Consider the following 115343-nt stretch of genomic DNA (forward strand, 5'->3'; position numbering starts at 1 on the left):
CACTTGTAGATAAAAACAATTATAATTTTTTTCCTCCACTTATATATCAGGTTGCTACAGCTTTTTTAGAGCCTTCAAGCATTAGTTATCCTTTCAGGAAATTTTTTGCCGGTAAAAAAAACCTTCAATTTCGTTTGGGGGAATTAGTTTCTGTTGTTCCCGCGGAAAATAAAATCATTTTAAATAATGGCGAATTAACGTACGATCATTTGGTTTTTGCCACCGGAGCCGAAACGAGTTATTTTGGTATGGAAAACGTAATGAAAAACGCCATTCCGATGAAAACCTTAAATGATGCCATCGAAATGCGTAATGCTTTGCTTAAAAACCTAGAAAAAGCCGCTATTACCAAAGATATCCGCAAACGCCGAAAATTATTAACGATTGTTGTTGCCGGAGGAGGACCAACCGGAGTAGAAGTTTCAGGGATGTTTGCCGAAATGCGAAAAAATATCCTGCTTAAGGAATATCCGGAACTGGAAACGTCGGCAAGTAATGTTTATTTGGTTGATGGAGGTGATGCTTTGCTGGCGCCAATGAGTAAAGATTCTCAAAAAGATACTTTAGAAGCACTTACAAAATTAGGCGTTGTCGTTAAACTGCACACCCGCGTTACAGATTATGTGGATGATACTGTGTTTTTTGAAAACGGAGAAACGATCAAAACCAAAAATTTAATCTGGGCAGCTGGAGTTTCGGCTAAAATTTTTGAGGGAATTCCAACAGAAAGTTACGGTCGCGGAAAACGTATGGCGACAGATCAATATAGCAAAGTAAACGGACTAACAAATGTTTACGCAATTGGCGATACAGCAATTACGGCAGGAGATAAAAATTTTCCGGACGGACATCCGCAAGTAGCTCAGGTTGCAATTCAGCAAGGATTAAACTTAGCCAAAAACTTTAAAGCAATGGTAAAGAATAAACCTCTTAAACAATTTGCTTACAATGATAAAGGCTCTATGGCAATTATCGGGAAAAATAAAGCTGTGGTCGATTTACCGAGTCCAAAATGGCATTTTAACGGATTTTTCGCCTGGATTATCTGGCTGTTTATCCACTTGATTTCTCTTATTACTTATAGAAACAGAATAAATACTTTCTGGAACTGGATGGTTGCTTATTTTGCAAGAGATCAGTCTCTGAGAATGATTATCAGACCGGATAAGAGACAATAGGTTTTTTGATTAAATTCAAAATTTATAAGTTCCAAATTCCAATAAAAAAAGCCAAAATTTAAATAGATTTTGGCTTTTTTGTTATTTCGACGCAGAGAAATCGCACTATAGGTTCTGCATTTTTCACTAATAAAATTAGAATTCAACAACTTAATGTCCAATCATCACATCATCTTCAGAAGATAATACTGCTTTTTCTTTGATGAAACGTTTTCCTATATTTAAAATTATAAATGCTGTAATTGTTGTTGTAGCCATAATTGCTACCATTGGCGCTACAGAATCTTTTACGAAAACGCCAACAGCAAACGAAGCCAAAGCTCCTAAACCAAGCTGAATCGCGCCCATTAATGCCGAGGCACTTCCTGTGTTTTTCGCAAATGGCGCTAATGTTAGTCCGGCAGTATTGGGATTTGAAATTCCTAAACACGCTAAAAACAAGAATAACATTCCGATGGTTTCATATAATCCCAACAGATTATTTAAGGATAATAACAAAAAAGTAACTGCAATTACGGATTGTGAAATTAAGGCGCCAAAAATCATTTGCTCGCTTGAGAATTTCTTTAATAAAAGAGAATTCAATTGGCTTGAACCAATAAAACTTACGGACATAAAGGCAAATATCCAGCCGTAGGTTTTAGCATTTACGTGATAAATATCCATAAATATTATAGGAGAAGCCGCGACGTATGTAAATAAGCCCGAAAAAGCAATTGCTCCGGTAAAAGCATACGTATAAAACTGAGGTTCTTTTAATACGTTTAAAAAGTTAGTTATAATAGGTTTTGGTTTTAATGAAATAGAAGTATCTGGTTTATAAGTATTTGGCAATCCAATTTGTGAAGCTATTAAAACTACAATTCCCATACACATTAAAATAAGAAATACCATGTGCCAGCCAAAATCTTCGGTAACATAACCACCAATTGTTGGCGCCAACATCGGCGAAAGCCCAACAACAAGCATTAATAATGAAAATACTTTTGGAATATCCTTTACGGGAAATAAATCACGAACCATTGCTACAGATGCTACTGTTGCAGCGCAACTGCCAATTGCCTGAATGAAACGCAGGAATATAAAAGCATCAATATTGGCAACGTAAACACAACCTAATGAGGCTAATATGTAAACCATTAATCCTATAAATAAAGGTTTTTTTCGTCCAAAACGGTCTAATAATGGTCCGTAAAGTAATTGTCCGGCAGAAATTCCGATAAAGTAACTGGATAAACTCATCGAAACTTTGGCGACAGTTGTATGTAAATCTCTTGCAATACCTGAAAAACCAGGCAAATACATGTCGATCGAAAAAGGGCCAAGTGCTGTTAAAGAACCTAAAATAAGGATAAGTTTGATATATTTTTTTGTTGTCATTTTCTTAAAAGATTGCTTTTAATTTCGTGCAAAGGTAAATATTTAGTACCTTGTTATGTAATCAAATGCCTTTTTAAATAAAAATCGTGCTTTTTTTACAACTATTGATTTCAAAACATGATTTCGATATTAATCTTAAAAATTACATTATGAAAAATTACATTTTACTTTTTACCTTAATTTTTACAACAATTTCTTTTGCGCAAACTATTACATCCAAAAAAGAAGATGCAAGTCCAGAGCAATATGCGCTTCTTGAAAAAGTGAACCAATATTATCCGGACATCACTTTAAATAAAACGGTTACCAATTTTTATGCTGATGGTAAAATTATCGACACACAGCAGGAATTCAATTTAGATACTTCTAAATTTTCAAGTTATAAAATTGGAATTGAGCCTGATAATAAAAAATTATTATTTGAATATATTTCTGATCAAACTGGAAAAGTTTACGGAGATGTTTCTATTTTTAAAGGAAATGCGCTGAGAACAACTTTTTCAGAAAAAAACAATGAAATAAATGTAGCCTTAAACGGAAAATCTGTTTATTTGAAAAAAATAAAATAAATTACGCTACACAAGAATTAAAAGCATCTGCCACGGCGGATGCTTTTTTTATTTATATTTGGTCCTAAAATTAATTAAAAAGTTATTTTCAAGGAAATGAGAAAAATTATTCTGCTGTTGTTATTAATTTCTTTTACTGCATATTCACAAGGAAATCAATTTACAGGAACCTGGAGTACCGAAAATTGTAAAGATTGTAACAACAAGTATATATTAAAATTAAATATATCCCAATCATATCGATTGATATTTGGAACTGCAGAAGTGATTAATAATGATGAAACATTAAGCACAGGTATTATGGAAATTACCGGATGGGTTTATGCTCTTGGAGATCGAACTTATATTAAACTAAAAGGTTTAAATGGTATATCAGCAAGTGTTTCGTTGTCAGGAACAAATGAAGGAACGTTGATATTTGACAAAACAGGCGGCTCAAGTTTAATACCCAATAAAACAATTCTAACAAAGCTATATGATTAAAAATGCTAAAAAGGTTGTTTTTCCAACCTACACAATTTGAACTATAATTTATATTATGTAAAATAGAATATTCAGGAATATCTTCTTCTGACCAATTCTGCTGATTTGATTTCAAATAAGAAACTTCTTATCTCTTCAGTTCTTATTTATGATTCTGACAATTCAAAAGCTTTTTAAAGCCTTGACAGCAATAATCTTTAACATTTTTTTAAAATATTACAATTCTCACAAAGATGGTTTCATTCTAAGCGTTTATTTTATTATTTTTACATTCGATACTTTAAAAAAATTATCAAACGTATGAATACAATTGCTGAGCATATTGCAGATTTTTTAAAAGAATATCCGCCATTTAATAATTTAACTTTTCAGGAATTATCTGATATTGCAATCAATATTCGTGTTATCAATTTAGAAAAACATGCAGTATTGTTTCAAAACAACGATTTGCTGCATGACAGCTTTTATGTTGTGGCTTCTGGTGTCATAAATTTAACCACAATTGCTGATGCCGAAGAAACGATAATTAATAAATGTCATGAAGGCGATATTTTTGGTTTACGCCCGTTTTTTGCCAAGAATAACTATATGATGACGGCCAAAGCGCGCGAGGAAAGTATTATTTATGCTATACCAATTGCGGTTTTTAGACCTTTTGTGGCTAATAATTCGGATGTTTTAAACTTTTTATTGGAAAGTTTTGCCATAAACTCCAGACATACAAAAGACAATGTAAGTTCTAACGGAAAATTAATTTCTGATACTGCTTTTATAGATCAGCAGTCAGAAATGCAATATATTCAATCACTTACCTACAATAATTCGCCTTTAACAACAAAAGCAACGCATATTGTAAAAGATGTTGCAATATTAATGACGGAATCAATGGTGGATAATATCATTGTATGCGGCGAAAAAAACCACCCGATTGGTATTGTAACCGATGCTGATTTATCGTCTAAAATTGCTACAGGCCGCTATCCTATTACTGAAACTATTGACAAGATTATGTCTTCGCCTGTGGTTACGGTCATTGAGAATGTATCATTGGCCGAAGCGCAATTGTTGATGATAAAACACAACGTAACGCATTTATGTGTTACGAAAGACGGTACAAGCAAATCCTCTGTAAAAGGAATTATATCTGAACACGATTTAATCGTGGCTCAAGCTAGTAATCCTGGTGTTTTAATTAAAGAAATTAAGCGTTCGCAGCTTCCAAAAGATTTAAAACAAATACGCGATCGTTTGTCTGATCTGATTCAGAATTCAATTCAAAAGAATATTCCAATTTCGCATATTAGCAATATTGCGAGCGAAATTAACCTTGCCATAATCAAACGTGCTGTCGAATTGTCTATTTTGGATCTTGGCTCACCTCCTGCTCGATTTGCATGGTTAAGTATTGGCAGTCAAGGACGTAAGGAGCAACTTTTACTGACGGATCAGGATAGCATTTTAATTTTTGAAGATGTTGCTCCTGAGAAATACAGAGAAGTAAAAGATTACTTTTTAAGGCTGGCAAAAAGAACCACCGGTATATTAGAAAAAGTAGGTTATGAATATTGTCCAAACGGACATATGGGAAGTAATATGCTTTGGTGTAAGTCATTGACTGACTGGACAAAACAATACAACAGCTGGATGAATACTCCAGGTGAAAACAGCAATGATCTGAGCAGTATTTTCTTTGATTATGAGATTGTTTTTGGTGAACCAAAAATTGAAGAAGTTATAGAAAGTGTTATTTTTAAAAATGCTGTGAACAATACTTTATTCTTTGACTTTTTAGGAAATGATGCTTTAAAAAGAAATTCTCCTTTGAGTTTTTTCAAGAAATTTATTGTTGAAGAAGAAGGTCCGCAAAAAACAAAATTCGACATAAAAACCCGTGCATTAATGCCATTAATTGATGGTGCGCGTTTGTTAATTTTAAATTCAAACATAAAAGGAATTAAGAATACTTATTTGAGATTCAAACAATTAGCAATTACAGATTCTAAAAATGCTGAAATATATCTAAGTTGTGCCGAAGCATTCCTGACATTGTCGAAATTTAGAACTGTTGAAGGATTAAAAAATGATGATTCCGGTCAATATATAAATCTGAAAGAAATGTCTAAAACAGACAAGGAAAAGTTAAAAAATGCTTTAACACCAATGAAAGATCTTGAGGAATTAATAAAGAGTAAATTTCAACTTACCCAATTCTCATAAATATGCTAGACTGGCTGAAAAATATCAATAAAGAATATCCGGATTTCTGGAAGAATTACTTAACTAAATTCGAAACAAAACCTAACCGATTCGTAGTGTTATCAACGGAAACTTCAGGGTTAAATCCGGATAAAGACGTGATTTTATCTTTGGGAGCATTTTCAGTAATTGATGACGGAATTATCATTAAGGATAATTTTGAATCTGTTTTATTGCAATATAAATTTTACCACGACAACGGACTTTCTAATGAGTTTATTATCGAAAGTAAAATGACAAAAATGCAGGAACCTGAAGCTATAGAAGCTTTTATAAACTTTTTGGGGAATGCTGTTTTAGTTGGACATCATATTAATTTTGATATTGAAATGCTAAATGCAGCATTGGAGCGCCTCGATTGCGGAAGATTAAAAAATGAAGCTCTCGACGTTGATATGATGTATCGCAAATTGATGGATATCAACGACAAACAGTTTTCGCTGGATGATTTAAGCGAAATATTTAAAATCCCGAAAAGCGACAGAAACTCTTCTTCTGAAGATGCTTATAAAATTGCTATTTTGTTTTTGAAGCTGAAATCGAGATTGGGAATTAAATAGGGATTTTAAACCATATAAGTTATATAACAAAATTTAAGTTTTGAAATCTTTGTGAAATTTTGAAAATTTGCAAAGATGATTAAAATATTTGAAATATGCGATTGTCAGGCTGAGCGAAGTCGAAGCTTATCATGCAGAATCACTTTGCGGGACTTCGACTTCGCTCAGTCTGACAATAAAGATTTCAAAAATCTTTGTCAAAGTTTTAAACTTTGACAAAGATGACCAGGATAAGATATAAAAAAAATGCCTCTTAAATTTAAGAGGCATTTTTTATTGCTGTTTATCTTCAGAATTAAGAAATTTTTCCTTCTTTAATTTCTTCTACAATTTCCGGATTCAATAATGTTGACGTATCTCCAAAATTAGAATAATCCCCTTCGGCTATTTTACGTAAAATTCTACGCATAATTTTTCCTGAACGCGTTTTTGGTAAACCAGAAACGAACTGAATTTTATCTAATTTTGCAATTGGTCCAATGTGATCAGAAATATATTGATTAATTTCTTTAGACAAGTTTTCTTTATTTCTAACTTCTCCCGTTTCTTTTAAGATTACATAACCGTATAAAGCATTTCCTTTAATATCATGTGGGAATCCAACAATAGCAGATTCTGCAACTGCAGGATGCTCGTTGATGGCATCTTCGATAGGAGCTGTTCCTAAATTATGACCCGAAACAATTACAACATCGTCTACTCTACCCGTGATTCTGTAATATCCAACTTCGTCTCTTAAAGCTCCGTCTCCTGTAAAATATTTTCCTGGAAAAGAAGAGAAATAAGTGTCTTTATAACGTTGGTGATCTCCCCAAATAGTTCTGGCAATTCCAGGCCAAGGAAATTTGATACACAAACTACCAACTACTTGATTTCCTTCAATTTCATTGCGTTTTTCATCCATCAAAACAGGCTGAATTCCCGGTAATGGCAACGTTGCATATGTTGGTTTAGTTGGTGTAACGAAAGCAATTGGCGAAATCATGATTCCACCGGTTTCTGTTTGCCACCAGGTATCTACAACCGGACATCTTTTATCTCCAACGTGGTCATTAAACCAGTGCCAAGCTTCTTCATTGATTGGTTCTCCAACAGATCCGATAACTTTTAGCGATTTTAGCGGATATTTTTGAATATAATCTAAACTTTCTTTTGCTAACGAACGAATTGCTGTTGGCGCTGTATAAAATTGTGTGATTTTATGTTTTTCGATAATATCCCAAAAACGGCTAAAATCCGGATAAGACGGAACTCCTTCGAAAATTACAGTTGTTCCTCCGTTTAATAACGGTCCGTATAATATATATGAGTGACCCGTAATCCAGCCAATATCTGCTGTACACCAGAAAATATCATTTTCTTCGTGAGCAAAAACATTTTTGAATGTATAAGCCGTATATACCATATATCCCGCTGTAGTATGCACCATTCCTTTTGGTTTTCCTGTAGAACCAGAAGTATATAGGATAAACAAAGGATCTTCGGCATCCATGATTTCGGCAACACTATTGTCTAAAGCTGCGTCTAAAAGAGGCTGTAACCAAATGTCACGACCTTCTTTCATTTTAACTTCAGTCTGAGTTCTTTTTGCAACCAAAACTTTCGAAACTGATGGGCAAGAATCTAAAGCTTCGTCAACAATTGCTTTAAGATCAATTGTTTTGTTTCCTCTGTAACCACCGTCAGATGTGATCACCATTTTACATTCGCAATCGTTAATTCTTGCGGAAACTGCAGAAGCAGAAAATCCTGCAAAAATAACAGAGTGAATTGCCCCAATTCTGGCACAAGCCAAAACTGCAACGGCCAATTCCGGAATCATTGGCAAATAGATACAAATTCTATCACCTTTGCGCACGCCCTGCTCACGCAAAACATTCGCCATTTTCGAAACTCTTTCGTATAATTCGTTATATGTAATATGCAAAGCTTCTTCAGACGGATCATTCGGCTCAAAGATTATCGCCGTTTTTTCGCCTCTTTTGCTTAAGTGTCTATCAATACAGTTTTTGGTAATATTAACTTTTGCTTCTGTAAACCATTTTACTTCGGCATCAGCCATATTAAAATCAACTACTTTATCCCATTGTTGATACCAAGTGAAATTTTCTTCAGCTATTTTTCCCCAAAATTTCCTTGGTTCTCTTATTGACTTATTGTAATGTTTAAAATATTGTTCTAAATTTTCAATTTTATAATAACTCATATGTTTTTGGAATTTTTTTATAAATGTATTAAATATCAGCGTATTCTTAAAATTATTTAATTCATAAATTTTGGCTAAAAAAAACACATATTAAAAAAAATATAAGCTTTTTCTGCACATAACATAAAAAATTGGTTTTTCAGATAAAAATACATATTGCAAAAAAGGCACGATAAATAAATACCATGCCTTTTTAATTTTAACAATTTCAATAACAATTAATTTCGTAATTCTGCATTACAAATGCTTTTGTCCTATTTTGAAAATAGCAGCATCTTTATTAATTAAAATAGAAATCTCAACAAGCACATTTAAAACTAAATGTACCCCTTAATTAGGGATTACCTTCACTTAACTTACATCCTCACCGAAGTTAAGTGAATGCAATATGCATCTATATCCTTTTTTCTTAATAAGTGCTTACTAATTCAAAATATTATATAAAACAGAGATACAGTGCAAATCCCATCACACCGAATGTGTGGTAATTCCCAATTTATTATCCAATTTTTTTCATTGCAGTCATAGATTCTCTCAACCATGCTCCTACTTCTTCTATAGGATGTTGACGAATTTCTTTGTTTACTGCAATTAAAACAGCATTATCTACTCCGTTTGAAGTTGAAAATGGTTTTCCAATTATGTTCGTTTCAACAGTTTTCATGAATTCAGTTAATAACGGTTTACAAGCATGGTCAAATAAATAACAACCATATTCTGCTGTATCCGAAATAACGCGGTTCATTTCAAATAATTTTTTTCTTGCGATTGTATTTGCAATTAAAGGCAATTCGTGTAATGATTCATAATAAGCTGATTCTTCGATAATTCCAGCTTCAGTCATGGTTTCAAAAGCTAATTCAACACCAGCTTTAACCATTGCAATCATTAAAACTCCATTATCAAAATATTCTTGTTCAGAAATCGGAGCATCAGTTGGAGGTGTTTTTTCGAAGTTAGTTTCTCCGGTTGCAGCTCTCCATGTCAATAAGTTTTTATCGTCATTTGCCCAGTCGATCATCATTGTTCTTGAGAATTCTCCAGAAATAATATCGTCCTGATGTTTTTGAAATAACGGACGCATAATGTCTTTTAATTCTTCTGCAAGTTCGTAAGCTTCGATTTTTGCAGGATTAGAAAGACGGTCCATCATATTTGTGATACCGCCATGTTTCAAAGCTTCTGTAATAGTTTCCCAACCAAACTGAATTAATTTTGAAGCATATCCAGGTTCGATTCCTTTTTCGACCATTTTATCAAAACATAAAATAGATCCGGTTTGCAACAATCCGCAAAGGATAGTCTGCTCACCCATTAAATCTGATTTTACTTCGGCAACAAAAGATGATTTTAAAACTCCTGCTTTATGTCCTCCAGTTGCAACTGCATAAGCTTTTGCCTGATCTAAACCAAAACTGTTTGGATCGTTTTCAGGGTGAACTGCAATTAAAGTTGGTACACCAAATCCTCTTTTGTATTCTTCACGAACCTCAGAACCAGGACATTTAGGCGCACACATAATTACTGTAATATCTTTACGAATCTGCATTCCTTCTTCAACAATATTAAAACCGTGAGAATAAGCCAGAGTAGAACCTTGTTTCATTAATGGCATAATGGCAGTAACTACGGCAGTGTGTTGTTTATCAGGAGTTAAGTTACAAACTAAGTCAGCAGTTGGAATTAATTCTTCATAAGTACCTACAGTAAATCCGTTTTCGGTAGCATTTTTATAAGAAGCTCTTTTTTCAGCGATTGCATCTGCACGTAATGCATATGAAATATCCAAACCAGAGTCTCTCATGTTTAAACCTTGATTCAAACCTTGTGCACCACAACCTACAATGACAACTTTTTTTCCTGCAAGTGCAGCAATTCCGTCTGCAAATTCAGATTGCTCCATAAATTCGCAAACTCCTAATTGTTCTAATTGTAATCTAAGTGGTAATGTGTTGAAATAATTTGCCATTCTTTTTTAATATTTAATGATGTTGTAATTTAATAATTGATTAATACGTAAACTAAAATGATACTATTTGAATGTTTCTAATAATGTTGAAATTTCCATTTTTTCTTTAGAAACTGAGATTCTGCCCGAACGTACAAATTGCATAATGCCGTACGGTTTAAATTTTTCATACAATTCTTCGATTTCAGAACGTCTTCCTGATTTTGAAATCACGAAAAAATCACGGGAAACGGTTACAATTGTAGACTGACTTTCTTTGATGATATTCTGAATTTGTTTTTCATCAAACAACAAACTTGAAGCAATTTTGAATAAGGCATTTTCTAAATAAATAGTCTCTTCGTCTGTGTGATAAAAAGCTTTTATTACTTCAATTTGTTTTTCAATTTGTCCCACAATATTCTGAACCCATTTTTCTGTTGTTTCTACAACAATAATAAATCTTGAAACATTGTCTATTTCTGATTCTGAAACGTTTAAACTTAATATATTAATGTGTCTCTTTAAGAATATTCCTGATATCCTATTCAACAAACCCACGTTATTTTCTGAATATACCGATATGGTAAATGTTTTATCTTCCATGTTTTTTTTAGTTTTTTTTGTTTCAGGTTTCACGTTTCAAGTTCTACAACCTGAAACAAAAAAACCTGAAACCTGAAACTTTTTCTAGCTTAATCTAATTTCAGAAACACATGCTCCTGTTGGAATCATTGGGAAAACGTTGTTTTCTTTTTCGACCATAACTTCTAAGAAATATGAATCTTTTGAAGCCATCATTTCTGCAACAGCCGCATCCAGATCTTCTCTTTTTGTTACTTTTTTAGATTTAATATGATATCCTTCGGCAATAGCGACAAAATTTGGATTAATCATTTTTGTTGAAGCATATCGGTTATCAAAGAACAATTCCTGCCATTGACGCACCATTCCTAAAAACTCATTGTTCAAAATGACGATTTTTACCGGTACTTTTGTCTGGAAAATAGTTCCTAATTCCTGAATGGTCATCTGAAATCCTCCATCGCCAATAATCGCTACAACTTCACGATCAGGTCTTCCCATTTTGGCTCCAATTGCAGCCGGAAGTGCAAATCCCATTGTTCCTAATCCTCCGGATGTAATATTACTTTTGGTTGAATTAAATTTAGCATAACGACACGCAAACATTTGGTGCTGACCAACATCTGAAACGATAATGGCATCACCTTTTGAGTGTTTGTTGATCATTTCCATGGTTTCACCCATCGAAATTCCTTTATTATTGGTTGGATTTAATTCTTCTTCGATAACAGAATCAAACTCAATTTTGTATTTTTCTTTGAATTCATTATGCCATGAATCATGCGATTTTTGATCAATTAAAGGCAATAATGCTGTCAAAGCTTCTTTTACGTCTCCTAAAACGGCAACTTCTGTTTTTACGTTTTTATCAACTTCTGCAGGATCAATTTCAAAGTGAATTACTTTTGCCTGTTTTGCATAAGTTTTCAAATCTCCGGTAACACGATCGTCGAAACGCATTCCTAAAGCAATTAAAACATCACATTCGTTTGTTAATAAATTTGGTCCGTAGTTTCCGTGCATTCCTAACATACCAACGTTTAACGGATGATCTGTTGGTAAAGCCGAAAGTCCTAAAATCGTCCATCCTGCCGGAATTCCTGATTTTTCAATTAAGGCTTTTAGCTGTTCTTCGGCCTGACCGAGAATAATTCCCTGACCAAAAACAATAAAAGGTTTTTTAGCGTTATTGATTAAAGCAGCAGCTTCGGCCACTTTGTCTAATTTTAATTTCGGAACCGGAACATAACTTCTGATTGCGGTACATTTTTCATAACTAAAATCGAACTCATCAAACTGAGCATTTTTAGTAATATCAATCAATACAGGCCCCGGACGTCCGGAACGTGCAATGTAAAAAGCTTTTGCAATAATTTCAGGAATCTCAGAAGCTTCTGTAATTTGATAATTCCATTTGGTAACCGGAGTAGAAATTCCGATAATATCCGTTTCCTGAAAAGCATCAGAACCCAATAAATGCTTTCCAACCTGACCTGTAATACAAACCATTGGAGTTGAATCGATCTGAGCATCAGCAATTCCTGTTACCAAATTTGTTGCTCCCGGACCTGAAGTTGCAATCGCAACCCCAACTTTTCCCGTAGCTCTTGCATAACCCTGAGCTGCGTGAGTTGCGCCTTGTTCGTGACGTACTAAAACATGGTGCAATTGATCCTGAAATTTATATAATTCGTCGTAAACCGGCATGATCGCTCCGCCCGGATAACCATAAACCAAGTCTACTCCTTCTGCTAACAAACATCTTATAACGGCTTCAGCGCCTGATATTTTTATTTTTCCCATATTGGTATCTTTTTCTTCACTCCATCCTCCAAATGAAGGAGAGTTGAGATCTATATTTTCTTCTTTCAATAATTCCTTCATCTTTTTTGAATTTTGAAATTAATTTTTTGAAATTGTAATTGAATACTATTTATCGGTAACGCAACCTGTAGAAGCGCTTGAAACCGATCTTGCATACTTAAGCAAAACTCCTTTTGTAACTTTTAACGGTGGTTGAACCCAGGCCGCTTTTCTAGCTGCAAATTCTTCGTCGGATATTTTCAGATTAATCGTGTTTTTGACCGCATCAATAGCAATTAAATCGCCATCTTTTACCAGTGCAATTCCACCACCATCATAAGCCTCTGGTGTAATGTGACCTACCACAAAGCCATGTGAACCTCCAGAGAACCTGCCGTCTGTAATAAGAGCGCACGTACTTCCTAATCCGGCTCCAATAATTGCCGATGTCGGTTTTAGCATCTCAGGCATCCCCGGACCACCTTTTGGTCCACAGTTCCTGATGACGACTACATTACCCGGTTTAATTTTTCCGGCTTCTAATCCTGGAATTACTTCAAATTCACCTTCAAAAACTACAGCCGGACCTTCAAAATATTCTCCTTCTTTTCCGCTGATTTTTGCAACAGCGCCTTCAGAAGCAAGATTTCCATATAAAACCTGAATGTTTCCTGTTGGTTTTAAAGCTTTTTGAATTTCATGAATCACTTCTTGCCCATCTTGTAAATCCGGAGTTGAAGCTAAATTTTCAGCAACAGTTTTTCCGGTTACCGTTAAACAATCTCCATGAATCAATCCAACTTTTAATAAATATTTCATTACCGAAGGAATACCTCCAACTTCATGAATATCTTCCATCATATATTTACCACTTGGCTTCATATCTGCCAATACCGGTGTTCTGTCGTTAATGGCCTGAAAATCATCCAGGGTAATTGTAATATCAACCGCATGAGCCATTGCAATTAAGTGCATAACTGCATTTGTAGAACCTCCTAAAACTGCTACAATTGTAATAGCGTTTTCGAAAGCCTTGCGCGTCATAATATCTCTTGGCTTAATATCTTTTTCTAATAAAATTTTGATCGCTTCTCCGGCAGCCAGACATTCGTCTCTTTTTTCCTGACTCAAAGCAGGGTTAGAAGAACTGTATGGCAAACTCATTCCTAATGCTTCAATTGCAGACGACATCGTGTTTGCCGTGTACATTCCGCCACAGGCACCAGCGCCCGGACATGCATTTTGAATAACACCTTTAAAATCTTCAGGCGTAATTTCGTTTTTCACCTTTTTTCCTAAAGCTTCAAAAGCAGAAACAATATTTAGCGATTCACCTTTCCATTTTCCAGAGTGAATTGATCCTCCGTAAACCATCATTGCAGGTCGGTTTAAACGTCCCATTGCGATTAAAGCTCCTGGCATATTTTTATCACAGCCCGGAATCGCAATTAAACCATCATACCATTGTGCTCCCACAACAGTTTCGATAGAATCTGCAATTACATCACGAGAAACCAATGAAAAACGCATTCCTTCAGTTCCGTTCGAAATTCCGTCACTGACACCAATGGTATTAAAAATAAGTCCGACCAGATTTGCATCCCAAACACCTTTTTTGACATCTTTTGCCAAATCATTCAAGTGCATGTTACAAGTATTTCCATCGTAGCCCATGCTTACGATACCAACTTGTGCTTTTTTCAAATCTTCTTCAGTTAAACCAATCCCGTACAACATCGCTTGCGCCGCAGGTTGTGTTTGATCTTGAGTGATGGTTTTGCTGTACTTATTTAATTCCATTATGTATTATTTATTTTAATTTTTATTCAAAAAAAAACCTTCCAGTATTTGGAAGGTTTGTAATATAGTTTTTCAATTATATTTATACCATTCCCGATGCATATGTGTGAATCACATTGACAACAACGACAGAAGTAATAATAATTGAGATTTGCATCTTTTATTTTTTAGTGTCACAAAAGTATGAAAACTTATAGGACTAAAAAAATAAAATCTCAACATTTACAATACTTCTTGTGAATTATTTCAATTTTTTAATAAAAAACTTAAACAATTGTCGATTGTCCGATATGAACGTTGTCATTATTAAAATAAAGCAAATCGTCTTTGCTGAAAATAAAATTTGAAACAAACTCCCCTACTTCATTCGTACCGAATTTTGAATCTGGTTTTAAGTCTGTTGTTACTACTTTAAACTCAATTGCTTTTTCAACCGCCTGATAAATCACGTTTGCTTCTTTATATAAACCAAAATGTTCTAATAACATTGCAGCTGATAAAATAGAAGCAATTGGATTTGCAGTATTTTTTCCTTTTGCCTGCGGATAAGAACCGTGAATTGGTTCAAAAAGCGCATTTTTTTCTCCTAAAGATGCCGAAGCCAATAACCCGATAGAACCTGTAATAACACTTGCTTCATCTGATAAAATATCCCCGAATAAATTTTCTGTCAAAATCACATCAAATTGTTTCGGATTTAAAATAATCTGCATGGCTGCGTTATCCACAAATAAAAAGTCTAAAGCTACATCAGGATAATTTTCGCTCACTTTCTGAACTACTTTTCTCCATAATCTAGAGGTTTCCAAAACATTTGCTTTATCAACCATCGTTAACTTTTTGCGTCGGTTTTGTGCCGATTTAAAAGCTAAATGTGCAATTCTGGTAATTTCTTCTTCTGAATATTCACATAAATCCGAAGCATGTGTTCCTTCTTCATTTAATGTTTTGGCTCCAAAATAAGCACCACCGGTTAATTCTCTGAAAATAGTAAAATCAGCACCTTCAATAATTTCTCTTTTTAAAGGAGAAGCATCCAGCAATGATTTGTATGGTTTTATAGGACGAATATTTGCAAACAAACCCAGTTCTTTACGAAGTCTCAATAATCCCTGCTCCGGACGAACTTTTGCATTTGGATTATTATCATATTTAGGATCGCCAATCGCTCCAAATAAAACCGCATCTGTATTTTTGCACAGATTTAGCGTTTGTTCCGGCAATGGATTGCCTGTTTTATCGATAGCGATCGCTCCCATAAGCGCTTCTTCAAAAACAAATTCATGATTATACACTTCGCCTATGGCGTATAAAGCTTTCTTGGCTTGTAAAATTACCTCTGGTCCTATTCCGTCTCCAGGTAAAACTGCTATTTTCAAATTCATAACGTCTCGTTCTTTATGATTTAAATCTTTTTTTCTTTAGTCTTTCGTCTTTCTTCTATTCTCTTTCTTCTATTCTCTTTCTTCTATTCTCTTTCTTCTATTCTCTTTCTTCTATTCTCTTTCTTCTATTCTGTTTCTTCTATTCTCTTTTTTAAACTAGCTTCTAACTAATTCGTCCTGAATTTTAGCCGCTTCAATAATCTGATGAATATCAGCATCAACAACTTCTTTTTTAATATCTGCGAATTTCAAAAACTCAATATATACAATGTCTAATTGTACTTTTGTAAGTTCGTAACCCACTTTTTTAGCACGGTAAGCCAATGCAGCTCTTCCGCTTCTTGCTGTCAAAATAATCGAAGATTCATTAACACCCACATCAAGCGGATCCATGATTTCGTAAGTTGCTCTGTTTTTGATCACACCATCCTGGTGAATTCCGGAACTATGCGCAAAAGCATTTGCTCCAACAATAGCTTTATTTGGCTGAACGATCATTCCCATACTTTCAGAAACTAATCGGCTCATTTCATTCAATTCTCTTGTATTAATGTTCGTGTCAAGATTTAAGTAAGGATGTTGTTTAAAAATCATTACCACTTCTTCAAGCGCCGTATTTCCGGCTCTTTCGCCAATACCATTAATTGTACATTCTATTTGTCTCGCTCCGTTTATCGCACCTGCAATAGAGTTTGCAGTTGCCATTCCTAAATCATTATGACAGTGACATGAAAGGATTACGTTTTCGATACCTTTTACGTTTTCTTTTAAATATTTAATTTTTGCTCCGTATTCCTCTGGCAAACAATATCCTGTTGTATCCGGAATATTCAATACCGTTGCACCGGATTTGATCACTTCTTCGCAAACTTTTGCAAGGAAAGCATTATCTGTTCTTCCGGCATCTTCTGCATAAAACTCAACGTCTTCTACATACGATTTTGCGTGCGAAACAGCAAATTTTGCTCTTTCAATAATATCTTCTGGTGTGGTATTTAATTTATGGAGTATATGAGATTGTGATGTTCCGATTCCGGTGTGGATTCTAGGTCTTTTAGCATGCTTTAAGGCAGCTGCAGCAACATCAATGTCGTTTTTTACAGCTCTTGTTAGTCCGCAGACGGTTGCATTTTCTACAATTTTACAAATCTCAGAGACCGATAAAAAATCGCCCGGACTTGACACAGGAAAACCTGCTTCGATAACGTCAACTCCCATTTTATCAAGTCGTTCTGCGATAACTAATTTTTGTTTAGTATCTAACTTACATCCTGGAACCTGCTCACCGTCGCGCAAAGTGGTGTCAAAAATTTGAACTTTCTCTCTATTCATATTCATTTATTTAATGTAATTTCACATCTTGATAACAAATATATATTGTACTTATGCAGTATGAAATTCATTTTAATGAAATTATACTGTTCATAACACAATTTAAATCGAATTAAATAACTAATAATCAATAAGTTACATTATTATATTTTACAATGGCTAACCATCAAAAAGATTTCTTATTTGTATTAATAAAATCACTTTCTAAATCTGAAAAAAGACAGTTTAAAATTTTTGCAAGCCGTTTAGAAACCAGTTCTAACACAAAATTTATTGAATTGTTTAATATTTTAGACAAGTCTGAAAACTATGATGAAAAGCTTATTTTAAAAAGCGGAATCATCAAAAAAGTACAGTTATCTAACTTAAAATCATACTTATACAAACAAATTTTAGTTAGTATCAGACTAAATATTCCGAGTCAGAACATTCGGTATCAATTGCGCGAACAAATAGATTTTGCCGTAATCTTATATAATAAAGGATTATACAAACAGAGTTTGAAAATTCTCGATAAAACAAAAATCATTGCGCTGGAAAATGACGAAAAATATATGGCGTATGAAATCGTCGAGTTCGAAAAACTGATAGAATCGCAATATATTACCCGAAGTATTCAGGGTCGCGCCGATGAATTGGTAATTCAGGCAAAAGAATTAAATTACAGAAATACTATTTCGAGCAAATTATCGAATTTATCGCTTCAGTTATACGGAATCATGCTGAAAACCGGTTACGTAAAAAGCGACGAAGAATATAAATATATTGATGATTATTTCAACAAACACATATCCAAATTAGACGAAAGCAAATTTGGTTTCCGCGAGAAATATTGGTTTTACAATGCAAATTTATGGCGCAGTTTCTTAGTTCAGGACTTTTTGGCGAGTTATAAATATGCGTATAAATGGGTGACCTTATTTTATGATAATCCAAATATGATCTTTCAGAATCCGGTATTCTTCTTAAAAGGAAATCATTACTTTTTGGAGTCCTTATATATGTTGAAATACAAATCGAATTTCAAGAAATATTTAACGCTTTTAGAAGAAACAATCGAGGATTCCAGATTTCCTGTCAATGATAACGTTGCGTCGCTATCTTTTCTTTACGTTTATAATAATAAACTCAATTTGCATATTCTTGAAGGAACTTTTGCCGAAAGCGAATATCTAATTCCTGAGATTTTGGAAAAAATAAAACTGCACAGCGAACATCTTGATGAACATCACGAAATGTTATTCTATTATAAGATTGCTTCTATTTATTTTGGAAACGAAAAGTACAATGAATGCATTCACTATTTAGATAAAATAATCAACAACAAGAACTTATCTATGCGTGAAGACTTAATGTGCTTCGCCAGACTTTTGTCTTTGATTGCACATTATGAATTAGGAAAAGATTATTACTTAGAAAATCACCTTAAAAACACCTATAAATTTCTAATAAAAATGAACGATCTGCATGAAGTTCAAAAGGAAATTATCAAGTTTTTGAGAAACCTAAACAACTTATATCCCGCCGATATTAAAAAGGAATTCATTAAAATGCGTTTGCGCTTTATTGAATTGGAAAAAAACACTTACGAGAAAAGAGCATTTCTTTACCTGGACATTATTTCATGGCTTGAAAGCAAAATTGAAAACAGAAAAATTGCTGATATAATTAAGGAAAAGGCGAAGTTGAGTAGCCGATAGGAAAGTAAAATTTCAATTTTTTAAAATTCCAAATTCCAATAATTACAAAGTTAGGGTCATTGCGAGGAACGAAGCAACCTCACTAACGAAAAGCTAGTAATCGAAGCAACGTGAGATTGCTTCGTTCCTCGCAATGACGTACATTACGCATAAGTAAGCCAATAAAAAATCCCAAACTTCATCATTGGAATTTGGGATTTTATAAAATTGGAATTTATCGAATTTTTATTCGATTATATTAGAAGTCGTTACATAAAAATTCTTATCAACTTCAAGTTTTCTGTCTTCATTAGTTGTCTTCACAGATTGCCATTCTGTTGTTGGTTTCAGCCACGTTTCAACACCGTTAAGCTTTACTTTTACTGGCATATCAAATTTGGCAACACAATTGGTCCAGTGATATCCAAAAGTTCCGTTTTTAAACATATATTCGAAAACAGGAATTTGAGTTGTCGTTAAATATTGAGCAAAAACCCTGTTGAAATTAATTCCTGCTTGTGTGTTTATATAATCCTCAATTTGTTTAGAAGTAACCGTTTGATGGTAAAAAGTACTGTTTAAACCTCTCAGAATTGATTTCCATTTTGCATCATCATTTACAATCTGGCGAATAGTATGCAGCATATTTGCCCCCTTTGGGTACATATCGCCTGAACCTTCGTTGTTTACGTCATAATGTCCAATGATTGGTTTATCATTAGCAATGATTTTTCTGCATCCAATTACATATTCGGCACCAGCCTCTTTACCATAATAATACTCCAGAAAAAGACTTTCAGAATAATTGGTAAAACTTTCATGAATCCACATATCAGCAATATCTTTATAGGTAATATTGTTGGCAAACCATTCATGACCGGATTCGTGAATAATGATAAAATCAAATTTTAATCCCCAGCCGGTTCCGCTTAAATCACGACCTAAATAACCGTTTTTAAAGCCGTTTCCGTATGTCACACTACTTTGGTGCTCCATACCTAAATAAGGCGCTTCGACCAATTTGTAACTGTCTTCATAAAAAGGATAAGGACCAAACCAGTTTTCAAACGCTTTCAGCATCCTTGGCACATCTTTGAATTGTTCTTTGGCTACAGCCAAATTATCTCTCAAAACGTAATAATTACAATCTAAATCACCTTTTTCTCCTTTAAATTTTTCAGAGAAATTAACATAATCACCAATATTAATATTTACACCATAATTATTAATCGGGTTCGAAACATACCAATTAAAAGTTTTTGTGCCGTCTTTTTCTTTCTTAACACTTTGCAGTCTTCCGTTCGAAACATCAGTCAAATCTCCGGGAACATTCACGCTAATGAGCATGTTTTCGACTTCGTCATACATATGATCTTTGCACGGCCACCAAACGCTGGCACCCAATCCCTGGCAAGAAGAAGCAATAAAATCTTTTCCGTTTTTATCTTTTTTCCATGTAATTCCACCATCCCAGGGCGGTTTTATAGCTTCTTTAGGTTTTCCTCCAAAAGAAATTACGATTTCCTTAGTTTCTCCCACTTTTTGAGTCGCGGTTAATGCAATAAAAAAAGCATTTCCGTCTCTTTCAAACTGCAATTCCTTCCCGTCTTGTGTTACTTTATAAATTTGCATCGGTTCCTGCAAATCAATCTGCATTTTATTATTCTCAGTTAAAACCGTATAACGAACTGTGTTTGAACCCGTAATCGTTTTTTCTTTCGGATTTACTTTTACATCCAAATGATAATATTTCAAATCCCACCAGGCTCTTTCTTTATTAATGCTTCCGCGTAAAGTATCCTGATGTGTAAAAACCGTTTCAGACTTATTAAGAAGTCCTTGCGCATTGGCAGTAAAACCAACTAAAAAGGCGATAAAAACGCCACAGAAGTATTTTTTCATTATTTATAAATTTGTAATAAATAAGGTAATTAAACCAGCATAATCTTCAACAAATGTAAACAATCCCATTAAGTTTTAAATGATTTTATAATTTCTATTCCGAAAATTTAATGTTAAAATTCATTTATTCTTTTTTACTTTAGCATATCAAAATAAATTACTATTTATGAAAATTAGTAAAATTGCGGCTCTTTTATGTCTGATGTTTTCGATAACAAGTCATTCACAAATTATTCAGGTTCATAAAACAAATGAGAATATAATTATTGACGGGGATTTATCCGATTGGAAAACACCTTTTTCAGGTCCTTTTGTAATTCATAATTCAGGTAAAAAAGCCACACAAAATACAATGATTTCACTTTCGTGGAATAATGAAAACCTATATATCGCTTATAAATCAACCGATTCTAAAATTGTGGGATCAAGTCAGAAAAAAGATGCTCAAATTTTTAATACAGATGATTTAGTAGAAGTTTTTCTGGATCCTGACGGAGATGGACAAAATTATATAGAAATTGGTGTAAATGCTTTTTCGTCTAATTATGACATGCTTTTAAAATGCATTTCGCCAAATTGTGGCGGCTGGAATACGAGTATAGCTTTTGATATTTCCGGATTGGAAGCGCAAAGCAAAATAACTCCGGAAGGTTTTAATACCGAAATTAAGATTCCGTTTTCGAGTTTAGAACTCATTCAAAATGGTAATTTCATAAAACCAAAAACAGGAATGAAATGGAAAGGAAATGCTTTTAGAATTGATTACGGTAACACAACCGAATATCTTGCATTACAGCCTTATAAAAGTTTTAAATTCGGATTTCATCAACCGCAGGAATTCGCTGTTTTTGAGTTTGTAGAATAGTGTCGAAATGGCACGCGGATGACGCTGATTCACTTCGCGAAAACGCGGATTGATACGGATTTTTTCTTTTTTATTAGTCGTATTTTTGTCAGACTGAGCGAAGTCGAAGTCCGGTTTGCTGAATCACTTTGCGGGACTTCGACTTCGCTCAGTCGGACAAAAATTATATTGATTATTTTCTTTAAAACTACTTCTGACGCTTTTTCAAAACATCAACAACATCATTCAATTGGAAACCTTTTGCCTGAAGTAAAATTAAGTAATGAAACAGCAAATCAGCGCTTTCGCTTAAAAATAAATCATCGTTATCATCTTTCGCTTCAATAACCACTTCTACAGCTTCTTCGCCTACTTTTTGAGCAATTTTATTGATTCCTTTTTCGAATAAAGAAGCCACATAACTTTTCTCAGAATCCGCATTTTCTCTACGAATTTTGATTGTATTTTCAAGTTCAGAAATAAAACCGTAATTCTCCGTATTTGCTTCCTGCCAGCACGTATCCGCACCTGTATGACACGTTGGTCCAACAGGTTTTGCCTGAATTAAAAGTGTATCGCCGTCACAATCATTTTTGATACTTATAAGATTCAAAAAATTGCCACTCTCCTCGCCTTTTGTCCAAAGTCTTTGTTTAGATCTGCTAAAAAAAGTTACTTTCTGAGTTTCGATTGTCTTTTGAATCGATTCGTCATTCATATATCCCAACATCAAAACATTTTTGGTTTCAGAATCCTGAATAATTGCCGGAATCAACCCGTGTGAACTTTTTATATCTATATTCATTTTATTTTAGATTTTAGATTTTAGACTTCAGATTTAGCTCTTTGTCTTAATTCTATTTTTTTTTTATTTCCTTATTCTATTTTCCTTATTCTATTTTCTTTACTCTATTTTCTTTACTCTATTTTCTTTATTCTTGCTTCTATTCTCTTGCTTCTTGCTTCTAAATTCTAACTTCAATACCATTATCCCTAAGTTCTTCCTTCAAAGCCTTAATCTCAATTTCCTTAAAGTGAAAAACGCTCGCAGCCAAAGCAGCATCAGCTTTTCCTACTTTGAAAGAATCTACAAAATGCTGCATATTTCCAGCACCGCCGGAAGCAATAATCGGAATATTAATCAATTGGGATAATTTAGCCAAAGCTTCGTTTGCAAAACCATTTTTAGTTCCGTCGTTATCCATTGAAGTAAATAATATTTCGCCGGCTCCGCGTTCTGCGACTTCCACAGCCCAATCGAATAGATTTAATTCTGTCGGAACTTTTCCTCCAACCAAATGCACAATCCATTGTCCTTCAATTTGTTTGGCATCTATTGCAACAACAACACATTGACTTCCGAATTTTTGAGCAAGGTCATTAATCAATTGCGGATTTTTTACTGCCGATGAATTGATAGAAACTTTGTCGGCTCCATTATTCAACAGAATTTCAACATCTTCTACAGATGAAATTCCACCTCCAACCGTAAACGGAATATTGATTTTCTCCGCCACACTTCGCACCATATTCACCAACGTTTTACGGCGTTCTTCCGTAGCCGAAATATCCAGGAAAACCAACTCATCCGCACCTTCCGCCGAATAAATTTCTGCCAATTCCACAGGATCTCCCGCATCGCGCAAATCCACAAAATTAACGCCTTTTACGGTTCTTCCGTTTTTTATATCCAAACAAGGAATGATTCTTTTTGCTAACATTAATCTAATGTGTTAATTAGATAATTAGTCAATTAGATAATTATTACACAAAGCTTTGAATTATCTAATTTTCTACTTATCTCATTTTCTAATTTTTTTCTATTCAAATACAGGACTTAAAAAAGTTCTTTCGTAACTTATAATACATCTTGTGTCTTCGGCAAGTTTAAAAGCTTCTACGCACTCTTTGTCGTCTTTTGAAAACATTGCTTTTCGATAATTTTCGTAATCCGCAAAACTTGGAAAAGAAAACAAGGCATAAGCAATATTATTAGCCCCTTCCGAAGGCATAAAATAACCGTGATGCTGACCTCCCAAACGATTTACGATTTTAATCCATCTCTTACCGTAATCTTCAAAAACCTCCAATTGATACGGATCTATAACGTATTTTAAGTGACAAGTTATCATAATCTGTTGTTTTTAATGTCTCAATTAGAAAATTTGATAATTAGATAATTTTAAGCGCATTGAAATAATTATCTAATTGACTAATTATCTCATTTTCTAATTATATAATTCTCCAGTTGTTTCAACGTAATTCTGCCTTCATAAATAGCTTTTCCAATGATTGTTCCTTCGCAGCCTAGTTCAGCTAATTTTGGTAATTCGTCGAAAGTTGAAATTCCTCCCGAAGCGATTAATTTTACACCATGTGCTTCTTTCAAAATTTCACCGTACAAATCAAAACTCGGACCTTCAAGCATTCCGTCTTTTGCAATATCCGTACAAATAACATATTGAATCCCTTTCATTTGATATTCCTGAATAAACGGAATCAAGTCTTCATCTGAATCTTCTAACCAACCCGAAACGGCAATTTTTTCGTCTTTGGCATCAGCACCCAGGATAATTTTATCCGATCCGTATTCTGAAATCCATTTTTCGAAAATTGCTCTGTTTTTTACGGCAATACTTCCGCCAGTAATTTGATTTGCACCACTTTCAAAAGCAATTTTCAAATCGTCATCAGATTTTAAGCCACCTCCAAAATCAATTTTTAATGTGGTTTGCGTTGCAATTTGCTCTAATATTTTATAATTGACAATTTTACTCGATTTTGCGCCGTCAAGATCTACCAAATGCAAATATTCGATTCCGTGCGCTTCAAATGATTTCGCTACTTCAAGCGGATTTTCGTTATAAATTATTTTGGTATCGTAATCGCCTTTGGATAAACGAACACATTTTCCGTCAATGATATCTATGGCTGGTATTATTCTCATTTTATTAAGTCTTAAAGTTTGAAAGTCTAAAGTCATAAAGGCCTTAAATCTTTCTTTATATTTTTAAAAAATTTTCCAGTATTTTCTCCCCAACAGCCCCGCTTTTTTCAGGATGAAACTGAGTCCCATAAAAATTATTTTTTTGCAAAGCCGATGCATATTCAAGTTCGTAATCCGTAGTAGCAATGGCTTCATCGCAATATGGCGCATAAAAACTGTGTACCAAATACATAAATTCATTCTCAGAAATTCCTTTAAACAAATCTGATTTTAAGTTATAAATCTGATTCCATCCCATTTGCGGTACTTTTACTTTTGACGTAAATTTAACCACATCAACATCAAAAATCCCTAAACCTTCAGTATTTCCTTCTTCCGTCGATTTGCACATTAATTGCATTCCCAGACAAATTCCTAAAACGGGTTGTTTCAAATTCGGAATCAAATTATCCAAACCACTTTCTCTAAGTTTCGTCATGGCTGAACTTGCCTCGCCAACGCCGGGAAAAATTACTTTATCAGCTTGTTGAATTTCTTCCGGATTATTACTCAAAACAGCGTTAAAACCAAGCCTTTCAATAGCAAACATAATGCTTTGAATATTTCCTGCTCCGTAATTTATAATTACTATTTTCATTTTTTTTTGTTTCAGGTTTCAAGTTTCAGGTTTCAAGTTACACACAGAACTTGAAACCTGAAACTTGAAACAAAATTTAAACTTTTACAGATCCGTATAATGGGCGATCATTTTATTTACCAATCCGTTTTGATCAAAAAACATTACTTCGATCGCCATTTTATTCATCACCGATTTGTAATAAAGTGCCACCGAATCTACTCCTGATGTAACATCAACCAATTCAAAATTCAAATCCGGAATTTTTGTCAATGCTTTTTCCCAATATGCCCGCACTTGCTCTTTTCCCTGAAGCGAACCGCTTTCAATTCCCGCAGCCAGTTTTATCATCGGTGTGGTAATTTCAATATCTTCCGAATAATGTTTCATTATATCTTCTAAATCATGCGAATTCCAGGATTCAATCCATTTCTCAGCAAACTTTTTAGCATCCATTTTTTTGTTGTTTCAGGTTTGTTTTGTTTCAGGTTCCGTTGCACAACCTAAAACATGAACAATTTTACTTTTTTCTAAAGCATTCCTTTAGTTGATGGCAAAATCATTTTCTCTGTATCTCTTTTCACCGCTACTTTTATGGCTTTCGCGAAAGCTTTAAAAATGGCTTCGATTTTATGATGTTCGTTCGTTCCTTCGGCTTTTATGTTGATGTTCGCTTTGGCGCCGTCAGAAAAGGATTTAAAGAAGTGAAAAAACATTTCTGTTGGCATTTTTCCAACCATTTCACGTTTAAATTCGGTTTCCCAAACCAACCAGTTTCTTCCGCCAAAATCAATTGCAACCTGTGCCAGGCAATCGTCCATTGGAAGACAAAATCCGTAACGCTCAATTCCTAATTTATTTCCTAAAGCTTTTGCAAAAACTTCTCCAAGAGCAATTGCTGTATCTTCAATCGTGTGATGTTCATCGACTTCCAGATCTCCTTTAACCAAAATTTCCAAATCCATTTGACCGTGGCGCGAAATCTGATCTAACATATGATCGAAAAATGCAATTCCGGTTTCGATTTTACTTTTTCCCGTTCCGTCAAGATTTAGATCGATAAAAATATCCGTTTCATTGGTTTTACGCGTAATCGATGCCGAACGCGCTTCTAATTTCAGAAACTCATAAATCGTTTTCCAACTCATCGTTTGAAGAATAATCGTTTCGTCTAATTCTTCTCTTTTTGATAAAATTTCGTTAGTTCCGATTCCGTCATTATCATTGATGAAAATTGCTTTTGCGCCTAAGTTTTTCGCCAATTCAACATCCGTCAAACGATCTCCCAAAACAAAAGAATTAGCCAAATCATAATCCGGATTATCAATATATTTCGTCAACATTCCGGTTCTTGGTTTTCTTGTTGGCGCGTTATCTTCAGGAAACGATCTGTCGATAAAAATGTCATCAAACAAAACGCCTTCATTTTCAAAGGCTTTCAGAATAAAATTTTGCGTTGGCCAAAACGTATCTTCCGGAAAACTATCCGTACCCAACCCGTCCTGATTGGTTACCATCGCTAATTCGTAATCTAATTCATTAGCAATTTTAGCCAAATATTGAAAAGCTTTCGGATAAAATTCTACTTTCTCCAAAGCATCTAATTGATAATTTTCAGGTTCTAAAACAATCGTTCCGTCACGATCGATAAAAAGTACTTTTTTCATAAATTATATTTTTCTGCCACAGATTACACAAATTTCACTAATTTTTTCACGCAGATTTTAAAAAGATTTAAGCAGATGTACACAGATTATTTTATATTTAAAAATCAAAATTAAATCTGCTTTAATCTGCAAAATCTGCGTGAAAGAATCTTTTTTAAATCATTTAAATTCGTAAAAAAATAACCCGTTTAATCCGCAAAATCTGTGGGCTATTTCTTTTAGCTTAATAACTTTAATTCTTTAATTAAAACTGCGTTTTCCTCTGGAATTCCAATCGTAAAACGCAGACAGTTTTCGCATAAAGGCTGCGTTGTTCTGTTACGGATTACGATTCCTTTTGCAATTAATTCATCATATCTTTTGTTGGCATTATCTACTTTTACCAAAACAAAATTTGCTTCTGTTGGATATACTTTTTCAACAAAACTAACTTCCAGTAAAACTTTAAGTAATTCCTCTCTTTGTTCAATAATAGAAGCAATTTCCTGTTTTATTTTATCCGAATCATTCAAACGGGAAATGGCTCTTTGTTGTGTTAATTCGTTGACATTATACGGAGGTTTTATTTTGTTCAAAACCGAAATCACAGCTTCAGAACCATAACAAATTCCTAATCGAATTCCAGCCAAACCATACGCTTTTGAAAGCGTTTGCGTAATCACCAAATTAGGATATTCGTCAATTTCTGTCAGCCAGCTTTCTTTAGCTGAAAAGTCTATATAAGCTTCGTCGATTACAACCAGACCTTTAAAGTTTTGAAGCAATTTCACCACACTTTCATCCGAAAAAGAATTTCCGGTTGGGTTATTTGGCGAGCATAAAAAGATGATTTTTGTGTTATCATCAATAACATCTAAAATCTTTTCGACTTGTGGCTGAAAATCGGTAGAAAGTAAAACTTCCCTGTTTTCTACCGCATTAATATTCGCCAGAACGCTGTACATTCCGTACGTTGGCGGTAACGAAATGATATTGTCAGTTTTGGGTTCACAGAAAGCCCTGAAAAGCAAATCCAGAACTTCATCGCTTCCGTTTCCTAATAAAATCTGACTTGATTTTACCTTATTATTCTTCGCCAAAATCGCTTTAACTGAATTCTGCTGCGGATCCGGATAACGATTCACGCCATTTTGAAACGGGTTTTCGTTCGCGTCCAAAAAGATCATCTGTGCCGTATCAAAATCTTCAAACTCATCACGCGCCGAAGAATATGGTTTTAGTATTTTCACGTTTTCACGTGTTATTGTATTTATATCGAATTTCATTCTTTTATTTTTAAGGAGAGAAAAGAATCAAGAGGCAAGAATAAAGATTCAAATCTATCCTTTAACTCTTTCATCTTGTTTCTTGCTTCTTGCTTCTTGTCTCTTTGCTCTATATTCTTTATTCTATTTTCTCTACTCTAAACTCCTCAATCTCAAAGTTACCGCATTTTTATGCGCTTGCAAACCTTCGGCTTCAGCCATAATTTCGATTGCTTTTCCTATATTTTGAATTCCTTTTTCTGTTATTTTCTGAAACGTCATAGATTTCATAAAACTATCCAGATTTACGCCGCTGTAATTCTTAGCATATCCGTTTGTTGGCAACGTATGATTTGTTCCCGAGGCATAATCTCCGGCACTTTCAGGCGTATAATTTCCAATAAAAACCGAACCTGCATTTATGATTCCATTACAATAAAAATCATCAAATTCTGAACAGATAATAAAATGTTCGGGTCCGTATTCGTTGATTAAATCCAAAGCAATCTGATCATTTTCAACGTAAATCAACTTTGAGTTTTCGATGGCTTTTTTCGCGATTTCCTTTCTCGGCAGTTCTTCAATCTGAACCTGAATTTCCTTTTCGACAGCATCAATTAATTTTTTCGAAGTCGAAACTAAAATTACCTGACTGTCCGTTCCGTGTTCTGCCTGAGACAACAAATCTGAAGCTACAAAAGCAGGAACAGCCGTATCATCAGCAACAACCAACAATTCAGAAGGTCCGGCAGGCATATCGATTGCAACACCAAATTGAGTTGCCAATTGTTTTGCAACGGTTACAAACTGATTTCCGGGTCCGAAGATTTTATAAACTTTTGGGATCGATTGTGTACCAAATGTCATTCCGGCAATTGCCTGAATTCCGCCAACTTTTAATATTTTGGTTACGCCGCATAAATTCGCTGCATATAAAATGGCAGGGTTTATTTTTCCGGTTTTATCCGGTGGCGAACACAAAACGATTTCTTTACAGCCTGCAATTTCCGCAGGAACCGCTAACATTAAAACCGTTGAAAACAAAGGTGCAGTTCCGCCCGGAATGTATAAACCAATTTTCTGAATTGGTCTTTTTTCCTGCCAGCAGTTTACGCCTTGTATCGTTTCAATAGAAATTCTATCTGTTTTTTGAGCTTTGTGGAATTTATAAATATTATCTTTTGCTAACTTAATGGCGTCTTTTAATTCATTTGAAATCGAATTAATGGCTTCTTCAATTTCTTTTGGAGAAACTTCATAATTATCTAAAGCAATTCCGTCGAAAATAGAAGTGTATTTTGCAACGGCTTCATCGCCTTTTTTCTGCACTTCTTTGAAGATTTCTTTTACCGTAACTTCGATATCATCGATTGTTTTGGTTGGTCTTTTTAATATATCAGACCAGGTATCTGGTTTTGGATTGTCTATTTTTTTCATTTATTTTATGCTTTATGCTATAAGCTGTAGGCTTTAAGCTTTTATATTTTTGCTCTAAGCTATAAGCTTTAGGCAATAGGCTTTTAGCATATAGCTTAAAGTTTATAGCCTAAAGCAGACGAAGCCCTTAAAGAACCATTTTCTCAATTGGGCAAACTAAAATTCCTTCGGCTCCAGCCTCTTTTAATTTATCGATTACATCCCAAAAAGTGTCTTTATCTATTACAGAGTGTACGCTGCTCCAACCTTCCTGAGCTAATGGCAAAACGGTTAAACTTCTTAAAACCGGAAGAATTTTTCCGATTTCATCAATTTTATCGTTTGGCACGTTCATTAAAATATATTTTGAATTTCGGGCTCTTAAAACCGATTGAATTCTGAATTTTAAGGTGTCAATATGTTTCTGGATTTCAGGAGAAACTTTTGGTGAAACGGCTAAAACTGCCTCACTTTTAAGGATAACTTCAACTTCTCTTAAATTATTTTTGAACAAAGTGCTTCCGCTTGAAACGATATCTACAATGGCATCGGCAAGGCCAATATTTGGGGCAATTTCTACCGAACCTGAAATTTGGTGAATATCAACTGTTAATCCAAAAGAGCTAAAATACTCATTTACAGTATTTGGGTAAGAAGTTGCAATACGTAAACCTGCTAAATCCTGAATAGAATTGTATTCGAAAGTTTTAGGAACGGCTACAGAAACCTTGCATTTTGAGAATCCTAATTTTTGAATTACTTCAATATGTTTTCCTTTTTCAACCAATAAATTATCGCCCACAATGGCAAGATCTACCACTCCGTCAATTAAATACTGAGGAATATCTGAATTTCTCAGGTATAAAACTTCTAAAGGAAAATTTGAAGCTTCTGCTTTTAGCTGATCGTTTCCGTTGTTGATCGAAATACCGCAATCTTTTAAGATTTGAATGCTGTCTTCGTTTAAACGACCTGATTTTTGAATTGCAATTTTTAATGTACTCATTTTTTTAGTTTTTGTTGGATTAATAGTCTGAGTACAAAGAATTGGTATAAAAAAACCCGTTTGATGTACTCAAACGGGTTTTAAAATATGATGATTTACATGCATACCATTAACACATCGCCTGAGAGCAATAATGAAAATGATGATGATGTAATTGAATAGAAATCATGACTTGGTTTATTTTATAATTCTTTGATTCGGTTGCAAATATACTAGTTAATTTAATAAAAAAGCAATTTTTAATTTAACTTAACGATAGTTTATTGTTAAAAAAGATCGTTGCTGCTGTTTTTGTTACGTTTTTTAAATTTACGATACCGATTTCAGGTTTTCACTAAAACTCAAAAAAACCGTAGTTCCAACTCCTATTTCGCTTTCGATTCTAAACTTAATATGAAGCAGTTCTGTAATTCTTTTTACGATAGACAAACCTAATCCGGTTCCTTTAATATGCGGATGATCTGTTGAATTTGACCTGAAAAAAGGATTAAAAATTGCTTCTAAATCTTCTTTGGCAATTCCGATACCGTTATCAGAAATTTTACAGATTATTTCTTCATTTTGCCTGTAAAGAAAAATCGAAACTTCTCCATTTTTTTTGGTGTATTTAATGGCATTCGAAATAATATTTCTGAGAATTGTAACTACCAGAAAATTATCTGATTTAATATAATAACCTTCTAAAGCATCAAATTTAATATTGACATTAAGGTTCTTTATCTTCTCAGAATTCAGTGTTAAAACATCCAAAATCAATGCATTTAAATAAACGGATTCCGTACTTATACCTTGTTTTTGATTCTCAAAACGCGCCATTAATAAAAGCTGATCGACTAACATATTTAGGTGATCTACTTCTTTAATGCAATAGTTTATTTTTTCTTCATATTCTTTACTATCACGGGGTTTTCGAATTAAAACTTCAAGTGTTCCTTTAATAACTGTTAAAGGCGTTCTTAGTTCGTGTGAAGCGTCAGAAGTAAATTGTTTTTCACGTTCGATTGCATCTTCAATTCGGTTTAATAAATTATTTATGGTTTTAGAAAGTGTGTATAATTCGTCCCGGGTTTTAGGTAATACAATTCGTGTTTTCAGGTTATCTTTTGTAATTATTTCAGAAGTATTGATAATAGTATTTATAGGTTTTATACTTCTGCCGGCAAAAAATCGTGCAATAAAAAACAGCAATATTAAAATCACCAAAAATGATAAAGACATGATATCAAACAAATTATTCAATACCATTCTGGAATCTGCTAATGACATGGCTACAATTACATATCCTATTTTTTTATGGTTAATATGAAGCGGAACCTGAATTTGTCGAATGGCATGATTGCCCATTTTAGTGTCAAATAGTATAAAATCTTCTACAGAATCCTTAAATTCAAGAGTTTGCGTTTTTAGATTTGGTGCTTTCTCAATTACTTTTTTATTCAGGTCTAAAAACTCCACAAAAACCGGATTTACATCAACAGTATTATGCTCGCGTTCTTTCCATTCTTCGGCATCAATAAAAATTACTTTGCCGTTTACGACCTTTAATTCTTCTAAATGATTTTTGATTTCTACATTGATATTTTCATCAATATGACTGTAAACTGTGTGTTTAACAATGGAATAAATAATCGAAAAAACTACCAAAATCAGCAAACCGGTTGTGATAATATAGTTTAAGGCAATTCTGTTTTTGAAAGAAAGCTGTGCCATTTATAAATCGTTAGCGATATAACCAATACCGCGAATTGTTTTAATATAATCTTCTTCAATTTTCAGGTTGAGTTTTTTTCTGATTGCATTCATAAAAACATCAATTACGCCTGTGTCATATTCAAAATTTATTTCCCAAACATCTTTTAAAATCTGATTACGCGTACAAACTTTTCCTTTATTCTTAATAAGGTATGTCAGCAATTCAAATTCTCTTTGCGTAAGAGAAACTCCTTCATCATTTTTTAAAACAACATGTTTGGATAAATCAATTGTAATTGTTCCCAAAGTAAGGATTTCTGCTGTTTTTTGATTTCTAAAATGGATTTTAATGCGTTCTACCAATTCCTCAAAACTAAAAGGTTTTTTGATATAATCATTTGCGCCCGCTTTTAAGCCTTCTATAGTTTCCTGAACGGTGTCTTTTGCTGTTAAAAAAATGATTGGCGTTTTCTGATCCTTGATTCTTATAGCCTTACATAAATCCAAACCATTAATTTTTGGCAGCATCCAATCTAATAAAATCAAGTCAAATTTTTGATTTTGAATCAATTCAAAACCCTTTGAGCCATCATTCGCCGTTGTTATCAGATATCCTTCTTCTTGCAGACCTTGTTGTAAAAACTGAACAATTCCTAACTCATCTTCAACTATTAAAATGTGCATTTAATTTTAAATTTAGATTAAAACTATAAAATTTCATGCTCAAAGATAAAAATTTTGAACTCAGAAAACGCTTAAAACCATAAGAATAGCGCAAAGAAAACAATCTTAAGCCAATATTAAGATAACGTTAAGTAAGGTAAAAGTAGAACTTAATCCAGAACTAATGAATTGCCATTAATTTTGCAAGAAAATAATTAGATGACTCTTTACAAGAAATTTTCACCATTTTACAATCTAGCTTTATTTTATTTCGCTGTAAGCTTTATATTACGAATTGTTTTATTTTTCCATCCTATAACCCAAAGCGCATTTACAATACTTGAAAGCCTGAAAATCTTTGCATTAGGCCTTGTTTCAGATTTCTTTGTTTTTGTTGTAGCAAGTGTGTTTTTATGGCTGTATTTAATTTTTATTTCAAATTCTAAATACAACAAACCTTCCGGCTATATTATTTTGGGTGTTTTTTTAGCGCTATTTATTTATATCGCTTCGGGGAAAAGTATTTTTACGGAATATGGAGGCGCTTTACCAAAAATTGTTTTGATTTTTATTGGAATTAAAACGGCTCTTTTTGCTCTTTTGCTTTTTCTTCCGAAATTAAGGGACAAAATCAGATTTTGGTTATTTGCTTTTGTACTGTTTTTATATGTTTTATTGATTCTCCAAAATGGATTAAGTGAATATTTCTTTTGGAATGAATTTGGTGTTAAATACAACTTTATCGCTGTTAATTATCTGATTTACACTAATGAAGTTATCGGAAATATTATGCAGTCTTATCCGGTAATTCCTTTATTCTCGGGTTTATTTCTGATAACCGGGATTTTTACTTATTTTATTCTGAGAAAATCCAAAAACTATATTAATGAGATTCCAACTTTTAATGAAAAAATAAAAATCTCAGTGATTTATATTGTTTTGTTTGTGGTTTCTTTAATTGCAATTCCAACTTTAGCCAAAACAGAAAACTCGAAGAATGTTTTTGTTAATGAACTACAATCTAATGGATTATATAAATTTTATCTGGCTTTTCAGAATAACAAATTAGATTATTTCAAATTCTATAAAACATTACCTAATCAGGAAGCTTTTGCTCTTTTAAAACAACAATTTCCAACTATTTCCGGTGAAAATACTACTCGGAAAATAACAGGTGATTCTCTTGAAAATCATAAAAATGTTGTATTAATTACAATAGAAAGTTTAAGTGCTGACTACATGAAAATGTATGGAAATGAGCAAAATATAACGCCATTTTTAGACAGTTTAGCTCAAAAAAGTTTACAATTTACTAACCTGTTTGCAGCGGGAAACCGTACTGTTCGCGGACTTGAAGCGGTAACTTTATGTTTGCCTCCAACTGCAGGTGAAAGTGTTCTAAAAAGAGAAGATAACAAAAATAAATTTTCGACTGGTTTTGTCTTTAAACAAAAAGGATATAATGTAAAATTCATGTATGGCGGCGATGCTTTCTTTGATAATATGCAGGATTTTTATACTGGTAACGGATATGAAATTGTCGACAAATCAAGTTTTTCTCCTGAAGAAGTTACATTTTCTAACGTTTGGGGCGTTTGCGATGAGGATATGTACAACAAAGCGATTAAGGTTATGAATGCCGAAGCAAAGCAAAATAAACCTTTCTTTAATCATATTATGACGGTTAGTAACCACAGGCCTTTTACATATCCTAACAATAAAATTGACATTCCGGGAGATATTAAATCCCGAGATGGCGGTGTAAAATACACGGATTATTCGCTTAGAAAATTCTTTGAAATGGCGCGTAAACAGCCTTGGTTCAATAATACGGTTTTTGTAATTGTTGCAGATCATTGCGCATCAAGTGCCGGAAAAACTGAACTTCCGTTGGATAAATACAGAATTCCTGCTTTTATTTACACCCCAAATGCAAAACCTGAGAAATATAATAAATTAATGTCGCAAATTGATCTTATGCCTACCCTTTTTGGATTGCTGCATTTTAATTATGAAAGCAAATTCTTTGGTCAGGATGTTTTAAAACCGGATTATAAACCGAGAGCTTTTATCGCAACTTATCAGGATTTAGGTTTGATTAAAGATAATGTATTAACGATTTTATCGCCTAAACAGCAAGTAAAACAATTTGATTTACAAATAAATACAAAACCTGGTATTGCACCTGAATATCAAATTGATTATAATGAGATTCCAATGAAAACGGAGAGAACTGATTTGGTAAAGGAGACGATTTCATTTTATCAAACAGCTTCCGATATGTTGAAACATAAAAAATATCAGAAATAAGTTTATAAAATTTAAATTTTTTAAATTCCAAATTCCAATAATTGGATGTGAATATTGTTGTGAAATGGAACGCGGATGACACAGTTTAAACGGATTTTTTCTTGTAAGATTAATTTGTTTGTCATTTCGATTACAGGAGAAATCACACTAGAAATGCCCTAAACGAAATTGTCAATATATGCCAAGTTATATCTGTGATTTCTCCTGTAGTCGAAATTGGCAATAACAAAAAAGCCTCAAATTCATATGAATTTGAGGCTTTTTTAAAACTTAAAACCTGAAACTAAAAAACCTGAAACTCTTTTTTTAGTCGTTTTGATTCTTCATTCCAAATAAGTTTCCTTGTTCGAATAGTTTTATATCATCTTTTAATGCCTGATTGTTTCTTTGTGTAACAGCAGATGAATCTAAATCGCTTAAGTCTGGTTTTCCAGCATTTACCCACGCTGTATACCAGAAACTTGCTGTTGCTGCAATGGCTTTTTTCATTTGGTTTTCAACCATTCCGTTTAATTCTTTGTTCAATTTAGTGGCATATTCATCTGAGAATTTAGCGGTATTGTATTTGCTTTTTGCCACTTTTCCGTCAGCATCTACAACAAAAACCTTATTTTCAGGTGTCGATGTTCTTAGTTTTTTATCAATATCTAATAAAGGCTGCGCTAAACTGTGTGTATCATTAATCATGTTCCAGATTGCTTTATGAATATCTTCATAATACTGTGCTTGCGGAACATTTAATTTATAATTTTTAGCGAATAATTCCGGTAATCTGCTTTCCCAAAGAGAATGAATCCCTTTTTGGTCGCTTAATTGTCCGTCGTGATTTGCAGAAGTATGCAATGGCATATGCGCATCACCAATATAATGGCCTAAATCTGCAGCAAGAAACAAGATTTCGGCTCTGTTTTTATCTTTGAAAGCTTTGGTTAATTTCGCCATCATATCTTCGATATACCAAGGCAAAATTCCGTTATCGTTCAGGAATTTAGCATCGTATTTTTTCTTTGCTTCTTCTAGAGTCTGCGGAATACTGTCTACGGCTCCAAAGTTCTCCATATCAAAATAATGTCTTGGATTTTCGTCTTTATAATTCAAAGCATATTTACGAATATCCGGAACGGAAGCTTCTTGTGTAATAAAATCAATATGATTGTAAAAAAATATCTGTAGTGGCTGAGGCAATGCCATAACTGCGGCTTTGTTAATACGTTCGTGACCAACGATTCCCCATGATAAGGTCAAAAATCCAATTGCTAATACTATAACAGTAATTAGTTTTGATTTCATTTTAATTTTTTTCATTTGTAAATTTGTTTGAGGGGGCAAATTTATCTTATTTAAAGATAATTCAAAAATAAACCAATGAAGATTATGTTAATTTAATTAATATATATGATTTTGAGGCTAAATTGAGAATTTTTCAGCCACAGATTCTTCAAATTTTAAATCTGTGACTGAAAAAAATCTTAATTACAATTTATTATAAACAACATTAAAATAAGAAGATGGGTAATACGTTTTTGGGACTTCCGCTCGTATAAGACTGAAATTGAGGCGTTATCATATTCCATAGAACATCATCTCCGTTTCATTCCCAGCCTAAAATAGTCCATCCTTTATTTTAGCATAATTAACAATTCCTTAAAACACTTCTAAACCCTAAAATAAAGGTTTTAACTGAAATAAATTAATTATAAAAAGCTTGAAAATTTAAAGTATACTTTTGAAAAAACAATGTAAATTTGAATTCCACTATTATCTTACACTCCAAATGAATTTTATCAAATCCTTTCTTTTTTTATTGCTTTTTACCTCTATTTGTACAGCCCAGGAAGATATTGTCCAACTTAAAAATGTTAGCGATACTATTTTAAATCCCAAAAGAACATTATTTATTTCAGGTCAGCTTGATGGAATAAAAACCATTCAAAAATTATTTCCGGGTAAATTATACAATACAGATCATAATATTTTTGTGAGTTGGAATTGCAAAAAATGCAAACCTGCTGCTTATAAAGATGTAAACGAAGTCGAAGGAGATCAGTTATTTCCGTACGAACGCGGTGTTGCTACGAGGCTTTTAAACACAATTGATTATGCAGATTCTAAAGGAAATCAATTCAAAATAGTAGCTTTTAACCATTCTGTTTATGATGAAGATGGTTTGCAAACCGGACGTTTTTCAGGAGGACTTTTAGGATTAGCCAAATTTGCGAAAAATGGTAATATCTGGGAAATGAAATCTTTTCAGCCTGCAGTGGCAGCATTTGGAGCTTTTGCGCAATGTCCGAAGCCAAAACTTTTACAAATTGGAGAAGATCAATATGCTTTTACTTTATTGCATGTAAATGGCGGCGCAGGCGGCCCTTTTGACGGAACTCTTTATATTGTCGCCGGTTTTGACGGAAAATATCAGCCAATTATGGAAGCATATGAATATGAACTAACCAACAGCGAAAAAACGAAATGGTCAAGTACGTATAGTGTTGTTACAGATAACAATAAAAAATATTTCAGAGATATTATTGTTACCACAACGGGCAATTATAGTAAAGCAGGCGCTGATGATGAGTTTGAAGCAACTGCTCCAAGTGATGTTGCGGCAATGTCTAAAACAAAAAAGCAATTTAATTTTACAATAGAAAAAAGATACGTGTTTAGCGGAAAACATTATAAACTTTCCGGCAAACCTGTTGTTAAATTTTCCAATGTAAAATAGTGAAAACTCGCTGTTTTATTTTTAATTGAAATATAATATTGAAGCTAAACCTAAAACAGCAATAAATATCCACAGAAAGACGCCTTGTAATAAAGGCTTTACTCCTACTGATTTTAAAGTGTTTATATTTAAAGTTGCGCCAATTAAAAATAAAGTTACCGTTAAACCAATTTTAGCAATACCCACAATATACGGTGCTATAATGATGGTTTGAGGAACATAAGTATTGAAAAGCATCGCCACGATAAACAAACCTATAAAATACGGAATCTTGATTTTAGAGTTTTTATTTTTGAAAACTGCAGCCGTTAAAAGAGATATCGGAATAATCCATAAAGCTCTTGCGAGTTTTACGGTTGTCGCAATCTGCAAAGCTTCGGCCCCGTATTTATTGGCTGCTCCAACTACAGAACTTGTGTCGTGAATGGCAATGGCGCACCATAAACCAAATTCTCTTTGAGATAAATCAAGCTGGTGTCCGATAAACGGAAAGACGAATAAAGCAATAGAATTCAGTATAAAAATCACGCCCAATGCAATCGAGGTTTGATTTTCGTTTGATTTTATTACCGGAGAAATCGCTGCAATAGCACTTCCGCCGCAAATTGCAGTTCCGCACGAAATTAAATGAGAGGTTTTTTTATCAGTTTTTAACCATTTTCCCAGAAAAGTTCCTAAAATAAGTGTGCTGAAAATAGAGAATATAGTCAGCAAAAAACCTTCTTTTCCTGCTGAAAGCGCACTTGTTGCATTCATTCCGAAGCCTAAACCCACAACCGAAAATTGCAATAAATACGTTATGGCTTTGTGATTGAATTCTACAAACGGATTTCCAAACACATTTACCATCACAACTCCTAACAATAAGGCAATTGGGGGCGAAATTATAGAAAATAAACACAATGCAATTATTAAAGCAAAAATTGCCTGTTGAATATAAAGGTTAACCTCTAATAAATGCGATGCAGGATGTTGTTTCGTTTTCAAAATAAGGTAATTTGATATTTCCTTACAAAGATCCGGTGTTTATATTGAATTCGCCAATCGTAAATAACAATAGACTATAACTTCAAGTTATAAAAAGAAGAGATATTCTGAATTAGCAATTCAGATAAAGGATCTGATTTTCCAACTAATGTAATGATATAAAAGTATCTTTCGATGGATAAATTCTGAACATCCAAAACGATAAGTTCATTATTTTTCAGTTCTTTATCAACCGCATGTATTGACATAAAGGCAAAACATTCTGAATTTAACAAATATGACTTTATACTTTCTGTACTTCCCAATTGCATTTCGATCTGCAAATCGGTTATTTTAAAATCAATTTGTTTTAATGCGTATTCTATAACTTCAAGTGTTCCTGAGCCACGTTCACGAGTTATAAATTTCATTGTTTTTAAATCTTCTAATGAAATATCATTTTGTTTCACCAAAGGATTTTTGGCATTGCAAACTAAAACTAATTCGTCTTTTAAAAACGGAATGTATTTAATAGATTGATTTTTAGATTGTCCTTCAACAATCCCAATTTCGATTTCTTTATTGATTAAGGCATTTTCGATTTGTTCTGTATTTCCATTCAGCAAATTGACTTTTATATCTTTTTGCTTTTGGTGAAAACGTGCCAAAACAGGCGAAATAATATATTGCGAAATGGTTGTACTTGCTCCTAATCGCAATAATCCCTGACGTTCGTTGGTAAAAGAACTCATATCAAAATCGATTTCACGATAAATTTCGAAGATATTTTTAGTATGTTTTAGCAGCATTTCTCCCGCGGGAGTTAAAGAAATTTTAGAACCGTTTCGTTCAAAAAGTTTTGTTTTATAGGTTTCTTCGAGTTCCTGGATATGTTTAGAAACCGCTGGCTGTGAGATGTATAATTCTGTTGCCGCCTTAGTAAAATTTAAGCGGAGTGCAACGGTGTAAAATACTTTTAGCCTGAAATCCATTTTTATAATTTTTTAATATTTTTTTCAGCAAGTATATCTTCGCGAATTTGTTGTTGAAGTACTTCTTTAGCATTCAAAGATGTTACAACTTTTTTACCAGTTTTAGATTCTAATTCTTCTAAAGCTACTTTAGCAACATTCCCGCCTTGTTGGGCAACTACTATGCTTTCATCAAAACTTTCAGGATTAATTGCTTTCGAAATATCTTTCGTAGAAGCTTCTGCTAACATATTCAAAATAAGTTCCGTATTGGTCATATTATCTCTCAGATTCTCTTTTTTCAATCCTTTAAGTACCTTATATTCTTTGGTAGTTTTACCAGACCAGGCTTTAGAAATAATATCAGTTAAAGTATCAAACTGAATCCCTTCTTTTAATCCTCGACTTTTCCATTCATCTGTTAATTCTTTTCGAACTTCAATACTTTTTAGACGCTGATTAATCCAATTTTCAGAATAACCTAAATTTAAATATTGTTCTAAAGCCCTATCGATTGAAATTTCTGGATCTTGCATTTCATCTAGCCTCTCTGATGCAATTTGTGCCAGCCAAAGTTTGAATGGCTCTGCATTAGATGATGGAATTGATTGAATAAGACGAAAAAGTTGTTCTGTATCAGCAACATCCGTTAATCTCATTTTACCATCGGTTGCTTTCATTTTCAAACCGTGACAATTCGTCACGGTTTCATTTCCTTCCGCTTTTAAACGTTGTTTTAGTTTACGCCAATAAGCAGCTGGATCAATACTTTGAGTTAATACACTAACAACATCAACAATAGAAAAATACCACTTTTCCTCATCTTGATTCCAAATAGTTCTTACTTTTTTCTCTTCAAATAAATGTATTTCATTCTGCACTTTCATATTTATCTATTTACATAAAAATATCATTTAATATTTCAAGATTAACATCTTTTCCAAATTAAACTGAAAAGTTATATCTTAAAGAAGTTTACGAAAATTTTATATTACAATATTTTACAGAAATTCCAGAAGATTTTCACAAAGTTATACTAGAAATTTACAACAACCCATTATATTTTCTAACAAACCATTCCGTCGTCAATAAAACAGCAATTAAAACCAATAACCAAACCCAATCAATTAAAGGTGTTTTAGTTGAAACATTCTTTTCAATTGATTTATAGTCTTTATTCTCCAGAAGCTGCTGAATCAAATCATCTGCCTGATTTTCGAAGAAAGCTTTTCCGTTGGTTTGCAAGGCTAGTTGTTTTAGTTTTACAACATCAGGATTTACAAATTGTTTTTCGATATCAAAGTCCAGAATCTCAAAATGACTTGAATATGTAGTATTTGTATTCAGTTCTTTTACCGAGAAATTATATTTTCCGGCAGCTAAACCGTCAAGATTTGCTGAGAATGAATTATTTCCTTTTAATAAATCGTAATTTTTAGTTTGTTTCGTTTCAGCATTTGTAACGGTAATGGTAAGATTGGCTTTTTCGTCAAACTCATAATTTTTATTAAAATATTGTGCATTGATCACAATGGCTTCTCCTGAATTATAAAAGCTTTCATGCGTTACAACTAAAGATTTTTTAGACGTTGTCGACGCCAAATACTGAATGATCTTATCTACAAAAACATCATATTTATCGAATGACTGATTGTCGATATGACTTTGCAAACGCCATTTCCAGCTGTTTTCACCTAAAAGAAAAGCGGTTCGTTTTCCTTGATTTTCGGCGAAAGCCAATAAAGGCGCATTTGTAGAAACGTTTCTGATTTTTGACGAAAGTAAAACTGAAACATTTCCGTTTGTTGTAATGGTTCCGAATAAATTTTGCAAGGGCGGAAAATTTTCAAAACCTATATTATCGATCGCAAATAAATTAAACTGAGGTTGAAATTCGGTTAAATAATCTTCAATTTGTCCGCTCATTTTAAACACCAGACTATTCTGTTGTTGGTTCAGAAAATTAAAATCGGTGTTGTTTCCGGTAATGATAAAAGTATTTGTTCCGGCTAATTTGTTGTTATCAAAAATCGCTTTAAAAGATGCATTTGGCTGATACAAAACCAATACCGAAGCATCTTGCAATAAATTGATTTCATTTGGTTTAACCAAAATTACTTTACGTTGTGCATTAACTTCAATCGAGCGTTTTAAAGCTGCAATATCCGGATGATTTACTGACGAAACTATTGCAATTACAGACTTTTGATCGATAACTTCGACAGCAAAATTCTTGACATTATTGTAACTGTTTTTTTCTTTTGTATTGGATGAAATCGTTGCTTTAAAAACTTGTAATCCTACTTTATCTGCAGGCAAAAGCAAGTTTAAAGTAGCTGTTTTTTTTGACGGAGAAAATGAAACTTTCTCTTTTGCAACAATTGCATTTCCTTGCGAAATCGTAAAATCAGTATTTACGGTTTTGTCTCCTGAATATTGCAGAAATACTTCAACCGGAAATTTGTTTTTATGAAACGCGTATTTGTTTACGTTAAGCTGATTGATTTTTACATCAAAAAAAGTGGTTGTATCTCCCACAACCAAGGGATAAACTTTATTAACAGGATCAAAACGATATACATAATCGTTTCCTGTAGTTTGATTTCCGTCGGTAATAATAACCGTTGGAAAAATCAGGTTTTTATTGATGCTTTTTAGATTTTTGGCAACTTCATCTAAATTGGTTTGCTTTCCTTTAAAATCAAATGTTGAAGAAGGTTTAAAGTCGGCATCAAATTGATAAGACTGAATTTCAAATTTCTCTTTAAGCGCCGGATTCGAAACTAATTTCTGGTATAATTCGGCAACTTTTTTATCTGATTTTAAAGCTGTTATAGAACTCGAATTGTCAACAGCAATTGCCAAAGGTGTTTTGGTAATCTCAAGCGAATTCTTTGTAATTATTGGATTTATCAATAAAACCAATAACCCAAAAATGGCCAGAAAACGAAAAAAAGCCAAAAACCAAATCACATTAGATTTGTTTTTGGCTTTAAAAAAATATTGAAAATACGACAAACCACCAGCTATTACTAAAGAAAGTAATAATAATAGAATCGTGTTTGTAGTCATATATAATATAGTTTTCAGTGACAGTTTTTAGTAATCAGTGTAAACTGAGAACTGAAAACCGAGGTTTTTAAGAATAGTTTTTAGTAGTCAGTATAAACTGTAAACTGAGACTTTTACGTTAACATTCCTCCACAAACATTAAGAACTTGTCCGGTTACATAAGCGCTCATATCTGATGCTAAGAAAAGACATGCATTTGCAACATCTTCAGCGCTTCCGCCACGTTTCAACGGAATTCCGTCTCTCCATCCTTTTACTACATCTTCCGGTAATTTTGCCGTCATTTCTGTTTCAATAAATCCAGGAGCGATTGCATTACAACGAATATTACGAGAACCTAATTCTAATGCTACTGATTTTGTAAAACCAATTGCACCAGCTTTTGACGCTGCATAATTTGTTTGTCCTGCGTTTCCTGAAACTCCTACTACAGAACTAATATTGATTATAGAACCTGAACGTTGTTTTAAGAAAGTCTTCTGAATTGCTTTTGTCATATTAAATACCGACTTTAAATTCACATCGATAACCTGATCAAAATCAGCTTCAGACATACGCATTAGTAAATTATCTTTTGTAATTCCGGCATTGTTAATTAAAATATCAACTGTTCCAAAATCAGCCAAAACAGCATCAACAAAAGTTTGCGCTTCATTAAAATCGGCCGCATTTGACTGGTATCCTTTTGCTTTAATTCCTAAACCGTTCAATTCAGCTTCTAAAGCCTGAGCTGATTCTACAGATGAGCTATATGTAAAAGCAACATTTGCACCATGTTTAGCGAAAACTTCAGCAATTCCTTTTCCAATTCCACGACTAGCGCCCGTAATAATGGCAACTTTTCCTTCTAGTAATTTCATATTCAAAATTAATGTTAATATTTATTTGTAGCTATTCTTGCTCCCGAAGCCTCGGGCCGTTCCAATCTTTTATGTTTTCTAAAGAAAAAACATAAAAGGATTTCCACTTCTATCAGGGCTATGAATGACTTGTCAAATATATGATAATTCCCTTTTTAAAAAAATAACAATAGTATAATTTATGAATTAAAGCGGTTTTCTTTATAAGGTAAAAGATAAAAAAACCGTTTCAGAAGAATGAAACGGTTTAACGAAAAAAACTTATTTAACTAACAAATTTGACTAACATTCTAGTTCACCATTTATGTTTATTCGGCAAATTACTTCCGGACCAACACATGGATATTCTGGATAATCTGCCGGATTTGCACCATGTGGGGCATAAACAGCACATTGACCAGTTTGAGAAGGATCTCCTTTTCCCATAATATTCATTTGCTCTTCTCTACTTAATACTTCCACTCCTGAAAAATTTAAAACTGTTTTTAAAATCATGATAGGCAGTTTAATATTATGCTTCTCAATCCTTTTATGTCCGTTGAGTTTCAGACCTGTAATATGTATGATCATTTGATTTTCGTTTATAAATATAAGAATTATAATCTATTTTTAATACATAAAATAAGAATTTATTTTCATTTTTTTAAATACTGCTTTGTTTGGTTATAAAAAACAAAAATCCCAACAAAACTGCCATTATAAGCATTCTGTAAATTGATGATGCAAACATTGTCGTGTGCATAAGTTTATCTTTTTTTCTCTGTTTTATAAGATTAACAACCATCACTGGAATGATTATTAAAATTGAGAGATACAAATAATATCTTGTATAGACGCCCTTATATATTTCGGATATAGCCAAAAGTAACAAGCCCCATAAAAAGAAAATAATATTTATTAATGTACTATATTTTTTCATAATCCTTTATAAATAATTATATGTGGGTTTGTTTTCGAATTGTCTATTTTTTAATTAATCAAAAAGCGGTTCTGTTGAACCGCTTTTACCAAAATAAAAACAAAAATAAACTATTAGTTAAGCTGCCATGTAGTCATTCTAAATGGTGTTGACGAACTTGTAAAAGTGAAAACCGTGTTTGAATAAAATAATTTAAAACTTTCTTTCTTCACATATAATCCGTTAGCGTCCATCAAGTTTTTATCAAAACCTGCAAGGAAAGCCGGAGTTGCAACAGTTGTATTTCCGTTCCATGATTTATGTTTCAAAATGATTTTTTTGCCAACCGGATCTTCAACAACATCTACATAATGCTGTAATGCTGATCTTCCCTGAAAAGTGTAATAAATGAAGTTTCCAAGTGAATGGTTCAGGTATAATTGTACAGATGTAATATATTGACCTGCCGGTAACGATGCATTAATCTTCGCTAATTCGGTTACAAATAATTTTGAATTTGTTGGTGCGTCTTCTGTATAATCATCCGGATAGTAACCAAATCTGGCGTAAACTTTTCCTGGAAGTAATATTTTATAATCGTCTGTAAGCAACAATGGTCTGTCTGTATATTTTATAATAGCAGTAACTCCGCCTGTACCTGTTGCGGTAAAACTTCCTGTTGTATCATCATAATTAAATACCGATAATTTTTGGCCGCCAACTTCTACTGCAGGACTTACGATAATTCCGGTTGGTGTATACCCCACTCCCATATTATAACTTACAGAATATCCTGCTTCGATAGAATTTGCTTCTGCAAAACGGGTTACTTGTGTAAAAGAAAAATCAAATTTGTGTTTTGTAGTACCATCATTCGTTTCTAATAATCTAAAAAGCGGTCTGTCATCACCTCCAATAACGTTTTGCTCCATTACAAGATTTTCAGAAAGATTAGCCCAATCTGCTGCCGTTGCTTTTACAAAACGAATTTCCTGAGAAGTTCTGTTGGTTCTAAAAACGATTTCTCCATTTTCCTGACCGTAATACAAGAACTGAAAATCTCCTAAATATCCTTTACTACGCAAAGCCGGAATTGGATAATTATCTGATTCTGATAAAAGGTGAATTCTGTTTTTGGTTGTAAAGGTTAAACTTACCGTACTTCCTAACTGAACTTCGTACTCGCTTTTGTAAACATCTGTATCGCTGTCAAAATCCGAAGCCATTTCTACAGTTCCGTCAGCAGCAAATTTGAATAAATGCGTATAACCGCCCAAAACCGTATTATCTGTAAAATAAACTAATTTCCAGCCATATTGAGAATCAAGCAATGCTTTTCCTAATTCTGATTTCTGAGCATTTAAACGATCCGTAGGTGTTTTATCAAATAATTGTTCTGCATCTGTATTATTATTACAGCTGCTTAATTGCAGGGCTAACAACGCTGCAAATAAGTACTTATATATGTTTTTTACTTTCATAATACTTTTATTTAATTGTTAATTACGTCGTTAGTATTTTTTTCAGCTTCATCTCTTAAGGTATAAAAATCGATATTGAAAGCATCTTTAAAATATTTTACCACAAGTGCTTCTTTTGCTTTTAAGGCAAATAAAGCCGAAGGAGTTTGAATACCTGCAAGAAAAGCAGCATAGTCAGCTTTTGAAGTAGTTAATATAACCGACGCTGTTTCAGCAAAATCTTCGTTGATATTTGATCTTGCGTAACTGGTAATAAAACCAATTTCGTTTGATTCCGGAATTTCATAATTGTACCAATCTGCTGTATAACCTACCGGCGTAATTGCTGCCCATGATTTTTCGTCGAAAGGTTTGTGCTGATTCAAAATATGAATATACTCGTGCTGAATGGTGTGAATAAACTGCGTCACATTCTCACGATCTGACTGATCGATATAATCTGTTTCGAACAAAGTAACACGTTGCCCGCCTTCGGCGATTCCTAAGGTTTTTGTTCCAACACTATTTAAATTGACACCTCCAACCAAAACAATTTCTCTTGGTGCAATTTTTTTAACAAAATCTGCCCCGCCAATTGTTGAGTAACTATCCAACCATATTTTTTGAACGATTTCAAGAGCTGGCTGTACTTTTTCTACTAATGGAGGAAATAAGAAACGACTGTTATCAACCGTATTTTGATTCCATTTATACTGAACATTAATATTAAACGGATTCAAATAATTGGTTACAATCCATTTATCTAATGTTGTTTGTGCCGGTTTTGTAAAGTCTAATTGACTTTCTCCCGGCTGATCATCGCTGGCACAAGAAACTAAAGTTAGTGTTAGTAAAAATGCTCCTGCTATTATATTGTATTTTGATAATTTCATAAATCTTGTATTAAAGTTATTATCTCGGATTTAATTCAACACCTGTATTCGACGCGTGAAGCGGAATTTGCAATGCTCTACGGTTATCATCTTTCTCCAGAACATTTACCGGCTTATTTACCGTTTCGTGATTTACGACAATATTGAAACGTTTGATATCAAACCATCTCATTCCTTCGTGAATAAAATCTCTTCTTCTTGTTTCGGCAATAGCCTTAACATAAGACGTTTGTACTGGCGTCATCGTATAAAACGGTGTATATTCATTTTCGATAACAGGATATTTTGCTACTACTTTTGCTTCTGTCAATTTATCTGTTGCCGGATTATATCCTGCAGTTCTTGTAGATAAAAAGTACTCCAGTTCTGTGTTTGCAAGCGCTGTTTCGCCTTTCATAACATGAGCTTCAATACGATTTAAGAAAAACTCATCGTTGCTTAATAAAACTTCTGCCGTATAAGGTTCTCCAATTCCGGCCGTTACGTTAGTATATTTGAAATACTCATAAAACTTTGGAAGAAAAACAGTTATACTGCTATTTGATGAATAAAAATTATAAAGCCATGGTTTACCAAATAAACTCGTTGCTGGTCCCAATATCTCCTGATATCTTGCTCCGGAAAGATAAAATCTGTTTAAATAACGAGATCTGCTTACAATAGAATTAGGCGATACAATTAATAAATTTGTATTTGCAGTACTGCTTGCATAGCTTAATTGCTGATCTTCGACACCTAAAAGATCATACGATGCAAAATCTCTTAATTGTCCAACTGGTTTAGAACCTAAATCATCTGATAATGCAATTACTCTGTCCCAATCTCCTTTTACCAAATAAAATCTGCTGGCGAATGCTTTTGCAGCATCTTTATTAAAATGAAATTTAACTTCTTTATAATCATTGGTAACTAATTTTAAACCTTCTTCGATATCTTTTTGAATAAAATCGAAAACTTCAGCTACGGTATTTCGAGTATATTTTGTTACTAATTCTGTTTCAGGTTTTGTAACATATGGAATACCCAAATCTCTTTCGGCAGTAGCCGGATTATAACGTTTAGACCAAAAGCTAACCAACATAAAATGAGCATATGCTCTTGCCAATAATGCTTCTCCTTTTTGAGGATTTAAACTAGCCGAATTTCCTAATTCATCTATCGCTTGCAAAGCTGTATTTGCGTGTGCAATAGCTCTGTAACAAGCATCCCAGTAATAAGCCTGCGTATCAATATCAGCTGTTTCTGTCTGAATTTCCCAGTTGTAATTCTGCTCATTTTTTTGCAGGGTCGATGCCAGGCCGCTATCAAAAACATTATCAGACATTGTTTCGGCAATATCAAAATAACTCATTTGAGGATAGGCATTTACTAATATTTCAGATATTTTATCCGGCGTATCAATTTCTGTTCTATTGTCTGGTTTTTCTGAAAGGAAATCATCACAGCCAGTAATACTTATAAGTACTAATAGGGATAATGTTATTTTTAATTTTTTCATGATTTTAGCTATTATAATGAAAGGTTTAAAGTAAAAGTGTATTGAGATGTTACCGGTAAGGCAACTCCTCCAGAATTACGGAATTCAGGATCCTGACCATTTAATCTTTTGTCTGAATAAAGTAACCAAGGATTAACAGCTGATCCTTTTAATGTAAAAGTGCTTACTCCTAACTTTTTCTTGAAATCTTTTGGAAACTCCCAACTCAATGATATGTTCTTTAATCTAACAAAATCTCCATCGGCAATACGAACATCTGAATAGTTGTAGGTATTGTAAGCTTTTGCCAATGTACGGTCTCCGCCATAATTAGCATTTAAACGTCTGTCTGCAATAACCGGAACATTCGTATATTGTTCGTCACCCGGGTTGATCCAACGGTTTGTGAAATCTTTTGTAAAAACAGTTAAATCATCATAAGTACTGTCAAAAATAGGGTTCAAACGTACTTTGTTTCCAGCTGATCCAACAAAGAATACATATAATGACCAGTTTTTGTACGTAAATGTATTTGCCCAGCCTAAAGATTTATTTGGCTCAATAGATCCTTCGTATTTAAGGTATTTTGTAACATCTTTATTATCTTGGAAATTAGCCCCTGTAATATTATCTGTTTCTCCATCGGCCATAATAAAAGTTGGCAATCCCTGATTGTTTAAACCTGTAAATTGATACGAGTAAATTGAATTTCTTGGGTGTCCGATTGTATTTCCTCCGTTTGGATCAACTAAATCAAATACTGTAGGCGTGTTTTCTAACTTTGTAATATTTTGTGAATAAACAGAAAAGTTTACTGTTGATGACCATTTGAAGTTTGAATAATCAAGAATTTTTCCCGTAAGTCCAACCTCTAAACCTTTAGTTTCCATGTCGGCATTATTTCCCTGTCTGATTCTTTGTCCTCCAATTCCTGAAGTAATTACATAATCAACCAAATCAAATGCTTTACGACGATAGATATCCGTTGTTAATTGCAATCTGTTATTATACATGCCAAGATCTACACCTAAGTTTGTTTCATATTGTTTTTCCCAAGTAAGATCGCCGTTTTGCAATTCATCAATCATAATTCCTGATTCTCTGTCATCAAGATTAAAACGGTCTGTGATAAAACTTTTGTAAATAGCCAAAGAGTTTGTTGCAGGCCCTGCAGTTGCAGTAAGTCCGTAAGATCCTCTAATGCTTAAATTATTTACAGATTCTATGTTTTTCATGAATTTTTCTTCAGATAAATTCCATTTTCCACTAAAAGTGTATGTTGGCAGCCATCTTGAAGAATCGCTGTTTCCTTGTCTGTTAGATCCGTCATAACGTCCTGTAACAGAAGCGGTATAACGACGATCGTATGTATAACCAACTTTTCCGAAGAAACCTACTGTTCTTTCTTTCTCTTCATTAAAACCATAATAAGAATCTCCTCCGTTGATTATTTTTTCGATAATTCTAGGATCTGTAAAAGCGGTAAGACCTCTGTCGTATTGGATTCCGGCAGCTGTAAAGTTGTCGCTTGTTCTGTCTACAACTCTCATCTCTGTACCAAAGAAACCTTCTAATTCGTGTTTTTCATTTAAAGTATTTCTATATGTAATGCTATTTCTTAAGTTATAAGAAGTTAAGTCATTTGTAAATTTTCTTAAGAAACCTCCATTTGGTAAAACCGAAACTTTAGGCGCAGTTAAATCATTTGGATCCTGGTATAAAAAGATATTTTGATCTCTAACCAATGTATTTACACCATCTTCACCTTCTGGCGTACCTGCTTTGTAAGCACCAACAACGTTTGAACCTTCAAGAATTTTGTGTTCACGGCTTGTATTTGCATAACGTGCAGAACCAGTAAGATTATACGTTAAATGTGAGTTTATTTTATAATCTAAATCCAATTGGAAACGAATATCTTTCACTTCAATTTCCATGAAATTATTTTCCAATTCATTGATAATATTCATTTTAGCCCAGTTATTTCTGTAATACTCTAAATTTCCATTTTCATCATATGGTCTTAAAGTTCTACTTGTATTCAACACATAATTAAATGGATTGATATCGAAATCACGGGTTACTTTTCCAAAAACAACATCTTTTTCGCTTTCATAACTTCCCGGTGCTCCCTGATCACGCACAGAAGCCAAAGTCGATAACGTAATGTTTAATTTATCATTAATAAAAAATGTTCCTTTAATGTTTGACGAAATTTGTTTAACATCATCAGCAATAGTCCATCCCGGATCTGTATAATATCCTAAAGAGGCATAAAATGTATTGTTTTTTCCACCACCAGAAAAACTCAAAGAGTGGTTTTGTGTCAAAGAAGGTCTAAATAAAACACTGAACCAATCTGTGTTTGCTAATTCGTATTTTTTCAAGAAATTATTTCTACTAACCGGATCATTATTAACCAAATAACTATTTGTTTCCGGGTTATAAGTATTGATCGCTCTTCCTAAAATATTGTAAGCACCACCGTATCTTCCGTTTACCGTTGATGGTAAATCAAGATATCCTTTAGATTCCATTTCTTTGAAAATACTCATTGATTCCTGAGAATTCAAGATATCGTATTGACTGTAATTAGGAACTGTTCTAACGGTTTGTTCAAGCGAATATGTCACTTTTAAAGGTGAATCTCTACGACCTTGTTTTGTAGTAACAACTACAACTCCGTTCAAAGATCTTGAACCGTAAATAGAAGTTGCAGATGCATCTTTAAGAATCTCAATACTTTGAATATCATTCGCATTTAAACCCGCAACAGATGAACTCAACAAAGTGGAAGAGTTTCCTGAAGCCAAATCTGCAAAAGATAAATTGATAATATCCTCTTGTACCACACCATCAATTACCCATAAAGGTTTTGTATCTCCAAAAATGGATGAAGATCCACGAACTGTGATTTTTGGAGCCGTACCAAATGTACCCGTAACGTTCTGAACCGTTACCCCTGCTGCTTTTCCTTCAATCATTCTGCTCACATCAACAACTCCGTCAACTTTTAATTCTGCTCCGGAGATTTTACTGATCGCTCCCGTAAAAGTTCTTTTTGATGTTTTTTCGTATCCTGTTGTTACCACAACTTCTTTTAAGTTTTGACCTAATTCATTTAAAACAACTGTTGGAGTTGTATTGTCTGTACCAATTTCTTTCGTTTCCATACCTACGTAAGAAATCACAATTCTATCACTGTTTGCTGGCATTTCGATCGTAAAATTACCGTCAAAATCAGTTAAAACAGCCATTTTTGTACCTTTTGCCATTACCGTTGCTCCAGGAAGCGGACTTCCTGTTTGGTCTGTTACTTTTCCTTTGATAATTGGTCCGGCAGTTAATATTTCAAATAAAGAATCATGATTATCTAAAGTATCAAACGGATTTGCAGCAGTATTTTTTTGCAAAATAATCTGATTGCTAACTTCTGAATATGTGATATTAAATGGCGCCAGAATTCGGTTAAGAATACTAGACAAAATTTCCTGATTGGCCTCAATACTAACTTTTTGATTTAGTTGCGGAAGCCTTGAATTATATGAGAATTTTACATGCGCAGACTTTTCTATTTTAGATAATGCATTGTCTAAAGTCAAATTTTCAACTGTAATTGTAACTTTAGTATCTAATTTTTTTTGCCCATTTACATTATTTGCCATAGTCACACTTGAAAACACAAGCGCTAAGACAAACTGAAATAGTGTTATTTTCATGATTCGATGGAGTAATCGTTGTTTAACAACTGGTTTTTTCATAATTTTGGTTTGTTTTGATTAATACTGATTCGAGTGTATTTTAAGAAACGTACGAATTACTCTTTACAGGGAGCAATTCAATTGAATAAGTGTCGGAATGTTACAGCATTTCGGCACTTTTTTTATGCATCATCTTTTACATAGGCTTTTTTATTGGTTTTAGTTTGGTTTTGGTTTTTGGTTTTGGTTTTGGTTTTGGTTTTTACTCTTTTAAAAAATGAAAAATTAAAACTTTACTTGTGCAATTACAGTTGCACAACAGCCTAATTACATCCTTCTGATGTTATAATAATTTGATTTCCGTTCATTTCGAAACTGGTATTATTTCCAATACTTTTACAAACGATTTTTAGTTTTTCTGTCAAAGGCTGATCACTTAGCGAAGTCGTAAGGTGACAATCATTCAATTTATTTTTAGGATAATCAATATCTACCAAATAAGCCTGTTCGATTGTTTCAAAAATTTGAGAAACCGGAATATCCGTAAATTCGAAACTTAACTGTTCAATATTCCCAACACTTTGAGCCAATACGGCATCTTGGGTAATATTTGTTATTTTATTGAATTTTAGATCACTACGTAAGAATCGTAATGCTTGGTTTGGAAGTAAAACAATTTCTTCCTGATCTGATTTAGAAACCAGATCGTTTGACTTTACCTTAACTTTACCGGTGCGAACAAGAACTTCAACGTCAGGTCGATCAGAATAAGCTTTTACTCTAAAACTAGTTCCAACAACCTTTGTAACAATCTCGTTTGCATAAACGTAAAAAGGTTTTTTAGGATTTTTACTAATTTCAAAGAAACCTTCGCCGGACAAATACACCTTTCTTTCGTTTCCGGTAAAGATTTTAGGGTAACTTAATTTACTATTGGGCTGCAATAAAACCGAACTGCCATCAGATAATGTAATAATTTGAGGCTTGTCTGAATTATTGGTTTGTTCAACTAATCCTTCACTATTTTCATCAATAAGCTCTTTGTATGTAACAACTTTATTATCAATACTTAAATGATTTTGATAAAACCAAACAGATACTAATCCAAAAAGTAAAGTTGCAGCAACTCCGGCAAGAAAATATTTTCTTAGGAATTTTATATTTGAATTTTGAGTTAAATTGATCTGATTCTCTTTTTCTTCAATTTTATCCCATGTCGATTGCAATGCCCTATGAATATCAGAAGCAGACAATTGAGACTCCGGCACTTGCATTGCCAGCAACAATAATCTTGCATTTTCTACCAGCTTGGCACGTTGGCGGCTTTCTAAAGTCCACTCTTCCCAGCCGTCTTTGTCTATTTTAAATAAAATCCAGGACTGGAATGATTCGTCAGACAAGAAATCTTCAATTTCGGTATATGTGTTACGTTTTTGCATCTAAAAATAAGGTTACAAAAACATAGAGGACAGATCTCTGATTATATACTCACCAAATTGTGATTTTTTTTAACTTTTTTTTAATAAAATTAAAAAGAGCTTGAAGATAGTAGAAAAATTAGGGATAAACTGCCTTTCCATTCTTTGCGAAGCGCCAATAAACCACGGTGTAACAAATTACTAGCCGATTGATAATTAACATCCAGCATTTCTGCAATTTGCTCAACCGTTAATCCCTGATGATATCTTAAATACAATGCTTCTTTTTGCCGTGCCGGTAAATCGTTTAATAATTTGTTCAGGTGCGCAATTTTTTCTTTAGTCGCATAATCGTCATCAATTAGTTCGTGTTCTACTGAAAATTTTAAAAGAAACGCTACCGAATCTGTGCTTGCAGCTTTTCTAAAAATATGATCGCGTTCGTTTAAACGTGCAATTCTTTTGCGAACGCTAGATAACAAATACGCTTTTACAACAACTGAACTTTGCAATGAATTTCTATAAACCCAAATATCCGTGAATACATCCTGAATACAATCCTGCACTTTTTCATGAAATGGAGAAAGTGAATTTCCATAACTAACGAGATCACTGTAATATCTTTCAAACAAAAGCGAAAATGATTTTTCATCACCGTCCTTTAAATTTGTCCAAAGCGTGATGTCGTCAAAAGTATTGAATTTTAATATTGGGGTTTTCATAATCTAAATTGAGGCGTGGAATTAAAAAAACGGAATTCACTTAATACAAAGAATACAGTTTTTTAACATTATCCTTTGGTTTTGTGCGATAAATATATAAAAGCAAATATTTAAAACCAATTATTTTACACAAAAGACACAGTTTTCTAATATAACAAATGTTCTGATTTGCTGATATTACTAGTGGTTTGAAAGAATGTTAAAATTATTTTTTATTTAATTCATTCTCAAAATATCAGATTTTACTTCCCTATATTATAACATAATTTTAACAAATCGATTTATTAAAACGAAAAAAAGCCTCACTAAATAAATAGCAAGGCTTTTGATTATTTTATGTAAAACTAACTTTTTAGAAAGCTACATTCCATCTTGGTAATTTTGCATTTTCATCTAAGAAATTTTGCAAAACCTGTCCTTCAACAGTCGTAGGAATTCCTTTTGAATCTGCGTTGAAAGTTTCATACCAAACTACTTCAAGAGCAGCGATATTTTCTAATTTCATTTGTGCTGGCCATGAATATTTTCTACCAGTTTTAGCAAATTGGTGTCCGTTTACGATTTTATCATATAAACCGCCATTTTTACTTTTTAAAGTTCCATCATTCTGAACAGTTCCTGTAGAACCCACCATGATTAATTCTTTTGCATCTCCTTCAACAGCATAAACCACAAAAACTCCTGCACCTGATTCCGGAGCATTACAAGCTTGTTCTAAACTATCTTCAATGGTAAAAATAAAACTATTGCTTACTTTAAACTTTTTTAATTCTTTGTACATATTTCTTTTTTTAAGCTTCTAAGGTTCTGAGAATCTGAGTTACTAAGTTTTTAAATTAAATTCCAATCATTTTAAAAATGTAAAAAAGTCTCAACAAAATATTGAGACTTTTTTTGGAATTTTTTATTTTGAATACTGGAGATTATCCAAGTACTTCTTTCACTTTTTTACCAATTTCAGCTGGTGAATCAACAACGTGAATTCCGTTGTCTCTCATAATTTGTTTTTTAGCAGCAGCTGTATCATCAGAACCACCAACAATAGCACCTGCGTGACCCATTGTTCTACCAGCAGGAGCAGTTTCTCCGGCGATAAAACCAACAACTGGTTTACGGTTACCATCAGCTCTTACCCATCTTGCAGCATCAGCTTCAAGTTGACCACCAATTTCACCAATCATAATAATGATTTCAGTTTCAGGATCGTTCATTAATAATTCAACAGCTTCTTTAGTAGTAGTTCCAATAATTGGATCTCCACCAATACCAATAGCTGTAGTAATTCCTAAACCTTGTTTTACAACCTGGTCAGCAGCTTCATAAGTTAAAGTTCCTGATTTAGAAACGATACCAACTGTTCCTTTTTTGAAAACGAAACCTGGCATAATACCAACTTTAGCTTCTCCCGGAGTAATAACACCTGGACAGTTTGGCCCAATTAATCTTGAATTTCTTTCTTTAACATAATTATTTGCTTTAATCATATCTGCTACAGGAATTCCTTCTGTAATAGCAATAATTACTTTAATTCCAGCATCAGCAGCTTCCATAATTGCATCAGCAGCAAAAGCCGGCGGTACGAAAATGATAGATGTATCAGCTCCAGCTTGGTCAACAGCGTCTTTTACTGTATTAAAAACCGGACGGTCTAAATGGCTGGTTCCTCCTTTTCCCGGAGTAACACCACCAACAACATTAGTACCGTACTCAATCATTTGAGAAGCGTGGAAAGTTCCTTCGCTTCCTGTAAATCCTTGAACAATTATTTTGGAATCTTTATTAACTAAAACACTCATGATATATATTTTATGTAGTTTTTAAAATTGTGATGCAAAAGTAAGGTTTTGTAACGTATTTTAACCTTTTTGTCATCAAAAAATATTAAGAAAATTGACTCATTTGATAACCACGATATAATTTATCGTCTTTTATTTGCCAAATTGTAGCAAAATGGGCTAATAACATCTCTTCTCTTGGGTTTTCGATCGTTTTTACAAAATGAGAATAACGAATTGAAACCAAATCATCTTCAGCAATTATATGGCTTATTCTTACTTTAGAACGCACGTATGCGCGACTTAGCTCATTTGCCATATCTAACATCGAATTATAATCCATCTCAATTAATCCTTTGGTGCTGTTCCAATCCAACTTTACATCGGGATGTAAATATGTTTTCATGATTTCGCTATCAATTAAGGCATCCGACTTATAAAATTTTTGAACAAATTCTTTAATAGACATATTATTTCAATTTATTTAGAATTTCAGGAATCTTTTTGATATTAGCCAATTGTTTTAACTTTTCTCTTGATTCTTCTATTGGAGTTCCAAAATAAGATTTTCCGCCTTCAACTGATTTTGTTACACCAGTTTGTCCCATAATAACTGCTTTCGCTCCTATTGTGATTCCGCTTGTTGTACCAACTTGTCCCCAAATTGTTACTTCGTCTTCAATAACAACACAGCCGGCAATACCCGTTTGCGATGCAATTAAACATTTTTTGCCAATCACAGTATCATGTCCAACATGTACCTGATTATCCAGTTTTGTTCCTTCGCCAATAGTAGTATCTCCCGTTACGCCTTTGTCAATCGTACAAAGTGCACCAATACCAACATTATCTTCGATTACAACTCTTCCGCCTGAAATCAACTGATCGAAACCATCCGGACGTTTTTTATAATAAAAGGCATCGGCTCCTAAAACAGTTCCGGCATGAATCATGACATTGTCACCAATTACGGTGTGATCGTAAATCGTTACATTAGGATGTATCAGGCAGTTTTTCCCGATTGTTACATTGTTTCCAATAAAACAATTAGGCTGAATCACAGTTCCTTCTCCAATAGTTGCAGAAAGCGCAATTGCCACAGTTGTAGGCTGAAAAGGTCTGAAATGTTTGGTTAGGGTATTAAAATCTCTGAAAGGATCATCAGAGATTAAAAGGGCTTTACCTTCCGGACAATCTACTTTTTTATTAATTAAAACAATAGTAGCTGCTGATTGTAAAGCTTTGTCATAATATTTAGGATGGTCAACAAAAACGATATCTCCTGGTTCAACGACATGTATTTCGTTCATGCCTAAAACCGGAAAGTTCTGGTCACCTATAAATTCGCATTGAAGCAAATTTGCAATTTCTTGTAAAGAATGAATCTTTTGAAATTTCATATATATTAGTTTTTAGTCTCAGTTTTCAGTCTCAGTTTTCAATCTATATCAAAAACTGATAACTGCGACTGAAAACTGAAAACTTATAAAAACTACTCTTTTACACGCTCCATGTAAGAACCTGAAGCTGTATCAATTTTAATTTTATCACCTTCGTTGATGAACAACGGAACGTTTACAGTTGCTCCAGTTTCTACCGTAGCAGATTTTGTAGCATTTGTAGCTGTATTTCCTTTTACTCCCGGCTCAGCATAAGTAACTTCAAGAATTACAGAAGATGGCATATCTACTGATAAAGGCAAGTCAGTTTCAGTATTTACCTGAACCATTACGCTTGTTCCTTCTTTCAATAATCCCGGAGCATCCAAAATGTTTTTATTCAAAGAAATTTGCTCAAAAGATTCTGTATTCATAAAATGAAACTCTTCTCCTTCAGCATATAAAAACTGGTAGTTATGCGTTTCAACACGCACATCATCAATTTTATGTCCTGCAGAAAACGTATTGTCCAATACTCTTCCTGTAGTTAAACTTCTTAATTTTGTTCTTACGAAAGCAGGACCTTTTCCAGGTTTTACGTGAAGAAATTCAACGATTTTATAAATATCGTGATTGAATTTAATACACAATCCGTTTCTAATATCTGATGTAGATGCCATTTGTTCTTGTTTTATTTAATATTTTGTTTAATCGTTAAATCGTTTATCTGCTTTCGATGTAACGAATAAACAAATAAACGATTAAACTTTTATTTAATAGTTTCCTGAATAACCTTTCATGATTCCTCTTGATGAATTTCTGATAAAATCTAAAATTTCATCTCTCTCAGGAGTAGCTTCCATTTCAGCTTCAATAATACTTAAAGCTTGTGTTGTATTGTAATTCTTTTGGTATAAAATTCTGTAAATTTCCTGAATTTCTCTGATTTTCTCCGTACTGAAACCTCTTCTTCTTAAACCAACAGAATTAATTCCTACGTAAGATAATGGTTCTTTTGCAGCTTTTGTATAAGGCGGAACATCTTTTCTTACCAAAGATCCTCCAGAAATCATAGCGTGATCTCCAATATGAATAAATTGGTGAATTGCTGCCAAACCTCCAATAACGGCATGATTTCCAACAACTACGTGTCCGGCAAGTGCAACTCCGTTTACGATAATGGCATTATTTCCAATTTCGCAATCGTGTGCAATATGCGCATAAGCCATAATAAGACAATTGTTTCCTAAAATTGTTTGTCCTGAAGCAACTGTACCTCTATTAATGGTTACACATTCTCTAATTGTACAATTGTCTCCTATAATAGCAAGGGAATCTTCTCCTCCAAATTTTAAATCTTGTGGTACTGCAGAAATTACAGCTCCTGGAAAAATATTACAATTTTTACCAATACGAGCTCCTTCCATGATGGTTACATTTGAACCAATCCAAGTACCGTCACCAATAACAACATTATTGTGAATTGTTGTAAAGGGTTCAATTACAACGTTTTTAGCGATTTTAGCGCCGGGATGAACATATGCTAATGGTTGATTCATCTGTGAGTTTTATATTTTAAATTAAAATAATCTAATTTGGGCAACAAACGTAAACAATAAAATCGATAAATTATTATTGTTTTCTTGCAATTTGAGCCATTAATTCTGCCTCGGTCACTAATTTTCCGTTTGCATACGCATTTGCCTGCATGTGACAAATTCCTCTTCTGATAGGAGAAATCAACTCACATTTGAAAATTAATGTATCACCCGGCAATACTTTATGTTTGAATTTAACATTGTCTATTTTCATAAAGTATGTCAAATAATTTTCAGGGTCCGGAACCGTACTTAATACCAAAATTCCTCCTGTTTGTGCCATTGCTTCAACAATTAAAACGCCCGGCATAACTGGTGCTTCTGGAAAATGCCCTACAAAGAAATTTTCGTTCATCGTTACATTTTTCATTCCCACCACATGACTGTCAGACATTTCGATAATTCTGTCGATCAATAAAAATGGAGGTCTGTGAGGTAAAACAGCCATAATTTTATGGATATCCATCAAAGGCTCTTGATTTAAGTCATAAACCGGCACGTGGTTTCTTTGCTCTATTTTAATGATTTTCGCCATTTTTTTGGCAAACTGAGTATTTACATAATGCCCAGGTTTGTTAGCGATAATTTTTCCCTGAATTCTAACACCAATCAAAGATAAATCTCCCACAACATCTAGCAATTTATGTCTTGCAGCTTCGTTTGGATAATGTAAAGTAAGGTTGTCTAAAACACCATTTGGTTTAACCGAAATTTTGTCTTTTCCAAAAGCTTTCTTTAAATTTTCCATTGTAGACTCAGAAATTTCTTTATCTACATATACAATAGCGTTATTTAAATCGCCACCTTTTATAAGTCCGTTTTCTAATAAAGATTCTAATTCGTGTAAGAAACTAAAAGTTCTGGAATTAGCAATTTCCTCTTTAAAATCGGCTATACTTTTCATAGTAGCATTTTGAGTACCTAAAACTTTAGTACCAAAATCTACCATTGCAGTTACTTGATAATCGTCGCTAGGCATCACCAGGATCTCGCTTCCGGTAGTTTCATCAGTAAACGAAATAACTTCTTTTACTACATAAACATTACGTTTCGCGTCTTGCTCTTCGATACCTGCGTTTTCGATTGCTTCAACAAAATATTTTGAAGAACCATCCATAATAGGAAGTTCAGAAGCATTTAATTCTATGATAACATTATCCAGATCACAACCAACTAACGCAGCTAAAACGTGTTCCGGAGTTTGAATTTTTACGCCTAATTTTTCTAAATTAGTACCTCTTTGCGTATTAACAACATAATTAGCATCAGCCTCAATGACTGGTTGACCTTGCAAATCTACTCTTACAAAAGTGAAACCATTATTAATTGGAGCAGGTTTAAAAGTCATTGTAACTTCTTTTCCAGTATGTAATCCAACTCCTGTTAGTGAAATTTCATTTTTGATGGTCTTCTGTTTAACCATTATTTCCATTTTTTGGGTTTATTATTTGTTTTTTTAATTCTTCAACTTCGGCCACAATTTTAGGTAAATTCTTAAAATGGACATACGATTTATTAAAATCGCCATATCCTAATGATGGAGATCCTTGCAAAACTTCATCATCTTTGATATTTCTTGCTACGCCCGATTGAGCCTGAAGCCTTACATTATTACCTATAACCAAATGGCCTGCGATACCAACCTGCCCGCCAATCATACAGTTTTCTCCAATTTTTGTAGAACCTGCAACACCAGATTGTGCTGCAATTACGGTATTTCGACCAATTTCTACATTATGGGCAATCTGGATCTGATTGTCTAATTTAACTCCGTTTCTAATAATTGTAGAACCAAGAGTTGCTCTGTCGATTGTAGTATTGGCACCAATATCTACGTTATCTTCAATAATAACATTCCCAATTTGAGGAACCTTACTATATACACCTTCTTCATTTGGTACAAAACCAAAACCATCCGCACCAATTATAGTCCCTGAATGAATGGTACAATTGTTACCAATTATTGTTTCAGAATAAATTTTAGCGCCTGCAAAAATATACACATTATCGCCAATAACAACATTATCGCCAATAAAACTGTTGGGGTAAATTTTTACGTTGTCGCCAAGAATCACATTTTGTCCTATATAACTAAAGCTTCCTAAATATAAATTTTCACCATGTTTAGTTCCTTCAGACATAAAAGACTGCGGTTCTACTCCGTTTTTATTCAATTTTACCTGGTTGTAAAACTGCAAAAGTTTAGAAAAAGACGCATAAGCATCTTCCACTTTTATTAAAGTTGTAGTAATTTCCTGTTCAGGTACAAAGCTGTCATTAACAATCGTTACTGAAGCTCTGGTAGTATATATGTAGTTGATATATTTCGGATTAGCTAAAAAAGTAAGCGATCCTTCCTCGCCTTCTTCAATTTTAGATAAGCGAGAAACTTCTGCATTGGGATTCCCAACAACTTCTCCTTCTAAAATTCCTGCTATTTGTTCTGCTGTAAATTTCATTGCGACAAAAATATAAAAAATAGATTTTAAATGTTAATTTTAGATAAGTTGTTTTGGAAAACAGATGTAATATTTTGTCACCAATTTAGATAACGATTTCAAATTCAGCTGATCAGATGCTTCTACAACATCTTCAATTGTTTTATCTTTTTTCAAAATTCGTATCGGTTCAGCTTCTTTACTATAAGCCTGATTTTTAATTTTTCCTCTAAAAATAAAATATCCGGCTTCTAATTGCGTAATATGGTGCGCATTAGCAAATTCTTCTTTTAAAGATTGGGATTCTTCCATCGGAATTTTATCTGCGCTCAATTTTATTTTTAGTAAATCTCTGTTAATGATCATTTTACTTAAAGTAGAAAGGATGAAATCAGGATGTTTTTGCCAGGTTTTTAAAGCGCTAATAATATCAAAATCATCAAGTTGAGAGAATAAATCCAACTTTTCGGCATCAAAATCTTCCAAAGCCACTTTATTTTGCATAAAATACAAAAGAGGTTCGCTGCAAGGCAGATTTATTCCTTTTAACGTTAATTCTTTCGCTCTTTTCAGCACTTTCATCAAAATTAATTCGGCCACCAAACTCGTTTTATGCAAATAAGCCTGCCAGTACATTAATCGTCGTGAAAGCAGAAATTTTTCGACAGAATAAATTCCTTTTTCCTCAATTACCAAAACGCCGTCAACCACATTCATCATCTGAATCAATCGTTCAGAATTAACGTTTCCTTCTGCAACTCCGGTATAAAAACTATCACGTTTTAAATAATCCATTCGATCCATATCTAATTGACTTGAAATCAATTGCAACATGAATTTCCTGTGATAATCCCCTTTAAAAACCTGAATAGCCAAACTTAGTTTCCCGTTAAATTCTTTATTTAACTGGTTCATAAATAACAACGAAATAGCTTCGTGATTCACATCTTCAACAATACTTTTTTCCATTGCATGCGAAAACGGACCATGACCAATATCGTGTAGTAAAATGGCGATCAACAAAGCACATTCTTCATCATTGGAAATCGCAACACCTTTAAAACGAAGCGTTTCAATAGCTTTTTGCATCAAATGCATACATCCCAAAGCGTGATGAAAACGCGTATGATTGGCACCGGGATAAACCAAATACGATAATCCCATTTGCGAAATACGGCGTAAACGCTGAAAATAAGGATGTTGAATTAAGTCGTAAATAAGTTCGTTCGGGATGGAAATAAACCCGTAAATGGGATCATTGAATATTTTTAACTTATTAATATGAGTCACTATTTGGTTATTTTTAGGTCAACAAATATAAGTAATTAACTATAAACCGCTTGGTGTTTTTTATTTAAAAGTTAAGAAATTAATTTTCATTAAAAACTTCATATTTAATATAAAAAAAGCCAATTTCCAGACAAAAACTACTTTCTTTATTATTAAATTTATACTATTTTTAATACTTTTTAAGTTCTATACCATTAAATTGCATCAAAATTAAATTCTTTTATGGACAAGATAAAAATACTTTGGGTCGACGATGAAATCGATCTTTTAAAGCCACATATATTATTTCTCGAGAAAAAAAATTACGCTGTAACTACTTGTAATAACGGTCTGGACGCTATTTCATTATTTGAAGAAGACAATTTTGATATTGTTTTTTTAGATGAAAACATGCCCGGAATGAGCGGTTTGGAAACACTTTCGGAAATGAAAGAAAAAAAATCAGCCATTCCGATGATTATGATCACCAAAAGTGAAGAAGAATATATAATGGAAGAAGCCATTGGATCTAAAATTGCTGATTATTTGATAAAACCAGTAAATCCTAATCAGATTTTATTGAGTTTGAAGAAAAATCTGGATCATTCCAGATTAATTTCCGAAAAAACAACTTTAGATTACCAAAAGGAATTCAGAAAAATTTCAATGGAATTAGCGATGGTTAATTCATTTGAAGATTGGGTTGAATTGTATAAAAAATTGATTTTCTGGGAACTCGAACTTGAAAACATCAACGATCAGGGAATGATAGAAATCCTTGAATCTCAAAAGGTTGAAGCGAATTCGCAATTCGGAAAATATATAGAAAGAAATTACGAAGACTGGTTTGCACCAAAAGCAGATAAACCTATTCAGTCCCATAATTTATTTAAGGAATTAGTCCTTCCGGAAATCAAAAAGAAAGACAAGCCTATTTTGTTTGTTGTAATTGATAATTTACGTTACGATCAATGGAAATCCTTTGAAACAGTGGTTTCTAACTATTATAAATTAGAAAAAGAAGTTCCTTATTTCTCGATTCTTCCAACAGCGACACAATACGCCAGAAATGCAATTTTCTCCGGTTTACTGCCTATAGAAATGGAAAAACAATTTCCGCAATATTGGAAAAATGATGTCGAAGACGGCGGGAAAAACCTTTATGAAGCCGAGTTTCTTTCTGCTCAACTGAAACGTTTAGGATTAAATCTTAAGGAAGATTATTTCAAAATAACTAATTATGCCGGCGGTAAAAAACTAGCAGAAAACTTCAAAGCTTTAAAAGGCAATGATTTAGTGACTATTGTTTACAATTTTGTCGACATGTTATCGCACGCAAAAACCGAAATGGAAGTCGTAAAAGAACTTGCTTCTGACGATAAAGCGTATCGTTCCCTAACTTTAAGCTGGTTTAAAAATTCTCCGCTTTTAGAGATTATTCAACAAGCGCAATTATTAGGTTTCAAATTAATCCTGACCACAGATCACGGAACAATTAATGTAAAAAATCCGTCAAAAGTAGTTGGAGATAAAAATACAAGTCTAAATTTGCGTTATAAAACAGGCCGTAGTTTAACGTACGAATATAAGGACGTATATGTTGTAAAAGAGCCAAAAGACATTGGTTTGCCTGCAATAAATATGAGCAGTTCGTTTATTTTTGCCAAAAATGATTTTTTTTTGGCCTACGTAAACAACTACAATCATTATGTAAGTTATTACAAAAACACATATCAACATGGTGGAATTTCGCTTGAAGAAATGATTATTCCGTTTTTGGTATTTAACCCGAAATAAGAAAGTTTTCAGTCGCAGTTTTCAGTTTTAACTGAGACTGAAAACTGCGACTGAGACTATTTAATAAATTAATAAACAATGAATATCGTTTTTTCATTAGATCAAATCAAAGAAGTAACAGAGCAAATTTTAGCTCAAAACCCAAAGAAAATAATTCTTTTTAACGGAGAAATGGGTGTTGGAAAAACTACTTTAATCAAACAATTATGTAAAAGTTTAGGAGTTGAAGATGCAACCAGCAGTCCAACATTTTCTTTAGTTAACGAATACTACACTTCTAACAATCAAATCGTTTATCATTTTGATTTTTACAGATTAAACAAAGAAACCGAAGCGCTTGATATGGGCGTTGATGATTATTTGTATTCCGGAAACTGGTGTTTTATTGAATGGTCTGAAAAAATTGCCAGTTTAATTCCCAAAGAACATTCTCTAGTTACAATTGAGTTATTGGCTGATGGAAAACGAAGTTTAAAATTAGAATAAATATTCCACCTAGATTCACGAAAATTACACAGAGAAACACAAATAAATTTTAAAAAGCTTTGTGAATCTTCGAAAACTTAGCGAATCTCTGCGAAACGACATATATATGAACCTTCAAAATACAGTAGAAATAATCCCATTTTCACCCGATCTAAAAGAACCAATAAAAACCTTAAATATAGAATGGCTTCAAAAATATTTCAAAATTGAGGAAAAAGATGAATTGGTACTTTCGAATCCGCAAGAAGAAATTATTGATAAAGGCGGACTGATATTTTACGCTAAATATAACGATGAAATCCTGGAAACCATTTCTTTAATGAAAATTGATGATACTACTTATGAATTGAGTAAAATGGCCGTTTCAGATAAAGCACAAGGTCTTGGAATCGGAAATAAATTATTAATTCATTGTATGGCTGTAGCCGAAGAAAATAATATCCGAAAACTAATTTTATACTCAAACAGAATTTTATTGCCGGCACTTCATTTATATGAAAAATTTGGTTTTGTTGAAGTTCCATTAGGAGATGTGAGCTACGAAAGAGCCGACATTAAAATGGAAAAAATAATGATCTAATATTAAAGTAGTATTAGCAGAATTTTTACATTGATTTTAAAACTTTTTACGTAATTTGTACTCTTAATTTTTTGCAGAACCCATGTCAATAACCTTAACTCCATTTACGAAACAACAATTGTTGCCACAAGAAGAAAAACTTGAAATTGGTCGATTCAAAAGAGAACTTTTCATAGGAATTCCGAAAGAAACCAGTTACCAGGAACGTCGTATTTGCCTGACTCCGGACGCAGTAAACTCCTTAACCTACGAAGGACACAGGGTTATGATTGAAGCTGGAGCCGGAGAAAGTTCAAGTTATTCAGATAAAGAATATTCTGATGCCGGAGCAGAAGTTACAAACGATACTAAAAAAGTATTTGGCTGTCCGATGCTGCTTAAAGTTGAACCGCCAACATTAGCTGAAATTGAGATGATTAATCCTGAAACCATCATCATTTCGGCCATACAATTAAAAACAAAAAAGAAAACTTATTTTGAAGCTTTAGCGCAAAAAAAGATAACAGCTCTTGCTTTTGAATATATCAAAGACGAAGACGGATCTTATCCTGCTGTAAAATCGTTAAGTGAAATTGCCGGAACAGCTTCAATATTAATTGCAGCCGAATTAATGATTACAGATGAATTTGGGAAAGGGCTTTTATTCGGGAATATTACCGGCGTCCCTCCTACTGAAGTTGTGATTTTAGGCGCTGGAACAGTTGGCGAATTTGCCGCAAAAACCGCAATTGGTTTAGGCGCAAACGTAAAAGTTTTTGATAATTCGATTACCAAATTACGCCGTTTACAAAACAATTTAAACCAAAGAATTTTTACATCTACAGTACAGCAAAAAGCATTATTAAAAGCTTTAAGACGTTGTGATGTTGCAATTGGCGCCATGCGAGGAAAAGAACGCTGCCCGATTATCGTTACGGAAACGATGGTTGAACACATGAAAAAAGGCGCTGTTATTGTTGATGTCAGTATTGATACCGGAGGTTGTTTTGAAACTTCAGAAGTTACAACTCACGAAAAACCTACGTTTATAAAAAGTAATGTCTTGCATTATTGTGTACCTAATATTCCGTCAAGATATTCCAAAACTGCCTCATTATCAATTAGTAATATATTAACTCCATACTTACTTCAAATAGCGGAAGACGGTGGTTTAGAAAGTGCGATAAGATGTAATAAAGGACTTAAAAACGGAATTTATTTATACCACGGAATCCTAACAAATAAAGCTATTGGCGAATGGTTCGATTTGCCGGATAACGATATTAATTTACTTGTATTTTAAAGGAACTTTAATGTACCTTTGCAAAAAATTTATTTCATGAAGTTCGTACATCGTTTTGCTTATTATTTGATTGGATTAGTTATGGGATGCTTTTTTGTAGCCCTTGTTTTCAGTGGAAAAGATACCCGTTGCAACTATTTTCCGAACGCCAGAGTTTTGAATAATCTTAGAACAAAACCATTTCAATATTCTGAAAAAGCAATTCAGACTTTAAACGAAAAATGGGTTGATACGGCTGATGTAAAAAGCACTTTGACTTATGGAGATGTTGATTTTGACCAAAGTAATGTTCCTTTCAAAAAAGGAAAATTGTATATAATTGAAGGAAAAACAGCTAAGAATCAAGAGATTATTTTAAAAGTAATCAATTTTGAAGATAAAGCAATTTTAGACGAGATTATAAAAAAACCTGTAGAAAAATAGTCCACAAACTCTAGATCAATTGAGTTTTTTTGTCATTTCGAGGAACGAGAAATCACACTCGAAACCCGACAAAGATTAGCAATGTTCTGTACGGAATTACTAGTGTGATTTCTCGTTCCTCGAAATGACAAGATTATGAAAAATCGAGATGAAAAATATCAAGATTTGAAATTAGTGTAAATCTGTGTGTAATTAGTGTTTAAATTTACCACTCAATCTCTTTCATCCCTTTTGATTTCAAAAAGGCATTTGTCAGACTAAAATGTTTGTTGCCAAACCAAAATCCTCTATTAGCGCTTAAAGGCGAAGGATGTCCGGATTTTAAAATATGATGTTTGGAAGCGTCTATCAAAGCTGCTTTCTTTTGGGCAAAACCTCCCCAAAGCAAAAACACAACATTTTCTTTTTCAGCAGAAATTTGTTTAATTACAGCATCTGTAAATTTTTCCCAACCTTTTCCCTGATGACTTCCAGCTTCAGATTGGCGAACTGTTAACGTAGCGTTTAAAAGAAAAACACCCTGATCTGCCCAACGTTCCAGATTACCGGTTTTAGGCATTGGTTTATTTAAATCAGTTTCAATTTCTTTGAAAATATTTTGAAGAGATGGAGGAAAAGGAATTCCGTCATTAACAGAAAAACACAATCCATTTGCCTGATTAGGACCGTGATAAGGATCCTGACCAATGATAACAACTTTTACCTGATCAAAATGACAATGGTCAAAAGCTGAAAAAATTTGATTTCCTTTTGGATAACAAATTTTTGTAGCATATTCAGATTTTACAAAAGCAATTAATTCTTTGAAATAGGATTTTTCAAATTCTTCATTTAAAACTGGTTTCCAGGAAGAATGCATTTTTACGTCCATAATTTTTTATTGCGAATTTCAGAAATTTTTAAGTAAAATCATATTTACAAAGTCACAAAATTTAGACAAAAACTTTGTAGAATTCAATCACACTATTTTCGTACTTTTGTACGTACTTTATTAAAGGAATTAAATGATTAGTATTACCGAAAAAACATTACAAGATTTACAATTTCCAACAGTGCTCGAAACCATTTCAGCCGGCTGTAATACAGATATTGGAAAAGAAAAAGCTTTACAAATAACACCATTTAGAGATAAAGAAACTTTGATGCAGGCTTTGATGCAGACATCAGAATATGTTTCGTCTTTTCAAAATAACAACGCCATTCCGAATCACGGATTTGACGCCATAACGCACGAAATTAAGTTTTTAGCCATCGAAGATAGTTTTCTGGAAGTAGGCAGTTTTAGAAAAATTGCAACACTTTCGTCAACTTCGAATTTCTTATTGAATTTCCTTAAAAAATTTGATGATTATTATCCAAACCTAAATGCAAGAGCCTCAAGAGTTGAATACACCAAAGATATTGTTACGCTAATTGATGCAATTGTAGATAAATATGGCGAAATCAAAGACAACGCTTCGCCTGCTTTATTAAGCATTCGCCAAAATATGAATATTGTTCGCGGTAAAGTAAACCAAAGTTTTGGAGTTGCACTTTCTCACAACAATAGCCTTGGATATCTTGACGATATTAAGGAAAGTTTTGTGCAAAACCGTAGAGTTTTAGCGGTTTTAGCAATGTATCGCCGTAAAGTAAAAGGTTCTATTTTAGGAAGTTCTAAAACCGGAAGTATTGCTTATATCGAACCAGAAGCAACGTTGCAATATTCAAGAGAACTAGCCAATCTTGAATACGAAGAAAAAGAAGAAATCACCAGAATTCTAAAACAATTATCAAATCAGATTCGTCCTTATTTACCATTACTAATTGAATATCAGGAGTTTTTGAGTGATATTGACGTTGTGGCCGGAAAAGCAAAATACGCCAATAGAATCAACGGAATATTACCAACGATTACAGAAGAAAGAAGATTGTTTTTTAGAGAAGCTTATCATCCTATTTTGTATTTGAATAACAAGCAAAAAAACGAGGTTACGCATCCGCAAACTATTGAATTAAAACAAGATAACCGAATTATTGTCATTTCAGGACCAAACGCGGGAGGAAAAACAATTTCGCTTAAAACAGTTGGTTTATTGCAATTAATGTTACAATCAGGAATGTTGATTCCGGTTCATGAACGCAGCGAAACTTTCTTGTTTGATAGAATTTTAACGGATATTGGAGACAATCAATCTATTGAAAATCATTTAAGTACTTATAGTTACCGATTAAAAAACATGAATTATTTCTTGAAGAAATGCAACAAGAAAACCATGTTTTTAATTGACGAATTCGGTACAGGTTCTGATCCGGAATTGGGTGGCGCTTTGGCAGAAATTTTTCTGGAAGAATTTTACCATCGTGAAGCTTTCGGAATTATTACAACCCATTATTCAAATTTGAAAATTCTCGCAAACGAATTGCCTTTTGCAACAAATGCGAATATGATGTTTGATGAAAAATCATTAGAACCCATGTACAAACTGGCTTTAGGTCAGGCCGGAAGTTCGTTTACTTTTGAAGTCGCCTTGAAAAACGGAATTCCGTTTGGATTAATTAATCGTGCGAAAAAGAAAATCGAAGTTGGAAAAGTTCGTTTTGATAAAACGATTGCAACACTTCAAAAAGAGCGTTCAAAATTGGAAAAAACTTCTATTAATTTGAAAGAAGAAGAAACCCGGGCTCGTGAAGAAAGCAAAAAGATGGAAAACATCAATGTAAAAATCAAACAGAAATTAGAAAGCTATCAGGAATTATATGATAGCAATCAAAAAACGATTTACATTGGACAGAAAATCGAAGATATCTCGGAGAAATATTTCAACAATAAAAACAAAAAAGAATTGATTGGAGAATTTTTGAAAATTATAGAAATTGAAAATTCAAAACGTAAAAAAGCAACTCCAAAAGAAACCAAAGCTATAATCGAAAAGAAAAAAGAGGTTATTGCCGAAGTCACCGTTCAGGTTGAAGAAATTAGAAAAGAGAAAAAAGAGAAGAAACTGAAACCCGTTATCGAGAAACCCAAACCAGTTTTAAAAGTTGGTGACAGAGTAAGAATGCTCGACGGAAGATCTGTTGGAAGTATCGATTCAATCGAAAAAAATAAAGCAACAGTAAATTATGGGATTTTTACCTCTAAAGTAAGTCTAGATGAATTGGAATTTGTTGAGGCTGGGAAAAAGTAAGTTTTCAGTTTTCTGTCGCAGTTTCTGTCATTAAAAATGTAAAAATAATTTAAAAATTGAAATAAAGCGATTTAAGGAATGATTTTCAAGAATACGATTAGGAAGATGAAATTTTCAAGAAAATTATTTATGAATAGTTTATGAAAGCTGGTTTTGATTTATAAAATTTATTAAAATATCTGTTTTCATAAGTTTAATCAATGATCTAATAATAACTAGAGGTTAGCTTTGTCAAAGTTTAAAACTTTGACAAAGCTTTTAGTAAAACACACAAAATGCCGAACCTTCCACAAGACAAAAAAATAATCCTCTTCGATGGTGTTTGCAATTTATGTAACAACGCAGTCCAGTTTGTTATCAAACACGATAAAAAAGACATTTTCCGTTTTGTAGCTTTGCAATCAGAATTGGGAATTGAGATTTGCAAATATATAGGTGTTGACCAAACTAAAATTGACAGTATTATTTTATACAATCCTGGCGTTGCTTATTATTATAAATCTACTGCCGCTATTGAGATCGCTGAAGAACTTGGCGGAATTTATAATTTGATTTCTGTTTTAAAAATATTCCCGGAAAAACTACGAAATTTTGTTTACGATTATATTGCTAAAAACCGTTACAAATGGTACGGCAAAAAAGAAAGCTGTATGATTCCTACTCCGGAATTGAAGGCGAAGTTTCTTTAAATTCCAATTTTTAAAAAATTCCAAATTCCAACTTTTGCCCAATATTGTCATTTCGACGGAGGAGAGATCTTCGCAAGTAGTTCTATAATATACTTTATTTATTTCTTTGCGGGACTTCGACTTCGCTCAGTCTGACAAGATTATAGAAAAACTAAATTTATTATGAAACCTACTGCCCTAGCCCTGATAGAAGCGTTATCCTTTTATTTTTTTTCTTTAGAAAAATAAAAGATACAAGTGGATAGCAGGAAATAGCTCCTAAAAATTCCAATTGAAAATTCTAAAATATTTTAATTTAATTGTCGAGCTACTTGCGGAGATTTCTCGTTCTGCGAAATGACAAAACTTTGTCTTAAAAACATAAAAAATCCCAAACTCCAGTTTTTAAGTTGGAATTGGGATTTTTATCCCGAGGCTTCGGGAGAAGTTTATTAAAAACTATCTAATCAACTTTCTGTATTTCAAACGTTTTGGAGTTAAATCACCACCTAAACGTTTCTTTTTATTTTCTTCATATTCAGAGAAACCTCCTTCGAAATAGTAAACTTCAGAATCTCCTTCGAAAGCCAGAATGTGCGTACAGATTCTATCTAAGAACCATCTGTCGTGCGAAATAATAACGGCACAACCTGCAAAATTCTCCAAACCTTCTTCAAGTGCACGAAGTGTGTTTACATCTAAATCATTCGTAGGCTCATCCAGTAAAAGTACGTTTCCTTCTTCTTTTAATGTCATTGCAAGGTGCAAACGGTTACGCTCACCCCCAGATAACATGGATACTTTTTTATTTTGCTCTCCTCCACCAAAATTGAAACGAGATAAATAGGCTCTTGAATTTACTTGCTTTCCGCCCATCATAATTAATTCCTGACCATCTGCGAAGTTTTCCCAAATCGATTTATTCGGATCAATATTAGAGTGAGATTGATCTACGTAAGCAATTTTTACAGTTTCTCCAACAGAAAATTCTCCACTATCTGTCGCTTGTTCGCCCATAATCATTTTAAAAATGGTCGATTTACCAGCACCATTTGGCCCAATAATTCCAACAATTCCGGCTTGCGGCAAAGTGAAATTTAAATTATCATACAATAATTTATCTCCAAAAGCTTTTGCTACATTTTTAGCTTCAATAACATTCGTTCCTAAACGTGGACCGTTCGGAATATAGATTTCCAAGTTTTCATCCAGTTGTTTTTGGTCTTCGTTCAATAATTTGTCGTAATTCTGTAAACGTGCTTTTTGTTTAGTCTGACGGCCTTTTGCTCCCTGACGAACCCAGTCAAGCTCACGCTCTAAAGTTTTTCTACGTTTAGATGCTACTTTTTCTTCTTGTGCCATACGGCTTGATTTTTGGTCTAACCAAGAAGAATAATTTCCTTTCCAAGGAATTCCTTCTCCTCTATCTAACTCAAGAATCCAACCTGCTACATTATCAAGGAAATATCTATCGTGCGTTACCGCAATTACAGTTCCTGCATATTGTGCTAAATGCTGCTCTAACCAAAGTACAGATTCAGCATCTAAGTGGTTGGTAGGCTCATCAAGTAACAGTACATCAGGCTGTTGCAATAACAAACGGCATAAAGCTACACGACGACGCTCTCCTCCTGAAAGGTTTTTTATAGGCGTATCACCTTCCGGCGTACGCAATGCATCCATTGCAATTTCTAGTTTGGTATCGATTTCCCAAGCGCCAAGAGCATCAATTTTGTCTTGTAAAGCGGCCTGACGATCCATCAACTTATCCATTTTATCAGGATCTGAATAGTTCTCTTCAAGACCAAATAAATCATTAATTTGGTTGTATTCTTCCAGAACAGCCATAGTTTCTGCAGCTCCTTCGCGAACAATTTCGATAACGGTTTTAGAATCATCAAGAATAGGCTCTTGTTCTAAATAACCAACTGTGTAACCTGGCTGAAATACAACATCACCCTGATAATTTTTATCTACACCTGCAATAATTTTTAACAGAGAAGATTTTCCAGAACCATTAAGTCCCAAAATACCAATTTTAGCTCCGTAAAAAAAGCTTAAGTAAATATTTTTAAGCACCGGCTTGTCTGCTCCCTGATAGGTTTTGCTCAATTTCTGCATTGAGAAAATTACTTTCTTATCGTCTGACATTTTTTATATTTTATATATTTATTATTCTATTTTATTGAAATTTAGTTTGATTTAAACTCTTCCTTTCAAAGCATTAAAAACCCAGGCATTTGCAAAAAAGCCAACACCAACGGCTACAAATCCCCAGCCTGATACTTCGCTGTATCTAAAAGCTCCAAGACCTATAAGTAACAATCCCATAAGTATCATTATAAAAGTAGCCCATCCTAAAACGGTATTTTTATTCATTCCCATAATTGAAATAATTATTTTTTAATGTGATTTATTTTTAGAAGTGCAAATATCGTGAATTTTCGTGGCTTAATTAAATATTTTGTACAGCATTTCTTTTAACAAATCTGACTGTGGCAATGCATTCGCTCCTACTCCTTTACTTTTAACATCTACATCGCGTAAGGCACCAACAATCTGGCTGACTTTTCGCATTGGGTAATTTTTTATTGCCAAATCGTATTCTTTTAAAAAATAAGGATTTACACCAATTGCAGCTGCCACATTTTTAGGATTTTTATCTTTAAGTCCGTGGTACTTTAAAAGCTGAATAAAAAATCCGAAAACCAATCCTGTTGTCATTACTAATGGATATTCTTTAGGATTGTGTGCAAAATTTTCTGCAATTTTATAGGCTTTTATCTGATTGCGTTCTCCGATTGCTTTTCGAAGCTCGAAAACATTATAATCTTTACTAAAACCAATATTTTCTTCAATATGCTGGGGTGTAATTACGGTTCCTTGCGGTAAAATAATCTGTAACTTCTCTAATTCATTATTGATTTTACTTAAATCTGTGCCTAAAAACTCCACTAACATAGCGTTTGCTTTTGGGTCAATTGTGTATTTTTTTCCGGCCAGAACGCGTTTTATCCAATCGCCAACCTGATTTTCGTATAGTTTTTTGCTTTCGTAAACAACTCCATTTTGAGCCAATAGTTTGGTTACTTTTTTACGTTTATCAAGTGTTTTGTATTTATAACAAAAAACAAGAACCGTTGTTTCCATCGGATTATTGACATATGATTCTATTTTATCTATTGTTCTGGATAAATCTTGTGCTTCTTTTACAATAACAACCTGACGGTCAGCCATCATAGGATAGCGCTTAGCCGTTGAAACAATATCTTCTACAGAAACATCCCTGCCATATAATACCGTTTGATTGAATCCTTTTTCTTCTTCGGAAAGGATATTCTGCTCAATATATTCAGATAATTTGTCAATATAATAAGGCTCTTCGCCCATTAAAAAATAAATCGGTTTTATATTTCCCGCCTTTATATCATTGACAATTTTTACAACTTCATCCATTCAATTCTTTTGTTTCTAGTTTAAAGTTTCAAGTTTTACCTGAAACCTGAAACCATTTTTATATTTTTGCCTTATGCTTAAATTAAATTTTCCTACTTATACTTTCCGATTCAAAAATAGCGAAAATAAAGTGTCTATTTTTGATGAAATCAGGAAAAAATTTATCATTCTTACTCCCGAAGAATGGGTTCGCCAACATGTTGTTCATTTTCTGATAAATGAAAAAAAATACCCTAAATCACTAATAAATGTAGAGAAAGTTTTAACGGTCAACGGATTACGAAAACGGTATGATGTTGTGGTTTTTAATTCTGATGGTTCTATACATATATTGGTAGAATGCAAAGCGCCGGAAGTAAAAATTTCTCAGGCAACTTTTGATCAAATTGCCCGTTATAATATGACAATGCAGGCACGGTTTTTGAATGTAACGAATGGTCTTAGCCATTTTTATTGCCAAATGGATTTTGAAAACGAAAAATACCAGTTTTTACGAGACTTGCCGGATTATAACAAATAAATAATACTTATAAATAAAAATTACCTTTGGATAAAATAGCTGTTGTCATTTTAAATTGGAACGGAGTAAAATTGTTAGAACAATTTTTACCTTCTGTTATTCAATTTTCAGAAGATGCACAAATATACGTAGCTGATAACGCTTCTACAGACGATTCTGTAAATTTCGTAAAACAAAATTTCCCTACAATAAAAATTATACAAAATAGTGGTAATTATGGCTTTGCAAAAGGTTATAATGATGCTTTAAAACATGTTGATGCTGAAATTTATGCTTTAGTAAATTCAGATATTGAAGTAACAGAAAATTGGCTGAAACCCATTATTGAAATGTTTGATAAAGAAAATCAAACTGCTATAATTCAGCCTAAAATTTTAGATTTTAAAAATAAAGAATACTTTGAATATGCCGGTGCTGCCGGTGGTTTTATTGACAAATATGGTTTTCCTTATTGCCGCGGCCGTATTTTTGATACTGTCGAAAAAGACAATGGCCAATACAATGATAATTGCGAATTATTCTGGGCTTCCGGCGCTTGTTTTTTTATCAGAAAAGCAGCCTATCATGAATTAGGAGGTTTTGATGAAACTTTTTTTGCGCACCAGGAAGAAATCGATTTATGCTGGAGGGCTTCAAATGAAGGTCATATTATCAAATACAATTCACAATCTGTTGTTTATCATGTTGGCGGAGCAACTTTACAGCAAGGAAATCCCAAAAAAACATTTTTGAATTTCAGGAATTCCTTATTAATGCTTGTCAAAAACCTGCCTAAAAAAGGATTGTTCTGGGTAATATTCTTCCGAATGATTTTGGACGGTATTGCCGGAATCCGATTTTTGACACAAGGAAAATTCAAACATACTTTTGCAATATTAAAGGCACATTTTTCATTTTATTGCATATCTTTAAAATATCTAAGAGAACGAAAAGATTTTCAAATACAGCAATACTATACCGTAAAAAGTATCGTTTACTTGTATTATATAAAGAAAATGACTGTATTTAAAGATATCTTTAACAGTATTCAAAATATTAAAAACTAAATTTGTAATCAACGTTTAATTAAATATAATACCTATGAGAAAAATAGTTATCGCACTATCAGTATTAATGGCTTTAACATCGTGTGTATCGAAAAAGCAATATGCAGCATTAGAAGCTAAGAACAAAGAGACACAAGATTTATTAAACTCTTGCACAGTTAAATTAAATTCTTGTCTGGAAGAAAAAGCAGGATTAGCAGCTACTGCTGAAAGTTATAAAGCACACAATCAAGACTTAATCAATAGTTCTAAAGATTTAACAGTTTTAACTACTAAAGGTGCTGAAAATCTAGAAAAATCTCTAGAAAGCTTAAAAGAAAAAGATTTAAAAATATCCAGACTTCAAGATGCTTTAACTAAAAAGGATAGCGTAACATTAGCGTTAGTTACTAGTTTAAAAGGAGCAGTTGGAATTAATGATCCGGATATCGAAATCAACGTAGAAAAAGGAGTTGTATTTATTTCTATCGCAGATAAATTATTATTTAAAAGCGGTAGCTATGAAGTAAGTGATAAAGCAAAATCTGTTTTGGCTAAAGTTGCAAAAGTTGTAAACGACAAACCTGATTTTGAATGTATGGTTGAAGGTCACACAGATGACGTTCCTTACAAAAGCAATGGTGTTTTGTTAGACAACTGGGATTTAAGTGTTAAACGTTCTACTTCTATCGTTCGTGTATTAACAAATGATCTTGGTGTAAATCCTGCAAAATTAATTGCTGCCGGAAGAAGCTCTTATGTACCATTAGTTGCTAATGATACTCCGGAAAACAAAGCTCGTAACAGAAGAACTCGTATTGTGGTTATGCCAAAAATCGATCAATTCTATGATATGATTGAAAAAGAAATGAAAAAACAGGCTAAATAATTTTAGCTTTTACATACTTCATTAAATAAAAAAAGCAGGTCAATTGACCTGCTTTTATGTTTTCTTAATTCTTTAATAACCAATTAATGTAAATCAAGAATGCATTATTTTTAAATTAACTAACTAAATTTTAACTAATACTAAAGTTAGTTATTTTATTTTTAACTTTTATACGATTTAAGTTTTTTTTTACAAAATTCCGATATCTCCTTTTCCTTCTCTCACAATTACAGGTTCATGTTCTGATAAATCTATAATTGTCGAACCTACATTATCTCCATAACCACCGTCAATAACAAGATCTACAAGGTTTTGCCATTTCTCAAAAATCAATTCAGGATCTGTTGTGTATTCAATTACATCATCTTCGTCACGAATAGAAGTTGATACAATTGGGTTTCCTAACTGACGAACAATTTCTAAAACAATATTATTATCCGGAACACGAATTCCGACTGTAGTTTTCTTTTTAAATTCTTTTGGAAGATTATTATTTCCCGGTAAAATAAAAGTATAAGGTCCTGGCAAAGCTCTTTTCAGTATTTTGAAAGTCGCCGTATCAATCTGACGTACATAATCTGAAAGATTGCTTAAATCATGACAGATAAATGAAAAATTAGCTTTCTCAAGTTTAACTCCTTTTATTTTTGCAATTTTTTCTAAAGCGCGTGAATTTGTAATATCACAACCTAAACCATAAACAGTATCTGTTGGATAAATTACTAAACCTCCGTTTTGCAAAACTTTTACCACTTTGGCAATTGCAGCTTCACTGGGTTTATCTGGATATATTTTTATGAATTCGGCCATTTTTTATAGAATAAAGAAGTTAGATTATAGAACAAAGACTAATCTTTAATTCTTTTAAAGTTTTTAAAACAAACAACAACATTTCAATCGAAAATATATTTAATTCTAAATTAAAATATTCTTATTCTCTTGAAAAGTCATGAAAATCGTGAGAGTTGAAAATAAAATCAGGTGATAAAAAATTGACTGTTTCAAAAATCTATTTTCTATCATCTATTTTCTATACTCTTTTCTTAACCAACTACATCCAATTTTGCAAATCGAAGCAATAGCTTTTTAAGTCCTCCAACTTCAAATTTTATCTCGGCTTTTTTATCAGCTCCAACACCTTCAAGATTGATTACTTCACCTTTTCCAAAACGTTCGTGCATGACAATATTTCCAATTGTCAACTTACTATCGAATAAATTAGGCGCAGCGCTATTTGGATTATTTCCTGCAACTGGTTTCAATTTACGAATATTTAAATCAGGTTTTGGTTCATTATCCGTAATATATTTTGGTGGAGTTCCTCCTACCGGTTTTGCCAAACGCAATTTCGATTTGTCGATATCTCCAAAAATATCTCCATCAATTGGTGATTTATAACGGTAATTACTTTCTGCAGGAGTTAGATATTCCAGATATTGTCCATCAATTTCTTCAATAAAACGAGATGGTTCGCTATCTGTCAATTTTCCCCAACGGTAACGCGATTGTGCATAAGTCAAATACGCCTGATGTTCTGCACGGGTTAAAGCGACATAAAACAAACGACGTTCTTCCTCCAATTCACTTCTGGTACTCATACTCATTGCACTCGGAAACAAATCTTCTTCCATTCCCACCACAAAAACATGAGGAAATTCAAGTCCTTTTGCCAGGTGAATTGTCATCAGCGCCACACGATCTTCATCAGAAGTATCTTTATCCAAATCCGTTGCAAGCGCTACATCTTCCATAAATTCAGACAAAGCCCCTCTTGCACCGTCAATTTCTTTCTGACCATCGGTAAAATCTTTTAAACCATTTAAAAGTTCCTCGATATTCTGGATTTTTGCCATTCCTTCCGGCGTAGCATCTTTCTTCAATTCCTGAACCAACCCGGTTTTTTTAGCCACATAATCTGTCACATAAAAAGCATCCTGATTTTGATCAATCACCTGAAAACTCTGAATCATCGTCACAAAATCATTGATTTTGTTCTTTGTTCCCGAATTCAGTTTCAAGTCAATCTTATCAATATTTACCATTACTTCCCAAATCGAACGTTTGTAATGATTGGCAGCAATCGTAAGTTTTTCAACAGTAGTATCTCCAATTCCACGTGCTGGATAATTGATCACACGAACCAAAGCTTCTTCATCTTTCGGGTTAATCACCAAACGCAAATAACACAAAACATCTTTGATTTCCTTACGTTGGTAAAATGATAATCCCCCATAAATTCGATACGGAATGTCACGCTTTCTCAACGCATCTTCCATCGCACGAGACTGAGCATTAGTACGATACAAAATCGCAAACGCACCATTGTGCAATTGGTTTTGCATTTTTTGTTCAAAAATAGTACTGGCTACAAAACGTCCTTCTTCGGCATCCGTCAAACTGCGGTGTACTTTTATTTTTGCTCCAAAATCATTTGCTGTCCAAACAACTTTATCCAGTTTTGTTTTGTTATTTTCCATCACAGTATTTGCCGCTTCAACAATATTTCTCGTTGAACGGTAATTTTGCTCTAAACGGAACATGATTACGCCCTCATAATCCTTCTGGAAATTCAGGATATTATTGATATTTGCACCACGAAAAGCATAAATACTCTGCGCATCATCACCAACCACACAAATATTCTGAAATTTATCTGATAAAGCCCTAACAATCAAATACTGAGAGTGATTTGTATCCTGGTACTCATCAACCAGAATATATCTAAAACGATTTTGATATTTGGATAAAACCTCAGGAAAACGAGTTAATAACTCATTGGTTTTTAACAATAAATCATCAAAATCCATCGCTCCTGCCTTAAAACAGCGCTCGACATATTGTTGATAAATTTCTCCCAATCGCGGTCTTTTTGCCATTGCATCAGCCTCTACCAATTCAGGATTATTAAAATAAGCTTTTACCGTAATCAGGCTATTTTTATAACTCGAAATCCGACCTAAAATTTGTTTTGGTTTATAGATATCACGATCCAGCTGCATTTCCTTAATAATAGAAGAAATCAGTCGCGCCGAATCCTGAGAATCGTAAATGGTAAAATTAGACGGATATCCCAAATGATCTGATTCCGCACGAAGAATACGGGCAAAAATCGAGTGAAAAGTTCCCATCCACAAGTTTTTCGCTTCTGTAGCTCCTACAATATCCGAAATCCTGTGCTTCATTTCACGAGCAGCTTTATTCGTAAACGTAAGCGACAAAATATTGAAAGCATCAACACCCTGCGCCATCAAATAAGCAATTCTAATCGTTAAAACACGTGTTTTTCCAGAGCCTGCACCAGCAATAATAATCATTGGCCCGTCTTTTTTCAGAACGGGTTGTCGTTGTGCTTCGTTGAGCTGGTCAATATATTTTTGCATGAAAATTTTCTCCTTTTATGCAAAAATAAGAATTAAAAAAGAAAGTTCCTAAGATGCGGAAAAAAGCTCCTAAGACACTAAGTTTTTAAAGTGCTAAAGTTTTTTTTGAAGCCACGCAAAAGGCATTTTATCAGGTCTGGTTTCCCGCTTTCGGCTATATCTCTCCATTTCATTACGAGGATACCGCCTCTATCGTGGGCTAGATTCAAACAATTGTTCTTAAAGCTACTGAGTCACTAAGTTGCTAAGGTTCTAAGATTCTTGCTAAAACTTAGCTAAATTCAAACTATAATATTTACTTATATTTCTAAAACTTTGGTTAAAACCAACAACTTATAATATCTTTTATTACTTATATGGTTAAAAAAACTAAGAACCTTAGTAACTTATTTAAAAAACACATCGTAAGCAAATCGAATCAAAGTCCCAACAACCACAACCAAAAAGAAAATCCGAATAAAACCATTTCCTTTATTTATGGCCAGTTTTGCGCCAAGCCATCCGCCGAGTCCATTGCTGATCGCCATTGGAATTGCAATTGACCAGATGATTTTGCCCTTTAGCATGAATAAACAAATAGAACCAAAGTTTGTTGCCAGATTTACCATTTTAGCATTCGCCGAAGCGTGCAAAAAATCAAAACCCATTAAAGCAATAAAAGCAAGAACAAAAAAACTTCCGGTTCCCGGACCAATAAATCCGTCATAAAAACCAACAATAATGCTAATTATAACAGCATAAAGAATTTGTATTTTTGGCGAATGATCTTTAGCTTCATGCTGTCCGAAATTTTTCTTTGCATAAGTATAAATCAACAAAAGAGATAAAACCACCAATAAAAGCGGTTTCATGAAATCATTGCTTACATAAGTCAATAAAGTAGAACCCAAAAATGCTGACGGAACTGCCAAACACATCATAATTAACAATAATCTCCATTGAATCACGACTTTTTTCATATACTGAAATGCCGCAAAAGCAGTTCCGGTAAAAGCCGGTAATTTTAATGTCCCAATAACGGTAGAAACTGGCAGATTTGGTAATAAAATCAATCCCATTGGAGTTTGAATCAGTCCGCCGCCGCCAACAATTGCATCAATAAATCCTGCTGCAAAAGCAGCCAAACAAAGCAAAACTATAATGTATGATTCCATTTTTATTGTGTATCAGTCGATTTAAACGATTGTGCACAAAAGTAAGTTTCCATTTTATTTATACAATAAAATTAATATTGTTTTCTCATCAAAAAGTATATTTTTGTTGAAAAATTACTAAAATGGATTTTACAAGAATTATAGAATTAGCAAGTTATACTTTACCAGCCATAGTTACCGGATTTGTGGCATACAGTTTTTTTGAATTGCACATAAAAAACAATGACAAAAAACGTAATTTTTTATTGAACAGAGAATATCAAAAGCAATCGTTACCAATACGTTTACAGGCTTACGAGCGTATGACTTTATATTTAGAGCGCATCAATTTGACAAAATTATTAATTAGAGTTGCACCTATTTCTAATGAAAAACACGATTATGAAAACTTCCTAATTGATCAAATCGAACAAGAATTTGAACATAATTTAACACAGCAAATTTACATGTCTGATGAATGTTGGACGATCATTACAACAGCTAAAAACTCAACGATACAAATTATTCGTAAAGCTGCCATGAGCGATCGCGTTGATAATGCAGATAAAGTACGTGAAGTAATTTTGAATGATTTATTAGAAAAACAATCACCAAGTAATGCGGCTTTGGCTTATATTAAAAATGAAGTTTCGGAGTTGTGGTAAAAATCTAAATTTTAAAGCTTTAAAAAACTGATTTCTATTTTATTCCAAAAATAGAAATCAGTTTTGCTATTTAAGTTCCAATCTTATTCTACTCTCTAATTCCTTTAAAGATTTAATTTTATCTTCTCGAATAGAATACTTTTCAAATTCATTTTCAAAAAGGTTATAATATTTTTGATTCATCTTTTCAAAGTAAGATATCGACAAACTTTTATTTGTCTTTCTTGTATTCTCAACTTCTTTAACCATTCTTCTGCGATAAATTTCAAGTAAATCAAATCTCGCTTGAAGTGCCCTTAAAACATCCTTATTTGTTGTATCACACACATAAGATTTTTCATTTTGAAATAACGTCCTTGATCTAAACAAATATGGAGGTTCAATATTATATCTTGTACTAAATGTAAAAAATGCATGAAACTCGCAATCTCTATCATAAAAATCATAATTAAAGTCTGACCATTTAATTTTCCTATTCTTATTCCAGACTATTGCATCTTTTGTACTCCAATATTCGATAAAATTATAATAATTTGAAGAAATTAAAGGATAAGCTAATTTAATTACTATATATATTCCGCAGATTGTCGAAAAAATAATTAATACTTTTCTCATTTTATTATTTATTATCACTCATAACCTCAGATTTATTCTGAGCATATTCAAAACCTTGTTTCCACCATTCTTTCATCACTTCTTTATTAAAAATAAGTGCATTATCAGTTAGTTTTGTAGGTGTGTAATATAAGTTAAGTTTCACATTCTTATTATTTGCCATAAGTTTCCCTATAGCAATATCGTGTTTTTCAACCTGATCCAAAGCAATTCGGAACAAATCAATCATCAATGAAAACGGGTTTTTGCCAATAACCATTTTATCCATATTGACTTCGGTTTCCAGAATAATAACGTCAATTTCTGTTGCACCGCGATTGATGGCTTCCCGAATAGGAACTAAGCTTGAAAATCCGCCATCGCCATATTCGCAATTATCTTTTTCAACCAAACTCATAAACGGAACATAGTTGCTTGAAATCCAGGACCAATCACAAAATTCTTCGTAACTGCAATCTTTTACCGATTTATATTCTGATTCGTTTTTAGTAAAATTGGTTACCGTAATGATAACGTTGTTATCCAGTTTTTTTAGCTTATTAAAATCGGAAAGCGAAAAATTATTTCGAATATATTTCTTCAGACCTTTACTTTCACCAAAAGTTCTTTTTCCTTTAAAAAACTGACGTATAACATTAAAGTGATTGATAGTCACAATATCAACTCCGTTTTTATTTTTAACTACAAACGGACAAATATTAAAAATACTTGCCATGGTAACATTTGTATAAACGGAGTGAATTTTTTTAATATGCCCTAAAGCTAAATGTGGAATTAGCAAACTTCCGGTAGAGGTTCCTAAAAATAAATCGTATTCGTGATTTTTTTCTTCTATTAAATATTGTGCAACACCTCCGGCAAACGCGCCCTTACTGCCACCACCAGAAATAACCAATGCTCTCATAAATATATTGTAGGTTTTTGTTTTTGGCTTTTTTAGGAAGAAACAAGATTTTAGAGCCAAGATGAAAGACCATACTAAACGTCAAATCTTTTTCGTACATCTTGTTTCTTTCTTCTTGTTTCTTTCTTCTATAATCTATTCTCTTTACTCTATTCTCTTTACTCTATTTTCTATTCTCTTAATAAACGATTCAACTGAAACTGTTCATCGGGGGTCAAATTAGGCAAAATTCTTTCAAACGAAGCACGCATTTCAGGATTTTTTAATAAAAGCCGAATTGTATCTCTTCCAAATTTTGAAAATTGCCACATATGATGCATTGTTGCATTCACCAAATTGGTTAAAACTTCATCGTTTATTATTTTAAAGGCAATCAACTTTTCGAGTGCATTTTGTCTGGTTGTTGCTTCATATTTGGTTGAAGAAAAAGAAATTAATTCTGAAATTAAAGCTTCTGGATTATCAACGTAATCAGCTGTTGACAAAGCCAAAGAAAGCCATAAAGTACGTAGATTATAATCATTAAAACCAATCCAATTTTTAGATTTATCCAGATATTGGGTGCGATGATCCGGAAAATTCTTCCACAATCTGTATAAGGCAATTTCTTGTGTTTGATATGATTTATCGTCTAATAATGTTTCATATTCTGTTCTGAAATCTTCCGGAATCTGAACAAAATTTCCTGCTACAGCTTGGCGAACCTGCCAATTACTGGATTTTAAAGCTGCAATTAATAATTCTTTTTTTGCTTCAAATTTTTCATTTTGAACCTGATCTACAATCGCTTCTTTTACCGAATGATAAACATCCGAATTTAATGTTTTCAATAAAAAATCCTGTTTTTCTGAAAGAGGCGTTTTCTTCAGTTTATCAACTTCTAAACGAACCTGAATTGCTTTGTTTTTACTCAATAATTCATTTGCCGTTGCTGTATCAAATACGGTAGATTCCAGCCAGGTTTTCTGAAATTTAACTAAATCAAAATCGGATACTTTTTTTATTTCATCAAAGAAATTTTGAGTATTTACAGTTTGATAAGCGTATTTTTTCAAGTAGTTTTTAATGGCTTTTTTGAATGCTTTATCACCAATAGATTCGTGTAAAACAAACAATGCCCAAGCGCCTTTTTCGTAAAAAGTCAACGAACTTGCTTTGGCATTCAAAACCGGGATTGTATCTGTTCTGGAAGCAAATTTTATTTGCTGTGCGGTTTCATATAATTTCGAATAAAAATAATCATCGCCATAAATTTCCCTTTCGGCAAGAGCCGCATAATACGTTGCAAAACCTTCCTGAAGCCAATGATGTGTGCTGCTTTCGGCGGTTATTAAATCACCAAACCAATGGTGGGCTAATTCATGAGCATCGACATTGGTGTAATTTCGATCTTCAAAACCTATTGAATCTACCACATAACGCGTTGCAAAAAGTGTTGTGGTTGTGTTTTCCATTCCGGCGTATAAAAAATCCCGAACCGGAATTTCCCTGTAAATTTCCCAAGGATATTTGACTCCTATTTCTTCTTCCAGAAAATCGAAAATACGTTTCGAATAACGATATGTTGGCTCAAAACGATCTGCATCTTTATTTTCGATATAATATTCTAACGGAATTTTAGATTTTGCACTGAATTCCTTTTTATCATATTTTCCAACAGCAAGCATCAATAAATAAGAACTCATTGGATTTTTCATTTTATAACTCCAATATGTCGCACCTGATAATTTGTTTTTTGAATTCAAAACGCCATTAGAAACAACAGTATCGACATTATCTACAGCGATGTCTAAATTAAAAATTAATTTTTCGTTGACATCATCAAAACTCGGAAACCAATTGCTGGTATATCTTCCTTGCCCTTGTGTCCAGATTTGTGGATCAGAGTTCTCTATATCAACAAAATACAAAGCTTGTTTGGGTTTTGCAGTATATTCGAAACTCAAAATATTTTTCCCTTTTTTGAAAGGAAAAACGACTTGTAATTCTTTCTTTGTATTGATAAAATTAATTGTGGTTTGATTGAGCATAACATTCGAAAATTCCATGTTTTTAGCATCAATTTTAATTGTATCTAAAGATTTTAAAACATCAAAAGAATACACTACTGTACCTGAAATTGATTTTTCTTTGGTGTTTAATCTTAGTTGTCCCGTAACTGATTTAAAATCGACAAATTGGGTTTGCTGTGCAAAAACGAAACTGGTGATAAAAAGGAAGATGTATTTCATTGAAATAAATTTGAGGGCAAAATTCCAAAGTTACAAAGGTTTCATCAACAAATCGAACGAATTTTGTATGTTTACCTCAGAAAAATTACAACAACGTGCCGACAACAAAAAAAGCCTTATTTAACTGGAGCAGCGGAAAAGATTCGGCTTTGGCCTTATATAAAATTCTGCAAAATCATGATTTTAAAATCGAATGTTTATTAACGAGTGTTAATCAGCAATTTCAACGAATTTCTATGCATGGTGTTCGTGTTGAACTACTTGAAGCACAAGCAAAAAGTATTGGATTACCGCTAAAAATTATGCAGATTCCGGAAATGCCGACTATGGAAGTCTATGAAAATGTAATGACAGAAACTTTGACCGAATTAAAAAATCAAGGCATTACACATTCCGTTTTTGGCGATATATTTCTAGAAGATTTGCGAAAATATCGTGAAGATAAATTATCAGAAATAGGTTTTGAAGGCGTTTTTCCAATATGGAAAATTCCAACACACGATTTGATTCAGGAGTTTATTTCGTTAGGATTTAAAACAATTGTAGTTTGTGTAAACGAACGTTATTTGGATAAAAGTTTTGTGGGCCGAATTATTGATCAGGATTTTATTAATGATTTACATGAAAATGTAGATGTTTGTGGGGAAAACGGTGAATTTCATACCTTTACTTTTGATGGGCCACTTTTCTCTGAACCCATTAATTTTGAAATTGGCGAAATTGTATATCGCAAATATGAGAAACCAAAAACTCAGGATTCATCAGATACTGCTTGTGATACAAGTGCAAACGATGCTTTTGATTATGGATTTTGGTATTGTGATTTGATTTAAATTTGAAAATCATTAAAATAATTTCTTTAAATTCAACCTTATGTCGGTAAAAGAGAAAAATACATCATTTATAAAAGTCTTATCGTTTTTAGATGAAATTGGGATTGCCGTATTTGAAAAAAAACTGGACGAAACCTTTTTGCCCGGATTAAGTTTAGGTCCAAACTGTATTTATATAGACTATGAAAAACTGCTTTATCCCGGTGATATTTTGCATGAAGCAGGGCATTTGGCCGTTACAACTGCTGCTGAAAGAAATAAAGTAGGCACGAGCGAAATATCTGCAAACTGGCCTACTGGTGGCGAAGAAATGGGAGCTATTTTATGGTCATTTGCTGCAGTCAAACATTTAGAATTAGATCCTGAATTTGTTTTTCATCCTGAAGGTTATAAAAACGGATCTGACTGGTTAATTTCAAACTTTGAAAATGAAGTTTACATTGGTTTGCCTTTTCTTGAATGGATTGGGCTTTGTTTGGGAAAAGAACGTGCGATTAAGGAAAATAAACAAGCATTTCCAACCATGCTAAAATGGATGAGAGATTGATCAATTAGATAATTTGGGAATTAGAAAAATTAGAAAATTATTCTTGTTGTTGTCCTTAAGAGAGATTAATGTTTCAAAATGTGTCAATTAGATAATTATACATACGCTAATTATCTAATTGACACATTCTCTAATTGACACATTCTCTAATTGACACATTCTTTAATTGACACATTCTCTAATTGACACATTCTCTAATTACCCATACATTTCAAGCAAATTTGTAACCGTATTCCAGTTTCTAATTGTTGCTGTTACATTTAGTTTTTTCTCAATATATTTTTGATCAAATCTGGTTTTTCCTGCTCCAACAGCGTATTTAATGAAAATTCGATTTCCGTCAATACTGGCTTCGTCAGGTTTAAACTGACTGATTTTTAAATCGTTTATGTTTTCACTTTTTAAAGCAATTGAAACAAAAGCAACGTATAGTTTTTTAGTATCCAATTCTTTTTCTTTCAAAAACGGGCTGTTTTTAAAACACAATTCCAAATCTTCTTTAGTTATAACAATCGTAGGAACTTCGTGTCCAAAGACTTTGAAAATTTCCTGTTTGATCATAAAACCTACTTTCGAAGCACTTTCTTCTTCAGAATCAACAAAAACATTTCCGGATTGCAAATACGTTCGTACGTTTTGGAAACCTATGTTTTCTAACATTGTTTTCAAAGCTTCCATTTTCATCATATTATGACCAGAAACGTTGATGCCGCGTAAAAGTGCTAAATGTGTTGTCATTTTTTTATTTTTATTTCTTAAAAAGATTCAAATTAATTGCATTCTCTTCCAAATATCTTTGAAATATGATCAGAATCAATCGAAGCTACAAAATCATAACTTGAGCTATCTACTAATTCAAAATCATTATCATGAATAACATATTCATTTATGTCAACACTTGAATAATTATTTTTTGAGAATGCTTTAAATAAAGCGCCACTAATAAAAAATTTACCTTTTAATAAATTTTCGGTATCGTCGAAATCATAAAATTTATATTCTCTTTTTCCAATAATTTCATTGTCAGGAAATGAGTATTTAATTTGCTCAACTTTTACCAAATTTCCATTTGAAAGTGTAAATTTCCTGTACACTTTTCCGTTTACTATTTCACTAATTTCATTTCCATTATATTGATAAGTATACAATATGGGATCAGATTTTAATGGATAAAGATTCGTTACTTTTCTGCTTATTAATTTGTCGCCATCAATTACAAATTCTTTAGTATAAGGCGAAGTAAAATTATAAGCATATTGTACTTTAATAATATTATTTTCATAAGTAATCAAGTCTTCAGCCTCATTTGACATACTCCAGTTTCTAAGATCATTACCTGATGGAATGGTAACAAAACTACCTTTTACTTTATTAATTCTGTTTTGGTTATCGTATCCAAAATTAATTTTCCCTGTAAAATTTGGATCAAAAGTAGTCTTCGAAAATACAATATCATCATAAGTCAGAGCAACTGTTTCTACACTTATAAGTTTACAGGATTTAAGAGTTTCGTTTGTATTTGTATCGTCATTTCCTGAACATGAAAACAAAATTGCAATTATAAACGCTAGTACAGAAAATTTTTTCATCCAATTATTTTATTCCTCAAAGATATTATTTTCTATACTTTAAATTTGCTCATTTTTAAAATTCCCAATTAAAATCTATCTTCGCTATCCCAAAGAGAAAAAAGTATAGAAAAAGAATATCGGCAAAAGTTTGTGTTCTATTATCTTTATTCTATTTTCTAAAGTCTATCCCGAAGTTTCGGAACTAAAATCTAAGAAGTCTAAAAAATGTCTAATAATCTCCTTGATACTCCAATAGAATACTTAAAAGGTGTTGGCCCAAGCCGTGGTCAATTGCTTCGTAAGGAATTGGGAATTCATAAATACAGGGATTTGGTTAATTTTTTTCCCAATAGATACATTGACAGAACCCGATATTATAAGATCAATGAATTGCAAAATACAGGTTCAGAAGTTCAGATTATTGGAAAAATCATCAATATAAAAACGGTTGAATTTGCTAAAAACAAAAAGCGTTTGGTTGCCACTTTCGTGGATGATACCGGGCAAATGGACCTGAATTGGTTTCAGGGGCATAAATGGATTCGCGAAAGCCTGAAACTGAATGAAGTTTGTGTAATTTTTGGAAAATGTTCTCTTTACGGAAGTCAATTTAGTATGGCGCATCCGGAAATTGAATTGTTAAGCGAACACGAAAAAAGCCTTCGTTCTGCAATGCAGCCTGTTTATCCTTCGACGGAAACACTGACAAACAGAGGAATTTCAAACCGGACTATTAATAAGTTAATGGAGCAATTGTTTATTGAAACACAAGCTTTGTTTACTGAAACTTTGCCTTTGTATTTAATTGAAGAATTAAAGTTAATTCCGAAAAGAGCGGCTTTATTCAATATTCATTTTCCTAAAAGTACCGAGATTTTGGCGAAAGCCCAATTCCGATTAAAATTTGAAGAATTGTTTTTTATTCAATTGCAGTTGATTACTAAAAATTTAATTCGGAAACATAAAATAAAAGGGCATCCGTTTACAAAAGTAGGTGAATTTTTTAATGAATTTTATCAGAATCATTTGCCTTTTGAATTGACGAATGCGCAAAAAAGAGTGATAAAAGAAATCCGTTCAGATATGGGAAGCAACGCCCAAATGAACCGATTATTGCAGGGAGATGTTGGTTCCGGAAAAACAATTGTGGCTTTTATGAGCATGCTTCTGGCGATTGATAACGGTTTTCAGGCTTGTTTGATGGCTCCTACCGAAATTCTTGCCAATCAGCATTTTATTGGTTTATCAGAATTGGCTCAAACCTTAAATATCAACATCAAAATACTAACGGGTTCTACTAAAACTGCTGCCCGAAAAATTCTTCACGAAGAACTCGAAAATGGCAGTCTGCATATTTTAATTGGAACTCATGCTTTGTTAGAAGACAAAGTAAAATTCAAAAATTTAGGTTTGGCCGTAATTGATGAGCAGCATCGTTTTGGTGTTGAACAACGCTCTAAATTATGGAAAAAAAATGAAATTCCGCCACACGTTTTAGTCATGACCGCCACTCCTATTCCAAGAACTTTAGCGATGAGTTTGTATGGCGATTTAGACATTTCGGTTATTGATGAATTGCCTCCTGGCAGAAAACCGATTCAGACCGTTCACCGATTTGATAGTAACCGATTGAAAGTTTGGAAATTTCTAAGAGATGAAATTGCTTTAGGAAGACAAATTTATATTGTTTATCCGTTGATTCAGGAATCTGAAAAAATGGATTTTAAAGATCTAATGGACGGTTATGAAAGTGTTTCCAGAGATTTTCCGCTGCCTCAATATTCAATTTCAATTTTACACGGAAAAATGAAACCTGCAGATAAAGATGCCGAAATGAAACGTTTTTCTGAAGGCAAAACCAATATAATGGTGGCAACAACCGTAATTGAAGTTGGCGTAAACGTACCCAATGCGAGTGTAATGATTATAGAAAGTGCAGAACGTTTTGGTTTATCGCAATTGCATCAATTGCGCGGGCGCGTTGGTCGTGGCGCAGAACAGAGTTACTGTATTTTGATGACAAGCCATAAATTAAGTGCTGACAGTAAAACCCGAATGGAAACTATGGTTCAGACGAATGATGGTTTCGAAATTGCTGAAGTTGACTTAAAACTTCGTGGTCCAGGAGATTTAATGGGAACACAGCAAAGTGGCGTTTTAAACCTTCAAATTGCTGATATTGTTCGCGATCGTGATATTTTGAGCTTAGCCAGAAGCTACGCTATGAAAGTACTTAAAGAAGATGGTCCGCTGCAAAAACCGGAACATGCAACCTTAAAAGCAGTATTTATTGAGTTAACGAAAAAGAAAAACATTTGGAATTATATTAGTTAATCAATATAAACTGACTAATTTTTCGTATTTTTTTAACTTTTTCTATATTAATTATGATTTTTTTATCTAAAATTCTACATTTGCTTTCGCCGAAAACAAATTTTTTAAATAAAAAATGATGATTAAATATTACAAATTTATATTCCTCTTTTTCATCATTACTGCTGTACATGCACAATCGGGATGTTATAACTCTGATTTTTCAAATATTGACTTCGAAGGCTGGCGACCTTCTTTTGGAACAAGAGATTATCCAAATTTAAATAAGGGAGAAAACAGAGACCACCACTTAATTATGGGCGGTCTTGAAGTTATGGATGATTATGCTGCTGTTTGCGGCGGTGAATTATATGTGGTTCCTCCGGGAGAATTGCACTCGGCAAAATTGGGTAACGATCGTGGCGGAACAGAAGGCGACAGACTTATTTATGATATAAATGTTAGTGAAGATAATAACCTGTTTATTTATAAATATGCTGTTGTACTGCAGGATGGCGGTCATGACAAAGCATCTCAGCCTAATTTTAGTGTTCGCATCTTAAATGAAGCGGGAAGCGAAATTGACCCTTATTGCGGTGTTTATAATGTTAGTTCAGGTGAACCCAATCAAAATGCCAATATTTGCGGTGATATTTATTGGACACAATGGAATACGGTAGGAATTAATCTTGCGGCTTATGTTGGCAAAAGGGTTTCTATTGAATTTACAACAAGAGATTGCGGTTTTGAAGTGCATTTTGGATATGCTTATATTTCGGCAAAATGCAGCAAATTGAAGGTAAATGTTGGGGTTTGTTCCGGTGGTAATAATGTTACTTTAACAGCGCCTTTAGGATTTGTGGCGTATTCATGGACCTATAAAGGAGAAGTAATTGCTACACCAACTCAAAGTATAACAATACCATTAGCAGATTATCCTCCGGGAGCTACGTTTGATTGTTTGTTAACTTCTTATAATAATGGCAATAAATGTGAGTCTACAATTCAGGCAACACTTGCAAACCCAACTATAATTAAACCTAATTTTTCTGTTGCTTTACCTTGCAAAATTGACTACAATACTTTTAGTCCTATAACTTTTTCAGACAAAACAACTTTAATAAACGGAATCATCAATAAATGGGAATGGAATTTTGGTGACGGACAAACTTCTACCGAGAAAAATCCAAACCACATTTTTGAAATCTCAGGCGATTATAATGTTACATTAACGACATATTCAGATACGGGGTGTTCGTCTTCTGTTACAAAATCAATTCATATAGAAAATAACCCAATTGCAAAACCTGCAGTTCCGGAAACCCAAACGTATTGCAATTATCCTATTCCCACTATTGCAAGTCTTGTAACCAATGGCGAAACACTAAAATGGTTTGACTCAGATGTGTCGTTTACCACAATTGATCCAAGTACGCCAATAATTTCAAACAGAATTCTTTATTGCGCTATCGTAAAAGACGGCTGCATAGGTCCAAGAACTAAAGTTACCATATTAATAAACGCCTTAGGACGGCCAATAGGCGAAGAAATTCAATCTTTTTGTGCCAGCAGCGCGCCAACAATTGCCAGTCTTAAAATTAAAGGACTTTCGGTTAGCTGGTATGACGCTCAAAATGGCGGCAATCTATTAAACGCATCAACGCCTTTAAAAAATAATGTGGTATATTATTCTTCTGATTATGATGCTTCTATAGGCTGCAGCAGTGAAAGATGGGGAATTACTGCCATTTTAAAAGAAGGATCGGCTGTTTTATCACCGGACTTTACACAGGATTTTTGTGATAACGAAACTTTTACTCTTAAAGATTTAAAATTATATAATAGTGCTGTTCGATATTATAGCAATATCAGTTCTAAGACTCCGCTTCCGCATACTACGGCTTTAGAAAACGGAGCTACTTATTATGCGGCGATTATTGATCCGGAAACGAAATGCGAAAGCAATAAACGTACGGCTATTTCAGTAACGATTACGCCTTGCGATATTAATATTTATAACTTAATCACCATTGACGATAATACACAAAACGATCATTTAGAAATTGGAAATATTGAATTTTTCCCTGATAATACTGTTTTGGTGTACAATAGATTTGGCCAATTAGTCTACAGAATGCCTAATTACGGATCAGACAGAAATTACTTTTATGGTAAAGCAAATGCCGGAGAGGTTTTTATGAAAGACGAAAAATTACCAACAGGATCTTATTTTTATATTATAAATTATAAAAAAAATGATCATACTGATGCCACAAAAAAAGGCTTTTTATACATACACAATAATGGGTAAAACTTTCAAAAAGATAGTATATTTCGCTACAATTATTATATTTTCAATACATAATATTCAGGCTCAAAACGACGCTAAATTATCTATTTTTAATTATAATTCTCTGTTCTATAATCCTGCATTTGCCGGTTCTGCTGACGGACTTAATATTGTTGGCATGTACTCCAGCCAATGGGTTGGATTTGATGGCGCGCCAAAAACACAATATTTATCTGCCGACACAAAATCGTTCGAAAAAATAGGATATGGCATCAGTTTGTATAACGATGTTATTGGTCCAAAAAAGGAATATAATATTGAAGGAAACTTTGCTTATTACATCAAACTTGACCGAAAATATAAATTAGTTCTGGGTGTAAAAGGCGGAATAAATTCATATAGCATCAATAAAGATAATCTGGATGTTTATAACCCCGGAGAAATGATTAATAATTTTGGTACAGATAGTAAAACGTCCCCTGTTTTTGGCGTTGGAGCCAATTTTTATTCCGATAAATTTTATATAGGCGTATCAAGTCCTAATATTATTCAGACAAATTACAGTTCATCAGGAACGATACTTACGCAGAGAAAGAATTATTATTATACAAATTTCGGATATCAGTTTGAACTGGAGCGCGACATTACTTTAACTCCTGCATTATTGGCGAGAATTACAGCCGGAGCTCCTATTAGTGTTCTAACGTCTTTAAATCTTAACTGGAGAAATAAATATTTGGCTTCTGTCAATTTTGATTATAACTCAAGTATTGGTGCTTTTGCAGGTATTCAGATCATTGATGATTTGAAGATTGGTTATGCTTACGATATTTCAACAACCAAATTCAGCAACTACAATAATGGTTCTCATACCTTTTTTATAAGCTATACTTTATTAAATGAAAATAGCGAAAAATGTACGTGTCATTTATATTAAGTTGCTAAGGCTCTGAGAGGCAAAGATTCTGAGTTTTTTTTAATAAATATACTTCACTGCATTTTACATTTAATATTCATTAATCATTATTCGTGGTTAAAAAGATTTGTTGGGGTGCAAATTTTAATTGAATAGCTGAATATTTATAAACGTATACAATGAAGCATATTATTTAAATTTTCTATTTTTTAGGCGGTGCTTTCTTTTCGAATAAACCATTAAAAAGACCTTTACTTATTTTATTCTTATCATCTTTTCCAGTTGTAATAAGATGATCGATATATTCCATGTAAGTCTTTTTGCGTTCTTCCAGAAAACCTATCAAATAATCTTCAGAAGCGCCAAGTCCGCTAACTTCTTCGATATGCAGTAATTTTTTATATAAAGGTTCTATGAACTTCACAATAATTTCTTCAGGAACTGATTTCCTGGTACCAAAATACCCTACTATTTCTCCATCAGAATCGGCAATAATTTTAAAATCAGTTATAACCCAATAATACCTGCCCGTTTTTGACATGTTTTTGAGAATTGCATGAATATTTTCGCTTGATTTAATACTATCCCACAAAAATTTAAAAATTACTTTTGGCATTTCAGGATGACGTACAATATTATGAGGCTGCCCAATTAATTCGTGTTCATCATATCCGGATACATCAATAAAATCTTCATTTGCATATAAAATAGTTCCTTTTGTATCTGTTTTACTGAGTAATACTTTAGTTTTATTCCAATCAACTTCTCTGTCTGATGGAGTTGGGCGAGTAAATCTGGTGTCCATAATTTTGTCTTTATAATTAATATGCAATTATATTTTGCCTCTAAAATTGTATTCTTTTTTAAAGTATTATTCTATTTTTTTTTTCTAAAACAATAACCTTATCCTCTGGCATTGGTTGATTTAACATGAATATCATTTACCAAATCATCGATCTTTTTGGCACTTTCTCGCATCATTTCCAGGTAACTCAAAAGTTTGTCGTTATCGGTATGTCCTTTCGAAACATCAATAAGTTTTAACACCGAGTTTACAGGCATTTTTAAGTCTAAAGTCGTTCTGTGAATAAAATCATTATAATCTTTTGTAGCTGATATTGAATTGTATTTTGCCGATGCCAATTTGATATTTTCCAATTCATATTCATCAGAAATTTTAGAAATATGATTTTGACTGTGTTCTTTAAAATAATACGCCCAATATCCGTTCATAAAGAAAACAACAGCTGCTAATACAACATGTATCAAAAATGTTTCAAGATCAAAATTAACTTGCGAAAAGTAAATTTGTGGTCCCTTTGCATCATTATAAACAAAGTTTTGCAGATATGCTAAACCTCCGTGGTGCAGTACTACCAAAAGCGTAAGCGGAATTTGTAATTTCCAGTTTTGATAAATAATCAGGATTGTGCTGGCAATAAAAACGGTAAAATGCATTTCGAACAAACCGTGCATCTGATAAATATACTGCGCCATGAAAATAGCCAATACAACAGCTAATACATACTGATAAAATTTAGAGTTTTTAAGAAAGAATTTTGCCGAATAATAGGCTAATAAATTCAAAGTACCAACTCCTACTCCAATCTCAAATGTGTCATATTTAAAGGCTAAGGCAATTCCGAGAAGGAAATAAACAGCAAGAACATAGTTAATAATCGTATCTGATTTTTGTGTCATTGTAGACATAAAACTGTGCAGATAATCTTGTTCATTCAAACTGGCTTTTGTTTTCATAAATTAGGTTGATTAGGTTAAGAAAATAGATTTATTTAGTGCATTTTGGCAATGAACATCCGTAAGCTCTCAGAGCCAAAGCATCAAATGAAGGGGAATGATTTTGTTTTAATAAAGACTCAATTGCTATTTGAGCATAATTACTGTCTGCGTTTGTACAATATCTGGTTTTATTGTAGTTTCCGCGGTAATATAAATGGTGAAAAACATCAATAAGAACCGCTTGGGGTGTCGAAAAAACACCGCATTTTTCTGCTATTGTCACATCAAAATAAACAGGAATATCAGCATCAAACTTTTTCTGAATTTCTTCTATTGTAAAACTCTTTTGGGTATTGAGCACAACAATTTTAAAATTTATTCGATCTCCGTACTTTTTAATTAAACCGCTTACATGAGGAATATTAAAACGGGAACAAGGACAATCAGGGTTAAAAAAATGAATAAAAACCGGTCTGTTATCTGTTGTACAGCATCCTAAATCAATTTTTGAACCCATGGCAATAGCATGGTAATTTTTAGGAATTGGCGTAGGCAGACTATATTTAAATTCATTTTGCCAAAACAAAACAGAAATTGCAGCAAGTAATAGTGAAAACCATAAGCCTAAAAGTATTTTTTTCGTCATAAATTAATTATTTAAATGATTTTAAAATAAAAAAAATAAACACTTGTTAACGCAATTACTTGTAATAACTACTAATTAACTTATAAAATGGCGGTAATTATCATTTTTTGACGACTTATGGATTAAAAATAAAGCTTTTTCGCTTCTAAATTTTTTGTTTTGTTTAACCATATCAATGTTACAAATAAAATCGATAAAGCGCAAGATAAATAAGATAAAAAACTTAAAAAAATGTTAATATAGGATTTAACTTATATTAAAAATGAACAATTCTACATTATTCGTAAGTAAAATCCTAAATTAAATTACTAATTATGATGCGTTTTTTGCTCGTTTTTTGAATTTTCATAATTCAAAATAAAAAAAAGGCACTTTTTTAAACGCCACATTAAACCATTGTAAACAAATAGGGTCTAAGTGTTAAGTGAATCAAAAAACTTGTACATACAAATGTTAAATAAAAGCTAACATCCGCCAGTTTCGGTTCAAAAAGTTAAATTTGTAAGCTTACTAAAGCCTATACCAAAAACACAATTACCTCAATTTTATGAAAGTAAAAAATCTTGTTTACGCCTTACTAATTATCGGAATCGGAGGATTTATCGCCTATCGAATAGTATCCAATAAAAGTAAAAACGAAGAATCTAAAAAGTCTGGCGATAAGGACAAACCTACAACAGTAACCGGAATAGTGGTTAAAACTGCTACTTTTGATAATAATTTATCTTTATCCGGATCTATTGAAGCCAATGAACAAGTAGAAATTCACAGTGAAGTTTCAGGAATTGTTGAAGGTATTTACTTTACAGAAGGTACAAATGTTACGAAAGGACAAGTACTTTTTAAAGTAAACGATATTGAATTAAAAGCACAATTAAGACAAGCCGTTACAAAAGAAGGTTTGGCTGGCGAAAACGAAAGAAGAGCAAAATTGCTGCTTCAAAAAGAAGCGATAAGCCAGGAAGAATTTGATGTAGCAAATGCGGATTATGCTTCAATGAAAGCACAAACCCAATTAATTAGGGCTCAAATTGCAAAAACAGCCGTAAAAGCTCCTTTTTCAGGAAAAATTGGTTTGCGTTCTATTTCACCTGGAACTTATATTACACCAGCTATTTTGGTTGCAAAACTAGTCAATACAGGCAAATTAAAAATTACATTTTCTATACCTGAAAAATATGCTTCGCAAGTAAACTCAAATTCAACAATAGAATTTAACGTTTCAGGCTCAGATAAAACCTATACAGCAAAAATATACGCAATAGAACCGGAAGTTGCCGTTGCAACACGTACGCTGCAAATTCGCGCCATTGCAGATAATATCGACGGAAAACTTTTTCCCGGAACTTTTGCAGACGTAAAATTGCCTTTGAATATCATAAAAGATGCTATCGTTGTTCCTTCAGAATCGATTGTTCCTGTTCAGGACGGAAAAAAAGTATACATAGCCAATATGGGAAAAGCCAAAGAAGTTAAGGTTGAAGCAACAACCAGAACAGATGCTTCAATTTTGATTTTGTCAGGATTAAAAGCTGGTGACACGCTAATAACAAGCGGTGTTATGTCATTAAAAAATGAAGCTCCAATAAAAGTTAAAATCAAAAAATAGTTTTTCTGAGTTATGAATTTTGATCTGGTTGTCACTCTGAGCGAAGTCGAAGAGCTATTCAATCCAAAATCTGAACTCTAAAATCTAAAATCATACATCATAATGAGTTTATCAACTACAAGTATAAGAAGACCCGTTTTAACTATTGTACTGAATCTTTTAATTATTTTATTCGGTTTCATTGGTTATACATTTCTGGGTGTTCGTGAATTCCCTTCAATTGATCCGGCGCAGGTTTCAATCAGAACCAATTATACCGGAGCCAATTCTGATATTATTGAGTCACAAATTACAGAACCTCTTGAAAAAGCCGTAAATGCAATTGACGGAATTAGAAATATTACATCATCAAGTAATCAGGGAAGCAGCAATATTACCATAGAATTTAACTTAGACAAAGACCTTGAAGAAGCTGCGAATGATGTTCGTGACAAAGTTTCGCAAGCTGTTCGAAGTCTGCCACAGGATATTGATGCACCGCCGGTTGTTTCTAAGGCTGATGCCGATAGTGAATCTATTATTTCGATGACGGTTCAGAGTGATAGCAGAAGTTCATTAGAATTAAGTGATTATGCAGAAAATGTTATTTCGCAGCGTTTAGAAACGATTCCCGGAGTAAGCGGCGTTCAAATTTGGGGACAAAAACGTTACGCGATGCGTTTGTGGATCGATCCTGTAAAATTGGCCGCTTATGGCTGTACCGTTGCAGAAGTTCGGGATGCTTTAAATGCACAAAACGTAGAGTTGCCATCCGGAAAACTAACCGGAAACAATACGGAACTTACCGTAAAAACAATAGGAAATCTTTCTAAACCGGAAGAATTTAATAATATTATCATTCGAACAGACGGCGATAAAATTGTTCGTTTGAGCGATGTTGGAGGTGCCGAACTTGGACCTGAAAATATCGAAACTTCTTTAACATCCTCAGGACTTCCAATGATTGGTTTAGCGATTGTACCAATGCCGGGAGCCAATTACCTGGATATTTCAAAAGAGTTTTACAAAAAATATGACGCTTTAAAAAAGGATCTTCCTAAGGATATAAAATTAAATATTGCACTTGATAATACGCTGTTTGTAAAAAAATCAGTACTTGAAGTAGCCGAAACTTTAGGGATTTCGATTATTCTCGTAATTATCATTATTTATTTGTTTTTCAGGGATTGGGCAATTGCATTCAGGCCTTTAATTGATATTCCGGTATCCTTAATTGCGACATTTTTTATCATGTGGCTTTTTGGATTTTCGATCAATGTATTAACACTTTTAGCTATTGTTTTGGCAACCGGTCTGGTGGTTGATGATGGAATTGTTGTAACCGAAAATATCTTCAAAAAAGTCGAAGAAGGCATGTCGCCAATTGAAGCCGCAATCAAAGGTTCTAATGAAATTTTCTATGCCGTAATTTCGATTTCTGTGACTTTGGCCGCTGTGTTTTTACCGGTAATTTTCTTAGAAGGTTTCGTAGGCCGACTCTTTCGGGAATTTGGGGTTGTAATTGGTGCCGCTGTATTAATTTCTGCCTTTGTATCTCTGACATTAACGCCAATGCTGAACGCCTATTTAATGAAAGGCGGCGAACAGAAAAAATCTAAATTCTACGTAAAAACAGAACCTTTTTTCGAAAGATTAAATAGTGGTTATGCTTCTGCCCTTGAAAAATTCATGGCTAAAAAATGGATCAGTTTCCCTATTTTGATTGTTTGTTTTGGATTGATTTATTTATTTTTCACCATTCTTCCAAAAGAAACTGCGCCATATGACGATCGTAGTTCTGTAACCATGCGTATGACCACTCCCGAAGGTTCATCTTATGATTACACCAACCGTTTTATGCAGGAAATGTCAAAATTGGTTGATGATTCAATTCCGGACAAAAAAGTAAGTTTAGTAATTACTGCCGGAGGTTCCGGAGGTTCTGCAACAAATTCCGGATTTATCAGACTTTCGTTGAAAGAACCAGATGAAAGAAACATGTCCCAAAAAGATATTGCGGATAAATTAACCAAGTGGACTAAAAAATATCCGGACGCTAAAACATCTGTAATCCAGCAGCCTACAATTGCCGTAAACCGACGTGGAGGATTACCGATTCAGTATATTATTCAGGCTCCAACTTTTGAAAAACTAAGAGAAAAAATTCCGGTTTTCATGGATGAAGTGGGTAAAAGCGATGTTTTTTCGACAACAGATGTGAATTTGAAATTCAATAAACCTGAAATCAACGTAAGTATCGACCGTGAAAAAGCCGAAAGTTTAGGCATTTCGATTATAGATATTGCACAGACTTTGCAGCTTTCTTTAAGCGGACAGCGTTTTGGATATTTCATCAAAAACGGAAAACAATATCAGGTTATTGGTCAGTTTGATCAAAAAGACCGTTCTAAACCTTTGGATTTAACCTCGATGTTTGTAAAAAACAAAAATGGCGAATTGATCCAGATGGACAACGTCGTAAATGTTGATGAACAAAGTAATCCGCCACAGTTGTATCACAACAATCGTTATATGTCGGCAACGGTTTCTGCAGGTTTAGCGCCGGGAAAAAGTATTAGCGATGGTATTGCCGAAATGGACCGAATTAAAGCGAAAGTTCTTGACGAAAGTTTTACAACCGATTTAAGTGGAGAATCACGGGATTTTGTCGAAAGCAGCTCCAATACTTCTTTTGCTTTTGGATTGGCTTTATTGCTGATATTTTTAATTCTTGCCGCTCAGTTTGAAAGTTTTATCGATCCGTTTATTATCATTTTAACCGTGCCAATGGCGGTTGCAGGAGCTTTATTTTCGTTATGGCTATTCAATCAGACCTGGAATATTTTTAGCCAGATTGGAACCGTAATGCTTATTGGTCTGGTAACAAAAAATGGTATTTTGATCGTAGAATTTGCGAATCAGCTGCGAGAACAGGGAAAACCAAAATTAGAAGCCATTTTAGAAGCTTCAGAAGCACGTTTACGTCCAATTTTGATGACGAGTTTAGCCATTGCTTTAGGAGCTTTACCAATTGCAATGTCGCTTGGAGCCGCATCTACAAGCAGAATTGGAATGGGAGTTGTAATCGTTGGAGGAACTATTTTCTCACTGGCATTAACACTTTTTGTAATTCCTGCTATTTATCTGATGTGGTCCAAAGCCAGAAAACATTATCCTGAATTTGATCATATTGAAGAATATGAAAGAGACAGCAAAGTATAAATTCTAATTTTTTGAAATAAAATAAAAGCTTTGAATTACAAGTTAACAAACTGAAATTCAAAGCTAATCCTTCATAATATGAAAACTAAGATAGTATTAAAAAGTCTCGTTTTATTTTTGTTTTGTATAGCAAAAAGTAATGCACAGGAAGTTTTGACGATTGAAGATGCTATGAAAATAGCGTTAGAAAATAATTTTGAAATTAAGATTGCCAAAAATAATTCTAAAATCAGCGAAACCAACGTAACCATAGGAAACGCGGGAATGCTGCCAATAGCAACAGCTTCTATCACAGATAATAACAGCATACAAAATTCATCTCAAACCCGTCAGGATGGTACATCAACCTCTTTGGACAATGCCAAAAATAATAGTTTGAATTATGGCGTAAGTTTAGGCTGGACTGTTTTTGACGGAATGAAAATGTTCGCCAGATTAGATCAGTTAAAAGAGCTGCAAAAACTAGGCGATTCTCAGTTAAAACAAACCATTTTAGTCAAAATTGGTCAGGTAAACTCGGCATATTATGATTTGGTGCAGCAACAGCATCAATTGGGCGCATTAGATACAACAATTGTTATTTCGAAGCAAAGATTAACATTGGCACAAAATCGTTTCAGTATCGGAAAAGCTTCAAAATTAGAAGTCCTAAATGCTCAGGTTGATCTCAATACAGATCAGGTAACTTTATTGAGACAAAAAGAATCGTATGCAAATGCCAAAATTTTATTGAACCAATATTTAGCACGTGATCCAAAAATAGATTTTACAGTAACTGATTTGGTTACAGTTGATGATAAATTAGTTTTAGCTGATTTAATCGATTTGGCCCAAAAACAAAATCCAGGTTTAGAATCTCAAATCATAAACAAACGAATTGCCGAGTTACAGCTCAAACAAGTTAAGGCAAACCGTTATCCTACAGTAACTTTAAACTCAGGTTATAATTTTGCAGATAGCCAGTCCAGTTTAGGTTTTACCAGTCAATCCTCTGCACGAGGTTTAAATTACGGTTTTAGTGCAGCCGTAAACGTGTTTGATGGTTTTAACCAACACCGAAATGAGAAAGTAGCAAAACTGCAAATCGAAAATTCACAAATTGCAATCGAGCAGCAAAATATGATTTTGAATACGCAGTTAAGTACCGCTTTTCAAACGTATTTGACAAATCTTGAATTAATTGATTTAGAAGAAGACAATCAGGCTATTGCAAAACAAAACCTGGATATTACCTTGGATAAATTTAGAATTGGAACCATAACAACACTTGATTTTAGAACGGCCCAGCTTAATTATGTCAACGCAAAAGTGCGTTACAGCAATGCACAATATGAAGCTAAATTATCTGAAATTGCATTAAAAGAATTAGCAGGAAATATTAATTTTTAAGTAAATTTGTTTTCCAAAACAAATTTAAATGATCTCATATAATACCAAAGACTGGTTTACTTTTATCTTTCATTTTCATAAATCAGATACCGTTAGACAGTTATTTCCGGTTATGATTGCAATTGGAATTTATTCCGGAATTGTGGGTTATTTTGAAGTTATATATTTGGGAATTGATGAAAATCATTACATCAAAAATATTCCGATAATGCACGGAATCCTGGGTTTTGTAATTTCACTTTTATTGGTTTTCAGAACAAATACCGCTTACGACCGTTGGTGGGAAGCCCGAAAATTATGGGGAGGTTTAGTAAACAATAGTCGAAATTTTGCCATAAAACTTTCTGCTATTTTAAAAGATGAAAATGACAGGAAATTTTTCAGGAAATTTATTCCCGGTTATGCTTCAATTTTATACAAACATTTAAACAATTCTGATACCGCAAAACAGCTTTTTGAAGATGTAGATCTCGAATTGGATCATCATAAACACAAGCCAAATCAGATAAAACGAATGATGTATCACAAGATAAATGATTTGTATGAAGCCAAAAAAATTACTGGAGATCAGCTTATTACCTTAAATGACGAATTGGTTGCTTTTACTGATATCTGCGGCGCTTGCGAACGAATAAAAAATACGCCTATTCCCTACTCTTACAGCGCATTCATCAAAAAATTCATCTTTTTCTATACGATGACTTTGCCGTTTGGTTATTCTTTAAGTTTAGGATATTATGTCGTTCCGGTAGTCGTTTTTATCTTCTATGTTTTGGCAAGTCTGGAGTTAATTGCCGAAGAAATTGAAGATCCTTTTGGCGATGATGAGAACGATTTGCCTATCAAAAAAATATCAGAAAACATCAAAAAGCATGTTGAAGAATTGATTTAATCAAAGCCGGAATATCTTAATTCATTTCGTTTTTAATATTGCCTTTTAACAAGTTTTGCTGTATATTATTTTTTGATTTCTTTTGAATTTAATTACATAATTTAAAAGAGATAAGTATTTCGTATAAAATTTTTACTTCAAAAATTGCAGATTTATTTCAATAATTGAATATTACTGTTTTATTAGTAAAATTTCAGCAATAAACTACAAAATACTCAATATCAGGCTGTTTTATTTAAATTAAAAACAGCTCGAAAAAACCAAATAAATTCTTTCTTACTCCAGCGATCAATCCTTATATTTGTATCCTTATTCAAGAATAATTAAGTCAAAATGAAAATATCTTACAACTGGTTAAAACAATTCATCAAAACGGACTGGACATCTGAGCAGACTTCTGAATTACTTACAGATTTAGGTCTGGAAGTTGAAGTTGTCGAAAAATACCAATCAGTTAAAGGCGGTTTAGAAGGAGTTGTTGTAGGACACGTACTTACTTGCGAAAAACATCCGGACGCTGACAGACTAAAAGTTACAACTGTAGATATTGGTTTAGAAGCTCCTGTACAAATTGTTTGCGGTGCAGCGAATGTTGCTGCAGGGCAAAAAGTACCGGTTGCCACTATCGGAACCGTTTTATATGATAACGAAGGCGGCGAACTTACTATTAAAAAAGGAAAAATTCGCGGACAGGAAAGCCACGGAATGATTTGTGCCGAAGATGAATTGGGTTTAGGTACAAGCCACGACGGAATTATGATTCTTGACGAAGCGTTAGTTCCCGGAACTCCGGCTTCGCAAGTGTTTCATGTTGCCAATGATGAGGTTTTCGAAATTGGATTAACGCCTAACCGCGCTGATGCAATGAGCCATTTTGGAACTGCACGTGATTTAAGAGCAGGAATGCTGCAACGTGGTGTGAATGTGGAATTAATCACGCCATCTGTGAGTAATTTCAGGGTTGAAATGCGTACTTTAAAAATTGACGTTAATGTTGAAGAACCTTTATTGGCGCCAAGATATTGCGGAGTGACTATTTCTGGAATCTCTGTTCATGAATCTCCAAAATGGTTACAAGATCGTTTAAAAGCAATTGGATTAAATCCAAAAAATAATATTGTCGATGTTACTAATTATGTTTTACACGAATTAGGACAGCCATTGCATGCTTTTGATGCGGCAAAAATTAACGGAAAAATTATTGTAAAAACACTTCCGGCAGGTACAAAATTTGTTACTCTTGATGATGTTGAAAGAACATTACATGCCGAAGATTTAATGATTTGTGATGAAAAAGGGCCACTTGCTATTGCAGGGGTTTTTGGAGGAAAAAAATCAGGCGTAACAGAAGGAACAACGACGATTTTCTTAGAAAGTGCTTATTTTGATGCTGTTAATATTCGTAAAACTGCCAAAAGACATTCCTTAAATACAGATGCTTCTTTTAGATATGAAAGAGGAATTGACCCAACCATTACAGAATATGCCTTAAAACGTGCTGCACTTTTAATTCAGGAAGTAGCCGGCGGAAAACTAACTTGTGATGTTGTAGAAGTGTATCCTAAAAAAGTAGAAGATTTTTCTGTTTTATTGAATTTCAGCCATGTATCGAAAATTATCGGACAGGAAATTCCAAAAGATACCATCAAGAAAATATTAGTTTCTTTAGACATTAAAGTAAATAGTGTTTCTGATTCTGGTTTAGGATTAACAATTCCGGCTTATCGTGTTGATGTTCAGCGTGAAATTGACGTAATCGAAGAAATCCTTAGAGTTTACGGTTATAACAATATCGAATTTTCTAAAAAATTCAATGCAACAGTTGCCAATTCTCCAAGAACAGAAGATTATAAAGTACAAAATGTAATTGCCGGACAATTGAACTCGCAGGGGTTTCATGAAATGATGGCAAACTCTTTGACAACAGCTGCTTATGCAAAATTATCAACTGTTTTAAAAGAAGAGCACAATGTTACGATGTTGAATCCTTTAAGCACTGATTTGTCTACAATGCGTCAATCGCTATTGTTTTCAGGTTTAGAAGCGATTTCGTATAATATCAACAGAAGAAATTCGGATTTAAAATTATTCGAATTCGGAAAATCATATCATAAATATCTTAACGGATATGAAGAGCATAAACATTTGACGTTGTTAATTTCTGGAAACAGAAATAAAGAAACCTGGACAAATGCTCAAAAACCAACTGATTTCTTTTTATTAAAAGGATACGTAAAAGGTATTTTGGCCCGTTTGGGAATTGATAAAATTTCGAATGCTCCGGTACAATCTGATATATTTTCAGAAGGAACTTCTATTTGCTATAACAATGATACATTGGTTGAAATGGGAGTTGTTAAAAAATCAATTCTGAAACATTTCGGAATCAAACAAGATGTTTATTTTGCTGATTTCAACTGGGATTTGATCTTAAAAATTATCACCGGAAAAATTAAATATTCTGAAATCCCTAAATATCCAGAAGTTCGCAGGGATTTAGCGTTGTTAATTGATCAGGAGACATCATACGAAAGTATTTTTAATCTGGCTAAACAAACCGAAAAAGCACTTTTAAAAGACATTAATTTATTTGATGTTTACGAAGGCGACAAACTTCCGCAAGGCAAAAAATCATATGCTCTGAGTTTTACGATCCAGGATAATACCAAAACGCTTACAGATTCTCAAATTGATAAAGTCATGTCGAAATTGCAGCAAACTTTTGAGACGGAACTTGGAGCAGTTTTGAGATAAAAACAACTTTTAGTTATAGAATTACAAACCCGATAAGTTAAGAGCTTGTCGGGTTTTTTATTTTGTTTTGTTTCAGGTTTCAGGTTTCAAGTTTCAAGTTATTGAAATGTGCTGATTCGCTTTGCGAAACTTTGCGTAAATCTTTGCGAAGTTTGCGGTAAAACTATGTTCAAAGTAAAACAACCTGAACCCTGAAACTTGAAACCTGAAACTTGAAACTTGAAACTTGAAACCTGAAACTTGAAACCTGAAACTTGAAACCTGAAACCTGAAACCTGAAACCTGAAACTTGAAACCCTGAAACAAAAAACTAACTAAGACGACAATTTTTTAAATAAATTTACTGAACGAAAAAAGGGTGATTTTACCCTTGTTGTTCTGAAGTGATTAAAATAATTTTGGGAAAATATTTTTTAATATAATAACTAAACCTTTAACCAATTAATAACACAATAATCATGAAAAATCCCCCTGCAAAACCAAGTCAGTTAATTACAAAAGAATTTGCTAAACAGCTAAATCTGAATTACAACAAAAAGAAAGCTGCGGGCTTAACGGCCAAATCAGCTCAGAAAGAAGATGCAAATGCAATTTGGTATTCCTTACAAGAACTGGAAAACTACATTCATTATATAAAAACATCCGGAGTAGAAAGCGGTTATAATGTTGATGGAATCCGTTTTTATTTTGGAGTTTATCCTGAAGATGAAAAACATGGCGAAAAAGCCGGATTAACCACTTTATTTCTGGTACCAACCGGTAAAAAAACAGAACCTAAAACAAACACGGCAAAAATTCAGACTTTTGCGCTCGTTGAAGAACAAACCTCTAGCGATATTACAGATCTTTCTCCTATGAATTACGGAAATATTGGAAGACCGCCTAGTTTAATATATTAATAAATTATGTTTGAATTTTTAAGAACTTATATCATCTATTTGGCTTTATTATCAGGGATTTTTGGCGTGCTGGCATTGCATAAACTTCCTGGTAAAAAAGCCAAATCTATAGTTATTTTAATATGGTTTTCAATACTAACAGAAATAGTTGGCTATTACTTTACACAATGGACAGGCTTATTGAATTATTATGTCTATAATTTCTATATGTTTGTCAGTTTTTCAGCTTATATATTACTTCTCAGAAGCTTATTGTTGAAATTCAACAATAAAATGTCGGCAACATTATTTTTAATATTATTTATATTTTCCTTTTTCCTGAATTCTTTATATTTCAAGGACGATCTCAATAAATCATTTATTTATAGTTTTGCAATTGGTGTTCTATTAGTTATGATATTATCTTGCCTATATTTGGTAGAAATTTTTAATTCAGATAAAATATTAAAATTCGAAAAATCAGTTTTTTTTTGGTACATCTTAGGCATATTGGTATTTCACGTACCATTTTTACCTTTTATGCTTGCCATAAACTGGTTTTTAATCAAACAAGACGAATCAATATTTAGTTTGGTATTGTTTATCTTAAATTTGTTATCGCATAGCTGCTTTATCATTGGTTTTTTATGGAGCGAAAAGAAATACAATTATTAGTCATTTCGTTAGGTATTGTTTTCTTAACTTTACTGGTAACTTTGCTTGTGATATTCTTTTATTTTTTGAAGAAAAAAAATAGTTATCTGGTAGAAAAGATGGAATCAGAACTTTATTTTCAATCCGAATTAATCAAAACAAGAATAGAAATTAAGGATCAGACCCTTTCTGAAATCAGTAAGGAACTACATGATAATATAGGCCAAATCGTTTCTGTGGGCATTATGCAGCTCAATATGTACATCAATAGCGGCAAAGCTATTCAGCATAATGAATTGAGTGATCTTAAAGATATATTAGCAAAATCGCTGGATGAAATCAGGATTTTATCCCGAATCATCAATAAAGATAATCTACTGCAAAACAATTTTATCGAAGCCATAAAACAAGATCTGGACCGTGTAAAAAAACTAAAAAGAATACAGTATAAATATACCCTTTCGGGCGACATACCGGATATTAGCGAAGAACATGATTTGTTTATCTACAGAATTTTTCAGGAAGCATTGCACAACAGCCTGAAACATTCTCACAGTGATTTATTTGAAGTAAATATTACCACTACAGAAACTGTTTTTTGCTTAATTTTTAAAGATTTTGGAATTGGATACGACCCTCTCAAAACAAATTCCGGAATTGGATTGAACAATATGAAATTGAGAGCTAAATTAATTGGAGCAGCATTAATTATAAATTCAGACACAACAGGAACCACTGTAACCTTAGAATATCCTTTAACTAAACCCGATGAAACCTAAAAACAAAATTATTATTGTAGATGATCATTTGCTATTTTCGCAATCACTGGAGCTTTTGATCAATAGTTTTAAAGATTTTGAAGTAATCAATCGCTTTGAAAATGGAAAAGTTTTTATTTCCTACTTACAGGAAAATGTAGACTCAGATGTCGATTTAATTCTTTTAGACGTTAATATGCCTGTTTTAGACGGTGTAAGCACCATGAAATGGATTAAGGAAAACAGACCCGATCTTAAAGTTATTGCGCTGTCTGTAAACGATGACGAAGAAATTATTATAAAAATGCTGACCAACGGTGCCAAAGGCTATTTACTGAAAGATACATCGCCTGAAATATTCAGGGACGGAATTGAATCTGTTATCGAAAAAGGTTTTTATTTTACCGAATTAGTATCCGGAATGCTGGTAAAAAAAGCCAATAATGATTCGACAAAAATCAATTTGAAAGATAAAGAAATCATTTTTATAAAACACGCCTGCACCGAAAAAACATATAAAGAAATCGCCTCAGAAATGTGCCTGAGCCCAAAAACAATCGACGGTTATCGCGAATGTTTATTTGATAAATTAGAAATCAAAACCCGGATAGGTTTGGTTCTATATGCTATTAAAAACAAAATTGTCTTAGTTTAACGCTAAGACAATTTTTGTTTTTATAAAGTTCCATAAATCTAATATGTAATGGCTGCGAAAATTGGATGGTTTTTAATTTTCTCCCTTCCGTTCAGGAAACTCAATTCCATCAGGAAATTACATTGCACAATTTCGCCTCCAAGTTTTTCGACTAATTCACAAACTGCTTTTGCTGTTCCGCCAGTTGCGAGAACATCATCGTGAATTAATACGCGATCGCCTTTTTTAATAGCATCTGTGTGCATTTCTAAACTATCAAAACCATATTCCAGTTCATACGAAGCCGAAATTATGTCATACGGCAGCTTTTTAGGTTTCCTTACGGGAATAAAACCGGCATTTAATTCCTGTGCCAATAAAATCCCGAAGAAAAAACCACGACTTTCTGCTCCTACTACTTTATCTATTTTTTGTCCTTTTAAAGAATCTATCAAAATTTGCAAGCATTCTTTCGTCGCAATTGGGTCATTTAAGAGTGGCGTGATATCTTTAAACAAAATTCCTTCTTTAGGAAAACCCTGAATATCACGTATATAATTTTCAATCTTCATTTTTTTTTATTTTTATGTTAATTTATGTTTGTATATCTCACATTTATGCCTATATTTGCACCCGCTAACAGCAATCAACAAAGCTACAAAATTTAGCTGAATTGAAAACAAAAGGCCTCGTGGCGCAACTGAATAGCGCACTTGATTACGGCTCAAGAGGTTACTGGTTTGAATCCAGTCGAGGTCACAAAAAAATCCCATTTCTTACGAAATGGGATTTTTTTTTAATTTTTGAAACGCAAGGTTTTAATTCCAAAAAATGGCTTTATCTTTAAGCCTTTAGAAAATTGATATTCGTTATGGAACAGAAAATACATCAGGGAAGAAACGTAAAACGTTTTAGAGAAATGCTTAACATAAAACAGGAAGCATTAGCTTATGATCTGGGAGAAGACTGGAATCAGAAGAAAATTTCTATGCTGGAGCAGAAAGATGTAATTGAAGATAACCTGCTGAAACAAATTTCGGCTGTATTAAAAATTCCTGTTGAAGCTTTTCAGAATTTTGATGAGGAACAAGCGATAAATATTATTTCTAATACTTTTCACGATACTCAAGGCTTGATAAATTATAGCCCAACTTTCAATAATAATCCAATTGACAAATTGATCCAACTTCATGAAGAAAAGATTGCTTTGTATGAAAGGATGTTGAAAGAGAAAGATGAAATGATGGTGAGGCTTGAAAAATTGATTAATAAATAATTATTTATAAAGATATATTAATTCTATGAAGAGACTTTTGAAGTCTCTTTTATATTTTAGAAATGCTATGAATGCGCAATAAGGATACATTCACACAGCTTTTTATAAGAATTCTTCGGATAGCGGAGTCAGCTTTTTCTGTATCTGTATATAAATAATTCTTATCGATGATTTTCGAAATGGTCAGCTGAAACTTCTACTTCTAAACAAGTACTAAAAAGTATTTTAAATTAAATTGATTGTTTGCGGTAAAGAAACATCGTATTAGATAAACTTTAAATAAAGGTTAAGGCTGACAGCTGGAGTTTCCCTTTGTACTTACACAGTGAAAATCTAGCTATTAAATATTTTCAATTACCATGAATCAGCACAAGGACATTCTTCGATAAATCCTTCTTTATAAAAATTTAGAAGTTTAAAAGTAGCTTTAAAAGTTTCATCGTATTTAAAGTTTAGTAGTTTTTTTAAAATTTCAACGTGATTTCGGCCAGTTTTATCTGATTTAGTATGAATGATTTCATTTCTCAAATCTCTTAAATTATGAATATGAGCATTTGTAGGATTTGGCTTTGCGAAAAAATTTACTCCTAAAGCTTGAGGTAAGACCTTCGTCAATTTATCATTAAATGAAATTGAATACTGAATTTGATTTTTATTGTAAATTTCAGTTTTTTTATCACTCGTAATTTTATATTCGAATTCTTCTGGTATTATGTCATTAATAAAACATTCTATTGATGTAAAGAGACTAATTATACAAGAACTTGCTGTTCCATGATAATCGTAGGCGAAACTAAAGTTTATTTCACTTGCGTTTGAAATATCGGCTAAATTTTTAACCAAATTTTTTCGTTGTTCTTTTCTTTGAATATTAAGATTATAAGCAAAATTATAATTAACTAGAGAAAAGTCAGGAACAGGAATCATACATTGTCTTCCATTATCATTATATATGAAACTGAAAATTTTTTCATCCAATTCAGTTGTTATAATGACAAAATTATCCTTAGAATTTTCCTTAAGGAATTTTTGGTCAATTTCTTTTATTTTAATTTGCTTTCCAACTTCTGCGAACCTACTGTCATTTTGCAATTGCTTATGAAATAGAAAGTTTCTTTTAATATGTTTCATCTTAAACAATTAATTTAATAAGGATTATAGCTAATATTTAAAAACAAAATAAAGTAGTCAGTTTTATTGCCAATTTTCGTAAAGACTTGCAAGCATTTCTTGAGTATTTTCAACGTAACTATCAAGTAGCATTGCAACTCCATCAAACACAAAGCAAACTCTAACAAAAGTCTCTCTAAGGTTGTTTAAATTTACATATTCTAAAACTTGAGTTTTTTGCCCGCTTTTATCAACAGGATATCTAAAAGCCATCGACGATGGGTCAACAGCAGAAATTTCATTGATTAAACTATGGATAATTTGGAAATCTTTTGTCGTTGGATCTTCACCAATAGCCTTATACGCAGCTCGAAATTCTCCATAAAGATTTTGAAGTTGATGATGAGCAGGAAAATATCTTGTTTGATTAATACAAAAGTTCAATCCTTGGATAAGTTCTTTTAACCTTAATTCCAGATAATGTCTTATTAAAAAAATTGCTGGGTAAATATGATAATCCCTAACTGATTTATCTTTCAATGCCAAATCAATTAGACTAATTGCCGAAGTTTGATAACCATCCGCATAATTACCAAATTCTTGAAACGATTTATTTAGCCATGCTATTTCATGTTGGTCGCCATCTTCTTTAAAAAAATTATCTCCTTTTTCAGGATATCTGATTTCTTCTTCGTATAATTTCATTGATAGTTATTGATTAGTTTAGTACTTACGTTCTTTAATATTTTAGCCAACGAGATATAAGTGAAATAAACGTTCACATATACGCCTGAGAAAGGTTATATTAATGAAAGTTTGTTTATTCATTCTTTTTTTCAAAAGTATTGTTTTTTTCTCACAAAATATTTAAATAAACCCGATCGCGCGGATTTGCAATCCATGCCCGCAAAATATATCCTAACAAATTTAAAAAAAGAAAATCCAGTTTTTATTAATATAGGAACGGGCACGGAAAGAATTTCCGCGTTATCGTTGCACATATCCGATCGATAGGGGTTATTTTAAATTTACTTTGAGGAATTTTTCTAAATCTTCGGGACTAATATTGCTAGCAACTATTTTACCTTCGGGGTTAATTAAAAAATTTGATGGGGTAAAAGAAATGTATTTTTTTACAGCTTCGCTATTGTCAATACCTCTTTTTTCAATTAAATTTTTCCATTTTAGATCATGCATTTTCAAGAAATTTTGCCATTGTTGTAAATCTTTATCAACGGAAACTGCTAAAATCTCAAAATTCCTGTCTTTATATACATCATGAATCTTTTGTAATTTAGGAAATGCGGCAATACAGATACTGCAATAGGTTGCCCAAAAATCTATAAGATACCATTTCCCTTTTAAAGATGCTGTTTTAAATACGGTATTGTTTTCATCCGGCAATTCAAAATCATAAACCATATCGTTTACATTTATGTCGTTTTTAGGATACAGTTTTTTTTCTATAATATAAATAGTGCCTGTTCGTTGATTTTTTTTATCTAATTTACTATATATTTTTTTTAATTGATTTTTATCCAAGGTGCTATCCCAACACATTTCCTCAATTAAATTACCCACATAATAATTTTTTGGGTTTTTAACTGCCATTGTGTTTAGCTTTCTGTATAACTTTTGCTGCCGATCTTTAGCATATAAATTACTGGCAACAAATCTTTCATAATCGTCCTGTATCAGAGCTGTTTTTGTACCCAAAATTGAAGTTGCATGAAAAAAAACTGTCGTATCCTTGTTTTGGATTTCTTCATAAAAAGCTAAGTTGATTTTAATGTTTTTATTTTCGATAAAAAATTCTTTTTTCATTACACAAGTTTTTCCTCTCAACCAGAAAAATACATTTGTCATGTTACCTGATATATGCCCTTTGAAAGAAAATTTATTATTATCCAGTAAACAACTATCTTTTTTATCAGCATAAGAAACGTATAAATACCCTTTGTAATTATTTTTTAAAACCCCCTTTAATGTAAAATAATCCTGACTGTTCTTTTGTGCCTGAATTAGATTAATGAAAAAAAATAGGATAATAATATAGCTTTGCTTTTTCATAGGTAATCTTCTTGCAATTAGAATAATTATTGAGATTTGAATAAAAACGTTTATAAAACCCGATCGCGCGGATTTGTAATCCGTGCGCGCAAAGTATATCCTAACAGATTTAAAAAATCACTGGAGCAGAAACAATTTTATACAGGTTGTGCAAGATATATAAATTTAAGACGCTATTATACGAATCCCTATGAATAAGATTTAAATTGGTATAACATAAAAAACCTGCATTATTATAAAAATAATGCAGGTTTCATCAGAATCAAATTAACATGGAATTGCAATTTGATTATTTTTCATCTTCTTCATTTGCGTCGAAGTTGATGGTATTGTAGGCAGCTTCTGTAAGTAAGGAATCTGCTTCTTTTTCTTCAGCCAGAGTTTTCTCCAAAAGCAGAACGGCGTCATCCTCACCCAGTGTCTGCGCAAATGCGGCAAGCGTTCCATAAGTAGCTATTTCATAATGCTCAATCTTTTGTGATGCTGCAATAATACCGGCATCACGAACTGGTCCCTTTTCGGTTTCTTCCATAATGCCTTCTCCCTCTTTTATAAGGCCTTCCATGGCATCGCATTTTTTTGCCGCTGCCTTCTCACCTACTGATTTAAAAACGTCTTCCAGTCTTGTAACCTGTTCTTGTGTTACCGCAAGATGGTCATTGATTGCCTTGATCAGATTTTCAGATGTGGCATTTTTAGCCATTTTCGGTAGTGCTTTTGTCAGTGCTTTTTCAGCCCAGTAGATATCTTTAAGCGAATCAACAAATAATTCTCTTAGTCCTTCTGCTGCAGAAGGCTTAGCTTTTACGACTCCTTTGCTATTTGCTGTAGCCGTTTTTGACGTTGCAGTTTTAGCTGTTTTACTTGTATCAGACGAGCTTTTGGCTTTTGTCGCTGTAGTTGTTTTTGTTGCAGTTTTCATAATTTTTTATTTTTTTTTATATAATA

Annotated in this window: 98 protein-coding genes and 1 tRNA gene (1 of these 99 cut by a window edge); 36 read left to right on the forward strand and 63 right to left on the reverse strand. The window is 33.1% G+C overall.

Features of this window, described 5'->3' with window-relative positions:
• Positions 1-1178, forward strand: partial view of an NAD(P)/FAD-dependent oxidoreductase gene (locus ACZ0AH_RS12030; RefSeq protein WP_463476038.1) — the 3' portion only. Its footprint begins 82 nt before the window's first position; the window shows 1178 of its 1260 coding nt (coding positions 83-1260); its start codon lies beyond the left edge, outside the window; its stop codon occupies positions 1176-1178.
• Positions 1179-1328: 150 nt separating this feature from the next.
• On the opposite strand, the gene ACZ0AH_RS12035 is transcribed toward ACZ0AH_RS12030, so the two are convergent.
• A complete protein-coding gene (locus ACZ0AH_RS12035) occupies positions 1329-2558 on the reverse strand; it encodes a multidrug effflux MFS transporter (RefSeq protein WP_463476039.1) in 1230 nt (409 codons plus the stop codon).
• A 149-nt stretch (positions 2559-2707) separates the two neighbouring features.
• On the opposite strand from ACZ0AH_RS12035, the gene ACZ0AH_RS12040 reads away from it, so the two are divergent.
• The 4 genes from ACZ0AH_RS12040 (at position 2708) to ACZ0AH_RS12055 (ending at position 6426) form a co-directional block, all read left to right on the forward strand.
• The gene (locus ACZ0AH_RS12040; RefSeq protein WP_463476040.1) at positions 2708-3127 is read left to right on the forward strand and encodes a hypothetical protein; all 420 of its coding nucleotides are present in this window, start codon (positions 2708-2710) and stop codon (positions 3125-3127) included.
• A 96-nt stretch (positions 3128-3223) separates the two neighbouring features.
• Positions 3224-3610 (forward strand): hypothetical protein, encoded by a 387-nt coding sequence (locus ACZ0AH_RS12045; protein ID WP_463476041.1) that lies wholly within the window; start codon positions 3224-3226, stop codon positions 3608-3610.
• Between the two features lie 300 nt (positions 3611-3910).
• On the forward strand, positions 3911-5827 hold the full coding sequence (locus ACZ0AH_RS12050; protein WP_463476042.1) for a DUF294 nucleotidyltransferase-like domain-containing protein: 1917 nt from the start codon (positions 3911-3913) through the stop codon (positions 5825-5827).
• Between the two features lie 2 nt (positions 5828-5829).
• Positions 5830-6426, forward strand: coding sequence for a 3'-5' exonuclease (locus ACZ0AH_RS12055; RefSeq protein WP_463476043.1), 597 nt, complete (start codon positions 5830-5832; stop codon positions 6424-6426).
• Positions 6427-6721: 295 nt separating this feature from the next.
• Here ACZ0AH_RS12055 and acs read toward each other — a convergent pair whose 3' ends face one another.
• The 7 genes from acs to ACZ0AH_RS12090 all read right to left on the reverse strand — a co-directional run bounded on the left by acs (position 6722) and on the right by ACZ0AH_RS12090 (position 17485).
• A complete protein-coding gene (gene acs, locus ACZ0AH_RS12060; protein ID WP_463476044.1) occupies positions 6722-8632 on the reverse strand; it encodes an acetate--CoA ligase in 1911 nt (636 codons plus the stop codon).
• 499 nt (positions 8633-9131) lie between these two features.
• Positions 9132-10601 carry a ketol-acid reductoisomerase gene (gene ilvC, locus ACZ0AH_RS12065; protein WP_463476045.1) on the reverse strand — a complete coding sequence of 490 codons (1470 nt, stop codon included), beginning with the start codon at positions 10599-10601 and terminating at the stop codon, positions 9132-9134.
• 63 nt (positions 10602-10664) lie between these two features.
• Positions 10665-11186: an acetolactate synthase small subunit gene (gene ilvN / locus ACZ0AH_RS12070; protein ID WP_463476046.1), complete on the reverse strand. Its 522-nt coding sequence runs from the start codon at positions 11184-11186 to the stop codon at positions 10665-10667.
• Between the two features lie 84 nt (positions 11187-11270).
• Positions 11271-12968, reverse strand: coding sequence for a biosynthetic-type acetolactate synthase large subunit (gene ilvB, locus ACZ0AH_RS12075; RefSeq protein WP_463478108.1), 1698 nt, complete (start codon positions 12966-12968; stop codon positions 11271-11273).
• A 126-nt stretch (positions 12969-13094) separates the two neighbouring features.
• The gene (gene ilvD / locus ACZ0AH_RS12080) at positions 13095-14768 is read right to left on the reverse strand and encodes a dihydroxy-acid dehydratase (RefSeq protein WP_463476047.1); all 1674 of its coding nucleotides are present in this window, start codon (positions 14766-14768) and stop codon (positions 13095-13097) included.
• Positions 14769-15034: 266 nt separating this feature from the next.
• Positions 15035-16153: a 3-isopropylmalate dehydrogenase gene (gene leuB, locus ACZ0AH_RS12085; RefSeq protein ID WP_463476048.1), complete on the reverse strand. Its 1119-nt coding sequence runs from the start codon at positions 16151-16153 to the stop codon at positions 15035-15037.
• 156 nt (positions 16154-16309) lie between these two features.
• Positions 16310-17485, reverse strand: a complete 1176-nt coding sequence (locus ACZ0AH_RS12090; protein ID WP_463476049.1) for a 2-isopropylmalate synthase — start codon at positions 17483-17485, stop codon at positions 16310-16312.
• Between the two features lie 155 nt (positions 17486-17640).
• On the opposite strand from ACZ0AH_RS12090, the gene ACZ0AH_RS12095 reads away from it, so the two are divergent.
• A complete protein-coding gene (locus ACZ0AH_RS12095; RefSeq protein WP_463476050.1) occupies positions 17641-19185 on the forward strand; it encodes a hypothetical protein in 1545 nt (514 codons plus the stop codon).
• Between the two features lie 225 nt (positions 19186-19410).
• Here the strand turns inward: ACZ0AH_RS12095 and ACZ0AH_RS12100 are convergent, their stop codons facing one another.
• Positions 19411-21066, reverse strand: a complete 1656-nt coding sequence (locus ACZ0AH_RS12100; protein ID WP_463476051.1) for a M1 family metallopeptidase — start codon at positions 21064-21066, stop codon at positions 19411-19413.
• A gap of 166 nt (positions 21067-21232) precedes the next feature.
• Here ACZ0AH_RS12100 and ACZ0AH_RS12105 point away from each other — a divergent pair, with 166 nt between their 5' ends.
• Entirely contained in the window at positions 21233-21931 is a 699-nt protein-coding gene (locus ACZ0AH_RS12105; RefSeq protein ID WP_463476052.1) for a carbohydrate-binding family 9-like protein, read from the forward strand.
• 187 nt (positions 21932-22118) lie between these two features.
• Here ACZ0AH_RS12105 and hisIE read toward each other — a convergent pair whose 3' ends face one another.
• From hisIE to ACZ0AH_RS12165, 12 genes are all read right to left on the reverse strand, one after another.
• Positions 22119-22715, reverse strand: coding sequence for a bifunctional phosphoribosyl-AMP cyclohydrolase/phosphoribosyl-ATP diphosphatase HisIE (gene hisIE / locus ACZ0AH_RS12110; RefSeq protein WP_463476053.1), 597 nt, complete (start codon positions 22713-22715; stop codon positions 22119-22121).
• 160 nt (positions 22716-22875) lie between these two features.
• Positions 22876-23631, reverse strand: coding sequence for an imidazole glycerol phosphate synthase subunit HisF (gene hisF, locus ACZ0AH_RS12115; RefSeq protein ID WP_463476054.1), 756 nt, complete (start codon positions 23629-23631; stop codon positions 22876-22878).
• A gap of 99 nt (positions 23632-23730) precedes the next feature.
• Positions 23731-24042, reverse strand: coding sequence for an NIPSNAP family protein (locus ACZ0AH_RS12120; protein WP_463476055.1), 312 nt, complete (start codon positions 24040-24042; stop codon positions 23731-23733).
• Positions 24043-24131: 89 nt separating this feature from the next.
• Complete coding sequence (gene hisA, locus ACZ0AH_RS12125; protein ID WP_463476056.1) at positions 24132-24857, reverse strand: 1-(5-phosphoribosyl)-5-[(5-phosphoribosylamino)methylideneamino]imidazole-4-carboxamide isomerase; 726 nt, start codon at positions 24855-24857, stop codon at positions 24132-24134.
• Positions 24858-24912: 55 nt separating this feature from the next.
• Positions 24913-25494: an imidazole glycerol phosphate synthase subunit HisH gene (hisH, locus tag ACZ0AH_RS12130; protein WP_463476057.1), complete on the reverse strand. Its 582-nt coding sequence runs from the start codon at positions 25492-25494 to the stop codon at positions 24913-24915.
• 84 nt (positions 25495-25578) lie between these two features.
• Positions 25579-25929: a nuclear transport factor 2 family protein gene (locus ACZ0AH_RS12135; protein ID WP_463476058.1), complete on the reverse strand. Its 351-nt coding sequence runs from the start codon at positions 25927-25929 to the stop codon at positions 25579-25581.
• Positions 25930-26003: 74 nt separating this feature from the next.
• Positions 26004-27140, reverse strand: coding sequence for a bifunctional histidinol-phosphatase/imidazoleglycerol-phosphate dehydratase HisB (gene hisB / locus ACZ0AH_RS12140; RefSeq protein ID WP_463476059.1), 1137 nt, complete (start codon positions 27138-27140; stop codon positions 26004-26006).
• 218 nt (positions 27141-27358) lie between these two features.
• A complete protein-coding gene (gene hisC, locus ACZ0AH_RS12145; protein WP_463476060.1) occupies positions 27359-28405 on the reverse strand; it encodes a histidinol-phosphate transaminase in 1047 nt (348 codons plus the stop codon).
• 132 nt (positions 28406-28537) lie between these two features.
• Positions 28538-29821 (reverse strand): histidinol dehydrogenase, encoded by a 1284-nt coding sequence (gene hisD, locus ACZ0AH_RS12150; RefSeq protein WP_463476061.1) that lies wholly within the window; start codon positions 29819-29821, stop codon positions 28538-28540.
• Positions 29822-29948: 127 nt separating this feature from the next.
• On the reverse strand, positions 29949-30806 hold the full coding sequence (gene hisG, locus ACZ0AH_RS12155; protein ID WP_026985136.1) for an ATP phosphoribosyltransferase: 858 nt from the start codon (positions 30804-30806) through the stop codon (positions 29949-29951).
• A gap of 309 nt (positions 30807-31115) precedes the next feature.
• Entirely contained in the window at positions 31116-32516 is a 1401-nt protein-coding gene (locus ACZ0AH_RS12160) for a sensor histidine kinase (protein WP_463476062.1), read from the reverse strand.
• Complete coding sequence (locus tag ACZ0AH_RS12165) at positions 32517-33182, reverse strand: response regulator transcription factor (RefSeq protein WP_463476063.1); 666 nt, start codon at positions 33180-33182, stop codon at positions 32517-32519.
• A gap of 198 nt (positions 33183-33380) precedes the next feature.
• On the opposite strand from ACZ0AH_RS12165, the gene ACZ0AH_RS12170 reads away from it, so the two are divergent.
• Positions 33381-35471 carry an LTA synthase family protein gene (locus ACZ0AH_RS12170; RefSeq protein ID WP_463476064.1) on the forward strand — a complete coding sequence of 697 codons (2091 nt, stop codon included), beginning with the start codon at positions 33381-33383 and terminating at the stop codon, positions 35469-35471.
• A 306-nt stretch (positions 35472-35777) separates the two neighbouring features.
• On the opposite strand, the gene ACZ0AH_RS12175 is transcribed toward ACZ0AH_RS12170, so the two are convergent.
• Positions 35778-36776 (reverse strand): zinc dependent phospholipase C family protein, encoded by a 999-nt coding sequence (locus tag ACZ0AH_RS12175; protein WP_463476065.1) that lies wholly within the window; start codon positions 36774-36776, stop codon positions 35778-35780.
• A 469-nt stretch (positions 36777-37245) separates the two neighbouring features.
• Here ACZ0AH_RS12175 and ACZ0AH_RS12180 point away from each other — a divergent pair, with 469 nt between their 5' ends.
• Positions 37246-38193 (forward strand): hypothetical protein, encoded by a 948-nt coding sequence (locus tag ACZ0AH_RS12180; protein ID WP_463476066.1) that lies wholly within the window; start codon positions 37246-37248, stop codon positions 38191-38193.
• Positions 38194-38214: 21 nt separating this feature from the next.
• Here ACZ0AH_RS12180 and ACZ0AH_RS12185 read toward each other — a convergent pair whose 3' ends face one another.
• From ACZ0AH_RS12185 to ACZ0AH_RS12285, 21 genes are all read right to left on the reverse strand, one after another.
• Positions 38215-39180 carry a YeiH family protein gene (locus tag ACZ0AH_RS12185; RefSeq protein WP_463476067.1) on the reverse strand — a complete coding sequence of 322 codons (966 nt, stop codon included), beginning with the start codon at positions 39178-39180 and terminating at the stop codon, positions 38215-38217.
• Positions 39181-39254: 74 nt separating this feature from the next.
• Positions 39255-40151: a LysR family transcriptional regulator gene (locus tag ACZ0AH_RS12190; RefSeq protein ID WP_463476068.1), complete on the reverse strand. Its 897-nt coding sequence runs from the start codon at positions 40149-40151 to the stop codon at positions 39255-39257.
• Positions 40152-40153: 2 nt separating this feature from the next.
• A complete protein-coding gene (locus ACZ0AH_RS12195) occupies positions 40154-41017 on the reverse strand; it encodes a BRO-N domain-containing protein (protein WP_463476069.1) in 864 nt (287 codons plus the stop codon).
• A gap of 157 nt (positions 41018-41174) precedes the next feature.
• Positions 41175-43202: a hypothetical protein gene (locus ACZ0AH_RS12200; RefSeq protein ID WP_463476070.1), complete on the reverse strand. Its 2028-nt coding sequence runs from the start codon at positions 43200-43202 to the stop codon at positions 41175-41177.
• A 113-nt stretch (positions 43203-43315) separates the two neighbouring features.
• Positions 43316-44062 (reverse strand): 3-oxoacyl-[acyl-carrier-protein] reductase, encoded by a 747-nt coding sequence (gene fabG, locus ACZ0AH_RS12205; RefSeq protein ID WP_463476071.1) that lies wholly within the window; start codon positions 44060-44062, stop codon positions 43316-43318.
• A gap of 282 nt (positions 44063-44344) precedes the next feature.
• Entirely contained in the window at positions 44345-44524 is a 180-nt protein-coding gene (locus ACZ0AH_RS12210) for a hypothetical protein (protein ID WP_463476072.1), read from the reverse strand.
• A gap of 570 nt (positions 44525-45094) precedes the next feature.
• Entirely contained in the window at positions 45095-46441 is a 1347-nt protein-coding gene (locus tag ACZ0AH_RS12215) for a DUF4302 domain-containing protein (protein ID WP_463476073.1), read from the reverse strand.
• An 11-nt stretch (positions 46442-46452) separates the two neighbouring features.
• Entirely contained in the window at positions 46453-47313 is an 861-nt protein-coding gene (locus ACZ0AH_RS12220; RefSeq protein ID WP_463476074.1) for a substrate import-associated zinc metallohydrolase lipoprotein, read from the reverse strand.
• Between the two features lie 19 nt (positions 47314-47332).
• Positions 47333-48811, reverse strand: a complete 1479-nt coding sequence (locus ACZ0AH_RS12225) for a RagB/SusD family nutrient uptake outer membrane protein (RefSeq protein ID WP_463476075.1) — start codon at positions 48809-48811, stop codon at positions 47333-47335.
• Positions 48812-48822: 11 nt separating this feature from the next.
• Positions 48823-52551 (reverse strand): SusC/RagA family TonB-linked outer membrane protein, encoded by a 3729-nt coding sequence (locus tag ACZ0AH_RS12230; RefSeq protein ID WP_463476076.1) that lies wholly within the window; start codon positions 52549-52551, stop codon positions 48823-48825.
• A gap of 263 nt (positions 52552-52814) precedes the next feature.
• A complete protein-coding gene (locus ACZ0AH_RS12235; RefSeq protein ID WP_463476077.1) occupies positions 52815-53930 on the reverse strand; it encodes a FecR family protein in 1116 nt (371 codons plus the stop codon).
• A gap of 89 nt (positions 53931-54019) precedes the next feature.
• Positions 54020-54631, reverse strand: a complete 612-nt coding sequence (locus tag ACZ0AH_RS12240; protein WP_463476078.1) for an RNA polymerase sigma factor — start codon at positions 54629-54631, stop codon at positions 54020-54022.
• A 352-nt stretch (positions 54632-54983) separates the two neighbouring features.
• A complete protein-coding gene (locus ACZ0AH_RS12245) occupies positions 54984-55412 on the reverse strand; it encodes a hypothetical protein (RefSeq protein WP_463476079.1) in 429 nt (142 codons plus the stop codon).
• A gap of 142 nt (positions 55413-55554) precedes the next feature.
• Complete coding sequence (gene sucD / locus ACZ0AH_RS12250; protein ID WP_089351425.1) at positions 55555-56427, reverse strand: succinate--CoA ligase subunit alpha; 873 nt, start codon at positions 56425-56427, stop codon at positions 55555-55557.
• An 85-nt stretch (positions 56428-56512) separates the two neighbouring features.
• Entirely contained in the window at positions 56513-56875 is a 363-nt protein-coding gene (locus ACZ0AH_RS12255) for a nuclear transport factor 2 family protein (protein ID WP_029270182.1), read from the reverse strand.
• Position 56876: 1 nt separating this feature from the next.
• Positions 56877-57806, reverse strand: coding sequence for a UDP-3-O-(3-hydroxymyristoyl)glucosamine N-acyltransferase (locus ACZ0AH_RS12260; RefSeq protein WP_463476080.1), 930 nt, complete (start codon positions 57804-57806; stop codon positions 56877-56879).
• A 92-nt stretch (positions 57807-57898) separates the two neighbouring features.
• A complete protein-coding gene (efp, locus tag ACZ0AH_RS12265) occupies positions 57899-58465 on the reverse strand; it encodes an elongation factor P (RefSeq protein ID WP_463476081.1) in 567 nt (188 codons plus the stop codon).
• Between the two features lie 93 nt (positions 58466-58558).
• Entirely contained in the window at positions 58559-59344 is a 786-nt protein-coding gene (gene lpxA, locus ACZ0AH_RS12270; RefSeq protein ID WP_463476082.1) for an acyl-ACP--UDP-N-acetylglucosamine O-acyltransferase, read from the reverse strand.
• Positions 59345-59417: 73 nt separating this feature from the next.
• A complete protein-coding gene (locus ACZ0AH_RS12275) occupies positions 59418-60806 on the reverse strand; it encodes a bifunctional UDP-3-O-[3-hydroxymyristoyl] N-acetylglucosamine deacetylase/3-hydroxyacyl-ACP dehydratase (RefSeq protein ID WP_463476083.1) in 1389 nt (462 codons plus the stop codon).
• A complete protein-coding gene (gene lpxD / locus ACZ0AH_RS12280; RefSeq protein ID WP_463476084.1) occupies positions 60799-61842 on the reverse strand; it encodes a UDP-3-O-(3-hydroxymyristoyl)glucosamine N-acyltransferase in 1044 nt (347 codons plus the stop codon). Before lpxD ends, ACZ0AH_RS12275 begins: the two co-directional genes overlap by 8 nt.
• A 39-nt stretch (positions 61843-61881) precedes the next feature.
• Complete coding sequence (locus ACZ0AH_RS12285; protein WP_463476085.1) at positions 61882-63111, reverse strand: HD domain-containing protein; 1230 nt, start codon at positions 63109-63111, stop codon at positions 61882-61884.
• Between the two features lie 222 nt (positions 63112-63333).
• Between ACZ0AH_RS12285 and porX the strand changes: the two genes are divergently transcribed.
• From porX to ACZ0AH_RS12310, 5 genes are all read left to right on the forward strand, one after another.
• Positions 63334-64887 carry a T9SS response regulator signal transducer PorX gene (porX, locus tag ACZ0AH_RS12290; protein WP_463476086.1) on the forward strand — a complete coding sequence of 518 codons (1554 nt, stop codon included), beginning with the start codon at positions 63334-63336 and terminating at the stop codon, positions 64885-64887.
• Positions 64888-64965: 78 nt separating this feature from the next.
• Positions 64966-65373 (forward strand): tRNA (adenosine(37)-N6)-threonylcarbamoyltransferase complex ATPase subunit type 1 TsaE, encoded by a 408-nt coding sequence (tsaE, locus tag ACZ0AH_RS12295; protein ID WP_463476087.1) that lies wholly within the window; start codon positions 64966-64968, stop codon positions 65371-65373.
• Between the two features lie 106 nt (positions 65374-65479).
• Entirely contained in the window at positions 65480-65953 is a 474-nt protein-coding gene (locus tag ACZ0AH_RS12300; protein ID WP_463476088.1) for a GNAT family N-acetyltransferase, read from the forward strand.
• An 82-nt stretch (positions 65954-66035) separates the two neighbouring features.
• Positions 66036-67235, forward strand: coding sequence for an alanine dehydrogenase (locus tag ACZ0AH_RS12305; RefSeq protein ID WP_463476089.1), 1200 nt, complete (start codon positions 66036-66038; stop codon positions 67233-67235).
• A 36-nt stretch (positions 67236-67271) separates the two neighbouring features.
• Complete coding sequence (locus ACZ0AH_RS12310; RefSeq protein WP_463476090.1) at positions 67272-67658, forward strand: DUF4258 domain-containing protein; 387 nt, start codon at positions 67272-67274, stop codon at positions 67656-67658.
• A 205-nt stretch (positions 67659-67863) separates the two neighbouring features.
• Here ACZ0AH_RS12310 and ACZ0AH_RS12315 read toward each other — a convergent pair whose 3' ends face one another.
• A complete protein-coding gene (locus ACZ0AH_RS12315) occupies positions 67864-68529 on the reverse strand; it encodes a uracil-DNA glycosylase (RefSeq protein ID WP_463476091.1) in 666 nt (221 codons plus the stop codon).
• Between the two features lie 133 nt (positions 68530-68662).
• On the opposite strand from ACZ0AH_RS12315, the gene ACZ0AH_RS12320 reads away from it, so the two are divergent.
• Positions 68663-70828: an endonuclease MutS2 gene (locus ACZ0AH_RS12320; protein ID WP_463476092.1), complete on the forward strand. Its 2166-nt coding sequence runs from the start codon at positions 68663-68665 to the stop codon at positions 70826-70828.
• A 275-nt stretch (positions 70829-71103) separates the two neighbouring features.
• A complete protein-coding gene (locus ACZ0AH_RS12325) occupies positions 71104-71517 on the forward strand; it encodes a thiol-disulfide oxidoreductase DCC family protein (protein WP_463476093.1) in 414 nt (137 codons plus the stop codon).
• Between the two features lie 438 nt (positions 71518-71955).
• On the opposite strand, the gene ettA is transcribed toward ACZ0AH_RS12325, so the two are convergent.
• The 3 genes from ettA to holA all read right to left on the reverse strand — a co-directional run bounded on the left by ettA (position 71956) and on the right by holA (position 74952).
• The gene (gene ettA, locus ACZ0AH_RS12330; RefSeq protein ID WP_026985169.1) at positions 71956-73647 is read right to left on the reverse strand and encodes an energy-dependent translational throttle protein EttA; all 1692 of its coding nucleotides are present in this window, start codon (positions 73645-73647) and stop codon (positions 71956-71958) included.
• Positions 73648-73698: 51 nt separating this feature from the next.
• Positions 73699-73875 (reverse strand): CAL67264 family membrane protein, encoded by a 177-nt coding sequence (locus tag ACZ0AH_RS12335; RefSeq protein ID WP_089069631.1) that lies wholly within the window; start codon positions 73873-73875, stop codon positions 73699-73701.
• A gap of 72 nt (positions 73876-73947) precedes the next feature.
• Entirely contained in the window at positions 73948-74952 is a 1005-nt protein-coding gene (gene holA, locus ACZ0AH_RS12340) for a DNA polymerase III subunit delta (protein WP_463476094.1), read from the reverse strand.
• A 73-nt stretch (positions 74953-75025) separates the two neighbouring features.
• On the opposite strand from holA, the gene ACZ0AH_RS12345 reads away from it, so the two are divergent.
• The 3 genes from ACZ0AH_RS12345 to ACZ0AH_RS12355 are packed head-to-tail and all read left to right on the forward strand — an operon-like array spanning position 75026 to position 77386.
• Positions 75026-75472, forward strand: a complete 447-nt coding sequence (locus ACZ0AH_RS12345) for a type I restriction enzyme HsdR N-terminal domain-containing protein (protein ID WP_463476095.1) — start codon at positions 75026-75028, stop codon at positions 75470-75472.
• A gap of 26 nt (positions 75473-75498) precedes the next feature.
• A complete protein-coding gene (locus tag ACZ0AH_RS12350; RefSeq protein WP_463476096.1) occupies positions 75499-76518 on the forward strand; it encodes a glycosyltransferase family 2 protein in 1020 nt (339 codons plus the stop codon).
• 34 nt (positions 76519-76552) lie between these two features.
• Positions 76553-77386, forward strand: coding sequence for an OmpA/MotB family protein (locus ACZ0AH_RS12355; RefSeq protein ID WP_463476097.1), 834 nt, complete (start codon positions 76553-76555; stop codon positions 77384-77386).
• Positions 77387-77575: 189 nt separating this feature from the next.
• Here the strand turns inward: ACZ0AH_RS12355 and ACZ0AH_RS12360 are convergent, their stop codons facing one another.
• From ACZ0AH_RS12360 to ACZ0AH_RS12370, 3 genes are all read right to left on the reverse strand, one after another.
• On the reverse strand, positions 77576-78196 hold the full coding sequence (locus ACZ0AH_RS12360) for an L-threonylcarbamoyladenylate synthase (protein ID WP_463476098.1): 621 nt from the start codon (positions 78194-78196) through the stop codon (positions 77576-77578).
• A gap of 233 nt (positions 78197-78429) precedes the next feature.
• Positions 78430-80766, reverse strand: a complete 2337-nt coding sequence (locus ACZ0AH_RS12365) for an ATP-dependent helicase (RefSeq protein ID WP_463476099.1) — start codon at positions 80764-80766, stop codon at positions 78430-78432.
• A gap of 386 nt (positions 80767-81152) precedes the next feature.
• Positions 81153-81920, reverse strand: coding sequence for a sulfite exporter TauE/SafE family protein (locus tag ACZ0AH_RS12370; protein WP_463476100.1), 768 nt, complete (start codon positions 81918-81920; stop codon positions 81153-81155).
• 122 nt (positions 81921-82042) lie between these two features.
• On the opposite strand from ACZ0AH_RS12370, the gene ACZ0AH_RS12375 reads away from it, so the two are divergent.
• Positions 82043-82564 carry a DUF7935 family protein gene (locus ACZ0AH_RS12375; RefSeq protein ID WP_463476101.1) on the forward strand — a complete coding sequence of 174 codons (522 nt, stop codon included), beginning with the start codon at positions 82043-82045 and terminating at the stop codon, positions 82562-82564.
• A 66-nt stretch (positions 82565-82630) separates the two neighbouring features.
• On the opposite strand, the gene ACZ0AH_RS12380 is transcribed toward ACZ0AH_RS12375, so the two are convergent.
• From ACZ0AH_RS12380 to ACZ0AH_RS12390, 3 genes are all read right to left on the reverse strand, one after another.
• On the reverse strand, positions 82631-83179 hold the full coding sequence (locus ACZ0AH_RS12380; protein WP_463476102.1) for a hypothetical protein: 549 nt from the start codon (positions 83177-83179) through the stop codon (positions 82631-82633).
• Between the two features lie 4 nt (positions 83180-83183).
• Positions 83184-84083: a patatin-like phospholipase family protein gene (locus ACZ0AH_RS12385; protein WP_463476103.1), complete on the reverse strand. Its 900-nt coding sequence runs from the start codon at positions 84081-84083 to the stop codon at positions 83184-83186.
• Between the two features lie 170 nt (positions 84084-84253).
• Positions 84254-86314, reverse strand: a complete 2061-nt coding sequence (locus ACZ0AH_RS12390) for a M1 family metallopeptidase (protein ID WP_463476104.1) — start codon at positions 86312-86314, stop codon at positions 84254-84256.
• 95 nt (positions 86315-86409) lie between these two features.
• On the opposite strand from ACZ0AH_RS12390, the gene ACZ0AH_RS12395 reads away from it, so the two are divergent.
• Positions 86410-87147 (forward strand): Dph6-related ATP pyrophosphatase, encoded by a 738-nt coding sequence (locus ACZ0AH_RS12395; protein WP_463476105.1) that lies wholly within the window; start codon positions 86410-86412, stop codon positions 87145-87147.
• Between the two features lie 40 nt (positions 87148-87187).
• Positions 87188-87694 (forward strand): hypothetical protein, encoded by a 507-nt coding sequence (locus tag ACZ0AH_RS12400; RefSeq protein ID WP_463476106.1) that lies wholly within the window; start codon positions 87188-87190, stop codon positions 87692-87694.
• 198 nt (positions 87695-87892) lie between these two features.
• On the opposite strand, the gene ACZ0AH_RS12405 is transcribed toward ACZ0AH_RS12400, so the two are convergent.
• Together ACZ0AH_RS12405 and ACZ0AH_RS12410 are read right to left on the reverse strand one after the other, a co-directional pair.
• Positions 87893-88432 (reverse strand): DUF1697 domain-containing protein, encoded by a 540-nt coding sequence (locus ACZ0AH_RS12405; protein WP_463476107.1) that lies wholly within the window; start codon positions 88430-88432, stop codon positions 87893-87895.
• 32 nt (positions 88433-88464) lie between these two features.
• Positions 88465-89283, reverse strand: coding sequence for a hypothetical protein (locus ACZ0AH_RS12410; RefSeq protein ID WP_463476108.1), 819 nt, complete (start codon positions 89281-89283; stop codon positions 88465-88467).
• A gap of 207 nt (positions 89284-89490) precedes the next feature.
• Between ACZ0AH_RS12410 and recG the strand changes: the two genes are divergently transcribed.
• From recG to ACZ0AH_RS12425, 3 genes are all read left to right on the forward strand, one after another.
• Positions 89491-91599 (forward strand): ATP-dependent DNA helicase RecG, encoded by a 2109-nt coding sequence (gene recG / locus ACZ0AH_RS12415; protein ID WP_463476109.1) that lies wholly within the window; start codon positions 89491-89493, stop codon positions 91597-91599.
• 115 nt (positions 91600-91714) lie between these two features.
• Positions 91715-93889, forward strand: a complete 2175-nt coding sequence (locus ACZ0AH_RS12420; RefSeq protein ID WP_463476110.1) for a T9SS type B sorting domain-containing protein — start codon at positions 91715-91717, stop codon at positions 93887-93889.
• Positions 93882-94805, forward strand: coding sequence for a PorP/SprF family type IX secretion system membrane protein (locus tag ACZ0AH_RS12425; protein ID WP_463476111.1), 924 nt, complete (start codon positions 93882-93884; stop codon positions 94803-94805). Before ACZ0AH_RS12420 ends, ACZ0AH_RS12425 begins: the two co-directional genes overlap by 8 nt.
• A gap of 181 nt (positions 94806-94986) precedes the next feature.
• On the opposite strand, the gene ACZ0AH_RS12430 is transcribed toward ACZ0AH_RS12425, so the two are convergent.
• The 3 genes from ACZ0AH_RS12430 to ACZ0AH_RS12440 form a co-directional block, all read right to left on the reverse strand.
• Positions 94987-95589, reverse strand: coding sequence for a PAS domain-containing protein (locus tag ACZ0AH_RS12430; protein ID WP_463476112.1), 603 nt, complete (start codon positions 95587-95589; stop codon positions 94987-94989).
• Positions 95590-95687: 98 nt separating this feature from the next.
• Positions 95688-96542, reverse strand: coding sequence for a hypothetical protein (locus ACZ0AH_RS12435; protein ID WP_463476113.1), 855 nt, complete (start codon positions 96540-96542; stop codon positions 95688-95690).
• 31 nt (positions 96543-96573) lie between these two features.
• Positions 96574-97170 (reverse strand): TlpA family protein disulfide reductase, encoded by a 597-nt coding sequence (locus ACZ0AH_RS12440; RefSeq protein WP_463476114.1) that lies wholly within the window; start codon positions 97168-97170, stop codon positions 96574-96576.
• A gap of 547 nt (positions 97171-97717) precedes the next feature.
• Here ACZ0AH_RS12440 and ACZ0AH_RS12445 point away from each other — a divergent pair.
• The 9 genes from ACZ0AH_RS12445 (at position 97718) to ACZ0AH_RS12485 (ending at position 109960) form a co-directional block, all read left to right on the forward strand.
• Positions 97718-98779 (forward strand): efflux RND transporter periplasmic adaptor subunit, encoded by a 1062-nt coding sequence (locus ACZ0AH_RS12445; RefSeq protein ID WP_463476115.1) that lies wholly within the window; start codon positions 97718-97720, stop codon positions 98777-98779.
• A gap of 102 nt (positions 98780-98881) precedes the next feature.
• Positions 98882-101980, forward strand: coding sequence for an efflux RND transporter permease subunit (locus ACZ0AH_RS12450; protein ID WP_463476116.1), 3099 nt, complete (start codon positions 98882-98884; stop codon positions 101978-101980).
• Positions 101981-102058: 78 nt separating this feature from the next.
• The gene (locus ACZ0AH_RS12455) at positions 102059-103369 is read left to right on the forward strand and encodes a TolC family protein (RefSeq protein ID WP_463476117.1); all 1311 of its coding nucleotides are present in this window, start codon (positions 102059-102061) and stop codon (positions 103367-103369) included.
• Positions 103370-103397: 28 nt separating this feature from the next.
• Positions 103398-104261, forward strand: a complete 864-nt coding sequence (locus ACZ0AH_RS12460) for a bestrophin family protein (protein ID WP_463476118.1) — start codon at positions 103398-103400, stop codon at positions 104259-104261.
• A gap of 333 nt (positions 104262-104594) precedes the next feature.
• A complete protein-coding gene (pheT, locus tag ACZ0AH_RS12465; RefSeq protein WP_463476119.1) occupies positions 104595-107015 on the forward strand; it encodes a phenylalanine--tRNA ligase subunit beta in 2421 nt (806 codons plus the stop codon).
• 458 nt (positions 107016-107473) lie between these two features.
• The gene (locus tag ACZ0AH_RS12470) at positions 107474-107914 is read left to right on the forward strand and encodes a hypothetical protein (RefSeq protein ID WP_463476120.1); all 441 of its coding nucleotides are present in this window, start codon (positions 107474-107476) and stop codon (positions 107912-107914) included.
• Positions 107915-107920: 6 nt separating this feature from the next.
• On the forward strand, positions 107921-108568 hold the full coding sequence (locus ACZ0AH_RS12475) for a hypothetical protein (protein WP_463476121.1): 648 nt from the start codon (positions 107921-107923) through the stop codon (positions 108566-108568).
• Between the two features lie 98 nt (positions 108569-108666).
• Positions 108667-109326, forward strand: a complete 660-nt coding sequence (locus tag ACZ0AH_RS12480; protein ID WP_463476122.1) for a sensor histidine kinase — start codon at positions 108667-108669, stop codon at positions 109324-109326.
• Positions 109316-109960 (forward strand): response regulator, encoded by a 645-nt coding sequence (locus ACZ0AH_RS12485; protein ID WP_463476123.1) that lies wholly within the window; start codon positions 109316-109318, stop codon positions 109958-109960. The genes ACZ0AH_RS12480 and ACZ0AH_RS12485 overlap by 11 nt, the downstream gene beginning before the upstream one ends.
• A 38-nt stretch (positions 109961-109998) precedes the next feature.
• Here the strand turns inward: ACZ0AH_RS12485 and ACZ0AH_RS12490 are convergent, their stop codons facing one another.
• Positions 109999-110511 (reverse strand): adenine phosphoribosyltransferase, encoded by a 513-nt coding sequence (locus ACZ0AH_RS12490; RefSeq protein ID WP_463476124.1) that lies wholly within the window; start codon positions 110509-110511, stop codon positions 109999-110001.
• Between the two features lie 113 nt (positions 110512-110624).
• On the opposite strand from ACZ0AH_RS12490, the gene ACZ0AH_RS12495 reads away from it, so the two are divergent.
• Positions 110625-110698: transfer RNA gene (locus ACZ0AH_RS12495), tRNA-Arg, on the forward strand.
• A 112-nt stretch (positions 110699-110810) separates the two neighbouring features.
• Positions 110811-111215: a helix-turn-helix domain-containing protein gene (locus ACZ0AH_RS12500; protein ID WP_463476125.1), complete on the forward strand. Its 405-nt coding sequence runs from the start codon at positions 110811-110813 to the stop codon at positions 111213-111215.
• Positions 111216-111569: 354 nt separating this feature from the next.
• Here the strand turns inward: ACZ0AH_RS12500 and ACZ0AH_RS12505 are convergent, their stop codons facing one another.
• The 4 genes from ACZ0AH_RS12505 to ACZ0AH_RS12520 form a co-directional block, all read right to left on the reverse strand.
• Positions 111570-112346, reverse strand: a complete 777-nt coding sequence (locus ACZ0AH_RS12505; protein WP_463476126.1) for a hypothetical protein — start codon at positions 112344-112346, stop codon at positions 111570-111572.
• 63 nt (positions 112347-112409) lie between these two features.
• Positions 112410-113030 (reverse strand): hypothetical protein, encoded by a 621-nt coding sequence (locus ACZ0AH_RS12510; RefSeq protein ID WP_463476127.1) that lies wholly within the window; start codon positions 113028-113030, stop codon positions 112410-112412.
• Positions 113031-113342: 312 nt separating this feature from the next.
• Entirely contained in the window at positions 113343-114395 is a 1053-nt protein-coding gene (locus tag ACZ0AH_RS12515; protein ID WP_463476128.1) for a redoxin domain-containing protein, read from the reverse strand.
• 289 nt (positions 114396-114684) lie between these two features.
• The gene (locus ACZ0AH_RS12520) at positions 114685-115317 is read right to left on the reverse strand and encodes a YciE/YciF ferroxidase family protein (protein WP_463476129.1); all 633 of its coding nucleotides are present in this window, start codon (positions 115315-115317) and stop codon (positions 114685-114687) included.
• Positions 115318-115343: the final 26 nt, after the last annotated feature.

The organism is Flavobacterium sp. AC105 (assembly GCF_979258495.1).

What these genes read in the sequence shown, in the direction of transcription:
- ACZ0AH_RS12035 (WP_463476039.1), bottom strand. Translation starts at nt 2,558, where the DNA reads ATGACAACAAAAAAATATATCAAACTTATCCTTATTTTAGGTTCTTTA.
- ACZ0AH_RS12040 (WP_463476040.1), top strand. Translation starts at nt 2,708, where the DNA reads ATGAAAAATTACATTTTACTTTTTACCTTAATTTTTACAACAATTTCT.
- ACZ0AH_RS12045 (WP_463476041.1), top strand. Translation starts at nt 3,224, where the DNA reads ATGAGAAAAATTATTCTGCTGTTGTTATTAATTTCTTTTACTGCATAT.
- ACZ0AH_RS12050 (WP_463476042.1), top strand. Translation starts at nt 3,911, where the DNA reads ATGAATACAATTGCTGAGCATATTGCAGATTTTTTAAAAGAATATCCG.
- ACZ0AH_RS12055 (WP_463476043.1), top strand. Translation starts at nt 5,830, where the DNA reads ATGCTAGACTGGCTGAAAAATATCAATAAAGAATATCCGGATTTCTGG.
- acs (WP_463476044.1), bottom strand. Translation starts at nt 8,632, where the DNA reads ATGAGTTATTATAAAATTGAAAATTTAGAACAATATTTTAAACATTAC.
- ilvC (WP_463476045.1), bottom strand. Translation starts at nt 10,601, where the DNA reads ATGGCAAATTATTTCAACACATTACCACTTAGATTACAATTAGAACAA.
- ilvN (WP_463476046.1), bottom strand. Translation starts at nt 11,186, where the DNA reads ATGGAAGATAAAACATTTACCATATCGGTATATTCAGAAAATAACGTG.
- ilvB (WP_463478108.1), bottom strand. Translation starts at nt 12,968, where the DNA reads ATGGGAAAAATAAAAATATCAGGCGCTGAAGCCGTTATAAGATGTTTG.
- ilvD (WP_463476047.1), bottom strand. Translation starts at nt 14,768, where the DNA reads ATGGAATTAAATAAGTACAGCAAAACCATCACTCAAGATCAAACACAA.
- leuB (WP_463476048.1), bottom strand. Translation starts at nt 16,153, where the DNA reads ATGAATTTGAAAATAGCAGTTTTACCTGGAGACGGAATAGGACCAGAG.
- ACZ0AH_RS12090 (WP_463476049.1), bottom strand. Translation starts at nt 17,485, where the DNA reads ATGAATAGAGAGAAAGTTCAAATTTTTGACACCACTTTGCGCGACGGT.
- ACZ0AH_RS12095 (WP_463476050.1), top strand. Translation starts at nt 17,641, where the DNA reads ATGGCTAACCATCAAAAAGATTTCTTATTTGTATTAATAAAATCACTT.
- ACZ0AH_RS12100 (WP_463476051.1), bottom strand. Translation starts at nt 21,066, where the DNA reads ATGAAAAAATACTTCTGTGGCGTTTTTATCGCCTTTTTAGTTGGTTTT.
- ACZ0AH_RS12105 (WP_463476052.1), top strand. Translation starts at nt 21,233, where the DNA reads ATGAAAATTAGTAAAATTGCGGCTCTTTTATGTCTGATGTTTTCGATA.
- hisIE (WP_463476053.1), bottom strand. Translation starts at nt 22,715, where the DNA reads ATGAATATAGATATAAAAAGTTCACACGGGTTGATTCCGGCAATTATT.
- hisF (WP_463476054.1), bottom strand. Translation starts at nt 23,631, where the DNA reads ATGTTAGCAAAAAGAATCATTCCTTGTTTGGATATAAAAAACGGAAGA.
- ACZ0AH_RS12120 (WP_463476055.1), bottom strand. Translation starts at nt 24,042, where the DNA reads ATGATAACTTGTCACTTAAAATACGTTATAGATCCGTATCAATTGGAG.
- hisA (WP_463476056.1), bottom strand. Translation starts at nt 24,857, where the DNA reads ATGAGAATAATACCAGCCATAGATATCATTGACGGAAAATGTGTTCGT.
- hisH (WP_463476057.1), bottom strand. Translation starts at nt 25,494, where the DNA reads ATGAAAATAGTAATTATAAATTACGGAGCAGGAAATATTCAAAGCATT.
- ACZ0AH_RS12135 (WP_463476058.1), bottom strand. Translation starts at nt 25,929, where the DNA reads ATGGATGCTAAAAAGTTTGCTGAGAAATGGATTGAATCCTGGAATTCG.
- hisB (WP_463476059.1), bottom strand. Translation starts at nt 27,140, where the DNA reads ATGAAAAAAGTACTTTTTATCGATCGTGACGGAACGATTGTTTTAGAA.
- hisC (WP_463476060.1), bottom strand. Translation starts at nt 28,405, where the DNA reads ATGAAATTCGATATAAATACAATAACACGTGAAAACGTGAAAATACTA.
- hisD (WP_463476061.1), bottom strand. Translation starts at nt 29,821, where the DNA reads ATGAAAAAAATAGACAATCCAAAACCAGATACCTGGTCTGATATATTA.
- hisG (WP_026985136.1), bottom strand. Translation starts at nt 30,806, where the DNA reads ATGAGTACATTAAAAATTGCAATTCAAAAATCAGGTCGTTTAAACGAA.
- ACZ0AH_RS12160 (WP_463476062.1), bottom strand. Translation starts at nt 32,516, where the DNA reads ATGGCACAGCTTTCTTTCAAAAACAGAATTGCCTTAAACTATATTATC.
- ACZ0AH_RS12165 (WP_463476063.1), bottom strand. Translation starts at nt 33,182, where the DNA reads ATGCACATTTTAATAGTTGAAGATGAGTTAGGAATTGTTCAGTTTTTA.
- ACZ0AH_RS12170 (WP_463476064.1), top strand. Translation starts at nt 33,381, where the DNA reads ATGACTCTTTACAAGAAATTTTCACCATTTTACAATCTAGCTTTATTT.
- ACZ0AH_RS12175 (WP_463476065.1), bottom strand. Translation starts at nt 36,776, where the DNA reads ATGAAAAAAATTAAAATGAAATCAAAACTAATTACTGTTATAGTATTA.
- ACZ0AH_RS12180 (WP_463476066.1), top strand. Translation starts at nt 37,246, where the DNA reads ATGAATTTTATCAAATCCTTTCTTTTTTTATTGCTTTTTACCTCTATT.
- ACZ0AH_RS12190 (WP_463476068.1), bottom strand. Translation starts at nt 40,151, where the DNA reads ATGGATTTCAGGCTAAAAGTATTTTACACCGTTGCACTCCGCTTAAAT.
- ACZ0AH_RS12195 (WP_463476069.1), bottom strand. Translation starts at nt 41,017, where the DNA reads ATGAAAGTGCAGAATGAAATACATTTATTTGAAGAGAAAAAAGTAAGA.
- ACZ0AH_RS12200 (WP_463476070.1), bottom strand. Translation starts at nt 43,202, where the DNA reads ATGACTACAAACACGATTCTATTATTATTACTTTCTTTAGTAATAGCT.
- fabG (WP_463476071.1), bottom strand. Translation starts at nt 44,062, where the DNA reads ATGAAATTACTAGAAGGAAAAGTTGCCATTATTACGGGCGCTAGTCGT.
- ACZ0AH_RS12215 (WP_463476073.1), bottom strand. Translation starts at nt 46,441, where the DNA reads ATGAAAGTAAAAAACATATATAAGTACTTATTTGCAGCGTTGTTAGCC.
- ACZ0AH_RS12220 (WP_463476074.1), bottom strand. Translation starts at nt 47,313, where the DNA reads ATGAAATTATCAAAATACAATATAATAGCAGGAGCATTTTTACTAACA.
- ACZ0AH_RS12225 (WP_463476075.1), bottom strand. Translation starts at nt 48,811, where the DNA reads ATGAAAAAATTAAAAATAACATTATCCCTATTAGTACTTATAAGTATT.
- ACZ0AH_RS12230 (WP_463476076.1), bottom strand. Translation starts at nt 52,551, where the DNA reads ATGAAAAAACCAGTTGTTAAACAACGATTACTCCATCGAATCATGAAA.
- ACZ0AH_RS12235 (WP_463476077.1), bottom strand. Translation starts at nt 53,930, where the DNA reads ATGCAAAAACGTAACACATATACCGAAATTGAAGATTTCTTGTCTGAC.
- ACZ0AH_RS12240 (WP_463476078.1), bottom strand. Translation starts at nt 54,631, where the DNA reads ATGAAAACCCCAATATTAAAATTCAATACTTTTGACGACATCACGCTT.
- ACZ0AH_RS12245 (WP_463476079.1), bottom strand. Translation starts at nt 55,412, where the DNA reads ATGTACAAAGAATTAAAAAAGTTTAAAGTAAGCAATAGTTTTATTTTT.
- sucD (WP_089351425.1), bottom strand. Translation starts at nt 56,427, where the DNA reads ATGAGTGTTTTAGTTAATAAAGATTCCAAAATAATTGTTCAAGGATTT.
- ACZ0AH_RS12255 (WP_029270182.1), bottom strand. Translation starts at nt 56,875, where the DNA reads ATGTCTATTAAAGAATTTGTTCAAAAATTTTATAAGTCGGATGCCTTA.
- ACZ0AH_RS12260 (WP_463476080.1), bottom strand. Translation starts at nt 57,806, where the DNA reads ATGAAATTTCAAAAGATTCATTCTTTACAAGAAATTGCAAATTTGCTT.
- efp (WP_463476081.1), bottom strand. Translation starts at nt 58,465, where the DNA reads ATGGCATCTACATCAGATATTAGAAACGGATTGTGTATTAAATTCAAT.
- lpxA (WP_463476082.1), bottom strand. Translation starts at nt 59,344, where the DNA reads ATGAATCAACCATTAGCATATGTTCATCCCGGCGCTAAAATCGCTAAA.
- ACZ0AH_RS12275 (WP_463476083.1), bottom strand. Translation starts at nt 60,806, where the DNA reads ATGGTTAAACAGAAGACCATCAAAAATGAAATTTCACTAACAGGAGTT.
- lpxD (WP_463476084.1), bottom strand. Translation starts at nt 61,842, where the DNA reads ATGAAATTTACAGCAGAACAAATAGCAGGAATTTTAGAAGGAGAAGTT.
- porX (WP_463476086.1), top strand. Translation starts at nt 63,334, where the DNA reads ATGGACAAGATAAAAATACTTTGGGTCGACGATGAAATCGATCTTTTA.
- tsaE (WP_463476087.1), top strand. Translation starts at nt 64,966, where the DNA reads ATGAATATCGTTTTTTCATTAGATCAAATCAAAGAAGTAACAGAGCAA.
- ACZ0AH_RS12300 (WP_463476088.1), top strand. Translation starts at nt 65,480, where the DNA reads ATGAACCTTCAAAATACAGTAGAAATAATCCCATTTTCACCCGATCTA.
- ACZ0AH_RS12305 (WP_463476089.1), top strand. Translation starts at nt 66,036, where the DNA reads ATGTCAATAACCTTAACTCCATTTACGAAACAACAATTGTTGCCACAA.
- ACZ0AH_RS12310 (WP_463476090.1), top strand. Translation starts at nt 67,272, where the DNA reads ATGAAGTTCGTACATCGTTTTGCTTATTATTTGATTGGATTAGTTATG.
- ACZ0AH_RS12315 (WP_463476091.1), bottom strand. Translation starts at nt 68,529, where the DNA reads ATGGACGTAAAAATGCATTCTTCCTGGAAACCAGTTTTAAATGAAGAA.
- ACZ0AH_RS12320 (WP_463476092.1), top strand. Translation starts at nt 68,663, where the DNA reads ATGATTAGTATTACCGAAAAAACATTACAAGATTTACAATTTCCAACA.
- ACZ0AH_RS12325 (WP_463476093.1), top strand. Translation starts at nt 71,104, where the DNA reads ATGCCGAACCTTCCACAAGACAAAAAAATAATCCTCTTCGATGGTGTT.
- ettA (WP_026985169.1), bottom strand. Translation starts at nt 73,647, where the DNA reads ATGTCAGACGATAAGAAAGTAATTTTCTCAATGCAGAAATTGAGCAAA.
- ACZ0AH_RS12335 (WP_089069631.1), bottom strand. Translation starts at nt 73,875, where the DNA reads ATGAATAAAAATACCGTTTTAGGATGGGCTACTTTTATAATGATACTT.
- holA (WP_463476094.1), bottom strand. Translation starts at nt 74,952, where the DNA reads ATGGATGAAGTTGTAAAAATTGTCAATGATATAAAGGCGGGAAATATA.
- ACZ0AH_RS12345 (WP_463476095.1), top strand. Translation starts at nt 75,026, where the DNA reads ATGCTTAAATTAAATTTTCCTACTTATACTTTCCGATTCAAAAATAGC.
- ACZ0AH_RS12355 (WP_463476097.1), top strand. Translation starts at nt 76,553, where the DNA reads ATGAGAAAAATAGTTATCGCACTATCAGTATTAATGGCTTTAACATCG.
- ACZ0AH_RS12360 (WP_463476098.1), bottom strand. Translation starts at nt 78,196, where the DNA reads ATGGCCGAATTCATAAAAATATATCCAGATAAACCCAGTGAAGCTGCA.
- ACZ0AH_RS12365 (WP_463476099.1), bottom strand. Translation starts at nt 80,766, where the DNA reads ATGCAAAAATATATTGACCAGCTCAACGAAGCACAACGACAACCCGTT.
- ACZ0AH_RS12370 (WP_463476100.1), bottom strand. Translation starts at nt 81,920, where the DNA reads ATGGAATCATACATTATAGTTTTGCTTTGTTTGGCTGCTTTTGCAGCA.
- ACZ0AH_RS12375 (WP_463476101.1), top strand. Translation starts at nt 82,043, where the DNA reads ATGGATTTTACAAGAATTATAGAATTAGCAAGTTATACTTTACCAGCC.
- ACZ0AH_RS12380 (WP_463476102.1), bottom strand. Translation starts at nt 83,179, where the DNA reads ATGAGAAAAGTATTAATTATTTTTTCGACAATCTGCGGAATATATATA.
- ACZ0AH_RS12385 (WP_463476103.1), bottom strand. Translation starts at nt 84,083, where the DNA reads ATGAGAGCATTGGTTATTTCTGGTGGTGGCAGTAAGGGCGCGTTTGCC.
- ACZ0AH_RS12390 (WP_463476104.1), bottom strand. Translation starts at nt 86,314, where the DNA reads ATGAAATACATCTTCCTTTTTATCACCAGTTTCGTTTTTGCACAGCAA.
- ACZ0AH_RS12400 (WP_463476106.1), top strand. Translation starts at nt 87,188, where the DNA reads ATGTCGGTAAAAGAGAAAAATACATCATTTATAAAAGTCTTATCGTTT.
- ACZ0AH_RS12405 (WP_463476107.1), bottom strand. Translation starts at nt 88,432, where the DNA reads ATGACAACACATTTAGCACTTTTACGCGGCATCAACGTTTCTGGTCAT.
- ACZ0AH_RS12410 (WP_463476108.1), bottom strand. Translation starts at nt 89,283, where the DNA reads ATGAAAAAATTTTCTGTACTAGCGTTTATAATTGCAATTTTGTTTTCA.
- recG (WP_463476109.1), top strand. Translation starts at nt 89,491, where the DNA reads ATGTCTAATAATCTCCTTGATACTCCAATAGAATACTTAAAAGGTGTT.
- ACZ0AH_RS12420 (WP_463476110.1), top strand. Translation starts at nt 91,715, where the DNA reads ATGATGATTAAATATTACAAATTTATATTCCTCTTTTTCATCATTACT.
- ACZ0AH_RS12425 (WP_463476111.1), top strand. Translation starts at nt 93,882, where the DNA reads ATGGGTAAAACTTTCAAAAAGATAGTATATTTCGCTACAATTATTATA.
- ACZ0AH_RS12430 (WP_463476112.1), bottom strand. Translation starts at nt 95,589, where the DNA reads ATGGACACCAGATTTACTCGCCCAACTCCATCAGACAGAGAAGTTGAT.
- ACZ0AH_RS12435 (WP_463476113.1), bottom strand. Translation starts at nt 96,542, where the DNA reads ATGAAAACAAAAGCCAGTTTGAATGAACAAGATTATCTGCACAGTTTT.
- ACZ0AH_RS12440 (WP_463476114.1), bottom strand. Translation starts at nt 97,170, where the DNA reads ATGACGAAAAAAATACTTTTAGGCTTATGGTTTTCACTATTACTTGCT.
- ACZ0AH_RS12445 (WP_463476115.1), top strand. Translation starts at nt 97,718, where the DNA reads ATGAAAGTAAAAAATCTTGTTTACGCCTTACTAATTATCGGAATCGGA.
- ACZ0AH_RS12450 (WP_463476116.1), top strand. Translation starts at nt 98,882, where the DNA reads ATGAGTTTATCAACTACAAGTATAAGAAGACCCGTTTTAACTATTGTA.
- ACZ0AH_RS12455 (WP_463476117.1), top strand. Translation starts at nt 102,059, where the DNA reads ATGAAAACTAAGATAGTATTAAAAAGTCTCGTTTTATTTTTGTTTTGT.
- ACZ0AH_RS12460 (WP_463476118.1), top strand. Translation starts at nt 103,398, where the DNA reads ATGATCTCATATAATACCAAAGACTGGTTTACTTTTATCTTTCATTTT.
- pheT (WP_463476119.1), top strand. Translation starts at nt 104,595, where the DNA reads ATGAAAATATCTTACAACTGGTTAAAACAATTCATCAAAACGGACTGG.
- ACZ0AH_RS12470 (WP_463476120.1), top strand. Translation starts at nt 107,474, where the DNA reads ATGAAAAATCCCCCTGCAAAACCAAGTCAGTTAATTACAAAAGAATTT.
- ACZ0AH_RS12475 (WP_463476121.1), top strand. Translation starts at nt 107,921, where the DNA reads ATGTTTGAATTTTTAAGAACTTATATCATCTATTTGGCTTTATTATCA.
- ACZ0AH_RS12480 (WP_463476122.1), top strand. Translation starts at nt 108,667, where the DNA reads ATGGAATCAGAACTTTATTTTCAATCCGAATTAATCAAAACAAGAATA.
- ACZ0AH_RS12485 (WP_463476123.1), top strand. Translation starts at nt 109,316, where the DNA reads ATGAAACCTAAAAACAAAATTATTATTGTAGATGATCATTTGCTATTT.
- ACZ0AH_RS12490 (WP_463476124.1), bottom strand. Translation starts at nt 110,511, where the DNA reads ATGAAGATTGAAAATTATATACGTGATATTCAGGGTTTTCCTAAAGAA.
- ACZ0AH_RS12500 (WP_463476125.1), top strand. Translation starts at nt 110,811, where the DNA reads ATGGAACAGAAAATACATCAGGGAAGAAACGTAAAACGTTTTAGAGAA.
- ACZ0AH_RS12505 (WP_463476126.1), bottom strand. Translation starts at nt 112,346, where the DNA reads ATGAAACATATTAAAAGAAACTTTCTATTTCATAAGCAATTGCAAAAT.
- ACZ0AH_RS12510 (WP_463476127.1), bottom strand. Translation starts at nt 113,030, where the DNA reads ATGAAATTATACGAAGAAGAAATCAGATATCCTGAAAAAGGAGATAAT.
- ACZ0AH_RS12515 (WP_463476128.1), bottom strand. Translation starts at nt 114,395, where the DNA reads ATGAAAAAGCAAAGCTATATTATTATCCTATTTTTTTTCATTAATCTA.
- ACZ0AH_RS12520 (WP_463476129.1), bottom strand. Translation starts at nt 115,317, where the DNA reads ATGAAAACTGCAACAAAAACAACTACAGCGACAAAAGCCAAAAGCTCG.